The organism is Bradyrhizobium sp. SRL28 (assembly GCF_018596315.1).
In the GTDB taxonomy this organism is placed as follows: Bacteria; Pseudomonadota; Alphaproteobacteria; order Rhizobiales; family Xanthobacteraceae; genus Bradyrhizobium.
Map to the genome: position 1 here is coordinate 109,549 of NZ_JAHEAG010000008.1, position 113,841 is coordinate 223,389.

A 113,841-nucleotide genomic window follows, 5' to 3' on the forward strand; every position below is an offset into this window, starting at 1 on the left:
CACGACCTGCAGCCGGGCCAAGCACAGCCAGTCCGCGTCCGTCCGTGTCGCCAGAATCCCGGTGTGCGGACGTCTGCGGACGTAATAGGATCTGGCCGGAAACGGAGTTGGCCAGAACTGGAGTTTTCGATGCAAAAACTGTTTCGTCTTGTGACGGTCCTGTCGGCGGCGGCTCTCATGTTTCTGCCGGCCGGCGCCGCGCTGTCGCAGGGCGCGCCGAGCGGCGGGACTGCGCCTGCGGCAACCTCCACCGCCGCGCCGGAAGCCAAGTCTCCTGAAAAAACCGCTGCTGAAAAAACGGCGCCTGAAAACACGGCTCCTGAAAAGGAGAAGGCGGCGCCGAAGAAAAAGAAACCGGCCAAGATGACCCGGCAGCAGGAGATCGACCGTTCGGTCGACCGTGGCACGGTGCCCGCGCGTTACCGGAACTCGGTGCCGAAAGAGTACCATCAGTACATTCCGTTCGATAAGCGGTAGGACGTGGCGGATAGCGCTCGTCGTGCCCCCGCGAAGGCGGGGTATCCAGTACGCCGCGGGCTGACCACGTCATTGCGAGCGCAGCGAAGCAATCCATTCTTTCTTTATGCCGCGAGATGGATTGCTTCGCTGCGCTCGCAATGACGGCTGGCAAAGCTGAGCGGTCGCGCGTGTGGGACACACGCAAGGAATTTGCGCACGTATTTCGCACCGTACTCCTACGGATTGGCTGCGTGCGCACGGCGCATCTATAACGACGTCGCTTGCAGCGGGGGGCAGGGCGGTCGTTCATCACCACGAACGCTACCACTGGAGGCGACGAGGCCCGGACTCCTAGGCACTCCGGGCCTCGTCTACTCCTTGTCGCAGCAGCCGGGCCGCTTCCGCCGCTCGAACCGCTTCATCGGCACAATCACATCGGAACAACGCAAGGCGGCACGCGCGCGGTCATTGACCTGCGTGCCGATGATCAGAGCGATCCGAGGAATTGCCAGATGATCAGCCGCACCACGATCACGAGCACCACATAGATGATCATTTTCGGCTTCGCGCGCCTGAAGCGAGGCTGGCATCTGGTCGCCCGGGCTTCAACGCCGGTGATGGACCTCGCCGGTCAGGCCGGCCGTCGTGGATCCAGGTTCCAGATTCACCTTAAGTTCGCCTTTTGCTCCAACGGCGGGATTTCGGATGCTAAGGGGTAGCCCCATGTGGAACGGTTGGAAAAAAGCGGTAATCGGATTGAGCGCGCTGCTCGCCTTCGTCCTCCTGGAGTTGATGGCGGTCATCGGCGGCGTTGCCGTATTCCTGGGCCTTGTCATGGACGTCGATTTGCCGTTCCTCGCGACTTCCGAGGAATAACCGTCCGGGCGGCCCCCTAACCCAGCAGCCCTGAGACAGAGAAACGTGTCGAAGGCGCTCGGTTCCCCAACTGGGGATTCCAGCCCATTTTTGCGCCGTTTCGGTTCCCTTGAAGCCCGGATGCCAGCACCAGCAATCGATCGCGATCATAAAAATCGTTACGATTCAATGACTTTTTAAATTCTCTTTAAGCCAGAAATGAGTTCCTATTCGGGCCGCACCGCCGCGCGGCCCGAATAGCCGGGCGCCGCCCCATCACCTACCCCAGGGAGACGAGCGCTCGGCTATTGTGGGCATCTCACTAGCTTGGCCGTTTCCAGCAGCGCACCCCAGAATTGCAGCGAGCAAACGCGACCGCACTTCCCCGTACGCCAGACCACCGGTGACATACGCCGGCACCGTCGTGGTCGCCGTGGAGCCGATACGCCCACGGACGGTGCCGAGCTTGGTTTCAATTGCTACTCGTAGCCGGCGCGACGCACGGTGACGCGGCACAAGCCGTCGCAGCCGATCTCGCGCGCGGCGCCGAGCGAGAAGTCGAGAACCCGGCCACGTGCGTAGGGGCCGCGGTCCTGCACCGGGCAGCGGATCTTCTTGCCGTTCTCGAGATTGGTGACGACGAAGATGGTGCCGAACGCTTCGGTGCGATGCGCGCAGGAGACCTCGTTGGCCTTGAAGCGCTTACCCCGCGCGTCCCACTTGTCCTCCCAGTAGACGGATGCTTCCTGATCGTCTGCCGGCGGCCGGGCGATCCGCCCCATCCACTTTTCCTGAAAGGTGTCGGCGCATGCATGCGACGAGGTCAGCGCCAGCGCAAGCGCCGCGAGCTGCAGCTTCGAAGCACCGCGGCCATTGCGGTGGCGATACCCTGCCATGACGCCAACATTCTGTTGCGTGACGGGCTCACGCCGCCGGAGGCTCACAGCCGAAAGTTCATCCTCGACTTTGGCGGCGGCGTGGCGCGGGTGGGGCGGCATTGCGCCGAAATGGAAACCCGGACGCTCTCGTTGGATTACGCGTTGGCTTTGCCTGCAACGGATGAGTGCGCAGCACCGAACGTTGAGCAGTCGATGCAGTGCGATTAGGAAACCGTCAAGGAGATGCCTTTAGCTTCGGATTTTCTGACCGCGCAAATCTGTCACCAGTTGTGAGAGGAAACTTGGATGCGCCTCAAAGCAGCGTCTGTCACGGTTGTATTATCTAAAGAGGTCAACCGGCTGGAAATTTACAATCTAAAAGAGGTAACTCGGGTTGGAACTTCACAGACTGAAAGAAGGGGCTTAAAGAGGTGCTGAATCGGCCTTATTCTGCTCATGTTTTTTACCAACGATGACAACCACATCGAATCATGATTGGGGACGGTCGTGAACCGCAATGACTTCAAATCGATGTCCACGGATCAGTTGTGGGCACTGCACGAGGAAATCGCCTCCAGGCTTGCAGCCTCGCTGCTCGCGGAGAAGCGCGTACTCGAAGATCGCCTGAAGCAACTCAAGGGTGGCGTCGAATCCGAGCGCGAAAGTTCGTCGACAGGGCGGCGTCCATATCCGACCGTCGTTCCGAAGTTTCGGAATCCGGATCGGCCCTCTGAGACTTGGGCGGGACGAGGAAAGACGCCGCGTTGGCTTGCTGCGAAATTGAAATCCGGCAAGCGGATCGACGACTTCCGAATCAGGCAGGTAGCCTAAGAAGATTTGCAGCCGGTCGGTTGTGGCGTGCTTGCACGTCGGCCAATCCAAGAATTGGCCACGTGAAGCATTCAGATGCCGCGCCGACCTGTTGCTGATCGCTAATACGCGCGAGCTCTTGAATGCGCGCGCGTTCTTGGCTGTTCCGCTTGGAAAGCTTTTAAGCGTTCCGGCAACATCGCCGGTGATGTCGCTCTGGATTCAGATGCTGGCGTCACGCTCGCACTTCAGATCACCTTGGCTTGGATCTTGAGTTGGACCTGAGCGCCCGGGATTGAGTGTCCTTTCGACATGCGCTTCCAGGGCTCTGACAATTCCCATGCGCGCAAACAGCATGGGTCCGCGATCTTCGGAGGCATCGATAAGCATCTGAACGGCAAGCCGCCATTCCTGACAGTCACGGTCTGGCTGAGGAAGCTTCCTGATGTAGTCGGCCGCGTCTCGCAGGGTTTGCGCAGGCGGTCCCTCCGGGAGAGGGACAGGCTGAGCGAACGGACGATCCCAGGACATGCTGAACTCCCGTCATCGACAAATGGCCCCAACGCGGCGGAATAGAATGCGCCAAGACGGCAAGCCCAGCGTGGGTCGCTTTCCGGTGTCGCCGAAAAAGGCACCGAGAGCACGGATTCGACGCGGGGCCTCGATTTTAGTTCCATTCGCAAGGTTGTTTTGTTCCCTGCGGTCCAACTTTGACCCCGCCCGTGGACAGATCAGTTCAAAAACGTAACGCCGACGAAATCGCCTTGCCGCCAGATCACGCGGCACTCGCGAACGGTATGAAAATTGTCGAAGCTCAATTCGAAATTCAGCGGCAATATATTGAGGCCATGGAGTTCGATTCCGGCCCCGGAATTCGTGACGTCCTGAACGCGGCAGGTGAGGACACCGCGCTGCGCGTCAAAGAACAGCAGCGCGTCTTTCGCGATCGTCGTCCTCGCCACATATCGGCGTTCGGATTCCATCGGAGCCACCAATAGTTCGCGCCAGCCCCAGTAATAAGCAGAGGCTAGCGAATTGCGCTCAGGTGGCAATCAGGTTCGGTCTTTTTCGTAAACAATCAATTTTAATCATCGCGGAAAGTCGAATTCCACGAGCGGGCGCAGCCGTCGTCAGGACGGTGCAGTTGCGGCGTAAGCACAGTTCTGCCGGTTCCGCGTGCGGAACTCACAATCAGGCTTGATGCGCCGGTGAAAGGCAGCCTCTCTTGATGCGCAGAGGGGAATCAAATGCACTTACGTTGGATGTGCGTGCTGGCGCTGTGTCTGGGAACATCAAGCGCCGGCTTTGCGGGCGAACAGTCGGGTGTTTTGCGTCGAATTTCGTGTCCTGTCGTGCGCTATTACGTGGCGCAATACAGTGCGTCCGCCGCCGAGCAGTGGGCCCGCAACAAAGGTGCGAGCGACGCCGAGATCGAAGCCGCGCGGCGCTGCCTGAGGCCCGACACGACGAGAACGGCCAAAGCCCCACAGAGGCCGCTCGCGCTCGGCACTTACGGCTGGTGATTGGTGAGTCCCTGCTAGCCGCGAAATCGCAGCGGGCGGCGTGAAGACCACCCGGCGCCATGGGCTTTGCCCCGCGGCACGCTGACAATGCCGCGGCTTGCGCCCATCTGCCTGCAAAAGTGAATAGCGCAGTCAGAGCAACCCAAAATTGCGACTAAAGCGCCACACCGCGCAAGAATTCGGCCGAGTAGTTGCTCTGTCTTTGCAGATAGATGCCGTGGCTGTTCTGCGCGGACGTATGCTTGCAACGTTGGAGGGCGTGAGTGGAGGGCGTGTGATGCGCGGACCATTTGCTGCACTTGGAGTTTCCGTCTTAATAACATCATTGGCAACATCAGCGCTGGCGGCGGATCTGCCCGTCAAGGCACCGCCTGTTCCAGCCGTACAAGCCGTCAGTTGGACGGGTCTCTATGTCGGCGGTCATGCCGGCTATGCCTGGGGGCGTTCCGACGGCGACCTCACCTTCGACCCGGGCACTGGGCCGCTTGTGGTCTTCGATCCGTCCCATCGAACAATCGACGCCGACGGCTGGCTCGCTGGAGGGCAGATCGGATTCAACTATCAGTTCAACTCATTCGTGTTCGGACTTGAAGCCGATGCGTCGTGGACAAACCTGAGAGGTCGCGGGAGCTTCAACACAATTCCCGGTGACATTAATTGGACGATCGAAAACCAACTGGATTGGTTCGGCACCGTTCGCGGCCGTGCGGGTGTTGCTGTCAATAATTTCCTGCTCTATGGCACGGCTGGTGTTGCCTTTGGGCAGACCAGCGCGGACCAAGTGGTAACGAACATCATTCCATGTTGTCTGGTGACTGCGGTGTCGTCGGTCAATGAAAATCATATTGGCTGGACAGCAGGGGCAGGCGCCGAGTGGATGTATTCCCGAAACTGGTCCCTTAAAGCGGAATACCTTTACGTAGACTTGGGGTCGGCGGACTATCGCTTCATTGGTACTACTTTTCTTGGCACTCCACACACGACTGACAGCTTCCCTGCCGACCTTACTTTCCACACCGTTCGTGTGGGTGTGAACTACCGGTTCTGATGGGGTCAGCGGGTAGCCCGCATGAGCGGAGCGATATGCGGGCTACACTTTCAGGCGGTACCGTCAGGCCGTCGAAGCGGGCGATTTTCAGTACGGCTGTGACCGGTGGCGCTTGCTACGCTTGGCCTTCGGCCCGCCGTAATATGGATTGACCACGCATTGGGCGGAGCGGCCCGAAGCCGACGCCGCACACTGCGCCATCGTTTGATAGCGGCACTCGAAATAGAAGTCCGCGATGCCGCCCTGGTAGATCTGCAGGCAAACGGGGTAGCTTGGATCGTAGGTCTGGGCGCGTGCAGGGGCGTGCAGGGCGATTGTCGCGGCCAAAATTGTTAGAGATAGTGCCGTGGCAGATGCATGTGGCAGCTTCATCCTGATGTCCTCCCAAACTTCAGTACTTCCATCAGGTAGCCCGCATGAGCGGAGCGACATGCGGGTGCAACAAACGAAAACCCGGATATCGCTATGCTCATCCGGGCTATGCTGACCACGAGCCCGTCTTTCAGACTTCCCGATCCTCAAATCCATACTCTCGGTAAACGGCGGCGCGATCGGCGTGGGGGTTTAGCCGGCACTTTGCCTGGGCGAGGTGAAGGTTGAGGGTCCCGGGCTGACAATTGGCTGCCAGCAGTTTCCGGATGTCATCCATCTGCTGACGTGATTGCTGGGTCGGTTCGAGTTGCTCAAGCGCGACCAGTGCCGTCGCCAGCGCTTCCGTGACGACCCATTCGTCGTGGCCGGTGATTCCCTTTTTTGGCATTACGACCCGTATCCTTTGTCTAGGCAACGGAGCAATTCCTGGCCGGCATTATAAGCCCAAACCGCAAATCGTCACGCGTGCCGCTTCAGTTTCGTTGGCCTTTGATGCACAAATTGGCGCCTGGAGCGTGCGCGCCGATGTCCCCGACCGGTTCCTCCGCGGCGGCCGGGCGATGCAATCAATCTCGGGGGGCGCCGTCGGAATGGGGAAATCTCTTCGATCTGATGCCGGCAAACTTGCGTTGCACAACGCATATTTCTTCCGTCGAACCGCGACTCCATCTAGCCTGATACAGAGCGCTTTAAATTGGCCTTGTTATGTTCAGACTATCTGCCGACGATGAGGGCTCAAACGTCGAATCATGATTGGGGACCGTCATGAACCGAAATGACTTCAAGTCGATGTCGACCGACGAATTGTGGGCGCTCCACGAGGAAATTGCCACCAGGCTTGCTGCGGCACTGACGGCGGAAAAGAGCGTGCTTGAAAACCGCTTGATGCGACTGCAGCGCGGAATTGAAACTCCACATGTAACTCAAGATGCCAAGTCGTCGACGGAGCGCCGGCCCTATCCCGCGGTGGTTCCGAAATATCGGAATCCGGAGCGGCCGTCGGAGACGTGGGCGGGCCGCGGCAAGACCCCTCGCTGGCTGGCCGCACAACTAAAATCCGGCAGGCGGATCGACGACTTTCGGATCAGGCACGCGGCATAGGCGGTCAGTAAGGTCGACCAGCTTCGGCTTTCTGAACCAGCTTACGCAGTGCCTGCACCTCGGCCAGCCGTCTCGCGAGCTTTGCGGCCCCTTCACGGATTGGCTTCCTTGGCTGACGGAGGCGAGCCGGACGGATGCTGTTTGGTTCTGCTGTGCGCTAGCGCCCGATGACAGGCTCCGCGAGTTGCAGGAAACCCCTGACGTCGTTCTGCTCATCCGGGCGGCGCTTGCTCGAACAGCGGCCGGATATCGGCGCCCCGGTGGCCGCGCGAACCTCTCAGTCCAGATTTTTGCGCTTCAACCGCATTTGCATATCAAACTTGAGGTCATATTTCTTTCCATCCGCACATACGGCATCGTCGACCTCAAACTGCTGATCGTCTTCGTCCATCTCGAACTTGCCGCCAGAACATCCCTCAGCCTGAACCGCAGCAACGAGCTTTGCGCGTTCGTCCTCAGTAACCTGGCGATCGGCGAGCGCAGGCAGGGCCGATACGGCGAGTATTGCTATCGACGTGATCAATCGCATGAGCAAGTTCCTCCTGTGGGCGCGCGTAGGGGCGCTTCGCGCTGACCAGTCGGTTCTCTCGCCGCGTTAGGGCATTGCGCGGACCAGCACGTACAACTCGAATGCCAGCGACCGGCAAATGTTCCGCGAGCCCCGGCAGCTCGATGGTAGAAATCCGGCCGGCTTCCATATCCGATAAGGAGTAGCGAGCACCCGCATGAGCCACCGGGTCGCGCGAATGCGCGCCCGGGGAGAGAGGGTGGCGATCCCGGCAGGACTCGAACCTACAACCACGGAGCAGACAGTCTTTAGTCAGGCTGCGAATTCTTCAATTCAATGAAGAATTTGGCACCGGTATCGCGCTCGCGTCCATCGGTTCGTATCATTCCCGAAGATTGGGGCCCCGGCGCAGATATGTGGGCTACGCCGGGACCGCCCGCTCCGCCGATATTTATGAAGGGGGCTGGGAATCGACGATACGAGCATATATATCAAACCACAACCGTAGCGGGTTTTCCAGTGCTGTTTGTGCCAACCCACAAAAAAAGCTGCAGAACGAAATATAAGCAACCTAAGCGGGTTTCATTCATGGAACCCAGAATGTCGTGGTAAAACTTTCCGAAACATGAAAGCGCGCATGGCGTGCCACTAATGTGGTCCGCTATCGCCGTTAAGCCGGCACGCTGTCACGGCAAGAGCTCGGCGGATTGGCGATCCCAGCAGGATTCGAACCTGCAACCCACGGAGTAGAAATCCGTTACTCTATCCAGTTGAGCTATGGGACCGTCCGGGCCGTATCCGCCCTGAAGTATCAGTCTTGTATAGGCCTTCCTTATATCTAGCATTGCCAATATGAAAAATCCGCTTTCCCGCCAAGACGGTCGAACCGATTTCCTCAAGTTCGCGACCAAGGCAGACGGTGGGTCATAGCCTATGGTCCGCCCCTGACATAAAGCCAGCCGCCGGCACCCCGCCGGGCGGTGCGGCTGGGACCGTTTGGACTGCCAGCGCCATGCATGCGACCTTTTCGCAAGCCAGAATCCCTGCCATCAGTCCGTCACCTTTTCGCGCATTTTTTGACGTTACGCGGCTGATGTCCGCGGCAAGGAGCCCATCATGATCGGTTTGGTTCGCGCCACAGTGATTTGCGCCACGCTGGCGCTTGGCCTGACGGCGGCCGGGGCCGCTGACAAGGCGTTCAAGCGCGACGAACTGGCCGATTCGGCTGTCAAACTGGAAGCCCAGATCAAGAGCGAGGCGGGGCCGATCGCCAAATCCTCCGCGACCCTGCGCAACGACGCCGACGCCGCTTTCAAGCGCGCCGACTTTCGCGTCGGCCTGCAGATCCTCGGCCAGATCGCCGCCACCACGCCCGAGGACGGCGCCAATTGGCTGAGGCTCGCCAAAACCATCTTCCAGATCCGTTCCGCCAGTTCCAGCGAACAGACCTTCCTGTACGAGCGTGCCTCGACCGCGGCCTACATCGCCTATCAGCGCGCGGGCAACCAGGCCGAGGAGGCCGATGCGCTGGCCGTGCTGGGTCGGGCGATGTCCGAGCGCAAGCTGTGGCGTCCGGCGCTGGATGCGTTGCGGCTGTCGCTCGACATGCGCGAGGTCGCCGAGGTCCGCGGCCAGTACGAGAAGATGCGCGACCAGCATGGCTTCCGGCTGCTGGACTACACCGTCGATTCCGACGGGGCCTCGCCGCGGGCCTGCTTCCAGTTCTCCGAAGACCTCGCCAAGCGGGTCGACTTCGCGCCCTTCGTGGCGCTGGCCGGCACCGACAAGCCGGCGCTGACCAGCGAGAGCAAGCAGCTCTGCGTCGACGGGCTGAAGCATGGCGAGCGCTACAATATCAACCTGCGCGCGGGGCTGCCGTCCACCGTCAAGGAGAGCCTGCCGAAATCGGCCGAGTTCAACATCTATGTCCGCGACCGCAAGCCGTTCGTGCGCTTCACCGGCCGCGCCTATGTGCTGCCGCGCACCGGCCAGCGCGGCATTCCGCTGGTCAGCGTCAATACGCCGTCGGTGAACGTCAACGTGTTCCGGATCGGCGACCGCAACCTGATCAACACCGTGGTGGACAGCGACTTCCAGAAGACGCTGTCGAGCTACCAGCTCTCGGATTTGGGCAACGAGCGCGGCGTCAAGGTCTGGACGGGCGAACTTGCAACCGCGAGCACGCTGAACCAGGACGTCGTGACGGCGTTCCCGGTCGATCAGGCGCTCGGCGACCTGCAGCCCGGCGTCTATGTGATGACGGCCGCGGCCAAGGGCCCCGGAAGTGGCGACGATGACGGCTCGCTGGCGACGCAATGGTTCATCGTCTCCGACATGGGGCTGACGGCGTTTTCCGGCAATGACGGCATCCATGTCTTCGTCAATTCGCTGGCTTCGACCGAGGCCGTATCGAAAGCCGAGGTACGGCTGGTCGCGCGCAACAATGAGATTTTGGCGACCCGCAAGACCGACGATGCCGGCCACGTGCTGTTCGAGGCGGGGCTGGCGCGCGGCGAGGGCGGGCTTTCGCCAGCGTTGCTGACGGTCATGAGCGACAAGGCCGACTACGCCTTCCTCAGCCTGAAGACCAACGCCTTCGACCTCACCGACCGCGGCGTGTCGGGGCGGGTGGTGCCTCCTGGCGCCGACGCCTTCGTCTATGCCGAGCGCGGGGTCTACCGGTCGAGCGAGACGGTCTACCTGACCGCGCTGCTGCGCGACGGGCAGGGCAACGCCATGGCCGGCGGGCCGCTAACGCTGGTGATCGAGCGGCCGGACGGCGTCGAATACCGTCGGGCACAGCTTCCCGATCAGGGCGCAGGCGGGCGTTCCATGGCCGTGCCGCTCAATTCGGCGGTTCCGACCGGGACCTGGCGGGTGCGCGCCTTTACCGATCCCAAGGGCTCTGCCGTCGGCGAGACCACCTTCATGGTCGAGGATTACATCCCCGAACGGATCGAATTCGATGTCTCGGCCAAGGAGAAGATGATCAAGGCTGAGACTCCGGTTGAGCTGAAGGTCACCGGCAAGTTCCTCTATGGCGCACCCGCCTCGGGCCTGCAGCTCGAAGGCGACATGCTGGTTGCCCCCGCAGCCTCCGGGCGGCCGGGCTATCCCGGCTTCCAGTTCGGCGTGGCGGATGAGGAGACTGCTTCCAACGAGCGCACTCCGATCGAGAACCTGCCGGAGGCCGACGCCAACGGCGTCGCGACCTTCCCGGTGTCGCTCGCCAAGGCGCCGACGTCCACCCGCCCGCAGGAGGCGCAGATCTTCATCCGCATGGTGGAGACCGGCGGCCGCGCCGTCGAGCGCAAGCTGGTGCTCCCCGTGGCACCGCAGGCGGCGCTGATCGGCATCAAGCCGCTATTCGCTGACAAAAGCGTGGCGGAGGGCGACAAGGCCGAGTTCGACGTCGTATTCGTCGGCTCCGACGGCGAGCAACTTTCGCGAGACGGGCTGCGCTACGAATTGCTGAAAATGGAGTCGCGGTACCAGTGGTATCGCCAGAACTCTTCCTGGGAATATGAGCCGGTCAAGTCGACCAAGCGCGTCGCCGACGGCGATCTGACGCTCACGGCCGACAAGGCTGCACGGGTGTCGCTCGCGCCGCAGCCGGGCCGCTATCGCCTCGACGTCAAATCCACCGAGGCGGACGGACCGGTCACGTCGGTACAGTTCGACGTCGGCTGGTACTCCGACGGCAGCGCCGATACGCCGGACTTGTTGGAAACCTCGATCGACAAGCCGGAATACGCGTCCGGCGAGACCATGGTGGTGTCGATCAATGCCCGTACCGCCGGCAAGCTCACCATCAACGTGCTCGGCGACCGCCTGCTGACGACGCAGACCGTGGACGTCAAGGAAGGCACCCAGCAGGTCAAGCTGACGGTTGGCAAGGACTGGGGCACGGGCGCCTATGTGCTGGCGACGCTGCGCCGTCCGCTCGATGCGGCCGCGCTGCGGATGCCGGGGCGGGCGATTGGGCTAAAGTGGTTCGGCATCGACAAGAAGACGCGTACGCTGCAGGTCGCGCTGTCGCCGCCGCCCCTGGTGCGGCCCGGCACGGCGCTCAAGATCCCGGTTAAACTCGGCGGGCTCAATCCCGGTGAGGACGCCAAGATCGTGGTTGCCGCAGTCGACGTCGGCATTCTCAATCTGACCAACTACAAGCCGCCGGCGCCGGATGATTACTATCTCGGCCAGCGCCGCCTCACGGCTGAAATCCGCGACCTCTACGGGCAGTTGATCGACGGCATGCAGGGCACCCGCGGCCAGATCCGGACCGGCGGCGATGGCGCCGGCGCCGAGCTGCAGGGCTCGCCGCCCACGCAGAAGCCGCTGGCGCTCTATTCAGGGATTGTCACGGTCGGGGCTGACGGCACTGCCGAAATCAGCTTTGACATTCCGGAGTTTGCCGGCACGGCCCGCGTCATGGCGGTGGCGTGGAATTCGACCAAGCTCGGTCGCGCCACCATCGACGTCACGGTACGCGATCCCGTAGTGCTGACGGCGACGTTGCCGCGCTTCCTGCTCAACGGTGACAAGGGCACGATGAGTTTCGACCTCGACAATGTCGAGGGCGCGCCCGGCGATTACAGCATCAGCGTCAAGACGTCGGGTCCGGTGAAGGTGACGGGTAACCCCACGACGACAGTCAAACTCGCTGCCAAGCAGCGGACCTCGATGGCGCTGGCGATCGACGCCGGCGGCGCCGGCACCGCCAATCTCGACGTCGACATCAAGGGTCCGAACGGGCTGACGCTGGCGCGGCACTATGCGCTCGAGGTCAAGGCGGCGACGCAGGTTCTGGCGCGCCGCTCGATCCGTACGCTGGCCACAGGCGAGAGCCTGACGCTGACGCCGGACATGTTCTCCGACCTCGTATCGGGCACCGGCAGCGTGTCGCTGTCGGTCAGCCTGTCCACCGCGCTCGATGCGGCGACCATTTTGAAGGCGCTGGATCGTTATCCGCATGGCTGTTCCGAGCAGATCACCAGCCGTGCGATGCCGCTGCTCTATGTCAACGACTTGGCAGCGGGCGCGCATCTGGCGATGGATACCGCGGTCGAACAGCGCATCAAGGATGCGATCGAACGGCTGCTGGCGCGGCAGGGCGCGAACGGTTCGTTCGGCCTGTGGTCGACCGGCGGCGACGATGCCTGGCTCGATGCGTACGTGACCGACTTCCTGACCCGCGCCCGCGAAAAGGGATTTGCGGTGCCGGATGTGCTGTTCAAGAACGCGCTCGACCGTATCCGTAACTCCGTGGTCAACGCCAACGAGCCGGAAAAGGACGGCGGCCGCGATCTCGCCTACGGCCTTTACGTGCTCGCCCGCAACGGCGCGGCGCCGATCGGCGATCTCCGCTATCTCGCCGATACCAAGCTCTCCAATCTAGCTACGCCGATTGCGAAGTCGCAGCTTGCGGCGGCGTTGGCCTTGGTCGGCGACAAGACGCGGGCGGAGCGGGTCTACGGGGCGGCGCTCGATGCGCTGGCGCCAAAACCCGTGCTCGAGTTCGGCCGCGTCGATTACGGCTCGGCGCTGCGCGATGCGGCGGCGCTGGTCTCGCTCGCCAGCGAAGGCAACGCCCCGCGGGCGACGCTGACGCAGGCGGTCGCACGGGTCGAAGCGGCGCGGGGGCTTTCGCCCTACACCTCCACGCAGGAGAATGCGTGGCTGGTGCTGGCCGCACGTGCGCTGTCGAAGGAAACCTTGGCGCTGGATATCGATGGGTCGCCAGTCAAAGCCGCGGTCTATCGCAGCTACAAGGCCGACGCGATGGCCGGTACGCCGGTCAAGGTCACCAATACCGGCGATGCGCCGGTGCAGGCGGTGGTCTCGGTTTCGGGTTCGCCGGTTACGCCCGAGCCCGCGGCGTCGAACGGCTTCAAGATCGAGCGCAATTACTTCACGCTCGACGGCAAGCCCGCCGATGTCACCAAAGCCAAGCAGAACGACCGCTTCGCCGTGGTGCTGAAGATCACCGAGGCCAAGCCGGAATACGGGCACATCATGGTGGCCGACTATCTGCCGGCCGGACTGGAGATAGACAACCCGCGGCTGGTGTCGTCGGGTGACTCCGGCACGCTGGACTGGATCGAGGACGGCGAGGAGCCGGAGAATACCGAGTTCCGCGATGACCGCTTCACGGCGGCCATTGATCGCGCCAGCGACGACAAGTCGGTGTTCACGGTCGCCTACATCGTGCGCGCGGTATCGCCCGGCAAATACGTGCTGCCGCAGGCCTATGTCGAGGACATGTACAACCCCTCGCGCTATGGCCGCTCCGGCACCGGCTCAGTCGAGGTGCGTCCGGCGAAATGAGTGGTGGTGGAATGAGCGACGCGGTGTCACCGCAATCTCAGTCGTCATGCCCGGGCTTGACCCGGTCATCCACGCCCTTGGGTGTGGACCGGAAAGACGTGGATGGCCGGGACAAGCCCGGCCATGACGGCGGTGGTAGTGGGCGCCGCCGTTTTTTCCGCATCGCGGTCGCTCTGGCCTTCGTGCTCATAGTAATCACCACCGCCTTCACGGCCTGGGTCGTCTCGCTCGGGCCGTTACCGTTGGAAGAGGCGCGCAAAGTCTCGACCACCATCGTCGACCGCAACGGCAAGCTGCTGCGCGCCTATGCGATGTCCGACGGTCGTTGGCGGCTGCCGGTCGATGCGAAGACTGCGGTCGATCCCGGTTATCTGAAACTACTGCTGGCGTATGAAGACCGCCGCTTCTGGTCGCATGGCGGCGTCGATCCGCTGGCGCTCGGGCGCGCGGCGCTGCAGTTCGGCAGCAGCGGCCACATCGTCTCCGGCGGCTCGACCATTACGATGCAATTGGCTCGGCTGATGGAGCCGCGGCGCGAGCGCTCGGTGTACGCAAAATTGCGCCAGATGGTGCGCGCGGTCCAGCTCGAGCGGCAGCTCAGCAAGGACGAAATCCTCGATCTCTATCTGGCGCTGGCGCCGTTCGGCGGCAACCTCGAAGGTATCCGCGCCGCATCCATCGGCTATTTCGGCAAGGAGCCGAAGCGGCTTTCGCTTGCGGAAGCAGCACTGCTGGTCGCGCTGCCGCAATCGCCGGAACGCCGCCGGCTCGACCGCTATCCGGAAGCAGCGCACGCCGCGCGCGATCGCGTGCTGGCCCGGATGGTCGAAGACGGCATGGTGTCGAAGGAGGACGCGGCGCAGGCGAGGGCGGCGGCGGTGCCGCGGCTGCGCAAGCCGATGCCGATCCTGGCGCCGCATTCCTCCGATGCCGCGATGGCGACGGTGAAGGATACGCCGCTGATCAAGCTCACGCTGGATTCGGCCTTGCAGAAAACGCTGGAGGCGCTGGCGCGCGACCGCGCGGTGGCGCAGGGACCGAACATTTCGGTAGCCATCATCGCGGTCGACAATGAAAGCGGAGACGTGTTGGCGCGTGTCGGCTCATCGGATTATTTCGACGAGCGCCGCGCCGGGCAGGTCGACATGACGCGCGCGGTGCGCTCGCCGGGCTCGACGCTAAAACCGTTCATCTATGGCCTCGCCTTCGAGGATGGCTTTGTACATCCGGAAAGCCTGATCGACGACCGTCCCATTCGTTTCGGCTCCTATGCGCCGGAAAATTTCGACATGACGTTTCAGGGCACGGTGCCGGTGCGCAAGGCGCTGCAGCTCTCACTGAACGTGCCGGCGATTGCGCTGCTCGATCGCGTCGGCTCCAGCCGACTGTCGTCGCGGCTGAAGCAGGCCGGCGGCAACTTGGTGCTGCCGAAGGACGAGGCGCCGGGCCTTGCGATGGGCCTTGGCGGCGTTGGCGTCACCTTGCAGGATCTGGCGCAGCTCTACACGGGTTTGGCGCGGCTTGGCGCGGCGCGGCCGCTGCGCGAGATCATGCTCGCCCAAGAAAAAAATAACGACGATCGCGAACCGATGCGGCTGATGGATCAGGCCGCGGCCTGGCAGGTCGGCAACGTGCTGTTCGGCACGCCGCCGCCGGAAAACGGCGTGCACAACAGGATCGCGTTCAAGACCGGCACCAGCTACGGCTATCGCGACGCGTGGTCGGTCGGTTTCGATGGCCGCATCACGATCGGGGTGTGGGTCGGGCGTCCCGACGGCGCGCCGGTGCCGGGCCTGGTCGGCCGCACCGCCGCAGCGCCGATCCTGTTCGACGCCTTTGCGCGCACTGGCAAGATCCCGGCGGCGCTGCCCAAGGCGCCGAAGGGCGCGCTGATCGCCAGCAATGCCAAGCTGCCGCTGCCGTTGCGGCGCTTCCGTCCCGTCGGCGAACTGATCCGCACCGGCAGCGATCAGATGCCGCGCATCCAGTTTCCGCTGAACGGCTCGCGGATCGACGTCGACCGTTCAGGCGGCGGGCAGGCCACGCCGATGCCGGTCAAGGTGGCCGGCGGCGTGCTGCCGCTGACCATCATGGTGAACGGTACCTCGGTCGGCGAAATCGACAGCCGGCGTCAGCGGCTGGTTGACCCGCCCGGGCCCGGCTTTGCGCGCCTGACGGTGATCGACGCGACGGGGGCGGCCGATACCGTCGTGATCCGGATACAGTGACGAAAAAGCGCCCAGCGACCACAGGTTAGGCGGATCTGTGGTGTTGTTTGCAGTGCGGTTTCATCGTATGCGAACAAGATGGTTGAAACCTTGCAACCCCCACGCTTCGGAGCGGGCCAACAGCCTGTAAAACCAGCGCATTCCAGCCGCAGGCTGGCCGCGGCGTTCGATTACGCGACCGCGAGCCATTTTCGCGCCATCGTGTTCCTGGTGCTCTGCGGCATCGTGCTTTTCCTGCCCGGATTCTTCAACATTCCGGCGATCGACCGTGACGAGGCCCGGTTCGCGCAGGCGACCAAGCAGATGGTCGAAAGCGGCGATTTCGTCGACATCCGCTTCCAGGACGACGTCCGCTACAAGAAGCCGGTCGGCATCTATTGGCTACAGGCCGCCGTGGTCGAAACCTCCTCGGCGCTCGGACTGCCGCGGGCGCAATTGCGCATCTGGCTCTATCGGATTCCCTCCCTGATCGGCGCCATCGGCGCGGTGCTGTTGACCTACTGGGCGGCGCTCGCCTTCGTCACGCGGCGCGGGGCAGCACTTGCGGCGCTGATGATGTGCAGTTCCGTCCTGCTCGGCGCCGAAGCCCGGCTCGCCAAAACGGACGCGATGCTGCTGTTGACCGTTGTCGCGGCGATGGGAGCGATGGCGCGGGTCTATCTGTCCTGGCAGCGCGGCGAGGATCCGGCGCGTCCGCCCTGGAGCGCGCCCGCGATCTTCTGGACTGCGCTGGCCGGCGGCATCCTGCTCAAGGGGCCGCTGATCCTGATGTTCGTCGGGTTGACCATCCTGGCGCTCGCGATCCTCGACCGCTCGGCGGCGTGGTTGTGGCGGCTGCGCCCGGTCTGGGGCCTGATGTGGACACTGGTGCTGGTACTGCCATGGTTCGTCGCGATCTTCTGGCGCGCGGGCGAGGCGTTCTTCTCCAATTCGCTCGGCGGCGACATGCTGAGCAAGCTCGGCGCACAGGAATCCCATGGCGCGCCGCCCGGCCTCTATCTGCTGCTGTTCTGGGTCACGTTCTGGCCCGGGGCGGCGCTGGCGGGGATGGCGGCGCCGGCGGTATGGCGCGCGCGGCGCGAGCCCGGCGCGCAATATCTGCTGGCCTGGCTGGTCCCGTCCTGGATCGTGTTCGAACTGGTTTTGACCAAGCTGCCGCATTACGTGATGCCGCTGTATCCGGCGATTGCGATCCTCACCGCCGGCGCGCTGGAGCGCCGCGTGCTGTCGCGGTCCTGGCTCAGGCGCGGCGCGGCCTGGTGGTTTGTCGTTCCGGCGGGCGCATCCGTGATCGCCGTCATCGGCGCTATCAAGCTGACGCATTACCCGGCCTTTCCGGCCTGGCCTTTCCTGGCGGCGGCGATGATCGCCGGCCTGATCGCGTGGTGGATGTTCGAGGACAGCCGTGCCGAGCGCTCGCTGTTGAATGCGGTGGTCGCGGCGATGTTTCTGGCGATCGGAATCTACGGCATCGTCATGCCGTCGCTGACGACGATGTTTCCGAGCGCCGAGGTCGCACGTGCGCTTCGCAACGTGGTCTGCGTTGGGCCAAGGGCCGCGGCATCCGGCTTTCACGAGCCCAGCCTGGTCTTCATGACCGGCACCAGCACGCTGCTCACCGACGGATCGGGCGCTGCCGATTTCCTCGGGCAGGGCAGTTGCCGCTTCGCGCTGGTGGAATCGCGCACCGAACGCGCCTTCGTCCAGCGCGCCGAGGCCATCGGGCTGCGCTACAACGTGGCGAAGCGGATCGAGGGCTATAACATCTCGCAGGGCAAGGCGATCTCGATCGCCATCTTCCGCTCGGAAGGTACGGAGTAAGATGGCCGGGAGCCCTGCTGTCGTTGAATCCAAAAACTATCTTTCCCGCTTCGGGACGCTGGCGTGGCTGTCACTGGCGCAGCTCGTGCGCTCGCCGTCGCATTCGCGGCGCGCCGAGGCTGCACGGCGGGCGGCACGACACGTGTTGTGGCTGTCGGCCGGCCTTGGTGCAGCGATCATCGTGCTGATGTACGCGATCGACGCGTGGGAAATCGCCCAGATGCCGAAACGCGGCACGCCGTCGCTGTGGTGGGTCCGCATTCTCACCGATTTCGGCAAGGACGAATATGTGCTGGCGGTGCTGGGGGGATTGCTGATCGCGGTCGCGCTTGTTTCACCGGCCTTGCGCGGCATCCAGCGCTCGCTGCTGCTCGGCCTGGGAACGCGGCTGCAGTTCATCTTCTGCGCGGTAATTGTGTCCAATCTGGTCACTGAAGTTCTGAAATATTGCGTCGGCCGCGGCCGGCCATTTGTCGGCGGCGAGGCGAACGCCTTCCACTTCTCGCACTTCGCAGGCAACCCGGCCTATTACAGCTTTCCTTCCGGCCACGCCACGACGGCCTTTGCGCTTGCCTTCGCCGTGTCGGTCGTATGGCCCCAGGCTCGCGTTGCGATGGCCGTCTATGCCCTGATCATTGCGGCGAGTCGTCTGGTGCTGCTGGCCCATCATCCGAGCGACGTCGTGGCCGGCGCGATGGTCGGCATCGTCGGCGCGATGTTCGTGCGATACTGGTTTGCGGCCCGCAGGCTCGGATTTGCGATCCAGCGCGACGGTAGCATTGTGTCCCTTGTCGGGCCCTCGTCCGGGCGCCTCAAAAGGGTTGCCCGCGGCGCTTTCGCCCCATAAAAGCGGACGCCGCCCGACGGCCCGATACGCCCGGTTCCGGGTTCTCCCAAGCCAACCAGACGAGTACCGATTTGACACCTTCCGACACAGATGCGGTCGCCGTTTCCATCGTTGTGCCGGTGCGCAACGAAGCGGAGAACGTCGCGCCGCTGGTTGCGGAAATCATCAGCGCGCTCGACGGCCGATGGGTCTACGAAATCATCTATGTCAACGACGGCTCGACCGATGCAACCGCGGGGCGGCTGGCTGATCTGATGAAGCAGCACCGTCAGCTCCGGCAACTCAAACACGCCAATTCTTCCGGGCAGTCGGCGGCGGTGCGTAGCGGGGTGCGGGCCGCGCGCGGCGCCATCGTGGCGACGCTCGACGGCGACGGCCAGAACAATCCGGTGTTCCTGCCGGACCTGATTGCGGCGGTCGAAAACGGCGGCGGCCGCGTCGGACTCGCGGCCGGCCAGCGGGTAGGGCGCAAGGATACCGGGTTCAAGAAACTGCAATCGCGCATAGCCAACGGCGTGCGCAACGGCATCCTGCGTGACGGCACCCGCGACACCGGTTGCGGGCTGAAGGCCTTCCCGCGCGAGGTGTTCATGTCGATGCCCTATTTCGACGGGCTACACCGGTTCCTGCCGGCGCTGGTACGCCGCGAAGGCTTCGACATCGCTTATGTCGACGTGATCGACCGTCCGCGCCATTCCGGCGTGTCCAATTACGGCTTCTTTGACCGGCTATGGATCGGGATCATGGATCTTGCCGGCGTGTGGTGGCTGATCCGCCGCAAGAAGCCGACGCCCGCTGTGACCGAGGTTCTCTGATGCTGATTCAATACGGCCAGGCGCTCGGCGATTATCTCTACGACGTCTTCGTCGCCAAGTTCGATTTCTGGCTGGCTTTCGGGCTGTGCGCCCAATTGCTGTTTACCGCCCGCTTCCTGGTGCAGTGGATCTCTAGCGAGCGTGCCGGGCAAAGCGTGGTGCCGATGGCGTTCTGGTTCTTCTCGATGGGCGGCGGGATGATGACGCTGGTCTACGGCATCGCCAAGCGCGAACCCGTGATCATCATCGGCCAGTCGCTGGCCACGATCATCTACATCAGAAACATCATGCTGATCGTGAAGAACCGCGGCAGCGCGTCGAAGACGCTGGATCGGTGAATACGGGCGGTCGAGGGGGATCAACCCTCTAATTTGCCCGAAAATTGCGCCGCGAGGCGTCGCTGCAGGCGTGTTCGAGGAACTCGGCGTTCAGCCGGAGGGTCGGGTTCGGTAAACGGAGTTCGAACGTATCAGTTACATTGCGAGCCGTTGCGATAGGCCAATTCCAACAATTCTTCGGTAAGACTGATCTACCATCGGGTGAATCACAACGAGCAGGGTCAGGGATCGAGATGTATGCGAATCGTCGCAGCAGCGAACGTCGGGCGTGCAGAAGCTTTGCAAAAATACAGTTCGCGACCGGTGGGCTGCCGCGCGATTGCATGATTTCCGACGTGTCGGATGGCGGTGTGAAGATCATCGCCGAATATCCCGAAATTCCTTCCGAATTTACGGTGATTTTTTCGGAGGGCAGGCCGCGTCAGTGCCGGCTGGCCTGGCGAATCGGCTGCGAACTCGGCGCGCAATTCGTCGACTAGGCCGCTTGGTTGCGCCGGGACGGGACGGCTCGGGCAGGGCGCAAGCGCCCGGCTGGCGCGTAGCGGGCTGCAAAGGTCACCGATTACCGCAAAAGTGGGCGAACTTAACCCGAACTTAGGGTTAAGCTGTGAGGGTTCCTGGACAGTTCCCGCCGTGAGTCCAGCTACATGCGACAGAAGTTGCTCCACCCGTCCCGTCTTGCGCGACTTCTTGCGTGCACATCGACCCTGATCCTGGCGTTGGGGCTTGGCGCCTGCCAGACCTCGGGACTATCCGACATCACCGGTTCGATCGACGAAAAGGCCGACACCGGTCGCGCCAGCGATCCGCGCCGCGACGTCGAGCTCTACCAGGAACGCTATCGCGCCAATCCGAAGGACGCCGACGCGGCGCTGAAATACGGCAAGGCGCTGCGCGCGACGGGACAGCGGTCGCAAGCGGTTGCGGTGCTCGAACAGGCCACCATCGCCCATTCCGGCAACAAGCTGCTGCTTGCCGCCTATGGCCGCGCGCTGGCGGATAACGGCAATTTCCAGCAGGCCTTCGACGTGCTCGGTCGCGCCCACAGCCCCGACGATCCCGATTGGCGGCTGCTCTCGGCGCAGGGAGCGACACTTGATCAGCTCGGTCGCTACGAGGAGGCGCGGCAATATTATGCGAGCGCGCTGAAGATAGCGCCCGAACAGCCATTGGTGCTGTCCAATCTCGGACTGTCCTACGTGCTTTCGAAGGATCTGCCCAAGGCTGAGGCGACGCTTCGCCGCGCCCAGGGTCTTGCGCCGACCGATCCGCGCGTGCGCGCCAATCTGGCGCTGGCGGTTGGCCTGCAAGGCCGTGTCGCCGATGCCGAAAAGATCGTGAAGGCCGATCTGCCGCCCACCGAGGCAGCCGCCAACGTGGCGCTGTTGAGGCAGATGCTGTCGCGGAAGGAGAACGCGCGCGCCGAGGTCGAGAAGATGCCGATCGCGTCCGCGGGACGCGCCAACTAGGCGTCAGCGCTCAAGGCGCTGCCGCCGTCGTTGTTTGCTCAGGCCCTGCGAGCCGTCGCGCCTTGCAGTTTCTTGATGATCGGTGCCAGGAACGATGTCCGGGACCGCTTGGTCACGGCATGGCCGGTCAGGCGCTGCGCCATCTGCAGGAACATCATGGTGGTGCGGTGCTTGGCGGCGATCTGCGCGATCATCTGGCCGTTATTGGCGGCGGTACCGAACATCCTTGAATCGAACGGAATGGCCGCGATCGGCTGGCTTTCGATCGCCTTGGCGAATTCGCGCGTGGTGATTTCCGGGCGCTTGTGCATGCCGACCTGGTTGAGGCAATAGAGCGGCGGCCGGTCGTTGGGCCGCGCCGCCTTCAGCACGTTCAGCATGTTCTTGGCGTTGCGCATGTTGGCGAGATCGGGCTCGGCGACGATCAGAATGTCGTCCGCGCCGACCAGCGTGCGCTTGGTCCACGCCGACCATTGATGCGGGACGTCGAGTACGATGCAGGGCGTGGTCATGCGCATCGTATCGAAGATCGCGTCGAACGCATCGGCGCCGAAATCATAGACCTGGTCCAATGTTGCCGGCGCCGCGAGCAGGTCGAGGCGGTCGGTGCATTTCGACAGCAGGCGCTCCATGAAGGCGGAGTCCGGCCGTTCCGGCTGGAAGACCGCATTGGCAATGCCTTGAACCGGGTCCTGGTTGTAATCGAGGCTGGCGGTGCCGAAGGCGAGGTCGAGATCGATCACGACGGAATCCAGCGCGAGATCGCGCGCGATCGCCCAGGCCACGTTGTGCGCGACGGTGGAGGCACCGACGCCGCCCTTGGCGCCGACCACGGCGATGATGCGGCCGACGGCCACGGCCTCGGAGGCCGCGTAGAGACCGCATATTGCGCGTACGACGTCGATCGGTTCGATCGGGCCGGTCACGTAGTCGCTGATGCCGCGCCGCACCAGTTCACGATAGGGCGTGACGTCGTTGGCGCTGCCGATCACGACGACGCGGGTACCGGCGTCGCAGACGGTCGCGAGTTCATCAAGGGCTTCGAGAATGTCGGAGCCTGGTTCGGTCTCCAACAAAATGACGTTCGGCGTCGGCGCCTTGTGGTAGGTCTCGATGGCGGCGGCAATGCCGCCCATGTGAACCGTAAGGTGGGCCTTGCCGAGACGGCGGTCTTCGCTCGCCGCGCGCACCGCGGTGGCGATCGCGACGCTGGCGCAAAAGGCCTGTACCGATACGCGTGGCGCCGGCGAGATGTATTCCTCGGGCTGCGCCGGCGTGTCGTCCAGTTGATCGTCTGAATTTTGAAAGACGCGGCTGATCATTTGCCTGTATCGCTGAGTTTGGCCTTGTCGGCTTCGGGATAGGTGGTGTTTGTCGGATCGCCCTTGCGGTATCTTTCAAAGGCGGCACTGCGCCGCGGCGTATAAGCGGGGCTCTCGGGACGTGGCTGTTCGAGATCGGCCGGATTGTCGATCATCGCGGCAAGGTTGCGTTGCGTGGCGCAGCCGAAATTGTGATAGGAGCGATTTTCGTTGTAGGCGGCATTGTCGATATTCGGTCCGAGGTCTTGCGGCCACAGGCCGCAAGGTCCCGCCACGGCGGTAATCTTCGGATAGCTAAGCCGGATCGTCGGCAGCGTACGGGGATCGTCCGGCCGGTAGTGACGCAGCGTGATGGCGCGCGAGGGCACCCCGCCAGCCATCAGCACCGACTGAATTTCCCGGGCCGACGCTGCGGCCGCGCGCGCGTTCGGCGTATCGATCGGGACATCGGCGACGATCGCGCCGGTGCCTTCGCGCACCCAGGTCTGTGCCAGGCCCATGACGTCGGCACGTTGCGACCCGGAAAGGCCGCCACGGGCATGACCGACGAACACCACGATCGAGCGGTTGGCTTCGGTCACCGCGATCGGATGACGGTGGCGGTAATCATCGGACACGCTGGCGGTCACGATTTCCGTGGTCTGCGGCGTGCAGGCTCCGAGCGCGGCCGAAAGGCCCAGCACAGCGCCAAGCATGCGCGAGGCTTTGACGCGATGGAGCGGTGTTCTCGTTATCATCATTCTGTCCTCGTCCCCACGCAGTGAACAGTGCTGCATTTCAATCAATGATGAAGCCAAAATTGCCTTGGACACCGGCTACGGTATCGACGCGAGGGGCGAGCCCGTAGATCCGGTTGATGCGCCCAAGCAGCGTCGACTGTGAATCGGATGCGGGCGCGAATCCGTCATCGGGCCGCGACAGTTCTTTTTGCGCGATGGCCCGGACGACATAGGGCGTCACGATGACCATCAGCTCGGTCTGGTTGTTGACGAAGTCCTGGCTGCGGAACAGCGCGCCCAGAACCGGCAATTGATCGAGCCCCGGCAGCCCGTTGATGGCCTGCTTGGTTTGCTCTTGGATCAGGCCGGCCATCGCCATCGAGCCGCCGGAGGGTATTTCCAGCGTCGTCTCGGCGCGGCGGGTCTTGATCGAGGGAATGGTTGTTCCACCTTGGCCGCCAGTCAGAGAGTTTTCGGTCGAGACTTCCGAAACTTCCGTCATCACCCGCAGGCTGATCCGTCCCTCAGACAGTACGACCGGCGTGAAGTTGAGCGAGATGCCAAATTTCTTGAAACTGACGGTCTGGACGCATTGTCCGATGCCACCACCCGTTGTTGTTTGGCAGCTTACGCCGGTTGGAATGGGAAATTCGCCGCCCGAGATAAACGTTGCGGATTCGCCGGAGATCGCCGTCAGATTGGGTTCGGCGAGCGTCTTCACGACACCGGCCTTTTCCATCGCGCGAAGCACCGCCTGGACCGACGGCATCGTGCCGGCCGCTATGCCAAGGCCATTGCCGGGCACGAGGGGCGCGTTGTTTGCAGTGAAGGGATTGGTATTGTTGAAATTCACGGTCGTATTGCCGACATTCAATTGGGCGCTGAGATCGACACCCATCTGTTTGACGACATCCCGCCGGACTTCCGCGACAGTGACCTTCAACATCACCTGATCGCGGCCGCGAACCACAATCGAGTTGACGACCTTCTCAGATCCGCCGACCAGCCGCGCGGCGATCTCACCGGCCTGTTGGGCTTCGACTGGGCTCGATACCGAGCCGGTCAGCAGCACGCTGTCGCCGACGCCCTCGATCTGGATTCCCGGCAACGTCTGCCGCAGCGCGGCGCGCACGCCGTTGAGATCACGCTTGATTGCGATATCGTAGGAAGCGATCTGCTGACCATCGCCGTCGAAAAACACCACGTTGGTCTGGCCGACCGCGCCGCCGATGATATAGGCGCGCTGCGGGGAGCGAATGACGGCATTGGCGATCTTCGGGTCGGCGACCAGCACATCCTTCACGTCGCGCGGCAGGTCGACGACCACGGATTTGCCGATGCCGAGCGACAGGAAGCGCATCTTGACCGGGCCGATAGCGGAGGTCGTTACGGGATCCTTCTCGGGTTCGGCCGCGACGACAGGCAGCAGCGGAGCGAGCGTCAGCGCAGCGACGGCCGACAACAACAGGGTGCGCGCCGCTACGGTTCGCATCGCTGACTGATTATCCCCAAACTTCATCTCAGGCGTCCTTTCGGTCACTTCTGTGCCGTCGTTTGATTGGCGACCCCGTAGCGAACCACGTTGACGCTCTCACTTCGTTTTTTAACCTGATCCTCGGACTGGCCTTCAGCCGTCGCGTTGACATCGGTGATGCTGCGTAGCGCGAGCGCCAGCGTGCCGCTCTGGCGCGCGCGCGTCAGTGTCTCGGCCTGCTCGGGCTTCAGTTCGAGCGTGGCGGTGCGGCCGACGAGGGTGTTGATGCCTTCTTTTTCCTTCGGTGCCTGATCGATCGCCAGCACACGGATATTGGAGAGAATGATTTCCGACTGGACGACGTCCGCTCCTTTGCTTTCCGGATTCTTTTCGCGCTTGGAGAGGATGACGTCGACGCGGTCATTGGGCAGGATGAAGCCGCCGGCGCCGGTTTCCGGCGAGATCTCGATCGAGATCGCCCGCATGCCGGTCGGCAGGATGGCTGCCATGAAGCCGGAGCCGTTGGCCCTGACCAGCTTCTGCTCACGGATCGGCTCGCCTGCGATGAAGGGCGAGCGTGCGATCGAACCGGCGATTTCCTTGATGGCGTCGGCCCTGCTGGCGCGGTTGACCAGATTGTTGCCGGCGGAAGCCGGCCAGGTCTGCCATTGCAGGTCTTCGGGCTTGACCGGCTGGCCGAGCCCGATGTCGGACTTCGCGACCAGAATTTCCACCGTCGGCAACTGCGCGACCGGTTCGGCCACGGTGCGCGGTTTTTCTTCAGTGCCACGGGCGAGATAGGCGGCGACACCGCCGGCACTCAACGCGATGATCAGAACGACGACACGTGCGATATTCATACGCTTTACTACTCTTACGCAGGGACGCCCCAACTGCATGGCAATGACAGCCATCCCCGGAGGTATGACTAGGCATCAAAGGTATAAGGGAACTTGAGGCGTGAAGTTTTTGGCTGATCGGACAGCGCGATTCACCGTCATGGTGAACGAGCGGTTATCGTTTGAAGAAAATTGTCCGCAAAAATCCGGGGAAGCGGCCGTGACGGCAACGCGCGGTTGATCTGGTCCAGCAGATGCAAGCGAAAGCACTCCGCTGCATCGGCCGCCGCCAAGGACCGCTCAAAAATTGAACAGAAATAGCCGCCTTATGCGGCGGCCTTCAACGCTGCAAAGCCGCGCTCGAGATCGGCCTTGAGGTCGTCGACATTCTCCAGGCCGATGTGGAGCCGGAGCGTCGGCCCGCCGGGAGACCATTTGGTCGCGGTGCGGTAGGGATCGCAGTCGAACGGGATGATGAGGCTTTCGAAGCCGCCCCACGAAAAGCCCATGCCGAACAGCTTCACAGTATCGAGCAGGGCATCGACCGCCTTCTGCGGCACCGGCTTCAGGACGATGCTGAACAGGCCGGAGGCGCCGGTGAAGTCGCGCTTCCAGATCGCGTGGCCGGGATGGCTTTCGAGCGCCGGATGCAGGACCGACAAGACTTCGGGGCGGCCGGCGAGCCAGCGCGCCATTTCAAGGCCCGAGCGATAATGCTGCGCGAGCCGCACCGAAAGCGTGCGGGTGCCGCGCAGCGCCAGGAAGACGTCGTCGGGACCGGCGCAGACGCCAAGCAGGCGGATGCCCTCGGCGAGCAGCGGCCAGGTTTTCGCGTTCGCCGAAATCGTGCCGAACATGATGTCGGAATGGCCGCCGATATATTTGGTGGCGGCCTGCATGCTGATGTCGACGCCCTGGTCGAGCGAACGATGAAACAGCGGCGTGGCCCAGGTGTTGTCGTCGATGACGAGCGCGCCCCTCGCATGCGCGACCTCGGCGATGGCGGGGATGTCGCTCATCTCAAACGACTGCGAGCCGGGCGCCTCGACCAGCACCGCTTTGGTATTGGGCTTGAACAGGCTTTCGATCCCGACGCCGATCAGCGGATCGAAATAGCTGACCTCGACGCCGTAGCGGGCGAGCATGCCGTTGCAGAAATTGCGCGACGGCCGGTAGACGTTGTCGGTCACCAGCACATGATCGCCGGCGCTTAGCACCGAGAGCAGGGTGGTGGTGATCGCGGCCAGTCCCGATGGCGCGAGACCAACGCCGGCGCATTGCGGGCCTTCCAGTGACATCAGCACGTCCTGCAGCGCCCGCGTGGTCGGAGAGCCGTGACGCCCGTAGGAGAATTCGGCGCGGTGGGCGTGCAGGTCCTCGGCGGTTGGATAGAGCACGGTCGAACCGTGGTACACGGCGGGGTTGACGAACCCCCTCTGGCCCTGCGTGTCGCGGCCCGCCGTGACCAGTCTGGTTTCGGGTTTTTGTGGGTGGGATTCGTCGTTCGAAGAGCTCATGCATTTGCCGTAAGACGTTATGCCGCAGCCGCAACTAGATCGCGAAAACACCGCCGGGCGGCGGGTCGGGGCCGGCTCAGGTTAATAACAAGATACAGAAGACAGCAGTCAACCCCTTGACCCGGCACGCCAGTCGTTCTGAGATGCGAACCAACTAACAGTCGCTGCAAGTTGAGGGGCCTGCCGCGATATCAGATCCATTGCCTGACCGGACCGCACGTCAAACGGCACGGTCAGCATGACGCTTTTCAGCGAGGGATCAGCGGGTTGGCCCAACAACGTCAGGCGCTGCCTAAAAAACGATCTCCGGACGACCCCTTGAAAGGCCTTACCCATGAAACGCGTATCTCTGGTTGTTACCCTTGCCCTAGCCGCCGGTCTCTCTGCCCAGGCCGCCTCGGCGCAAACCCTCAAGACGGTCAAGGACCGCGGCATGCTGTCCTGCGGCGTGAGCCAGGGCCTGCCGGGGTTCTCGTCTCCGGATGACAAGGGTAACTGGACCGGGCTCGACGTCGACATCTGCCGCGCGATCGCGGCCGCCATCTTCAACGACGCGAGCAAGATCAAGTTCGTGCCGCTGTCGGCCAAGGACCGTTTCACCGCGCTGCAGTCGGGCGAAATCGACGTGTTGTCGCGCAACACCACCTGGACGCTGTCGCGCGATACCTCGCTCGGCGCCAACTTTACTGGCGTGACCTATTACGACGGCCAGGGCTTCATGGTGAAGAAGGCGCTGAAGGTGAATTCCGCGCTGGAATTGAACAGCGCGTCGGTCTGTGTGCAGCAAGGCACCACTACCGAGCAGAATCTGGCCGACTACTTCAAGGGCAACAACATGAAGTACGAGGTGATCGCTTTCGGCACCAACGACGAAGCCGTCAAGGCCTATGAGTCCGGACGCTGCGATGTCTTCACCACCGATGTGTCCGGGCTTTATGCCGATCGTTTGAAGCTTGCGAACACGGCCGACCATGTCGTGCTTCCGGAAGTGATCTCGAAAGAGCCGCTCGGCCCGATGGTGCGCCATGGCGACGACCAGTGGTTCGATATCGTGAAATGGACGCTTTTCGGGATGATCACTGCGGAAGAGCTGGGCATTACCCAGAAGAACGTCGACGAGATGGCGAAATCGGACAAGCCCGAGATGAAACGGGTATTCGGCACCGACGGCAATCTCGGCGAACAGCTCGGCCTGACCAAGGATTGGGTGTCGCGGATCGTGAAAGCGGTCGGCAATTACGGCGAGTCCTTCGAGCGCAACGTCGGCGCCAGTTCCAAACTCGGTATTGCCCGCGGCCTCAACAACCTCTGGAGCAAGGGCGGCATCCAGTACGCACCGCCGATCCGCTAGGCACCAGCGAGAGGGGCTGCGGCGATGGCCATCGAACCCCGAAAACCACCGTCGCAGCTACTTCCCAGGCTGCAGCGGGCGCTGGGCGGGCGGACGGGCTGGAGCGGTTTCGTGCTCCAGCTCCTGTTCGTCGCAGCCCTCGCCTGGATCTGCTACGAGATCGTCGCCAACGCCCGCGCCAATCTGCAGGCGCAGCGGATCACTGCGGGCTTTGGGTTCCTCGCCAATACCGCGGGCTTTGACGTCAGCCAGAACCTGATCCCCTATTCGGGGTCCGACAGCTATACCCGCGTGTTTCTGGTCGGGCTGCTGAACACGCTGGTGGTCTCGGTCATCGGCATCTTCTTTGCGACCCTGATCGGGTTCATCGTCGCGCTCAGCCGTCTGTCGCCGAACTGGCTGCTGTCGCGGATCGCGGGCGGCTATGTCGAGCTGATACGTAATCTGCCGCTGCTGTTTCAGATCCTGTTCTGGTATCTCGCCGTCCTCGCCGCGCTGCCCAATCCGCGGCAGAGCATTTCGATCTTCGACAGCTTCTTCATCAGTAACCGCGGCCTGGTCATTCCAAAGCCGATCGGCACTCCCGGTTTTGAGCCGTTCGTCGTTGCGGTACTGGTGGCGATCGTTGCTGCGATTGCACTGTCGCGCTACGCGCGCCGGCAATTGTTCGAGAGCGGCAAGGTCATCAAGGTCTGGCCCTATGCGTTGGGCCTGGTGATCGGCCTGCCATTGATCAGCGCCCTGATCTTTGGTGCTCCGGTCTCGTTTGAAATTCCCGCGTTGAAGGGGTTCAACTTCGCCGGCGGCGCGCGCGTCATTCCGGAATTCGTCGCCCTGGCGCTGGCGCTCTCGACCTATACGGCAGCTTTCATCGCCGAGATCGTGCGGGCCGGCATTCAGTCCGTCCACAAGGGACAGATGGAGGCCGGCTCCTCGCTCGGGCTGCAGCGCGGTTCGGTGCTGCGGCTGATCGTGATCCCGCAGGCGATGCGCGTCATCCTGCCACCGCTCACCAACCAGTATCTCAACCTGACCAAGAACTCCTCGCTGGCGGTGGCGATCGGCTATCCCGACCTCGTCTCCGTATTCGCCGGCACGACGCTGAGCCAGACCGGGCAGGCGATCGAAATCATCGGCATCACCATGGGCGTCTATCTGCTGATCTCGCTGGTCACGAGTGCGATCATGAGTTTCTACGGATGGCGTATCAGCCGGAGTATGGGGTGATGAGCGAAACCACACCATCCGTGTTCGTTCGCCAGGAACTCGTCGGCGAGCGGCCGGCGCCGGTAAAGACCACCGGTTTTGTCGGCTTCCTGCGCACGCGCCTGTTCAATTCGCCGACCAATATCCTGATCACCATCGTCAGCGCGTTGCTGCTCTGGTTCATCCTCGTGCCCGCGATCAGGTTCACGCTGATCGACGCGGTCTGGACCGGTCAGGATCGCACCGCCTGCCTTCCGAAAGGTCCGGGCGACGTGGTTGGCGCCTGCTGGCCGTTCATTCAGGCCAAGTTTTCGCAGTTCATCTACGGATTCTATCCTGAGCCGGAGCGATGGCGCGTCAACCTGGTGTTCGTTCTTGCCGCGATCCTGCTGGTGCCGCTGCTGATTCCGCGGCTGCCGGGCAAAGCGCCCAACGCCATACTCTTCTTCCTCGCCTTGCCGGTCGTGGCGTTCTTTCTGCTGCATGGTGGCGGCCTCGACGGTTTAGGGGTGAGTTGGACCGCGGAGTTGCTGTCGAGTCTGACAAGTGGAATCAAGAATGCCGGTGTTGCCGGCATCAATGCGAGCCATCCGATTTTTGGACCGTTCCTGTCTCTGCTCGGATGGTTGGGGTTCTCAGTGGGCGTCGTTCTTTCGTACGTCATCTGGCCGCTGACGTGGTTGCGTGACCAGATTCAGGCAACGGGCAGTCCGGTTTGGGCCGACCTCGCGGCGACTGCCGTGATCGTGTCGGCCTTATTGTTCTGGCTGAGTGGCGGCCTGCGTTCCGGCTGGCGCCCGCTTGTCACCTGCCTTGCGATCTTCGCCGGTATCGGCATCGTCATCGCGGTCATGGGGCTCGACCGTGGCGGATTGCCGGTGGTCGGCACGCGGTTGTGGGGCGGCTTGCTGGTGACGCTTGTGGTGTCGGTGATCGGCATCGTCGCGTCGATGCCGGTCGGCATTGCGCTCGCGCTCGGCCGACGTTCGTCGATTCCGCTGATCCGGATTTTCTCGATCGCCTTCATCGAGTTCTGGCGCGGCGTTCCGCTGATCACGGTGTTGTTCTTCGCCACCTATATGTTGCCGCTGTTCGTTCCGGCGGGTTTTACCATCGACGGGTTGATGCGGGCGCTGATCGGGATCGCGCTGTTTGCCGGCGCCTACCAGGCCGAAACCATCCGCGGCGGCCTGCAGGCGATCCCGCGCGGGCAGGGCGAGGCGGCGAGCGCGCTCGGCCTGTCCTGGGGCAAGACCACGGCGCTGATCGTGATGCCGCAGGCGTTGCGCCACGTCATCCCCGGCCTCGTCAACAGTTTCATCGCCCTGTTCAAGGATACCTCATTGGTCTCGATCGTCGCGCTGTTCGATTTGCTGGGATCGATGCGCGCGGCGTTTTCCGATCCGGTCTGGTCGACGCCCACCACGCTGTTCACCGGCTTTGCCTTCACCGGGATCATCTATTTCATCTTCTGCTTTGGGATGTCGCGTTACTCGCTGTTCGTCGAGAACAGGCTGAACGCACATCGGCGCAACTGAGTATATGGCCATGACCGCAAACCCGATCGTCGGAATTAACACCCTCAACAAGTGGTATGGCGATTTTCACGTGCTGCGCGACATCAACCTCGATGTCGCCAAGGGCGAGCGCATCGTGATCTGCGGCCCGTCCGGCTCGGGCAAGTCGACACTGATCCGCTGCATCAACGCGCTGGAGGAGTTCCAGGAAGGCAACATCGTCGTCGACGGCATCGAACTGGGGCCGAACCTGCGGAAGGTGGACGAGGTCCGGCGCGAAGTCGGCATGGTGTTCCAGAGCTTCAACCTGTTTCCGCATTTGACCGTGCTGGAGAACTGCACGCTGGCCCCGATCTGGGTGCGCAATATCCCCAAAAAGGACGCTGAGGCGGCCGCGATGAAATATCTGGAGCGGGTCAAGATTCCGCACCAGGCCAACAAATATCCGGGCCAGATGTCGGGCGGTCAGCAGCAGCGCGTCGCGATCGCCCGCGCGCTGACGATGAATCCCAAGGTGATGCTGTTCGACGAACCGACCTCGGCGCTCGATCCCGAAATGGTCAAGGAAGTGCTCGACACCATGGTCGATCTCGCCAGGGAAGGCATGACCATGCTGGTCGTCACCCACGAAATGGGGTTTGCCCGCGAAGTCGCCAACCGCGTCGTGTTCATGGACGCCGGCCAGGTGATCGAGTCCAACACGCCGCAGGAATTCTTCGCCAATCCGCAGCACGCGCGGACGAAGTTGTTTTTGAGCCAGATCTTGCGGCACTGATCGATCGTAGGGTGGGCAAAGCGCAGCGTGCCCACCAACGGTATCGCCGTTGAGCGATGGTGGGCACGGCGCCAGCGCGCCTTTGCCCACCCTACGAAGCTGCGGCACTGATCAGGTAATGACGTAGCCCGGATGGAGCGCAGCGCAATCCGGGAATCCCGGACGCGGCACCAGCCCCCGGATTTCGCTGCGCTCCATCCGGGCTACGGAATCCCCTCACACCTTCTCGAACGGGACCTCGATCTTGGTGCGCTTTTCCAGCCATGCCGGCACCGGCAGGTTCTTCGAGCGCATGAACGCCGGATTGAACAGTTTTGACTGATAACGGTTGCCGGAGTCGGCGAGGATGGTGACGATGGTCTTGCCCGGCCCGAGCTGCTTCGCAAGCTGGATCGCACCCGCGATGTTGACGCCGGTCGAGCCGCCGAGGCACAGGCCTTCCTGCTCGAGCAGCTCATAGATCACCGTTACGGCTTCCTCGTCCGAAATCAGGAAAGCATCGTCAACCTTGGCCGTCTCGATCACGGGCGTGACGCGGCCTAGTCCGATGCCCTCGGTGATCGAGTCGCCCGGCGTCGATTTGGCGGTGCCGTGCTTGAACAGCTCGTACATCGCAAAGCCATGCGGATCGGCGCAGGCGTTGACGATGCCCGGGTGCTTCTCCTTCAGGTAGCGGCTGGTGCCGGCCAGCGTGCCGCCGGTGCCGACCGAGCAAATAAAACCGTCGATCTTGCCGCCGGTCTGCTCCCAGATCTCTGGTCCGGTGGACTCGTAATGCGCCTTGGCGTTGTCGAGGTTGTTCCACTGGTCGGCGAACAAGACGCCATTCGGCTCGGTCTTGCGAAGCTGGGCGGCCAGCCGCCGCCCGACATGCTGATAGTTGTTGGGATTGGAAAAGGGCAGCTGCGGTACCTCGACCAGCTCGGCGCCGCACAGCCGCAACATGTCCTTCTTTTCCTGGCTCTGCGTTTCCGGGATCAGGATCAGCGTGCGGTAGCCGCGGGCGTTCGCGACGACGGCGAGCCCGATGCCGGTATTGCCCGCAGTCGATTCCACCACCAGGCCGCCGGGCTTGAGCTCGCCCCGCTTCTCGGCCTCCAGGATCATCCACTTGCCCGCGCGGTCCTTGACCGACTGGCCGGGATTCATGAATTCGGCCTTGCCGAGAATGGTGCAGCCGGTCAGCTCAGATGCGCGCTTGAGCTTGATGAGGGGCGTGTTGCCGATCGCTTCGATAACGTCTTTGTTGTAGGCCATGTTTTGAAATTGCCGGTTTGTTTGCCCAATCGTTGGGCGACCCTAAAGGACCGCCGCAGGGCATACAAGCCAGCGCTGAAACAGGGCTGTCAGCCCGATTTCGCAAACACCACCTGACGCACGTCGATATTTCCGGACAGGAACCCCGCCTCGCAATAGGCGAGGTAATACTCCCACAGCCGCCGGAAGCGATCGTCGAAGCCTGACGGCGTCAGGTTGGGCCAGGCCGCGCGGAAATTGCTTCGCCAGATCGCAAGCGTCCTGGCATAATCTTGCCCGAAAATGCGCTCGCGGATGACGGGAACGCCGAAGCGCTCGCCGAGCGCTTTCAGGATCTGCGGCGAGGGCAGCATGCCGCCCGGAAAGACGTAGCGCTGGATGAAATCGACTTCGCGGCGATAGGTCTGGAACAGGCTGTCCTGGATGGTGATGGCCTGTATGCCTGCCAGCCCGCCGGGCAGCAGGCGGTCGCGCAACTGTGAAAAATATTTCGGCCAGAATTGCTCGCCGACAGCCTCGATCATCTCGATCGAGGCGATCCGGTCATAGCGGTCGCGCTCGTCGCGATAGTCCTGCAGCCTGATCTCGACCTTGTCGCTGAGGCCGGCATCGTGAATGCGCGCCTGGGCAAAATCGCGCTGCTCCTTGCTGATGGTGAGCCCGACGACTTTGGCGCTGAACGTCTTGGCGGCGTATTCGGCAAAGCCGCCCCATCCGCAGCCGATCTCCAAAAGCTTCTGGCCCGGCCGCAGATCTATTGCCTCGGCAAGCCGGCGATATTTGTTGTGCTGGGCTGCCGTCAGGTCGGAGGTGTCGTCCTCGAACAGCGCTGATGAATAGGTCATGCTGGGATCGAGCCACGCCGAATAGAACGCGTTGCCGATGTCGTAATGCGCATAGATGTTGCGGCGGGCCTGCCGCCGCGTGTTGCGGTTGAGCCAGTGCCGGACGACCTGGAACGTGCGCGTCAGCGGGTTGGCGACCAGCATGGTCTGCATCCAGTCCTGATTGACGCAGAACAGATAGAGGAATTGCGTGAGGTCGGGCGTGTCCCATTCGCCGCGCAGATAGGCTTCCGCAATGCCGATGTCGCCGCCGCGCAGCAGCCGCGAGGCGAAGCTGTAATCATAGATTGTCATCGCTGCGGCGGGGCCGGGACCGTTGCCGCCGAGCCGCACAATGCGGCCGTCGGCCAAGGTCACATCGAGCGTGCCGTGTTGCAGCTTTGAACCAAAGCCCAGCGCAAGCCGGACCAGGCGGGGCAATTCCGGAAACGTCGCGTCTACGGTTTCCGATGTGACCGAAATCAGCTCGGACATGGGCGATCCATCGAATGGCGGTTTACCCGGCCTCGCATGGTCGATCGACCCTGCTTCAAACCTTGGCACGGGTGGACAACGCCGGCGTAGTATAATCGTTGCCATTCCCGGTCGCCAAGCCGGTATTGAGGGCTGCGTCCTTCCGCGGCACCAGCCGAGCGCCCTTCAGCCAGAGCCGCAGCGCCTCCCAGTGGATCGCCGCTGTGATCTTGATTGTGACCAGCGGGAGGGCGAAGAACGCCCGCAGCAACTGCCTGGTGTTGAGCGCACGATGGCTGCCATTGAAAGTTGCAGCGAGCAGGGGGCCTTCGCGGTCGGTTTCCAGAATTCGCAGTTGCACACGCTCGCCCGGCGGCAGCACGCGAAAATGATAGAGCATCGCCATCTCGATGAAGGGCGAGACGTACAACAGCTTGTCCTGTTGCTGCCGCACGCCGGCGTCGCTGATTTCGCCAGATAGCACCGGCAGGACGTAAGCATGGATGTCGCCGAAGGTGTTGCGCACTTCATAGATCAGCAGCGCCAGCTCACCATCAGCGCGGTAGCAGAAATAGACTGACAGGGGATTGAACGCGTAGCCGAGCAGGCGGGGATAGCAGAGCAGCAGCACCCGTCCGCCCGTGAGGTCGATGCCGCGCTCGGCCGCGCAATGTTGCGCGTAGGCGCGCAAGGATGATCCGTCCCGCTCGCCATGGTCGGCCTCGTGGAAGCTGTAGAGCGCCGCGCGGTTGACGCCGAACAGCGGCGACTGCCGGTCGGCGTCCGCCAGCCGGTCGAGATCGATCAAGAGGCTCATCACGCGATAGTTGAAGCGATGGCCCATCGGCTTCAGCCGCGCATGCATGACGTCGCCGACGTAAAGCGCTGCTGCCGCGGCAGGAGCGTTGGGTTTCCTTGATCTGATTGGGGGCTCGCGCATGGCTACTCCGCAGCTTCCGCCAGTTCGGGCGGCGCTTGGCGCCATGGCGCCACCGCGCCGAGCGCTTCGGCAACCGCAAGGCCTGATCGCAATCCGTCCTCGTGGAAGCCGTATCCCGTCCATGCGCCGCAGAACCAGGTATGCCGGCGGCCCTGAATTTCGGGCAGGCGCTTCTGGGCGGCAAAGGCTCTGGCGTTATATTGCGGATGCTCGCACAGGTACCTGCCGAAGGTCAGTGCGGGGTCGGGCGTGACCGGCGGATTGAGGCTGACGAACAACGGCTTGTCGTCGTCGATGCCCTGCAGCGGGTTCATCCAGTAGGTCACCGACACATCGTTACCGACGCTTTGATCGAGGCCCCCTTGGCGCGGCCAGCGCAGGAAATTCCACGAAGCCCAGGCGCGCCGGCGCTTCGGCATCAGCGCGGGATCGCGGTGCAGATAGATCGTGTTGGGGGAATAGCCGATCGCGCCCAGTATCGCGCGCTCGCGGTCGTCGGCATCCGACAGCATCGCCAGCGCCTGGTCGCTGTGGGAAGCAATCACGACATGATCGTAGCTGTTGGCCTTGCCGTGGCTGTCGTGGACGACGACGCCATGCGCGGTGCGCTCGATTGCCGTGACGGCGCAGCCAAGCTTGATCCGGTCGCGGAATGAAGCGGTGAGTTTTTCGACATAGTGCTGGCTGCCGCCTTTCACGCTGCGCCAGACCGGGCGGTCATATTGCAGCAGGCGATGGTTGGCGAAGAAGGCGACGAAATTTTCGGCCGGGAAGTCCAGCATCTCGCTCGATGGCGCCGACCAGATCGCCGCGCCCATCGGCGCCAGATAATCGGTCAGCAGCCGCGGCGCAAAGTGACGCGTGCGGAAATATTCGCGGAGCGTCAGCCCGGCCAGTTTTCCGGCCGCGTAATCCTCGATGCTCTGCTGGTTGAAGGTGAGGATGTCGCGCAGCATCCAGAGGTAGGAGGGCGACAGCAGGTTGCCCGGCTGCGCGAACAATCCGCATGCGGTCTCGAACCAATTGTTGCCGCCGCCCTTCCACTCGAAGCGGCCGGTATCCGCCGTCACCGCAAAACTCATGCAGCTTTCGACGGTCTCGACACCGAGATGGTCAAACAGCGCCGTCAGGTCCGGATAGTTCAGTTCGTTGTAGACGATAAAGCCGATGTCGACCGCAAGCCGCGCGCCGTCATAGTCGATGCTGACGGTATGGCTGTGGCCGCCGGGCCTGAGTTCGCGGTCGTAGACGGTGACCTGATAATGATTCGACAAGGTCCAGGCCGCGGCATTGCCGCTGATTCCCGTCCCGACCACCGCGACCCGCATTTTTGGCCCTCCGTTGCACGCTGCGAGATACGGGGGGCTGTTCCCGGAGTTTCAGATCGGCCACAGGCACGGATTCGCTGTGCGGCGGGCGATGCGGGGACGTCAGAACAGGGGAAAAAACCCGGGAAAGCCCCATGAAATCTTCGTAAGATTTCGGCGATCCCGCGGCGTCCCGATAGAGTTCCAAACCCTATAAAATAAGGGGAAGGGAGCGCCTTTGCCGCCGGTTTTACGCGTCCAAACCGGTGATTGGTGAAGGCTGCGTGGGGCTGTCCGCGCCCGAGTCGCAAGGGTAGTATGGTGCTTCGGATCCAACGGAAGCATCACCCCGTGAACGTAACGCAGGCCATCAGGAGAAGCGCTCGCCGTGCGCCGGGCCGGGATTTGCCCGGTGGAGAACGGGTGTGACCCAGCGAACTGCAACTGCTGCGATTGAAGGCTGGCCTGCCCTTATTCCGGCCGGCAAGCGGCTGGCGCGATCGCTGGCGGCGTTTGTCCTCGTCGCCGCTTCCTCCGGCTGCATCCTGACCAAGGATCTTCCCGACCCCGCGCTCGACATACCCGAGGGCTACAAGGCGGCGCGGCCTTCGAAGGCCGCGGACGCGCCGCCGACGCTCGACTGGTGGCGCGGGTTTCGTTCGCGGGAACTGACGGGCCTGATGGAGGAGGCGCAGACCGTCAATCTGGACATTGCGGCGGCTACCGCGCGGTTCAGGCAGGCCGATGCACAGGCGCGGATCGCGGGCGCGGCACTGCTGCCCACACTTAGCGGCAGCGGCTCGGAGAGCTATTCGCGCACCTCCGGATCGAGCGCCAGCGGTTTGAGCATTGGCGGCCGTGAGGTGGTCAACTATTCGGCCTCGCTGAGCGCCAGTTACGAGCTGGACTTCTGGGGCAAGAACCGCGACGCCGCGCAGGCGGCCGAAGAGATCGCGGTCGCCAACCGCTTCGACCGCGACGTCGTCGCGCTAACCACGCTGACGACGGTGGCCAACGCCTATTTCCAGGTGCTAACCGCTCAGGACCGGCTTCGGACCGCGCAGCAGAACATCGCCAGCGCCGAGCGCATCCTCAACGCCATCCGCGACCGCTTCAAAGCCGGGACCGGCACCGACCTCGACGTCGCGCAGCAGGAGAGTGTGGTCGCCAACCAGCGCGCGCAGGTGCCACCGCTGAAACAGACGCTCGACCAGAACATCAACGCGCTGGCAACCCTGGTGTCGCGGCCGCCGGAATCCGTTCGCGTCAAGGGCGGGTCACTCAACCAGATCGGTTCGCCGCGGGTCACGCCTGGCCTGCCGTCGGAGTTGCTGACGCAGCGCCCTGACATCCGCCGACAGGAAGCGCAGCTTGCCACGGCGACCGCCAATGTCGGCAATGCCCGCGCGCAATTCTTTCCAAGCATCCAATTGACCGGGCAGGGTGGCTATCAAAGCTCGGCGCTGTCCTCGCTGTTTCAGCCGCACGCCGCCTTCTTCAGCATGGTCGGCAGCCTGACCCAGCCGATCTTCGACGGCGGCAGGATCCTCGGCAATTTCGAGTTCACCAAGGCGCGGCAGGACGAGTTGCTGCAGATCTATCGCAAGACCGTGGTGCAAGCCTTTGCCGATGTCGATAATGCCCTGTACTCGATCCGCCAGACCACGGAGAGGCTGCGGCTGCAGCGCGAAGTGGTGGCGGCATCGCGGCGGGCCTTCCAGCTTGCCGAGCAGCAGTTGCGGGCTGGAACCGCCGATATCGTAACTGTGCTAAATACGCAGACGACGTTATTCCAGGCGGAGGATTTGCTGTGGCAGGCCCAACTGGCCCGGCTGCAGGCGATCGTCAGTCTGTATCAGGCGCTGGGGGGCGGCTGGGAGCCTAGGATGGAAAGGCCGGTCGATGCTCTTTAAGCCGGAACTAAAGGACGACGCGAAGACGGCCGGCAAGCGCGTGGCGCGGGGCATTGGCCGCCGGATGGTGTCGCTGACGATCACGCTGTTGATCCTCGGCGGGCTCGGCTATCTCGGCTGGAACGCCTTTCAGCAGAAGCAGACCGGCCGTGGCGGGCCCGGTGCACGCCCCGACCTCCCGGTGCCGGTGCTGGCGGCTGTGCCGCGCACGCAGGATGTCCCGGTCTATCTCGACGCGGTGGGTTCGGTCCGCGCGCTGAACACGGTGACGGTGCGCGCCCAGGTCGACGGCAAACTGATCAAGGTAAATTTCGTCGAAGGCCAGGACGTCAAGCAGGGCGACGTGCTCGGCGAGATCGATCCCGTGATCTATCAGGCGCAGTACGACCAGGCGGTGGCGAAGAAGGCGCAGGATGAAGCCCTGCTTGCCAACCAGAAGCTCGATCTGGCGCGCTATCAGCAACTTGCGGCATCGAACGCCGGCTCCAAGCAACAGGCCGATACGCAGCGCGCGGTGGTGGCCCAGCAGGAGGCGCTGGTAAATGCCGACCAGGCCGCTATCGACAACGCAAAGGCGACGCTCGGCTATACCAAGATCATCGCGCCGCTGTCGGGGCGTGCCGGCCTGCGCCAGGTCGACCAGGGCAACATCATCCGCGCGGCTGACGTAACGGGTCTTGTGATCATCACCCAGTTGCAGCCGATTGCGGTGCAGTTCAGCCTGCCGCAGCAGCAGATCGTGCGGGTCAACGCCGCCGCCGGCAAGGGCGTGCTGGCGGTGGACGTGTTCGGCAATGACGGCGTGACGGTCGTCGATACGGGTACGCTCAAGGGCATCGACAACCAGGTCGATCCGACCACAGGCACGCTGAAGCTGAAGGCCGAATTCCCCAATGCCAAGTTTCAGCTCTGGCCCGGACAATTCGTCAATGTGCGGCTGAAGGTCGAAACGATCGAGAAGGCGATCGTGGTTCCGTCCTCGGCAGTGCAGCGCGGCCCGGCCGGCACGTTTAGCTACGTCATCGGCCCCGACAATGTCGCGACCGCCAAAGCGGTCGTGGTGACGCAGCAGAACGAAAACGATGCCGTGATCGCGAGCGGCCTTTCCACCTCCGACCGCGTCGTGACGACAGGCTTTGCCAATCTATCCGACGGCGCCAGGGTCCTGATCGGCACCGATGACCGCGCGCCGACCGCCGACCTCGCGCCGCGCAAGCGCAGCCGCAGCCCAGATGCCAAGGGAGACTCCAAGGGTGGTCAGGGCAAGGACGGCCAAGCGAAGGAAGGTCAAGCCCGGGAAAGTCAGGGCAAGGACGGCGAGCACCGCGGCAAGCGCGAGCGCGGCGAGGGCGATCAGAAGGGACAAACCGGCCCGGCACCGGCCGAGCCATCGGGCGGCGCGGCGAAGTCGCAGCCGTGATCGATACGCCGCACGCCTATAAATGAATTCGCAAGTGAGGACGCAACCATGAGCGTCTCCGAACCGTTCATCCGCCGGCCGATTGCGACCTCGCTATTGGGGATCGCGCTGATGATCGGCGGCGCGCTCGGCTATTGGGCGCTGCCGGTATCGGCGCTGCCGCAGGTCGATTTCCCGACCGTGCAGGTGACGACGCAACTGCCGGGCGCAAGCCCCGACGTGATCGCATCGTTGATCACGGCGCCGCTGGAGCGCCAGCTCGGGCAGATTCCGTCGCTGTCGTCGATGCAGTCGACCTCTTCATTCGGCGTCAGCCAGATCTCGCTACAGTTCGACCTCAATCGCGACATCGACGGCGCCACGCAGGACGTGCAGGCCGCGATCAACGCGGCGGCCGGAATCCTGCCGAAAAACCTGCCGTATCCGCCGACCTACGCCAAGGTGAACCCGGCGGACGCGCCGGTCCTGACGCTGGCGCTGACGTCGGAGACGATTTCGCTGCGCGCCATGAGCGATATCGCCGACACCATCCTCGGCCAGCGGCTCAGCCAGATTTCCGGCGTCGGGCGCGTTGCCATCCTCGGCGGGCTCAAGCCTGCGGTGCGGGTGCAGGCCGATCTGGCGCGGCTCGCCGCCTACGGCATCTCGATGGAGGATCTGCGCAACGCCATCGCGGGCGCCAATGTGTCGGGGCCGAAGGGATCGCTCGACGGCGCGCAGCAGGCCTACACCATCGCCGCCAACGACCAGATCGCGGCGGCGGAGGCTTACAAGCCGATCATCATCGCCTATCGCAACGGCTCGCCGGTCACGATCGGCGACGTCGCCATCATCATCGACGGGCTGGAGAACGACCGCACCGGCGGCTGGTATCAGGGCACGCCGGCCGTGATCATCGACATCCAGCGGCAACCCGGCGCCAACGTGATCGAGGTGGTCCGGCAGATCCGTGCGGAAATTCCCAAGGTGCAGCGCGCGATCCCGGCCGGCGTCAATCTGACCATCGTTTCGGACCGCACCGTCACCATTCGCGCCTCGGTGCGCGACGTCCAGTTCACGCTGATCCTTTCCGTGGTGCTGGTCACGCTGGTGGTGCTGCTGTTCCTGCGGTCGCTGCGCGCGACCCTGATCGCGGGCGTGGCGCTGCCGCTGTCGCTGATCACGAGCTTCGGGATCATGTATTTCGCAGGCTTCAGCCTCGACAATCTGTCGCTGATGGCACTGACGATCGGCACCGGCTTCGTGGTCGACGACGCCATCGTGATGATCGAGAACATCGTCCGCCACATGGAGAACGGCGAATCCGTGATGGAGGCGTCGCTGAAGGGCGCCAGCGAAATCGGCTTCACCGTGATCTCGCTGACGGTGTCGCTGATCGCGGTCTTCATCCCGCTGCTGTTCATGTCCGGGCTGGTCGGGCGCATGTTCCGCGAATTCGCACTCACGCTGACGATTGCGGTCGTGACCTCGGCGATCGTGTCGCTGACGCTGACGCCGATGATGTGCTCGCGGCTGCTCAAGCATGTCGGCGAGGAGATGACGGTACCCGGGCTTGCCGCGGTCAGCCGCTTCATCGACCGCATGGTCGCCCTCTACCATCGCTCGCTGCTGTGGGTGCTGCAGCGCCAGCGCGCGACCCTTGTGGTAACGTTTGCCACCATCATTGCCACGCTGGTCATGTATGTGATCGCGCCGAAGGGCTTTTTGCCGCTGCAGGACACCGCGTCGATCACCGCGGTAACCGAGGCCGGCCCCGATGTTTCCTTTGCCGAGATGCAGAGCCGGCAGGCGGCGGCAGCGGCTGCGATCCAGGCCGATCCGGATGTCGTCGGCGTGGTCTCCGTGATCGGGGCGGGCTCGGTCAACCCGACCACCAATGTCGGACGTCTGGTGATGACGCTGCGGCCGCGCGGCGAACGGCACGACGACATTTCCGTCGTGGTCGACCGGCTCAAGCAGCGCACCGCGTCGATCCCCGGCATGACCATCTATTTCCAGCCGGTGCAGGACGTGCAGATCTCGACCCAGTCGAGCCGCTCGCAGTACCAGTATACGCTGACCGGCACCGATGCGGCGCAGGTCTCGCTGTGGTCTCAGAAGCTCATTGCCGAAATGCGGCGGGATCCGCTGTTCCGCGACGTCTCGTCGGAAGCACAGGAAGGCGGCTTGCGCGCCGCGCTCGACATCAACCGCCAGCGCGCCGGCCAGCTCGGCGTCAGCATCCAGGCGGTCAACGACACCCTCAACGACGCCTTCGCGCAGCGGCAGATTTCGACTATCTACGGCCAGGCCAACCAGTATCGCGTGGTGCTGGAGGCGATGCCGATGTACCAGCGCGATCCGTCGATCCTGTCGAAGCTCTATCTGCCGGGGGCCGCGAGTACGACCGCAGGCGCGCCCGGCGCCCAGGTGCCGCTGTCGGCGGTGGCGACGCTGACCCGCACCACCGCGCCGCTGGCGATCTCACATCTCGCGCAATTTCCGGCCGTCTCGCTCAGTTTCAACCTCGCGCCCGGTGAGGCGCTGGGCGATGCCGTCGAGGCGGTGAAGAAGATCGAGACCAGTATCGGCATGCCCGGCAGCATCGTCGGCGTCTATGCGGGCGATGCGGCCGAATTCTCGAAATCGCTGGCCGGCCAGCCCTGGCTCATTCTGGCGGCGATCGTCACCATCTACATCGTGCTTGGCGTGCTCTACGAGAGCTACATTCACCCGATCACCATTCTCTCGACGCTGCCGTCCGCAGGCGTCGGCGCCATTCTGGCGCTGATGCTGTTCGGGCAGGACCTCTCGGTGATCGGCCTGATCGGCATCATCCTGTTGATGGGCATCGTCAAGAAGAACGCGATCATGATGATCGACTTCGCGCTAGAGGCGGAGCGGCATCAGGGCATGTCGCCTCATGAAGCCATCGTGCAAGCCTGCCTGTTGCGGTTCCGCCCGATCATGATGACGACGCTGGCGGCGTTGTTCGGCGCGCTGCCGCTGGCGATCGAAAGCGGCACCGGCGCCGAGCTGCGCTTTCCGCTCGGCATCTCCATCATCGGTGGGTTGCTGCTGAGCCAGGTGCTGACGCTCTACACGACGCCGGTGATCTATCTGGCGCTCGACCGGCTCAATCGCAAAATCGAGAAGGCGGTACCGGACCCAGGGCCCCCCGGGCCGACGGTTGCCGGCGCGACCGAGGGGATGCAATAGATGGCATCGATCTCGGAGCCCTTCATTCGGCGGCCGGTTGGCACCACGCTGCTGGCGATCGGGCTCTTTCTGGTCGGCATCGTCGCCTATGTCTTCCTGCCGGTCTCGTCGGTTCCCAATGTCGAATTTCCGATGATCCGGGTCTCGGCGACGCGTCCGGGCGCGGACCCTTCCGTGATGGCGGCCACCGTCGCAGCCCCCCTGGAGCGGCGGCTCGGCCAGATCGCCGGCATCGACCAGATCACCTCGACCAGTTCGCTCGGTTCCACCAGCATCCAGTTGCAGTTCTCGATCGGCCGCGACATCGACCGCGCTGCGCGTGACGTGCAGGCCGCGATCAACGCCTCACTGGCGGACCTGCCGAGCGACCTGCCGTCGCTGCCGCGATTCCGCAAATCCAATCCCGCAGCCGCTCCGGTGTTCGTGCTGGCGCTGACGTCGAAGACGCTGACGACGAGCGCGATGTACGACGTCGCCGATACCGTGATCGCGCAGCGTATCTCGCAGGTGCCGGGCGTCGGCGAAGTCACGGTCTCTGGCGCCGACCAGCCTGCGGTACGTATCGCGCTCAACCCGGTGGCGCTGTCGAATGCTGATATCGCCACCGACGACGTGCGGCTCGCCATCATCAACGCCAATCCGCTGGGGCCGGTCGGCATCTTCAACGGTGGCCGCCAGAGCGAGACGATTTCGACCAACAAGCAGATGCGCACCGCGGCGGAATTCCGCGACATCATTATCAAGAGCTCGGCCGGCAATTTCGTTCGCCTTGCCGACGTCGCCGACGTCGAGGATTCCGTTCGCAACAGCCGCTCGATCGCCTGGTTCAACAAGCAGCCGGCGGTCCTGATCCAGATCACCAAGCAGGGCGACGCCAACGTCATCGACACCGTCGATCGGGTGAGGGCGCTACTCCCGGAATTGAAGCAATGGCTGCCGGGCGGCGTCGAGATTTCGACGCTGGTCGACCGCACCAACACCATCCGCGCCAGCGTGCTCGACATGCAGTTCACGCTGCTGGCGACCGCCTTCCTGGTGATGGCGGTGGTGTTCACGTTCCTGCGGCGGCTGACGCCGACCATCGCGGCGGGCGTCTCGGTGCCGCTGGCGCTGGCCGGCACCTGCGCCGGCATGTGGCTCGCCGGATTCTCGATCGACAATCTGTCGCTGATGGCGCTCGCGATCTCCGTCGGCTTCGTGGTCGACGACGCCATCGTCATGATCGAGAACATGTATCGCAACCTCGAGCAGGGCATGGCGCCGTATCCGGCCGCGCTCGAGGGCGCCAAGCAGATCGGTTTTACGGTGCTGTCGATCAGCCTGTCCCTGATCGCGGCATTTACGCCGCTGATCTTCATGGACGGGATCGTCGGCCGGCTGTTGCGCGAGTTCTCGCTGACGCTGACTTTCGCCATCGTGGTGTCGACCGTGGTCTCGCTCACGATCACGCCGATGATCTGCGCGCATTACATCAAGGAAGCGACATCGGACCGTGCGACCTGGTTCGATCGCCTGGTCGAGGGCACGCTGTCGCGCATCGTCTCCTTCTATACCTGGACGCTGCGGGCGGTGCTGGGCTTCCCGTTCCTGACCCTGCTCGTGTTCTTTGCCACGATTGCGCTGACGGTCGTGCTGTATATCAAGACGCCGAAGGGCTATTTCCCGACCGACGACAGCGGGTTTGTGATCGGCGCGACACGTGCATCCCCCGACACTTCGTTCCAGGCGATGCTCGGGCTGCAGCAGCAACTGGCCGATATCGTGATGGCCGACCCGGCGGTGGCCGGCGTCGGATCCTCGCTCGGCGGCACCGCCGGCCCGGGCGGTGGCGGCTCCAACCGCGGCACCATGTTCATCAGCCTGAAGCCGCCGGAGGAGAGGGCGGGCCTATCGACCTCGCAGGTGATCGACCGGCTACGCCGCAATCTCTACCGCGTCGCCGGCATCCGCCTGTTCATGTTCGCGGCACAGGACATCCGTACCGGCGGCCGGCAAAGCGATTCCGACTATCAGTATACGCTGTCGAGCACCGACCTCGATCTGCTGCAGAAATGGGCGCCGCTGGTGGCGAAGCGCATGGAGACGGTGGAGGGCATCACCGACATTTCGAGCGACCGCGATCCCGGCGGGCTGCAATTGTCGCTGGTGATCGACCGCAAGACCGCCTCGAGCCTCGGTGTGCGTGTCCAGGATATCGACAACGCTCTGAACAACGCGTTCGCGCAGCGGCAGATCTCGATCATCTATACCCAGCGGAACCAGTACATGGTGGTGCTGGAAATCGACCCGAAGTTCCAAAGCGATCCCTCAAATCTGGAGCGCATCTTCGTGGCCGGCGCCAACGACGCGCAGGTACCGCTGTCGGCCGTGGTGCGCTACCAGCGCGGCCTGTCGCCGCTCGCGGTGTATCACTCGCAATCGTTTCCCTCGACGACCGTCTCGTTCAATTTGCTGCCCGACGTGCCGCTGGAGGTCGCGACCACAAACATCCAGCGCGCGGTCGAGGAACTGCACATGCCGGAAGGCATCCGCGGCAGTTTCGACGGCAATGCCGGCGATTTCAACAAGACCAGCGGGCGGCAGCCGCTGCTGATCCTCGGCGCACTGGTGGCGATGTATATCGTGCTCGGTGTGCTCTATGAGAGCCTGGCGCACCCGATCACGATCATCTCGACATTGCCGTCCGCAGGGCTCGGCGCGCTGCTCGCCCTGCAGGTGACGAATACGCCGCTGACGGTGATCGCCTTTGTCGGCATCATCCTCCTGATCGGCATCGTCAAGAAGAACGGCATCATGATGGTCGATTTCGCGCTCGATGCCGAGCGCAACCGCGGCCTGTCGTCGGCGGATGCGATCTTCGAGGCATGCCGCGCCCGCTTCCGGCCGATCCTGATGACGACGATGGCGGCCTTGTTTGCCGGCATTCCGCTGGTTATTGCCACCGGCCCCGGCACCGAGCTGCGCCGGCCGCTCGGCATCACCATCATCGGCGGATTGTTCGTTTCGCAGATCCTGACGCTGTATACGACGCCGGTGATCTACCTCCTGATCGACCGGCTGCGGCAGCGATCCCGGCCGGCCCCGCTTCCAGCGCCCGCGGAATAGTTGAATTACTGGCCACGAAGCGTATAGCGGGCGGATGTCAGAACAACCCAATCCCCAGGCCGGAGCCGCCGTGGAGGTGGTCCCGGACTGTCCGCATTGCGGCAAGCCGCTGCCGCTCTGCATCTGCGACAGCGTCACCCCGATCGAAAGCAGGATCGACCTCCTGATCCTGCAGCACCCGCAGGAGCAGGACAGGACGCTCGGCACCGCGCGGCTCACGGCGATGCATTTCAACGATGCGGTCGTCAAAATCGGCCTGTCCTGGCCAAGCCTCTCCAAGGCGCTGGGACGGAAAGTCGATGATCCCTCGCGCTGGGCGGTGCTTTATCTCGGCTCGGCCAAGGTCGCCGATCTCGATACCGACGCCGAGATCGTCGCGATCAACCGCAAGGGTGAGGTCGAGCCGCACCAGCGCGCCATCCTCTCCGACATCGAAGGCGTCGTGCTGCTCGACGGAACCTGGAGCCAGGCCAAGGCGCTGTGGTGGCGCAACGCGTGGATGCTGAAGTGCCAGCGGGTGATCCTCGGACCCAAGCGGCCGTCGCGTTACGGCCAGCTCCGCAAGGAGCCGCGCCGCGACGGCCTTTCCACGATCGAGGCCGCAGGCCTGCTACTGGCCGGTCTGGAGAAGCGGCCTGAAATCGCCGAAACGCTCAACGCAAGCTTTGACCGCATGTTGGCACGGTATCGGGAAGTGCAGACCGAAATGCCCGAGCTCGCCCCCAAGCCGAAGAAGCGGGATTATCGCCGTCGCAAGCGGGGCTGACTTCGCCGTTTCAACCACAGGGATGTCGACGAGGTTCGTGTATCTCGTTGGGTGTACAGTGTTGTACCGTTACCCGCTTGGTTCCAATGTCTGTATCAGGGCATAGGTAATCCCAGTTTGCCCGGAAACAGCTGTGGACAATGGTGACACAAATCTTGACGGTGCTAAATTCCTTGCTCTCCGCGTAACAATTTGGAGCGATAGTCCAATGACTTTAAGCACCGAAATACTGACGCGTTCTCCGTTACTCGACGCAGACGACCTCGAAGGAGAAATCGGCAACATCATCCAGAGAACTCGGCGAGTGCCCGTCTTTCGAGAAGTGTCCGAAAGCCACAACGATCATCCGTTACTGAAAGACCCGATGCCCGACTACGTCGAGCACAAGGAAGGTGTCAATCAGGTCGGCAAACTCTCAGCCGAAGCTGTGGTCCGCGAGTACGACGCGGCGGTGAAAGAGATTGAAGCGCTCGGTGCCGAATTGTCCGAGGCCGCCAAGAAATGTGAGGCGATGGTTGCCGGCGTTCACGCCATGGTGACCGAGATCAAGGAATTGGCGGCGAACTATCGCGAGGAAGGCAAGCGCTACTTCCTGCAGATTGAGGATTGTTCCCTGATGACATCCGAAGTCCGCACCGTCTGCGAGATGCTCAAAAAGAAAATTGCCGCAGGTAGTAGTCTCGCCGCCTGATGTTCCGGCTGTGGCCGGTCCTGCTAATGGCCGCACCGTTCATCGTCGCGGCCATTAGCTGGGTGTTCTAACGGCGCACCGGGCATTTAGGCGAAGCGCAGTTCACCTTTTGGCGGAGTTGCTTGCTCGGCTGAAGAGCGCTTTCGCTGCTCGAAGCGCGTGAGTCCGGCCGCAATGGGCGGGTCCGGAGAGCAGCAGCGCGGTCAAAATCGGCTGGCCGCCCCAGCCGCCATGCCACACCCTGTGCCATTGTGGCGTTATGTCGCCAACGCCGCCCCGCGAAACGGGGAGCCATTTGCAGGCTCAACGATTATCTGCGGCCAAATGCATCTGGCATCGAGCGGCCGGGGGCGGCTCGTCTTCAACACTTTCATACCCTCTGCGCTCCCAGGGAAAGGATATTGGCGGTTTGTCGTCTTCTATCACCTCGTATCTTCCTTTCGGTGGCGCCGAACTCAGCCTCCGGAAGAAATTCCGCCTGTTCTTCACGGTCGGCATCATCGTCCTGCTACTCGGCGGCGCCAAGGCAGTCGTTCACTATTTCGGGTTCGAGTTCCTCGACCTGAACGGGCTGGTGACAAGCGGCATTGGTGGCGCCATCTTCATCATCGGCTTCCTGCTGTCGAGTATTCTCAAGGATTACAAGGAAGCCGAGCAGATTCCGACGGCACTGCGCACCGCGATCGAAGCAGTCGACGGCGATCTGGAATGCTTCGCGCGGAGCAACGAACGCTTCAATCTCAGGGAAGCGCGGCAGATCCTGATCGAGGTCATCGCAAAGCTGCGCGAAGGTCTGGGCCGTGCCTACCACCACAAGAACATTTCCCCCGCGCTCGACGAACTCGGCAAGCTGACGCCTGTCCTCGGTCGACTGGAGGGCATGGGCATGGCTGCGAATTTCGTCGTACGCCTGCGCACCAATCAGGATGCGATCCGCAGGGTGCTGCTTCGCATCTACACCATCCAGCGCGTCGAATTCGTCCCATCGGTGCATGTCCTCGTCCAAACGCTGGTCTTCTCGATCATCGTCCTGCTGCTCCTCCTGAAGACGGAGGGCGATCCGGCCGCGGCCATGTTGTTTGGGTTCATCACCTACATGTTCGTCTATGTCCTGTATTTGATCCGGCTCCTCGAACAACCGTTCACCAAGGGGCGCGGTTCCGTCGATGACGTCAGCTTCTTCCTGCTCGATGAACTGGAGGAGCAATTGCGGCGCTCGCTCGACCCCGCCGTTGGCCGGCCGCGGCTTCAGGCAATAGAGGGGGTCTGAGCGGTGCACGATATCCGGACGGGGCGGCGAGGGTGGTGCGCCGTCCGCGTCCGTACGTTGCTCCGTTCCGTTTCTCCAACTATCACTGATGCGTTGAATGGGAGCGGAGCAACGGGATGGAATTGGTTGCGCATTTGCGCCTGTCGAAACAGGCCTTGATCGATCTGGTTTTCTTCTGCGGCGTTCCGATCGTGCTGGCGATGCTTTCGGCCGTTCTCGGACCGTATACGGCCATCATGGGAGGCGCCGGCGCGACCGTCTATGTCCTCTCGCTCGCCATTGTGCCCTGGTGGCTGACCGGCCTCGTCACCCAATTGGTGAGCAAAACAGCCGGACGAAGACTGCCGCTTTGGCTGATTGCGGCCATCGGTGCCATCGCCGCCGGCCCCTTCGTCTCGCTGTATGTGTATGGCGTCAATTCAATCGTGGCGGACATCTGGCCCGCTCTGAACGCGTTGTTGTCGGTTACCTTCAGCACAGGACATATCAAATCCGCCGCCTTGTCCGAGGGGCGGGCAATCGTTCTCTGGATTGCCTTCGTTGTCATTTTCCATGAGACGCTGGGCTGGGTGAGGTTTGCGCCGCCAAGCAAGGAAGCGAGCCGCGAAGAACGCTTTCAGCTGAGCGGCGCTGAATGGACGGCGGAAGACGATACCCTGTTGCGATCGTTGATTGGCAGCGGCAAGCCGCCGAGAGCCATCGCGCTGGAGATGAAGCGAACGGTCGGGGGCATCCGCGCAAGGACCGCCAAGCTGGGCCTTCGGAACAACCGTCTCGGCGATACGTCCGTTGATTGAGGTGCCCTAGGTGTGCGCAGCCCGCGCCAGCGAGGGCGGGCGGCTTGTCGATGAGAAGAGAGATTTCGTGAGCCGCGGGCGCAATGAAGAAGGTGGGCAGCAGTCGCAAGCTTGGAGCGCCGTCTCAAACGTTAGGAACGCGAACGAAGGAAGTGGGTGGAAGCGATATCGCATCTTCTCCCCGAGGTGTGATACCTCAACCCAACAAGGGTCTCGGCGCCGCCGCTTGAGGCTCTACTCTCGTTCAGGCAATCAGCTCAGGTACCTGGCGATCTCGAATGTGAATTTCACTTGCAGAACAGGGCCGGCCTCGTTTCTGACTTCGACCGCCATTCGACGGTTTTTGCTGCCATCGAATTTTGGGGAGCGCACTGCATCCCGGGCCATGTCTGCTAAGGCTTTCGCGGCCTCTTCCTCCACGGACGCGATGCTCGATAACTCAAGTCCTTCATCATCAAATGCTAGATCATCTCCGTCTCGAAAGTCGAAGTAGTAGCGTGGCATCGGCTCTCATCCAGCTAAGTCAGTCGTGAGAGCTACAGAAACCAGACTTCGTCCGTTCTCAATCAGACATAGGTTTATTCGGCTGAACCAGATTGAGAACGCTGAGGCCTAACCGGGGCTGGCCTTCAATTGCGCCGGTGCCCGATCAGCCACTCGCGCTCTTTCGCGAGCAACCGGTAACCGGCCGACGCACTTCGGGCGCCCACTGAACCTGAGCTGGTGGACGGTGCCACGCCAGACCGCGCCCGTGAGTTTTCAAAAATGCGATGGAATCGGAGCTTCAGAACAGGCCGGAGGAGGAAGGTTGCGTAAGTAATTGATCGCCTGTATTGATCCGCCCCGATGGGGCCACGTGGCGGAGTGGTTACGCAACGGTCTGCAAAACCGTGTACACCAGTTCAATTCTGGTCGTGGCCTCCATCCATATAATCAATGGCTTAGGCCGACTATATGAGAGGCCGCAGCAAGCCGGCCGCGGTCAGCAGGCGGCGTACCAACCTTCAGGAAACGGAACCAGCGGCCAAGAGGCCCCGTTGTCGTTGGCGGCACGCGGCGACGGATAAGAGCGCTGGGTCTGGACCACGAAATCATCCTCCGGAGCTGGCGCAACGGCCGTCTGGACGGCTTCCAGCAGCAAATCGTATTCAACTTCGCTCATCGTGCTCTCCGGGGTTCCGGAGGCGACGGTCGCAAAAGAATTTTGTTTCCAGATTGAGCGGATCACTCGAATTTTAGCGATTCGATGTCCGCGGCAAAGCTGGTTACTAAAGCGTTGAGTTTTCCGCGCAAACACTAGGGCCACGCACCTGCGGCTCAGTGTGAGAAAAATCACATTTTACATAAATTACTTCGCGTATTCGGCTGGATGACGCCTGCCTTGTCAAGGCTGGCATGATCCAGGAGATGCGGTCATGAAGGCAAGGTTTGCGCGAAGTGCGGCACTTCTCCGTCGTTCCCGCCGGGCTACAACGCTCGGCTTCCTGCTCACCTTGATGGCGAGCGGCTCGGCCGGTGCCCAGCAAGGCACGCCCGAACAGCGCCGGGCCTGCACGCCCGACGTCTACCGCCTCTGCGCCGGCGAGATCCCGAACGCCCGGGCGATTACCGCATGCCTGCGCCGGCAGAAGGCGAGCCTGAGCCCGGCTTGTGCTGCGGTGTTCGAGCAGTAAGTCGCGACCGCTTCCTTACATCTCCAGCGCAGCCAGATTCTTCGGCAGCATCCGCTTGAACAAAGTGAGGATGCGGGCAGCTTCCTTCGCGTCCTGGGTGATCGCATGGCGGACGGTCGCGGCGATCAGCGTCATGATCAGTTGGGAGAACGAGGCGAGGGCGGTTGCGGGCGCGTCGGGTGCGATACGCCGTACCGCGTCGCCGAGCAGCCCGGCGAGATAGACGCCGTCCTCCTCGTCGAGTTTTTGCAGCGCACGGTCGGCCTGCGTCGCTTGCCAGATGTCGCGCATGACCGGCACCTCCATGAACATCCGGTAGTAGCTGTCGGTAATGCGACACAGCGCCGGATGCAGATCCCGGGCCGTCTTGACCACGGCGAGGTCGCGCCGGACGCAGTCGCGCCCACTCGCGTTGTAGCGTTCGGCGAGCGTGCCGATGATCGCGGTCTTGTCCGGAAAATATTGGTAGAGCGAACCGAACGGCACGCCGCTGCGTTCGACGACGTCGCTCATGCGGAAGGCTTCGCTGCCTTTTTCAGCCATCAGTTCTGCCGCGCTGCCGAGAATTTTCTCGAACCGCTCGCGGCTGCGCTGCTGGGTCGGGACGAGGCGCGCCAGTCCCGAAGTGGCTGCTTCGGTTGTCTTCTGTCCGGCTTTTGCCCTCGGCATCGGTCCTCTCACATAAAAGCGACTTGACGTTACTAATACGAGAGTTTATCGGGTTTGGCAAATACGAGATATCCTCGTATTATATCCGAAGAGGATGATCCATGTCAGAACTTCCGATCCTGATTATCGGCGGCGCGGGCAAGACCGGCGCGCGCGTCAATGCGCTGCTAAGGGCGAGCGGCGTCCCGACACGGCCGGTGTCGCGTTCGACGTCAGTGCCGTTCGACTGGACCCGGTCCGAGACGTGGCCGGCCGCGTTTGCCGGCGTCTCGATGGCCTACGTCACCTACCAGCCGGATCTTGCGGTCGAAGGCGCCAGTGACGCGATCGCCGAGGTGAGCCGGCTGGCGCGCGAGAACGGGCTTAAGCGCGTCGTATTGCTGTCGGGCCGCGGCGAGCCGGGTGCGCAACGGGCGGAGGCGGCGTTGCAGCAATCCGGCGTTCCCTGGACCATCGTGCGCGCAAGCTGGTTCGACCAGAATTTCTCCGAAGGCTATCTGCTCGACGGCGTGCTGGCCGGTGAGATCGCCTTGCCGGCCGGAGCCGTACCCGAACCGTTCATCGATGCCGATGACATCGCCGAGGTCGTCGTCGCCGCGGGGCGGCCGGTGCACTACCGGCAAATCGGTTCGGAAGAATTTGCCGACGGCATGCGGCCCCATGTGCCCGAGGAATACATCGCGCTTCTGCTCGAGTTGTTCACCGTCGTGCTCGACGGGCGCAATTCGGATGTCGCGCACGGCGTCGAACAGGCGCTTGGCCGCCCCGCGCGGGACTTTGCCGATTACGCCCGCCGAATCGCTGCGACCGGTGTCTGGAGGGCATGATCATGCTGCAGATGTTGATTGTCGGCCTGCTGTGGTTTTCCGCGATCGGCTGCGGCCTGCTCGCCGGCCTCTACTTCGCGTTTTCGGCCTTCATCATGACGGCGCTTGGCCGCATCGGGCAGGCCGCAGGCATCGCGGCGATGAATGCGATCAACGTCGCGATCGTGCAGTCGCTGTTCCTGCCGATCTTCCTGGCAACGACGGCTGCGAGCGCAGCACTGGCGGTGACGGCGCTGTTGCGCTGGGGCGAGCCCGGTGCGATGGCCATGGCGGCCGGCGGCGTGCTCTATGTGCTCGGCATGTTCGTCGTCACCATGATCTTCAACGTGCCCCTGAACAACGCGCTTGCCGCGGCCGATCCGGCAAGCGCCGAGGCCACGTCGCTGTGGTCGCGCTATCTGACGGACTGGACGTTGTGGAACCACGTGCGGACGGTCTCATCCACGGTGGCGTGCGCGCTGTTCATTACGGCGATTGCCGCGAGGTAGGAATGCCGCACACCTGTCGATAAACGCAAAAGCCGCCCGGATCAGGGGCGGCTTTCGATTGTTTCCGGTGCGCGAGATCAGGCAGCCGTGAGAGCGTTCCCGCTACGCCTGCGGCGATAGGCCATGAAGCCGACGCCGCCGAAACCGAGGATCATCATCGCCCAGGTTGAAGCTTCCGGGACAGGGGGTGCTACGGGATCGAACTTAAAGTCTGCCCGTATCTCAAGCGTCGAGGTGTGGCCTTCCTCGTTCTTCCACTTGTTTCCGTTGTACCATCCATCGCCAGCTAAAACGAAGTGAATATCAGAAACCGTGACACCGTTCAGAGTGAACGGACCGAGTTTGTCGAGCGTCGTTTGGCTGATGTTGAAGACGTTGTCGGGGGTCGGGTTCGTCGGCTGCGTGATCTGCAATTTGAACAATTGAGAATCAGCATCAACGTTCGGGTTCGTGAACTTCAGGCTGAACGTGTATTTGACGTTGAAGTCCTGGTCCGTGTTGTAGGTGGCGCGGTTCACCCAGGTGATACTTCCGATGAGGTAGTCGTCCTGGTTGGTCGTGATGTCCGGGCTGGTGACATCGGTGATGGTCATCGTGCTCGACTGATTTCCCGGCCACGTCGCGCCTGACATTTTCAGCACGTTTTTGTCATTGCTGATGGAGCAGCCGGGGCTCCCGCCGCTGCAATTCGACACGTTCGAGAAATAGGCGTCGCTCTTGAAATTCAAGACCGTCGCGGCGCTGGCCTGCGAATGGGCTAGACTGGCGAGCATGGTCACGGCCAGAATATTAAATGCTTTGCTCATAACGACCCCGTTTTTAATATTTAAATTAAAGGGACTTTTTCAGAATTTATACAGGGGGTCAAGAGGTATTCCGTTAATACTCAGCATTGAAATCCAGCGTCCGGCGCAAGGCCTGATTGTGCGGTTAACGCATGCCCGAAGGAGCTTTTGCAGTGGAACGTCGAGAGGCCGGCTGGCAGGAAGGGCATGGCCCGGTCAGCGCTGGCTTCCCGCGGCAGCGCGCGCATTATTAAATGCTCCCGCTTGCGGAAAGATTTTACCGAGATAAATCGAACCAATCGCAGCAACTGCTGCGGATTGGATCTCGTGCGTAGCGCGCTGGAAGAGGTCGGAAATCGGCGAGATTGCCAGCCGTGTTGGCTCCCCGGGCTGGATTCGAACCAGCGACCATTCGATTAACAGTCGAATGCTCTACCGCTGAGCTACCGAGGAACAGGCGAAACAAAGGTTCGCGAGCGGGGAGCGTATAACAAAGCCTTTCGGGCTTGCAAAGGACCAAATCACCGGCTGCGCGCTTAGGTGAAGCGGGACCGGAAAGCCCCTGCGCTGCAACGATTTGTGGTCGTTTTCGCCCCCGGGGCAAGCGGTGGCTGGAACCCAAGCCTGTGCAATTCGTCATACATGGGTGTGATCGACCGGGCCGCCAATTCGGCTTAATCGCCCAAAAGGCTCGGTCGTGCCGGGTTTCACGGGAGCTGATTCGATGCCAGCCATTGCGACCGACCTGATCCGCGCGGTACCTTCGATCGTCCCAAGCGACATTCCCGCCATGGGTGACGACGAATGCCTGCTGCGGCTCGGGCAAGCCATTGAAGCCCATGATACCGAACATCTGGATGAGGTGGCGCGGCTGATCGCCCGGCTCGCCGTGACGATCGAGTAGGCGGCTTTCGAGCACCTCCGGTGGCGGCTCGGCAACAGGCGCCGGCATGTTGCGTTTTGCCGAAGCTTGTACCAAAGATGACCCCGGTTTCAGCTCTCGGTTCCAGTTCTCTTGCGGCCTCGCCGCATGCTCTCAGGGTCTTAGCCTATGTCCGGTTTTGCGACCGCGCGCCAGAAAATGGTCGATGGTCAGGTGCGTCCGAGCGACGTGACCGATATCCGAATCCTCGATGCCATGTTGGCGGTGCCGCGCGAGGCCTTCGTTCCCGAAAACAAGCAGGCTCTGGCCTATCTGGACCTCGATCTCGATGTCAGCGAAGGCGGCGCGGCCCCGCGGTTCCTGATCAAGCCGGTCGTGCTGGCGAAGATGCTGCAGGCGGCTGAGATCAAGGAGGCCGACCGCGTCCTGGTGGTCGGCTGTGCCACCGGATACGCCGCCGCCGTGATCGCCCGATTCGCCTCCCAGGTGGCCGCAACCGAGAGCGATTCGGCGCTGGCGGCGAAGGCGCAGGCGATTCTGGCCAGCAATGGCTGTGGAAACGTAACCGTCCGTCCCGCGGCGCCGGCCGATGGAGACCCGGCAAGCGCGCCCTATGATGTCATCGTGCTGAACGGCGCAACCGAGATCGTGCCGGAACAGCTCTACGCGCAATTGCGCAGTGGCGGCCGATTGGTGGGCGTTTTTGCGACGTCGCGGCCGGCACGGGCTACCATCGTGACCTCTTCGCATGGCGATTTCGGTCACCGGACGCTGTTCGATGCCGCTGCCCCGGTGCTGCCCGGCATGGAACGTGTTCCAGCCTTCGTTTTCTAGCGTTTCGCCCCTTCCACGCCCAATATTCGCCCTCCGGGGCCGGCTAAATCCTCTTCGAAATCAGAAGTGTGGCCAGATTGCCCCACGTGCAGAGTTTCGACGGCGTTTGCTTACGGGGTGGTTTCGTCCAGCTTACGTGCAGAATAAGGTGAGCCGGGACTCACTTCGGGTGAAGCGACGTTCGGTTAATGATCATGTGCGATCGTGGTCATTGGCTGGGCGACCAAAAATGATTGGATTGCTTGGGATGCGTGGGGTGAAGGAATTTACCGGAGCTGCGGCTTCGGCCCTTCTATTTGTGTGCTTGGGCTCGACGCCCGTCTTGGCCGACACGATTGAGGCAGCGCTGGTGCGCGCCTATCAGAACAATCCGCAGCTCAATGCGCAGCGCGCGCAGGTTCGTGTCACCGACGAGAACGTGCCGCAGGCGCTGTCGGGCTATCGCCCGAGGGTCGCGGTCACGGCGAGCGCGGGCTTCCAATATACGGATTCGCTGAGCACGCAGGGCGGCGACCCTACCAACCTCGTTAAAACCCCTATCGTCGGCGCCAATGCGCCGCGCAGCGTCGGCGCCACCGTTACGCAGACGCTCTTCAACGGCCAGCAGACCGCGAACAGGACCAGAGCCGCGGAGAGCCAGGTTTCCGGCGCGCGCGAAGCCCTGCGCGCACTCGAACAGACCGTCCTGCTCAGCGCCGCGACGATCTACATGGACTATCTGCGCGATTCCGCGATCGTCGAGGTGCAGAAGAGCAACGTTCGCGTGCTTGAGCAGACGCTGAAACAGACCCGCGATCGCTTCAATGTCGGCGAAGTCACCCGCACCGACGTTGCGCAGTCGGAGGCCCAGCTCGCCGCCGGCAAGACGCAGCTCCTGACCGCGGAAGCCAATCTGACGACGACGCGATCGAACTTCCGCCGCATCATCGGTAACGAGCCGCAAGCGCTTGCGCCGGGTTCGCCGGTCGATCGCTTCCTGCCACCGACGCTGCCGGCTGCCGTCGAGCTCGGCCTGACGCAAAACCCGAATGTCACCGCGGCGATGTTCGGCATCGACGTCAGCTATCTCCAGGTCAAGGTGGCCGAAGGCGCGCTGTTGCCGACCGTCACGTTTCAGGCCTCGGTGCAGCAGTCCTATGAGCAGAGCCTGATACAATTCAGGTCGTTGGGCGCGTCCGCGGTCACGCAGCTTTCGGTGCCGATCTATCAGGGCGGCGCCGAATACTCGCTGATCCGCCAGTCCAAGGAAACGGCGGCACAGCAGCGCCTCGTTCTCGACCAGACCCGCGACCAGACCCGTGCCAACGTGGTCACGGCATGGGGACAGCTCGTCGCCGGCAAGGCGCAGGTGCAGTCCGCCCAATCGCAGGTACAGGCGTCGGAAATCGCGCTCAACGGCGTGCGCGAGGAAGCCAAGGCCGGACAGCGCACCACGCTCGACGTGCTGAACGCGCAGCAGGCGCTGGTCAATGCGCGCGTCGCGCTCGTCACCGCGCAGCACGATCGCGTGGTGGCGTCGTACTCGGTTCTGAACACGATCGGACGGCTGTCGCCGCAAGTGCTCAACCTGCCGACCACGGTTTACGACCCGAGTGTGCACTATCACCAGGTGCGCGACAGCTGGGCCGGCGTTCGCACACCCGACGGCCGCTGACCTCCGAGTCAATTTCCGCACAGGCGGGATGAAATCGTCGCCCGGCGCCTGAAGCGCCGGGCGCTTTGCTTGCAATCAATTGTGGCCATGACGTACCTTTTCTGGGGCGAGCTGAGCGATTCGTGGCCTGCGTCTTTGCATCTCATGGACGCGCGTCGGGGTCGTTTTGAGGGGAGCAGGACTCTGCGCGCGGGGCAGCGGGCGGGGCTTGATCTGGGGACAAGTCGGGCTTGTGCGATGAAAATCCCGGCCTGCATATCCGGAACCGGCAATTCCTTCGTGGCTTTGGTGTAAAATGGTTTCGATGTGGAGTCGGAAATGACGCAACCTGCAAAGGTCCAAGAGCCCTCGATGGAGGAGATTCTGGCGTCGATCCGTCGCATCATTGCCGACGACGAGGCAAAGCCTGCGGCTGCCGAAAAGCCGGCGAGCCCGGCGGTCGCCGCGAAGCCGGCCGTCATGAAGGATATCCCGCCGTCGGCGATTGCGCCGGCGCCGAAGCCGGTTGCCGCGCCGAAGCCGGCCCCGCCACCACCGCCGCCTGCGCCCGAACCGGCTGCCAGCAACAATCAGGACGACATCGATGCGATGCTGGCGAGCCTCGATGCGGCGACGCCCGAGGCGGACATAAGGCCGGCGCAGCCCGAGCCCGAAGCCGACGTGTTTGAACTCACCGACGAGATGGCATTGCCAGAGCCGACACCACCAGCGCCAACCTTCAGCAAGGTCGAGCCGCAGGACGACATCGAATTCACCGAAGCCAAGGCGTCACGTCGCCAGCCGGCCTATGAGCCGCCGTTCGAGAGCGCCGCGCCGGCACGACCAATTTTATCGCATTCGACGGTTTCCGCCGTTGAATCCGCCTTCAATTCATTGGCCAACACCGTGCTGAGCAACAATGCGCGGACGCTGGAAGATCTGGTCAAGGAAATGCTTCGACCAATGCTGAAATCCTGGCTCGACGACAATCTTCCGGGATTGGTGGAGCGGATCGTCAAGGCCGAAATCGAGCGGGTTTCGCGCGGCGGGCGCTAGCCCCAAGGCTACGTTAAGGCTACATCGAAGCTGCCTCGAGGCAGCCTCGGCGGGCGTCGACCGGGACCCCATTCGGACATTCAAACCGGCGTTACCGTGGCTCCCCGCAGCCCCCAGACTGAGTTGTCAGGTTGACTTGAGGCGCTGCGGCGGCTTTCTAGGGGCGGCGCGGTGCCGATCACATCCAAACCGGGCGCTACCACGTTGATTCGATTCACATTCTTTGAGCGGACCGGCGACGGATTTGCTCAAGAACGCCCTCTACATCTCCAATTGCAGTGCCATGATCGAGAAAAACTACCAGCCCGCCGATATCGAAAGCCGCATGTCCCGGATCTGGGAGGAGAGCGGCGCATTCAAGGCCGGCCGACCTGAGCGCAAGGACGCCGCGCCGTTCACCATCGTGATCCCGCCGCCGAACGTGACGGGCTCGCTGCATATGGGCCACGCGCTGAACAACACGCTGCAGGACATTCTCTGCCGCTTCGAGCGGATGCGCGGCCGCGACGTGCTGTGGCAGCCCGGCACCGACCATGCCGGCATTGCGACCCAGATGGTGGTCGAACGGCAATTGATGGAACGGCAGGAACCGGGCCGCCGCGACCTGGGCCGCGCCAAATTCCTCGAGCGCGTCTGGCAGTGGAAGGCGGAGAGCGGCAACGTCATCGTCAATCAGTTGAAGCGCCTAGGCGCTTCCTGCGACTGGTCGCGCGAACGCTTCACGATGGACGAGGGGCTGTCGCGCGCCGTCGTAAAAGTGTTCGTCGAGTTGCACCGCGCAGGGTTGATCTACAAAGACAAGCGGCTGGTGAACTGGGATACGAAACTGCTCACCGCGGTCTCCGACCTCGAAGTGCAGCAGGTCGAGGTCAAGGGCAGTCTCTGGTACCTGCGCTATCCGATCGAGGGCAAGACGTTCAGCCCCGACGATCCCTCGACTTTTGTCGTCGTGGCGACGACGCGCCCCGAGACGATGCTTGGCGACACCGCCGTTGCTATTCATCCGGACAACGAGCGGATCGGACATCTGATCGGCCAGCATGTGATCCTGCCGCTGGTCGGCCGCCGCATCCCGATCATCGGCGACGATTACGCCGATCCCGAGAAGGGTTCGGGCGCGGTCAAGATCACGCCTGCGCACGACTTCAACGACTTCGAGGTCGGCAAGCGTCACGGCCTGCCGCGGATCAACGTGTTTGATCAGGAAGGCTGCATGAACCTCGTGGGCAACGAGGATTATTTGCGCGGCTTGCCGGAAGGCGCGGACCAGCTTGCGGAAGAATTGCACAACGTCGACCGCTTCGCCGCGCGCAAGAAGCTCGTGACCCGGCTGGAGGATTTCGGCTTCCTGGAAAAGGTCGAGCCGAATACGCATATGGTGCCGCATGGCGACCGCTCCGGCGTGGTCCTTGAGCCCTATCTGACCGACCAGTGGTATGTCGACGCCAAGACGATGGCTCAGCCCGCGATCGCGGCTGTGCGCTCGGGTGCGACCGAGTTCGTGCCGAAGAACTGGGAAAAGACCTATTTCGAATGGATGGAGAACATCCAGCCCTGGTGCATCTCGCGCCAGCTCTGGTGGGGCCATCAGATCCCGGCGTGGTACGGCCCTGACGGCAAGGTGTTCGTCGCCGAGACCGAAGAGGAAGCCGTCGGCAACGCGCTCGGTTACTATGTCGAGCAGGAAGTCATCACGGCAGAGCAGGGGCGCGAGATGGCGCAGGACCCTCCCAAGCGCGAGGGCTTCATCGTCAGAGATGAGGATGTGCTCGACACCTGGTTTTCCTCCGGGCTGTGGCCATTCTCGACGCTCGGCTGGCCGGATGAAACGCCGGAATTGAAGCGCTATTACCCGACCAATGTCCTCGTCACCGGATGGGACATCATCTTCTTCTGGGTCGCCCGGATGATGATGATGGGCCTACACTTCATGAAGGACGCGCCGTTCTCGACCGTCTACATCCACCGCCTGGTTCGCGACGAGAAGGGCGCGAAGATGTCGAAGTCGAAAGGCAACGTCATCGATCCCCTGGGCGTGATCGACGACTTTGGCGCGGACGCGCTGCGCTTTGCGCTGGCGCGCGGCGCGGCTCACAGCCACGACATCAAGCTGTCGCCGCAACTCGTCGAAACCAATCGCAATTTTGCGACCAAGCTGTGGAACGCCTGCCGCTTCGCCGAGATGAACGGTTGCGAGCAGCCCGCAGGCTTCGATCCGACGGCGGCAAAGGAAACCTTGAACCGCTGGATCGCACACGAGACCTCGCGCGCCACGCGGGAGGTCACCGAGGCGATCGAGGGCTATCGCTTCAACGATGCGGCCAATGCGATCTACCGCTTCGTCTGGAACGTCTATTGCGACTGGTATGTCGAACTCGCAAAGCCCGTGCTGATGGGCGAAGAGAGCGCCGCGAAGGCCGAGACCCGCGCCATGACTGCCTGGGCGCGGGACGAGATCCTCAAGCTGCTGCATCCGTTCATGCCCTTCATCACCGAAGAGCTCTGGGCGGTGACGGCCAAGCGCGACGGCCTCTTGGTGCTGGCCGAGTGGCCGCGCAAGGCGAGCGCGTTGACCGAGGAGCAGATCGCTTCGATGGCGCTGGCAGGGCCGGGCGATCCGCTGATCGCGCCGGTCATGGCCGCGCTCGACGCCGGCGATTTTAGCGACCCTGCCGCGGAAGCCGAAATCGGCTGGGTGGTCGATCTCGTCACCGCCATCCGTTCGGTGCGCTCGGAAATGAACATCCCGCCGGCAACGCTGATCCCGCTGGTGCTGTCGGGTGCGTCCACCGAGACCAAAGAGCGCGCACAGCGCTGGAACGACACCGTGAAACGCCTGGCGCGCTTGGCGGATATTTCTTTCGCCGATCGCCCGCCGGAAGGCGCGGTGCAGCTGCTCGTGCGCGGCGAGGTGGTCGCGCTGCCGCTGAAGGGCGTCATTGATCTTTCGGCAGAGAAGGCCCGGCTCGACAAGGAAATCGTCAAGGCCGACGCGGACATCAAGCGGGTCGACGCCAAACTCGGCAATGAGAAATTCGTGGCCAACGCGCCCGAAGAGATCGTCGAGGAGGAAAAGGAAAAGCGCGAGGCAGCGGTGGAGCGAAAGGCCAAGCTCCAGGAAGCGCTGGAACGGTTGAAGATGGCGTCCTGATGCAGGACGCTGAACTATCCCCGTCATTGCGAGGAGCGAAGCGACGAAGCAATCCATCTATCCGTTATGCGGCACGATGGATTGCTTCGCTCCGCTCGCAATGACGGCTGAGGTTTCTCAGTCATCATCGAGGGCCTAATCGATGCTCGACCACGTCTCCATCACCGTTTCCGATTTCGCCGCCGCCGAACGCTTCTACGACGCAATCATGCAGGCGCTCGACGTCGTCAAGGTCGGCCGCAGTGACCGCTGGCTCGGCTATGGCGAGCGGGCCGACGCCGAGTATCCGGACCGCGTCTATCTCGCGATCTACAGGGGTCCTAGGCCGGACGAGGCCACCAGCCGCCACTGGTGTTTCAAGGCAAAATCACGAGCCGAGGTCGATGCCTTCTGGCGCGCCGGCATCGCCGCCGGCGGCACCGATGACGGCCCGCCCGGCCTACGCCACTACCACGCCGCCTACTACGGCGCCTTCCTGCGCGATCCCGACGGCAACAAGGTCGAGGCGGTTTGCCATCGGGCGGAGTAGCAGCAGGAGGAAGCGTAGCCGGCCCTCGTCATTGCGAGCGCAGCGACTTGTCCACCGTAGCTCAATGAGCGAAGGCGGAAGCAATCCATCGTCCCGCAAGGAAAGTATGGATTGCTTCGCTCCGCTCGCAATGACGGCTGAGGTTTCTCAGTCCTCATCTAGGGCCTGTTTGATGCGCTGCACCGGCCTCATTTCACCTTGTCCTGCGACACATCCATGATCATGCGCGCCGACAGATAAAGGCGTGGCACGATTGTCTCCAGCTTTACGTATTCGGCGTCGTTCGAGTGGGCGCCGTAGCCGCTGAGGCCAAAGCCCTCGATCACGGCAGCATTGGTCTTCAGCGCAGCGAACGCGGCGTCGGTACCGCCGCCGCCGGCCGCGTCGAACACCTTCAATGGCAACCCCAATTCCTCGTAGATGGCAGCGCCGTGGGCGGCCAGGCGGCGCGAAGCGGGCGTGGCTTCCAGCGGCGGGCGGCGCATCTCGAAGCGGAGCTGCACCTTGGCGTCGGGAATCCGTTTGCTCTTCACGCGTTGCTGCAGCGTGGCCTCCAGCTGGGTGAAATCGGACACCTTCAGCGCCCTGGCGTCGCCTTGCGCGGTGGCCTGTGCCGGGATCACGTTGCGGTTGGTACCGGCCTGCGAGACCGTCCAGTTCAGGCTCAGGCCCTGGTCACGCCGCGACAGGTCGCTCAATTGCAGAACCTGGTGGGACAGCTCGACCAGCGCATTCACGCCCTTGTCCGGCGCAGCGCCCGCGTGCGAGGCCTTGCCGTCCACCGTCAGGTACGCCGCGCCGATGCCGCTGGTGGCCAGCCGCAGGCGGCCGTCCTCTCCGCCGGCTTCGTAGGAGAACACGGCGTCCTGTTCGCCCGCCATGCGGGTGATGGTGCTGCGAGAGCCCGGTGAGCTGATCTCCTCGTCGCCGTTGATCAGTACGGTCAGCGTGCCGTAGTCTTGGAACTTCAATGTTTGCAGCATCGCTATCGCGTGCAGGATGAGTGCGATGCCCTGCTTGTCGTCGGCGATGGCCAGCCCGTAGGCGCGATCACCGTCGATGCGGAAGGGTTGATCTTTCAGCATGCCCGGCAGGTAGACGGTGTCCATGTGGGCGATCAGCATGATCTTCTTGTTGCCGGTCCCCTTGAATTCGGCGTGCACCATGGCGCCCGGTTTGGGCGGCGTGTCGTCCATCCGGTAGATGTCGGTCGGCTCGACGATCTCGACCTTGCCGCCCAGCCGGGTCAGGCGTTCGCCGATCAACGCCGCCAGCCGGGCCAGGCCCTCGGCAGCCTTGCTGCCGGATTCGATGTTCACGAGATCGCGCAGCGTATCGAGCAGCGGAGTTTTTTCTTGCTGCGCCAGATCGTGGATGCGTTCCACGGGGCCAGCCGGCGAGGGAACGGCCGACAAGACCAAAGTGCAGGCGGCGATACAGGCGAGGGCGAAATGCAGAGGGAACCGTGCGGGACGCGACATGGTTGTCCTTTCAAATGACGGCAACGCGTCAACTGAGGGCACTCAACTGCGTCAAGCAGGAGACCGCGGCGACATGGGGTGGGCCACGCTTCTCGACCCTGCGCGATTGTGCGATTTTCTCCAGCAGTTTCAAGCTGATTTGCCCTGTCCAGTTTCGGCCGCAAAAATATTCCGCTTCTCGCCCGCCCCAAATCACCCCTACAACTCCCGCCATCCCGTCCCGAGAAGAGGGGCGTTGGCCATCGTCACGAACGTTGGGGCGGGTTGCGGTGGACGCGGCAGCGTCAGGCGCGAAGATGTTCGCAGGGCGGTTATCCGTGAGCGGGCATGGCGCGCAGACGAACGGCGCTTAAACGCTTTCGCTTTTTGCTTCGGCCGGAATGCACTTGGCTGGTTGAAGTCTGTGGCGAGGGAAGCTGCGTACGGCAAAACCGTGTGGTTCTGGCACCCGTGGCTGGTGTCAAGCTGGCGGAGGTTTGCAGGCACCCAACCGGGTCATGCGAGCCGTCAATTCGTCAGCGACGGAGGCAAGAGGAATTCGTCTCCGGGGAGAGCACGGCATAAGCCGTAAGACCATTGCGCGGGGAATGCCGGGATGCTCCGGCTGTACCTGTATGCTCGTGTGCGCATTCTTGAGTGCATCTTGCACACGAGACCGCGGGTGCTAGCCGGCATCCGGCATTCCCTGCGCCCTCTCATCTCGGGGCGAACGATTTGCAAAAGCTCGGGCGCACTGTGTCGCGAGAATGCGAAACTATATCCACGTCATTGCCTGCGACAAACGCGAAGCGTTTGTGCAAGGGAGCGACGCGACGAAGCAATCCACTTTTCCGTTATGCTGCGAGATGGATTGCTTCGCTGCGCTCGCAATGACGGCTGAAAGAGAAACCAAGTTGTCAAAACGGCTTGCTCAAAAACCTCGATCCCTTCAATCCGTAGCGCCAGGGCAGTTCGACCGCCTTGGTAATTCCGATCCGCACACCTGCGACGACCTCGGGTTTGCCGAGCCGCGCATGCAGCGCGAACGGCGGCTGATCCAGCGGCAACTCGCTGTGCTTGATCGTGATGCCGAGCGCCTCGCAGAGCTTGCCGGGTCCGGAACACAGCGCGCGTTCCTCCTGCAGGCCGCGGCGGCGGCGCATCGCAGGCAGACCGTGGGTCGGCTGCAGCGCGCGGATCAGCACGGCGCTGGCCGAGCCTTCCGCCTCGCAGACGAAATTGGCGCACCAGTGGATGCCGTAGGAACGGTAGACATAGGCAAAACCCGGCGGGCCGAACATCACCCGGTTGCGCGGCGTCGGTCCATTGAAGGAATGCGCGGCCGGATCGGTGTGATGATACGCCTCGACCTCGGTGATGATGCCGCCGACGCCATTGACCAGCAGCGTCGCCCCGATCAGGTCGGGCGCGACCTCGTGCACGCTGCGGCCAAAGAACGAGCGTTTCAGCGGCTTGCCGAGGCGAGGGGCGGCGGCATCGGCCGGCTTCGGATTTGGAGCCATTTTCAGGTGGGAATCACGGTGGAACAGGTGAAAACTGCCAATATCTTGCACGTTTCTGCTAGGCTCGGCGAGCCGGATTGCGGTCGCCCGCAATCGGGTTGCGGCCTTCCGCAACGGGATTGCGGTCTTCCGCAATGCCTTCCGCAACTGGGGTTGCCGCGATGGGCGACACAGATTAGCTAGATGTTCTCGCAATTTCCGGACTAAACATGGTCGTTCTCGTCGATACCGTCTCCCTCAACCAGGTGCGCCCGCGTCACCCCGAAAAGGTGAACCGGCCGGATGCGCTGTCGCCGCCCAAACCTGACTGGATCAGGGTGCGCGCGCCGAATACGCGGGGCTACGCGGACACAAGAAAGATCGTGAAAGAGAACGGCCTCGTTACGGTGTGCGAGGAGGCCGGCTGCCCGAACATCGGCGAGTGCTGGGACAAGAAGCACGCCACCTTCATGATCATGGGGGACACCTGCACCCGGGCTTGCGCGTTCTGCAACGTCAAGACCGGCATGCCGGGCGCGCTCGATGCCGCGGAGCCGGAACATGTCGCGGAGGCGACCTTCAAGCTCGGGCTCACCCATGTCGTGGTGACCTCGGTCGACCGCGACGATCTTGCCGATGGCGGCGCGGAGCATTTTGCCCAGACGATCCGCGCGATCCGCGCGCGCTGCCCGACCACGACCATCGAAATCCTCACCCCCGACTTCCTGCGCAAGGAAGGCGCGCTGGAGGTGGTCGCGGCGGCCAAGCCCGACGTGTTCAACCACAATCTCGAAACCGTGCCGGCGCGTTATCTCACCGTGCGGCCCGGCGCGCGCTATTTCCATTCGATCCGGCTGTTGCAACGGGTCAAGGAAATCGATCCGACCATTTTCACCAAGTCCGGCATCATGGTCGGCCTCGGCGAGGAGCGCCACGAGGTGCTGCAGGTGATGGATGATCTGCGTTCGGCCGAGGTCGATTTCCTGACCATCGGGCAATATCTGCAGCCGACCCGCAAGCATCATGCGGTCATGCGCTATGTGACCCCGGATGAATTCGGAGGGTATGAGAAGGTCGCCTACACCAAGGGTTTTCTGATGGTGTCGGCGAGCCCATTGACGCGCTCGTCGCACCACGCGGGTGAGGATTTTGCCAGGTTGCAGGCGGCGCGCCTCGCACGGGCCCGCTAGCCTCGGATTGAACCAATGCAACGCGTTCTTGTCATGGGATCGTCGGGATCCGGCAAGTCGACATTTGCTCGACGGCTGTCGGAAATTACAGGCATTCCCTTCGTTTCGCTGGATGCGCTGTACTGGAAGCCCGGCTGGGTCGCGTCAGACAACGCCGAGTTCGGGCAGCGCGTGGCCGAGGTCGCACGTCGGCCGCAATGGGTCATAGACGGTAACTACACCACGAGCGGCGCGGGCGAATTGCGCCGCCAATGCTGCGACACCGTGATCTGGTTCGACCTGCCGCGCAGGAGTTGCATGTTCGGCATCATGACCCGGATCGCCGGCAGCTATGGCAAGGTTCGCCCGGAGATGGCCGAAGGCTGCCCGGAGAAAATCGACTTCGAATTTTTTCGCTATGTCTGGACCTACCGCCGGCAGCAGCGGCCAAAACTCCTGGACTATTTTCAAGGGCTGCGCGCCGATCAATCGCTGGTCTGTTTCACCGACCGGACACAGGCGAACGACTATCTGAAGGCAATCGCGTTCAAGCAGAACCGGGCGAGTATCCACTGATGCCGCGCTTTTCCAGCAAACGCCGGGTTCATCATACCGCGTCGCAGATGTTCGATCTGGTTGCCGATGTCGAGCGCTATCCGGAATTCGTGCCGCTGTGCCAGTCGCTGAAAATACGTCAGCGCACGTCGAGGGGAGACGGCACTGAAATCATCGTCGCCGACATGACCGTGTCGTTCAAAGTGGTGCGGGAATCCTTCACCAGCCGGGTGACGCTGGACCGGCCGAACCTGAAGATCATGGTCGAATATCTGAAGGGCCCGTTCAGCAACCTAGAAAACCGCTGGACGTTCGAGCCGAAATCCGAAACCGACTGCGACGTCGGGTTCTTCCTGTCCTACGAATTCAGGAGCCGGATGCTGGCGATGCTGATGGGAACGATGTTCGATACCGCGTTCCAGCGCTTTGCCGCCGCGTTCGAAAAACGGGCGGATGCGGTTTACGGCAAGGGCGGGGCTAGCCAGTGAAAGCCGGCTGGTCAGACGTCGGCGAGGTCGGCGCGATCGGCGAGACGCTGGGCGGCGTTGTCGTAATGCTTGCGGGCCTTCTCCCGCGCCGCGACGGGATCGCCGCGCTTGATGGCCTCGACCAGCCGGACCTGCTCCTCGATCGCGGCCGCGGCGAGCTCAGTCGCCTTGGTGTTCTTCACGGCGACGGAACGGAGCTTCTCGGCAATCTGGCTGTCGATCATCACGACGAAATTGAGCGCATGCTCATTATCAGCCACCTTGGCGATGACATGGATGAGCTGACGTTCGGCCTCGAAATGACGCTCGGCGCCGTGCTCGCGATCGCCGATCGCCTCCCGCATCTCCTTGAGAATGGCCTCCATGCGGGCGATATCCCGGTTGGAGCGCGCCAGCGCCGCGTCGGCCGCGGCCTCGATGACGACGCCATTGCGCAGGCGCAGCAGCTTCAACAGCTCCTTGCGTTTCTTGAAGCAGGCGGGACTGATCCGAAAAGCCGTGCGTTCTTGCGGCTGCGCGATGAAGGCGCCGACGCCGACGCGGCTCTGGACGATGCCGTCGTACTTGAGCTGCGAGATCGCTTCGCGCACGACGGTTCGCGCGACGCCGAATTCGGTCGCCAGCGCCTGTTCGGATGGCAGGCGATCGCCGGGCCGAAGCTCGCCCGCGAGCAGGGCGCCGGTCAGGCTGGCGACAATCTCCTGGGGCAATGAAGGGCCGCGCTCGAGGGATTTGAATTTCAACAGACGGTCCTGTCCAGATGGCGTCGCCGGCTGACCCGCCATCGCGATCCGCGCCAGTGGGCAGGCATAACGAAACAAGGCAAGCGGCGCAATTGGATTAATCAGGTTGTCAGACAGCCTGCGGGCGTGGTAGCGGGGCAGCAAAAAAGGCTGGCGGGGCAGCTGCGCTGCGCAAGCGAATGCCAGAAATTCCCAGAGGACCGTCAAACCATAACGGAAGGCCTGAGATGACGACATTTGAACGCGTTGGCTTTATCGGCCTCGGCGGAATGGGACGAGGGTTGGTGAAGAATCTCGTCGCCAAGGGCGTGGCGGTCACCGCCTATGATCTCAACCCGGCCGCCGTGGCGGTCGCCAAATCGTTTGGCGCGACCGCTGCCAAGAGCGTTCAGGAGATCCGCGACAATTGCCGCATCATCATGATTTGCGTCAATGAAGCCGAGGATGTCGAGGCGTTGATGATTTGCGGCGATGGGCTGCTCGCCGGTCCGGCGTCGGGGTTCGTCATCGTCGACCACACCACCGGCAGCCCGCAGATGGTCGCGAAACTCGACCGCATGGTGCGTGCGGCCGGCGGGCGCTACGCCGAGGCGCCGATGACGCGGACCCCGAAACATGCCGACATCGGCAAGGTCAACGTGCTGTTCGGCGGCGAGCGCGACCTGCTCGACGACCTCAGGCCCTATTTCGAACTCTATGCCGAAAACATTTTCCATATCGGCCCGCTGGGACACGCCATCCGCCTCAAGCTCATTCACAATTATATCGCCTTCGCCAATGTGGCGGCGTGGTGCGAGGGGTTTGCCCTTGCCGCAAAGGACGGGCTCGACCTTTCCCAGGTGATCGGCATCATCTCGGCCGCCGGCGCCAAGAGCGGCATGCTCGATCTCTATGGCCAGGCCACGCTCGATGGCGACTTCACCCCGCTGATGTCGCTGGCGAACGCCCGCAAGGATGTCCGCTATTACGCGCGCTGGCTGGAGGAGGCGGGCCTGCCGGGGTTTATGGCGGAAGCGGTGCATCAGACCTACCGGCAGGCGGCGCTGCTGGGGCACGACGGCGAGTCCTGCACCGCCGTCATCAAGGCCTATGAGGCCGTGACCGGGGTAGATGCGCGGATCGCACCGAAAGACCAGCAACAAGAACAGGCAAAATGACCGGCGGCATATCTGACCTTGCCAGAAAACCGGTTGCTGGTACCGACGCCATTCATTAAGCCGGGTCCAAATCCGTGATCCCGTAACCGAAGGACGAGGCAATGGACGCAAATCTTCGAACCGGTGGCCATATTTTGATCGAGCAACTGGCCTTGCACGGCGCCGACACTGTGTTCGGGGTGCCCGGTGAAAGCTTCCTCGCCGCGCTCGACGGCATGTACCAGAGCCAGCGCGTGCGGTTCATCAACGCCCGGCATGAAGGCGGCGCGGCCATGATGGCGGATGCCTATGGCAAGCTGACGGGCCGCCCGGGTATCGCGTTCGCCACGCGGGGGCCCGGCGCCACCAATGCGTCAGCCGGCGTCCATGTCGCATTTCAGGATTCGACGCCCATGATCCTTTTGCTGGGCCAGGTCGGGCGCGACATGATGGAACGCGAAGCGTTCCAGGAAATCGACTATCGGCTGATGTTCGGGCCGATGGCGAAATGGGTTGCACAGATCGACGACGCGCGGCGGATTCCGGAGTTCATCTCGCGCGCCTTCTTCACCGCGACCTCGGGCCGTCCCGGTCCGGTGGTGCTGGCGCTGCCCGAGGATATGCTCACCGACACCGCCGAGGTGCCGGATGCGCCGCCCTACACTCCGCTTCCGATCGCGCCTGATGACGGCGCCCTGCGGCAGTTCCATGCGCTGCTTTCGGAGGCGAAGAAACCGTTCGTGATCGTCGGCGGCGGCGGATGGAGCGATCAGGCGCGCCGCGATCTCGAGGCGTTTGCTTCAGCGCATGAAGTGCCCGTCGGCGTTTCGTTCCGCTGCCAGGACTATTTCGATAATCTGCATCCCTGCTATGGCGGCCATGTCGGCATCGGCCTCGACGCAAAAATCGCCGACCGGATCCGTAACAGCGATCTGGTGATCGCGCTCGGCGCGAGGCTGGGCGAGGCCACCACATCCGGCTACACGATGTTCGATGTTCCGAAGCCAAGGCAGCCGCTGGTTCACGTCTATCCCGATCCCGAAGAGATCGGCCGGGTCTATTCGCCGACGCTCGGCGTGGTCGCGAGCAGCGCAGCCTTTGCGGCCGCGATCAAGCGGCTGGAGCCGAAGCATCGATCGCGCGCCGACTATGTCAAGGCGGCACATGCCGACTATCTCGCATTTGCTGAGCCGACGCGCTCGCCCGGCGACGTGCAGCTCTCGCAGATCGTACGCGGCTTGAGCGATCGCTTGCCGCCTGACACCCTCATTTGCAACGGCGCCGGCAACTACGCCGTCTGGGTGCATCGGTTCTGGCGCTATCGGCAATATCGCACTGAACTCGCGCCGACATCGGGTTCGATGGGCTATGGCTTGCCCGCGGCCGTCGCCGCCAAGCTGCAGCATCCCGAACGCATCGTGATCGCGTTTGCCGGCGATGGCTGCTTCCAGATGACAGGGCTGGAGTTCATGACCGCGGTCGAAAACCGGCTGCCGCTGATCGTGATCGTCTGCAACAATGGCATGTACGGCACGATCCGGATGCACCAGGAGCGAACCTATCCCGGCCGTGTTTCCGGTACTGATTTGGCCAATCCAGACTTCGCGGCGCTTGCTCGCGCTTGCGGCGGCTTCGGCGCGCATGTCGAACGTACCGAAGATTTTGCCCGCGCTTTCGACGAAGCCGTGGCAAGCGGACTTCCGGCCATCATCGAGCTTTCGATCAGCCCGGAAGCATTGACGCCGGTAAACTCGCTGAGCGAAACGCGCGCCAAGGCGTTGGCTGCGCAGGGTTGATACTGACTTTAAGTCCGCGTCGGCCGGCGTCGTTTGACGGCGCTGCGCCGTGGCGTTCGTGCCACCCGCGGACGCAGCCGGCTCATCGTCTGAGGGCGCGGTTTGACCGGCGGCTGCGGGCCGCGCGCCAGCTCCATCAACATGCGCAGCGCTTCCACCACGGAGCGCTGGCGCACGGTGGTGCGGCCGATCGCGCCAAAACGGAATTCGCGGTGGAGTATTTTTCCGTCGCGTGAGGCGACCGCGAAATGGACCAGGCCGACCGGCTTGCCCGGCGTGGCGCCGCCGGGACCTGCGATGCCGGTAATGGATACCGCGAGATCAACGCCGGCTTTTTCCAGGGCGCCGATTGCCATCGCGGTCGCGGTTTCCTTGCTGACGGCGCCGAAGGTCGCAAGCGTGGTCGCCTTGACGCCGAGCATCGCGCGCTTGGCGTCGTTCGAATAGGTGACGAAGCCGCGGTCGATCACGTCTGACGAGCCGGGAATGTCGGTGAGCGCGCCGGCGACCAGGCCGCCCGTGCAGGACTCTGCGGTGGCAATCGTCAGCTTGCGCATCCGGCATAGATCGAGCAGCGAGCGGGAGAGGGCGCGGGCGTCGCTGCCGCTCATGCTATTCGCCCCAGGGCAGACGGATGGTGGCGCTCGCAGTGGCGGCGATGCCTTCCTCGCGGCCGGTAAATCCTAACCGTTCGCTGGTGGTCGCCTTGACCGCAACCCGGGAGATGTTCAGCCCCGTAATCTCGGCAATGCGGGCGCGCATGGTATCGCGCAGCGGGCCAATTTTCGGGCGTTCGCAGATCATCGTGACTTCGAGATTGGCGATCCGGCCGCCGCGCGCGGTGACGCGGTCGACGGCATATTTGAGGAACTTGTCGGACGCAGCACCCTTCCACTGCGGATCGCTCGGCGGAAAGTGCGAACCGATATCACCGTCCGCCAGCGCGCCGAGGATGGCGTCGACCAGCGCATGCAGGCCGACGTCGCCATCGGAATGGGCGAGAAAACCGCGGGTATGCGGCACGCGTACGCCGCAGAGCATCAGGTGATCGCCGTCGCCGAAGGCGTGCACGTCGTAGCCGGTGCCGGTCCTGATGTCGCCGAGCTGGGCGGCGAGGCGGGCTTCCTCGCGGATGAAATCTTCAGGCGTCGTCAGTTTCATGTTCGCAGGATCACCTTCAAAGGTCGCTACCGTCAATCCCGCCCATTCGGCGAGCGCCGCATCGTCGGTGAAATCGCTGCGGCCATCGCGCGCGGCGCGGCGATGGGCATCGAGAATCACATCGAAGCGAAACGCTTGCGGCGTCTGCGCGATTCGCAGCCGTGAGCGCTCTGGCGTCGCCTCGACGTCGCCGGTATCGCTGACTTGCTTGATCGTGTCTGTGACCGGGATCGCAGGGACCGCCGCACCGGTGCGGCCGGCGGCATCGATCGCGCGCGAAATCACCGCAGGGGTCACGAAGGGCCGCGCAGCGTCGTGGATCAGAACGATGTCGGGCTTCTCCGCCGCCAGCGCCTCGAGACCGGCATGCACCGAAGCCTGACGCGTCGCACCGCCATTGGTGGGCGGCTGGTGACGCAGTCCCGCGACAGCCTCGTTAAAGATCGCGGCGTCATCGGGATTCACCACCGGCTGCACGGCAAACACGTCCGGATGCCGGCAGAACGCCTGCATGGCGCGGAAGATCACGGTCTGTCCGCCGATCTCGCGATATTGCTTGGGTCCCCCGGCACCGGCGCGAAGCCCGCGTCCGGCTGCGACGAGGATGGCTGCGGTACGCTCAGGTCTGGGCATCTGGACTCAAATACGAACGAATCAGGGTTGAGGAGGGGGCGTCAGGCCGCGCTGGCGCACAGCCCTTACCATGCCGAATACGGAAAACAGAGTGATTCCCATCACCTGTGGGAAAAGCGGTTTTTGTTGCAGTGCACTTGCACAAATGATAGATCTGTCTAAAGTGTAGGCAAGAAGCTTGACTGCCCAAGATTTGTGCTCACAATATGCCTCGACGGTTGCAATGAAGCCGCCGCCCTAACCATGAGATCGACGTGACCGGCCCGGAAAGTTCACGCTCTAAGCCGTTGAAAATAGGCGAGATTGCTGTCGCCAACCGGGTTCTCCTGGCGCCGATGTCCGGCGTCACCGATGCTCCCTTTCGACGTCTTGCCGCCACCCTTGGCGCCGGACTGGTCGTCTCAGAGATGACCGCCAGCGACGAACTCGTGCACGGCAGGCCGATGTCGCTCCTGCGCTGCGAGACTGCCGGTGTCGGGCCACATGTCGTTCAGCTCGCGGGTTGCGAGACGCATTGGATGGCGGAGGGCGCAAAGGTTGCGGAAGCCGCCGGCGCCGACATCATCGATATCAACATGGGCTGTCCGGCACGTCATGTCACCGGCGGCCAGTCCGGCTCGGCGCTGATGCGCGATCTCGATCATGCGCTCAAACTGATCGAAGCCACGATCGCGGCGGTGAAAGTGCCGGTGACGCTGAAGATGCGGCTCGGCTGGGACGATCGCTCGCTCAACGCGCCCGAACTGGCGCGCCGCGCAGAATCCGCCGGCGTGCAGATGATTACCGTGCACGGACGCACGCGTTGCCAGTTTTACAAGGGCGCGGCCGATTGGGCCGCCGTGCGCGCGGTCAGGGACGCGGTCTCCGTGCCGCTCGTCGTCAACGGCGACATCACTTCATTCGAGAAGGCGGTCCAGGCGCTGGAAGTGTCAGGGGCGGATGCCGTGATGATCGGGCGCGGTGCGCAGGGCCAGCCTTGGTTGCCGGGGCAGATCGGCCGCCGGCTCGAAACCGGACAGGCGGAGACTGTGCCGTCGCTCACCGAACAACTCGCGCATGTGCGCGCCCTCTACGACGAAGTCTGCAGCCATTACGGCCTGCGTATCGGACTGAAGCACGCGCGAAAACATCTCGGCTGGGCGCTGGAGATCGCGGCCCAGTGCAGTCGCGCGCCGGCCGAGACGCTGAAGGGCTGGCGGCAAAAGATTCTGACGTCGGAGGATCCGCACCGCGTGCACCGGTCGTTGCAGGACGCGTACGACGATTTCGCATGGAGTGCTGCCGCATGACGTCAGCCGCAGAACATCGCCGACCGGTGCCCGCCGACAGTGAGGCCATCCTCAACGCGCTGCCCAATCCGGTGCTGCTGGTGGCGCCAGACGGCCGCATCGTGGACGCCAACATCGCCGCCGAATCCTTCTTCGAAATCTCGACGCAGTTCCTGCGCCGGCAGTCCCTGAAAGAACTGGTGCCGTTCGGCAGTCCGCTGCTGGCGCTGATCGACCAGGTGCGCGCGAGCGCCTCGCCGGTCAACGAATACAAGGTCGATCTCGGCACGCCCCGCATCGGCGGCGATCGCCAGGTCGATCTTCATGTCGCCCCGCTCACCGAACGGCCCGGCCATATCGTCGTGATGCTGCAGGAGCGGACCATCGCCGACAAGATGGACCGGCAGTTGACACATCGGAGCGCGGCGCGCTCGGTGATCGCGCTGGCGGCGATGTTGGCGCATGAAATCAAGAACCCGCTGTCCGGCATCCGCGGCGCGGCGCAATTGCTGGAGCAGGCGGCCTCATCCGAAGACCGCATGCTGACCCGGCTGATCTGCGACGAGGCGGACCGCATCGTCACTTTGGTCGACCGCATGGAAGTGTTCGGCGACGACCGTCCGGTGGCGCGCGGACCGGTCAACATCCACTCCGTGCTCGACCACGTCAAACGGCTGGCGCAGTCCGGCTTCGCCCGCAACATCCGCTTCGTCGAGGAATACGATCCGTCCTTGCCGCCGGTGCTGGCCAATCAGGATCAGCTCATACAGGTGTTCCTCAATCTGGTGAAGAACGCCGCCGAAGCCGTCGCCGATCTCGGCTCGGACGCGGAAATCCAGCTTACCACCGCCTTCCGTCCCGGCGTTCGCCTGTCCGTGCCGGGCAAGAAATCGCGGGTCTCGCTGCCGCTCGAATTCTGCGTCAAGGACAACGGCTCCGGCGTGCCGGAAGACCTGCTGCCGAACCTGTTCGATCCCTTCGTGACGACGAAACAAACCGGCAGCGGACTCGGTCTCGCGCTGGTTGCCAAGATCGTCGGCGATCACGGCGGCATCATCGAATGCGAATCCCAGCCGCGCAAGACCACCTTTCGCGTGCTGATGCCGATGTTCAGTCCCACCAAACAGTTCGACCAAAGCAACCGCGACGGCGTTCCGGGTACGCTGCCGCCTGCGTCACAGGACGCAAGATGAGGAATAATGATGCCCGCAGGTAGCATTCTCGTTGCCGATGACGACACCGCCATCCGCACGGTTCTGAACCAGGCGCTTTCGCGCGCCGGATATGAAGTTCGCCTGACCGGGAACGCCGCGACGCTGTGGCGCTGGGTAAGCCAGGGCGAGGGCGATCTCGTCATCACCGACGTGGTGATGCCCGATGAGAACGCGTTCGATCTCTTGCCGCGCATCAAGAAGATGCGGCCGAACCTGCCCGTCATCGTGATGAGCGCGCAAAATACCTTTATGACGGCGATCCGGGCCTCGGAACGTGGCGCCTATGAATATCTGCCGAAGCCGTTCGACCTGAAGGAGCTCATCACCATCGTCGGCCGCGCGCTGGCCGAGCCGAAGGAGCGGGTGACGAGTGCGGCGGACGATTCCGAATTCGATTCGATTCCTCTGGTCGGCCGTTCGCCGGCGATGCAGGAGATCTATCGGGTGCTGGCGCGGCTGATGCAGACCGACCTCACGGTGATGATTTCCGGCGAGTCCGGCACCGGCAAGGAACTGGTCGCGCGCGCGCTCCATGACTACGGCAAGCGTCGCAATGGTCCGTTCGTCGCCGTCAACATGGCGGCGATCCCGCGTGATCTGATCGAATCCGAATTGTTCGGCCATGAGCGCGGCGCGTTCACCGGTGCCAATACCCGCGCTTCCGGCCGGTTCGAACAGGCCGAAGGTGGCACGTTGTTTCTCGACGAAATCGGCGACATGCCGATGGAAGCACAGACGCGGCTGCTGCGCGTGCTGCAGCAGGGCGAATACACCACCGTCGGCGGCCGCACCCCGATCAAGACCGACGTTCGGATCGTGGCGGCCAGCAACAAGGATTTGCGCATCCTGATTCAGCAGGGCCTGTTCCGGGAAGATTTGTTCTTCCGCCTGAACGTCGTGCCGCTGCGCCTGCCTCCGTTGCGGGAGCGGATCGAGGATCTGCCCGATCTCATCAGGCATTTCTTCTCGCTCGCCGAAAAGGACGGTTTGCCGCCGAAGAAGCTCGACACCCTGGCGCTGGAGCGGCTCAAGCAGCACCGCTGGCCCGGCAACGTGCGCGAACTCGAGAATCTCGCACGCCGGCTGGCGGCGCTTTACCCGCAGGACGTCATTACGGCCTCGGTCATCGATGGCGAGCTGGCACCGCCGGCGGTCACCTCGGGCGGCAACGCGCCGTTGGGCGTGGAGAATCTCGGGGGCGCGGTCGAAGCCTACCTGTCCTCGCACTTCTCCGGCTTCCCGAACGGCGTGCCGCCGCCGGGCCTCTACCACCGCATCCTCAAGGAGATAGAGGTGCCGCTGCTCACCGCGGCGCTGGCGGCCACGCGCGGCAACCAGATCCGCGCAGCCGACCTGCTCGGCCTCAACCGCAACACGCTGCGGAAGAAGATCCGGGACCTCGACATCCAGGTCTACCGGAGCGGCGGCTAGGGATTGCGCGCGCCTCCTTCCACAATAAAGACGGGTGGAGCGGCTGGGAATCGATCGCTTTAGCGGTCGGATGGCCGCGGAATTGTCGTAATTCGGCAACATTGTGATATGAATGCATCAGTCCGCGACAGGCGGACCCCAGCCCTTTCAGCTCACCGATTGCCTGAATGACCACCGCAGAGACGACCTCGGCACAACCGTTCGACCCGTCGCTTGCCGAATCCGGAGGAGGGATCCTGCGGAAGTGGGTGGCGCCGTTTGCGGTCGCGATTGCGCTGCTGTCGGCATTTCTGACCTTCATGGTCCTGAGCGGCCTGACGCCGATCGAGCCGACCCGCCACGTCGTCTATTCGTTTCTGCTGATCAATGCGGCGACCATCCTGCTGCTGGTCGGCATCATCGTCCGCGAAGTCTGGCTGGTCGTTCAGGCGCGGCGGCGCGGCCGGGCCGCGTCGCGGCTGCACGTTCAGATCGTTAGCCTGTTCTCCATCATTGCCGTGCTGCCGGCGGTGTTGGTCGCGATCGTCGCCAACGTGACCATCGACCGCGGCCTTGACCGGCTGTTCTCCGGCCCGACGCGCGAGGTCATAGAGAACTCGTTGATCGTTGCCCGCGCCTACATGCAGGAGCACGCAAGGCTAATCCGTGGCGACATCCTGGGTATGACGGAGGATATTGCCCGTGCGCGGCCGTTGTACGATCAGGACCGCCGGTCGTTTCAGGAACTGCTGACCGCAAATGCGGCCGCGCGAAATCTGCCAGCCGCGATGCTGGTCGACAAGGATGGCACCGTCCTGGTCACGGCGAAGACCGGCATCCAGCAGGAATTCACGACGCCGCCGCGGGATTTTCTCAGCAACGTCGATGAAGAAGAGCCGCAGATCGCGGTGTTTCCCGAAGCCAATTATGTGGCCGCGGTGATCCGGTTGCGCGCCTTTGACGATACCTTCCTTTACGTCGCACGCCTGCTCGATCCGCGCGTGATCAGCCAGCTCAAGCAGACCGAGGCCAGCGTCGCCGAGTATGCCCAGATCGAAGCCCGCCGGCTCGGCATTCAGGTTGCCTTCGCGCTGATGTTTGCGGTGATTGCGCTGACCATTCTGATGGCGTCGGTGCTGATCGGGTTGAATTTCGCCAACTGGCTGGTGGCGCCGATCCGCAATCTGATGAGCGCGGCCAATATCGTCTCGACCGGCGATTTGCATGTCCAGGTGCCGGTCCACAAATCCGAAGGCGACCTCGCACAGCTCGGCGAGACCTTCAACAAGATGACGTCCGAATTGCGCACCCAGCGCGACGAGCTGGTCAGCGCCTCGGACCTGATCGACAGTCGCCGCCGTTTCATCGAAGCGGTGTTGTCCTCGGCCAGCGCCGGCATCATCGGCGTCGACGCCTCCGGCAGTGTCGGCATCCTGAACCGTTCGGCCGAGAAACTCATCGGCCATGCCGAATCCGAGACGCTGGACCATCCGCTGTCGGACGTGCTGCCCGAGCTCGACGACATGATGAAGACCGCGCGCGAGGGCACGCAGCGCCTGGTGCAGGGCCAGATCACGATCACGCGCGACGGCCATGAGCGTAACCTGTCGGTCCGCGTCAGCGCCGAGCAGACCAGCCAGTCGCGCGACAGCTACATCATCACGCTCGACGACATCACGGAGCTCGTCTCCGCGCAGCGCACCTCGGCATGGGGCGACGTTGCGCGCCGCATCGCCCACGAAATCAAAAACCCGCTGACGCCGATCCAGCTTTCGGCCGAACGCATTCGCCGTAAATTCGGCAAGGTCATCACCGAAGACAAGGGCATCTTCGAGCAGTGTACCGACACCATCGTGCGGCAGGTCGACGACATCAGGCGGATGGTTGATGAATTCTCTCGCTTCGCGCGGATGCCAAAGCCGGTCATGGAGGGCGAGGACGTCGCCGACACCGTGCGGCAGGCGGTATTCCTGATGAAGGTTGGGCATTCCGATCTCGATATCGAGGCCGATATCAAGCAGGATCCGATGCGCGCGCAGTTCGACCGCCGGCTGATTTCGCAGGCGCTCACCAACATCATCAAGAACGCGACGGAGGCGATCGAGCAGGTGCCGCCGGAAGAACTCGGCAAGGGACGCATCGACGTCATTGCCGCGCGCGAAAACGACGACATCCTGATCGACGTGATCGACAATGGTATCGGCCTGCCGAAGGTGAGCCGTGCGCGCTTGCTGGAGCCCTATGTGACGACGCGCCAAAAGGGCACCGGGCTCGGGCTCGCCATCGTCGGCCGCGTGCTGGAAGACCATGGCGGCCGCATCGAACTCAAGGATGCCTCCGATTTCCGGCCCGGGCAGCGCGGCGCCTGGATGCGGCTGCGGTTCGCCGTGTCAGGTCATGCGCCGAAGGCGGAGGCAAAGCAGTCGGATTCGAACACGAAGCCGCAGGTTGACGAAACAAAAGCGCCGTCAGGCGAAACCAATGAGGCGGCATCCGCGACCAATGATGAAGCAAAAACTGAAGCCGCAACAGGCAACTGACAACACAGGTGTAACCCATGGCCAGTGACATTCTGATTGTCGATGACGAAGCCGATATTCGTGACCTCGTTGCGGGCATCCTGGACGACGAAGGTTTCAGTACCCGGACCGCGCGCGACAGCGATTCCGCCCTTGGCGAGATTGCCAGCCGCCGTCCGCATCTGGTGTTTCTCGACATCTGGCTGCAGGGCTCCAAGCTCGACGGCCTGCAACTGCTTGAGCAGATCAAGAAGGATCACGCCGACGTCCCCGTCGTGATGATCTCCGGCCACGGCAACATCGAGACCGCGGTGGCTGCGATCAAGCGCGGCGCCTATGACTTCATCGAAAAGCCGTTCAAGTCCGACCGGCTGATCCTGGTGGCGACGCGGGCGCTGGAAACCTCGCGCCTCAAGCGCGAGGTGAAGGAACTCAAGCAACTGGCTCCCACCGCGAGCGTTCTCACCGGCCGCTCCGCCTGCATGAACCAATTGCGCCAGACCATCGACCGGGCGGCCAAGGCCAACAGCCGTATCCTGATCGTCGGCCCCTCCGGTTCAGGCAAGGAACTGGCGGCGCGCACGCTGCACAATGCATCGAGCCGTGCAGAAGGACCGTTCGCCGTCATCAACGCCGCGGCGATCACGCCGGAGCGGATGGAAGTCGAACTGTTCGGCATCGAGCAGTCGAACGGCGAGCAGGCGCGCAAGGCGGGCGCGCTGGAAGAGGCCCACGGCGGGACGCTGTTCATCGACGAAATCGCCGACATGCCGCGTGAGACCCAGAACAAGATCCTGCGCGTGCTGGTCGATCAGACCTTTCAGCGCTCGGGCGGCACCGCCAAGATTCATGTCGACGTCCGCATCATCTCCTCGACCGCGCGCAACCTGGAGGAAGAGATCGCGGAAGGGCGGTTCCGCGAGGATCTCTACCACCGGCTGTCGGTGGTGCCGATCCGCGTCCCCCCGCTGTCGGAACGCCGCGAGGACATTCCCGAGCTGATCGACTATTTCATGGACCAGATCTCGGCGGCGACGGGCTTGCCGAAGCGGCAGATCGGCCAGGACGCAATGGCGGTATTGCAGTCGCATGTCTGGCCCGGCAATGTCCGCCAGCTCCGCAACAATGTGGAGCGCGTCATGATTCTGGCCGGCGGAGGTCCTGAAGCGATCATCACCGCCGACATGCTGCCACAGGATGTAGGCTCGATGGTGCCGGCGATGCCGACCAGCAACAATGGCGAGCACATCATGGGGCTGCCGCTGCGTGAGGCGCGGGAAGTGTTCGAGCGTGACTACCTGATCGCGCAGATCAGCCGCTTCTCGGGCAACATTTCGCGCACGGCCGAATTCGTCGGCATGGAGCGGTCGGCGCTACATCGCAAGCTCAAGGCGCTTGGGGTTGGCTGAGACTTGAGTGAATCGCTTGTTCGCTGCGTGCCGCAATCTGCGGCTCATCACGCTTGCTTTGAGCCGATCCATGCACTTGCTTTGGAATATTTATCTCTTTCCGCGCTTTTGTGGAGAATGGCCACTGGGTTCCAGCAAGGCGGAACGCGAACCGGCTTGCCTTAAAAGCGCGCGTACCCTCTAATCGTATTGCCGAGCCGACCGGAGGGGGATCTCAGGGGACGCCGGCAAGTCGGGGGCAGGCTCCATGAGAGAGCAACAGCCGGCTTAATAAAAAGAAACACACTGCGGGACAAAAACAATGGCGGCAGACCGCGCACAAAATCTACAAGACACCTTCCTAAATCACGTTCGTAAAACAAAAACGCCACTAACGATCTTTCTGGTCAACGGAGTGAAGCTGCAGGGAATTGTCACCTGGTTTGACAACTTCTGCTTGCTGTTGCGGCGCGACGGTCATTCGCAGCTTGTCTACAAGCATGCGATCTCGACCATCATGCCGGGGGCTCCGATTCAGTTGTTCGAAGGCGGCGAGGATGCTCCGGCTTGAGAGTGAACTGATTGGAACCCCTCAACCGTGAAGGGAGCGCCGATCGTCCGCGGTCGGCGGAGGGCAAGCAAAGCGGGCGGGTGATCGTCATCGGCCCCTATTTGCGAATGCGCCGCGGCGACGCCGATGCGCAGGCGAGCGATGTCGTGCGCGATTCCGAGGCTCGTCTCGAGGAAGCGACGGGTCTGGCGCGCGCCATCGACCTCACGATATCAGACGCGCTGATTGCGCCGGTCAGCCAGATCAGGCCTGCGACCTATCTCGGCAAGGGCAAGGTCGAGGAGATCACCGGCCTGATCGCGGGCCACGACATCGAACTTGTGGTGATGGATTGTGCGCTGTCGCCGATCCAGCAGCGCAACCTCGAGAAGGCCTGGAACACCAAGGTTCTCGACCGCACCGGCCTGATCCTGGAAATCTTCGGTCGCCGCGCCAAGACCAAGGAAGGTTCGCTGCAGGTCGAGCTCGCGCATCTCAACTATCAGCGCAGCCGGCTGGTGCGCTCCTGGACCCATCTGGAGCGCCAGCGCGGCGGATTCGGATTCATGGGCGGCCCCGGCGAGACCCAGATCGAAGCCGACCGCCGCCTGATCGGCGATCGCATCACGCGGCTGGAGAACGAACTCAAGAAGGTACAGGCGACGCGGCGGCTGCATCGCGCCGGCCGGCAGCGGGTGCCGTACCGCGTGGTCGCGCTGGTCGGCTACACCAACGCCGGCAAGTCGACGCTCTTCAACCGGCTCACGCGCGCCGACGTGCAGGCGGCCGACATGCTGTTTGCGACGCTCGACCCCACCCTGCGTGCGCTGAGCCTGCCGCATGGCGGCAAGGCGATGTTATCAGATACCGTCGGATTCATTTCCAACCTGCCGACGCAGCTCGTCGCGGCGTTTCGGGCCACGCTGGAAGAGGTACTCGAGGCCGATATCATTCTCCACGTCCGCGACATCTCGCATGAAGACGCGGAGGCCCAGGAGCGCGACGTCGACACCGTGCTGCGTCAGCTCGGCATCGACCCCGACTCTGGCGCCCGCATTCTCGAAGTCTGGAACAAGATCGATCGCTTCGATCCCGAGGAACGCGAAAACCTGCGCAACATCGCCGCGCGCCGTCCGCCGGAGCGGCCGTGTTTTCTGGTGTCCGCCGTATCAGGGGAAGGCGTGAATGAGTTATTGACCGCCATCGAAGATCGGCTGGCGGCAACGCGCACGACGCTCGATCTGTCGATCGATGCTTCCGACGGCGCCGGCATCAGCTGGCTGCATCGCAATGCCGAAGTGCTCAACAAGCAGCTCCACGACGGGCGCTTCGACATGACCGTGCGCGTCGACGAGACCAAGCGCGACATCGTGGTCTCCAGGTTCGACGCCGTTCCGCACGTGGCGTGACTGTCGTCCCTGCGAAAGCAGGGACCCATTGCCACAGGCAGTGATTTTACGCACGGTATTAGCCGCGTGCCTAATCGCGAGATTCCGCGGTATGGGTCCCGGCTCGCGCTTCGCTTGGCCGGGACGACGATGTAGGCTGCGGCGCGCGCTTGGCTTCGTTCCACAGCGCGTCCATTTCTTCGAGCGTAGCGTCTTCGAGCGAACGGCCCTTCGCCGCGAGCGCACGCTCGATATAGGCGAAGCGGCGCTCGAACTTGGCGTTGGTGCCACGCAGCGCGGTTTCGGGATCGGCGCCGACGTGGCGAGCCAGGTTGACCAGCGCGAACAGGAGGTCGCCGGTTTCTTCAGCGAGTTCTTCAGCGTTGCCGCCGTCCAACGCTGCTTCGATCTCGTCAGCCTCCTCACGGATCTTGTTCAGTACCGCGCGGGGATCGTTCCAGTCGAAGCCGACGGTGGAGGCCTTGCGCTGCAATTCCATCGCGCGCGTCAAGGCGGGTTGGCCGGCCTTGATGCTCGATAGCAGCGATTTGTGCGTCGTCTCTTCGGGCGGCCGCCGCGCTGCGCGCTCGGCCTTTTCTTCGGCCTTGATGCGTTCCCAGGCGCTCTTGACGCCGGCGGCGGCGATATTGCCGTCCTTATCGGCGAACACATGCGGATGGCGGCGGATCATCTTCCTTGTGATCGCCTCGACCACGTCGCCGAAAGCAAAGGCGTTTTGCTCTTCCGCCATGCGGGCGTGATAGACGACCTGCAGCAGGAGATCGCCGAGCTCCTCGCGGAGGTCGTCGAAATCGCCGCGTGTGATCGCATCCGCAACCTCATAGGCCTCCTCGATGGTGTAGGGCGCAATCGTCGCAAAGTTCTGTTCGAGGTCCCACGGGCAGCCCGTGACCGGCGTGCGCAGCGCCGCCATGATCTCAATGAGGCGGGAAATATCGCGGGAAGGGGTCATGGGAATTCCATTGCCGGGGAGGACAGCACCTTATGCCGCAAGCGGCCTGTCGATCCCAGTGGAACGAGCCGAAATCGGGCAATTTCCACCGGTTGGCCTCAAGGCGCTGGAATGCTAATGGCCCCTCATGAGCGACCAATCCTCGACCGAAACCGCGCTGGTGCTGTTTTCTGGCGGGCAGGATTCCACCACCTGCCTGGCCTGGGCGCTGCAGCGCTTTGCGCGCGTCGAAATGCTCGGCTTCAGCTACGGCCAGCGCCACGCGATCGAGCTTGAATGCCGCGACCGGCTGCTGTCGGGCATCAAATCGCTGCGGCCGGATTGGGCGGCAAAGCTAGGCGAAAGCCACACGCTGGAAATCCCGACGCTGTCAGAGATTTCCGACACCGCGCTCACGCGCGATGTCGCGATCGAAATGGGCGCCGACGGCCTGCCCAATACCTTCGTTCCCGGCCGAAACTTGGTGTTTCTTACCTTCGCGGCGGCGCTGGCGTACCGGCGTGGTATCCGCCACATCATCGGCGGCATGTGCGAGACCGATTATTCCGGCTATCCGGACTGCCGCGACGAGACCATCAAGGCGCTGCAGTCCGCGCTCAATCTCGGCATGGCGAAGAATTTTGAGCTGCATACGCCGCTGATGTGGCTCGACAAGGCCTCGACCTGGAAGTTGGCGCACGAACTGGGCGGGGCAGGGCTGGTCGACCTGATCCGCGAGCACTCCCACACCTGTTACCTCGGCGAGCGCGGTGCGCAGCATGATTGGGGCTATGGCTGCGGCGAATGCCCGGCCTGCGCGTTGCGCGCGAAGGGCTGGCGGGAGTATGCGGAGGCGTAGTTGGCGGGACATGCGCTACCCGTTCGCATGTCGTCGCCCGGCTTGACCGGGCGATCCAGTATTCCAGAGACGGCAGCGATAGAGCCGATAAGCCGCGGCGTACTGGATCCCCGCCTTCGCGGGGATGACAAGACACCTGTTGATGGAGAGCTACTTCCCGAAATCGTCCGACCTCAACTCAATCGGCGCACCGTGCGGCGTGCGGTCGGCGGCATGGTCCCAGGCGTCGCGGTAGCGATGCAAGGCATCCGATGTCGTAACGCCCTTGGCGGCGACGAGGGTTTCCAGCGTGGCGAGCCAGTGCCGGTAATAGGTCTCGCCGGTGTCGGGATCGCCGGCAGCCTGCGCGCGCTTGATTTGCGCGCCCAGCGTCTCCGCCCATTCCTTCCAGGTGAAGACGCCGGCTTCGTGCAGCGCCAGCGCCATGGCGAAGGCGCGCGCCTCCCACGGTTCGCGAAATACCGGACCGTCCTCGTCGCGGGGCACGCCGGGGACGGCGACGGCCGCCCGCATCGCCTGTTGCGGGGTCAGATTCATCACACGCGCTCCAGATAGGATTCCCAGGCGTCGACGGAGACGCTGAGCGTGGGGTCGGCGTCCTTGCCCCATAGCTCCGGCCCATCGAAACGCACGGTGTAGAGCCACTGCGGGTCCTCGCCCTTGCCGAGCGAGTTGGTGTCGGGGAAGACGTGACAGCCGTGATTGAGCTCGATGGTGCCGAGATGGCCGCGGACATATTGCGGCAGCCGTGTATGCGTCACCGGGTGGATGTCCTTCATCCGCACGGTCTCGCCGACCGCAAACATCGCGGGCGTTTTGGCCTCGCGTTCGGTCGGACCGCCGCGCCGGATCGCGGGTGTGACCTCAGTTGGAGCGATCGGCGTGACGCCGGGCTTTGGCGGCGACAGCACCTTGCCGGCCTCGATCTCCTCGCGCGTCACCAGCCCACGCTCGATCATCAGCGTTTCCAGCCCGGCCAGCCAGATCTGGAAATAACTCTTGCTGAGATAATCCTCAGGCGGTCGGTTCTCGCGGGCAAACCGCGACATGTCGATGTTCCAGCCGCCCGGACGCGCCATCGCGACCGTCAGCGCAAAGGCGCGGCGCTCCCAGTCGCCGTGAAACACCGGCTCGTTTGGCTCGGGCACGACCGGGCCAAAGCCCTTGGCGCCGCCCATGTCATGCGCGCCGTCCATCAGGCAAGCTCGCCCGGCTGTTTCGGCAGGCCCGTGCCGATCATGCTGTCGCGGGTGACGAGTTCGGCGAGTTGCTCGGCGCTCCAGCCCTCGGTACCTTCGGGGCGCATCGGCAGCACGAGGTAGCGGATCTCGGCCGTGGAATCCCAGACCCGGATTTTGGTGGCGTCCGGCAGCGTCACGCCGAAGTCTTTCAGGACACCACGCGGATCGGACACGGCGCGCGAGCGATAGGGCGCGGATTTGTACCAGACCGGCGGCAATCCCAGCACCGGATGCGGGTAACAGGAGCACAGCGTGCACACGACCATGTTGTGCTGCTCGGGCGTGTTCTCGACCACCACCATGTGCTCGCCCTGGCGGCCGGAATAGTCGAGCTCGGCAATCGCCGCGGTCGCGTCTTTCATCAGCCGGGTGTGATAGGCGGGATCACTCCACGCCTTGGCAATTACGCGAATGCCGTTACGCGGTCCGATCTTCTTCTCGTAGAGATCGATCAGGAGATCGAGGGACGCCGGATCGACATAGCCTTTCTCGGTCAGGATCGACTCCAGCGCGCGCACGCGCAGTTCGGTCTCCGACAACTCGGAATGGTCGTGATCGTGGTGGTGGCCGTGGTGATCGTGATCATGGTCGCTCATGGCGTCAGGATAGGCGCAAAATCCGGGCTATGTCGAGGCAGGGACTCTGCTAGCATTTGCCGATGGGGATCAGGGCAGGGTGCTTGGCAATAGCGGTCGCGGCGGCCATTTTAGCCTGGCTTCCGGCCGGAGAGGCGCGGGCGGCGAATGGCGCCTATGCGGTCGATGCGGCCGACATTGGCGAGGCCGGCTCGTGCAAGATCGAGAGCTGGTTGTCGTCGGCATCCAACACCGATTTTACGGCGGTCGCCAATCCATCCTGCGTGGTCAATGCGTTCAAGCCCTTTGAGCTGAGCATGTTCACCAGCCGCGCGCGCAGCGATGGCGAATGGGGTTCCACGATCCAGCCAAAAGCCAAGACGAACATTGCGCCAACTGGGGTCGGCAGGCTTGGCATCTCGTTCTACGCCGGCGGAGGTTTCGATGCGCTGACCGGCGAACACGCCTCGGCCTTTGCCGTGATCCCCGCGACGTTCCGGCTCAACGAAACCATGCGCCTCAATTTCAATGGCGGCTGGCTGTGGGACCGCAGCGTCGATCGCCATTTTCTGACGTATGGAATCGGCTTCGACTGGAAGTTCACGGAAACCTTGCAGTGGACCATCGAAGCCTTTGGGCAGGCGGGCCAATCGGACACGCCGAGCGTGGTCCAGCCGCGGTTTCAGACCGGCGTGCGTTACCGGCCGAACGAGATTTTCTCGGTCGACCTGATCTACGGCCGCAACATCTCGGGCGAGAACGCCAACTGGATCACGCTCGGCACCACGATCCGTTTCCCGGTGCCCGGCGGCAAGCCGGAGCACCATCGCACGGGTCATCTGTAAATCGACACGCTGGCTGCAGCCCCAAGCCCGTTTCTCGGCTAGACTTCGGGAAAATGATGGGTAGGGAGGCAATGCGTTGGCCGAATTTGTGAAGATTGAAAAAGGCCTCGGACCGGATGGCCGCATCGCGGTCGTGCGTTTCGACCGCGGCGATGGCATCAATGCGATGTCGCCGGAGGCGCTGCGCCAGCTCACGGACGCCGCTCGCAGTTTTGAGGATGACGGCGCGACCTCGGTCGTGGTGCTGACCGGCGGCGCCAAATCGTTCACCGCGGGTTTCGACCTGAAGGATCCGGAAGGCCGGTCCCGCAAGTCCATGGATCTCGGTGCGCTGCGCCGGCACCTGAAACTTGGACCGCGGCTGACGCGGGCCTGGCAGGACATGGAGCAGATCACGATCGGCGCCATTGAAGGATTTTGCGTAGGCGGCGGCGTGGCGCTGGCCGTCGCGCTGGATTTCCGCGTGATGGCCAGAGACGCCCATATGCGCGTGCCCGAGATCGGCCTTGGCATGAACATGAGCTGGCAGAGCGTGCCGCGCATGCTGCATTTGATAGGACCGGCCCGCACCAAGCAGGCCGTGATCCTGGCCGACCAGCGCATCTCAGCCGCCGAGGCGTACGAATGGCGTCTGGTGGAGGAGGTGGCTGAACCCGGCAAGGCGTTCGACGCCGCGATGGCGCTTGCCGCCAAGGTCGCCGCCCAGCCGCCGCTGTCGGTCGCCATGACCAAGCTGACCGTCAACCGCCTGGCCCACGCGCTCGACGATCTCGCCAGTCACATGGATGTCGACCAGTTCGCGCTGGCGAGCATGTCCGAGGATCACAAGGAAGGGGTCGAGGCATTCCTGCAAAGACGCAAGCCGCGGTTCAGGGGAAGGTAGCTGTGGCTACGGCTGTCACACGCTGGCCGCTCGGATCAGAGCGTCGTCGGCCGGCTTGCCGTGGCAGCGTTGGCATTTCGATACTGGCGCTTCGCCGACCAGATCGCTCCAACACCCGTCAACGAGGATCAACCTTGCATTGACCAACGTCGCAGCCGCAACTATCATCGATTTCTAGATCAGTCCTTGCTTCCGGAAGGTACCAAGGCACGGACGTAATTTATTCGCGCTCTTCATTTTTTATCGATGTGTTCTTCCTGATGTCGGGGAGGGAAAATTGGCGAAAAGTGCAAGCAAGTCGAAAGCCCGCAGCAAAGGGGCAAGCAAAGCTAAGCGCAAAAAGCCGACCAGAAAGGTCTCCGCTAGAGCGAAAGCTTCGCCCGTCCACGAAGAAGATCACGTAGATAGTTGCGGTTGCGACGTCGAATTCAGCGACAGCGAATCCACGCCTGACGAAGCGCTGCCGGCGGCACGAGGCGGTGTGGAAGGGCGAGCATAGCCGTAGGCATCGACATGCAAAATGGAGCACGGTTCTGCGTGCTTCCATGAGGAGTATTTGCGTCCTTATGAGGAGAGGATGATGCCCTTTTCATTGACCTGGTTACCACAAGTCCTTTTAGACGCCGGCCTCAAAGTAGCGGAGCAGCCGGGATGGCGCACTCGCGGCCGCGGCGATGTCGGGCCGATCAAAGGTGTAATGTGCCATCACACGGCTGGCGCTAAAACAGGGAATATGCCGAGCCTTGGGATTGTGACCAATGGGAGGCGGGATCTACCGGGCCCGCTGGCGCAACTTTGCCTTGGACGCGACGGCACATATTTTGTCGTCGCGGCCGGCCGCTGCAACCATGCCGGACGCGGCAATTGGCAGGGCTTCACAGCTGGAAATACGAATTTTATCGGCATCGAAGCCGAGAATACGGGTCACCTTTCCGGGGACAAAGCCGATCCCTGGCCAGCGGTGCAAATGGACGCCTATCGCAGAGGCGTTGCGGCGATCCTGAAGAAAATCAGGGCCAATGCAATCATGTGCTGTGGTCACAAGGAGTACGCTCTGCCAATGCACCGCAAGCCTGACCCGACATTCGACATGACTGATTTTCGGTCACAGGTCAGCGCGATCATGGCCGGAATCGCTCCGGCGCCAACGATAATCCCCCCGACGGACTCGGCAAACCGCCCCACCTTGAGACGCGGTGATACCGGCAAGGCAGTTGAGACCATCCAAACGGCGGTCGGTGTGCCAGTGAATGGGACTTTCGATGCTGCTACGGAAGCCGCCGTCAGGCAATTCCAGCGTGACCATGGACTGGTCCCGGATGGCATTGTTGGCCCTCGCACATGGGCCACCATCGCGGGGTAGATTTCGGCTGAACAGCCGCATCGCGACCGCCGAGTCCTATGAATGGCGGCTGGTGGAGGAGGTGGCCTTTCCCGGCAAGGCGTTCGACGCCGCGATGGCGCTCGCCGCCAAGGTCGCCGGTCGCCGCCGCTCTCGGTCGCCATGACCAAGCTGGCCGTCAACCGCCTGGCGCACGCGCTCGACGATTTCGCCAGCCATATGGATGTCGACCAGTTTGCGCTGGCGAGCATGACCGAGGATCACAAGGCGTCGCGGCGTTTCTCGAGCGCCGCAAGCCGCGGTTCAGCGGGAAATAGCTCGAATGGTTCGAACTGCGCCAACCCAAAGCTAACCAAGTTGCTGAAACTGAATCTCAATTCTCACCGGATATCAGGAGGGTAATTTTCGCGCCCCGCATGGCGCTGTGCATGGTTAAGGATTTTGCGAAATGACGGTATTGCGTGGGGTGCTGGCGTCAGCAAATGGAAGGACGATTGTCGCCGCAAGCGTCATTTTGATTTCCGGTCTGGCGGTGACATTTGCAGCGCGCATGCTGTCGGAACGGATGATCGCAGCCGACATGCAGCGCCGCTTCAGCGCGGATGCCGCCGACATCTCGACCGCCATCGGCGATCGCCTGCGCACCCATGCCGAAGTGCTGGTCAGCATGCAAGGGCTGCACGCCTCGATTGGTCGGGTCGATCGCGCCCAGTTCCGCCGCTATATCGACGTGCTCGATCTAGCGCGACGCTACCCTGGTTTCCAGGCGCTGCAATCGCTGCGCAAGGTCGAGCCTGAAAGGCTCGATGCCTTCGTGGCCGAAATGCGCGGCGACAACAGCATCGATGCCAGCGGACAACCCGAGTTCACGGTGCGCCCGCCGGGCAAGCGTGCTTCCTACAACGTAGTCGAGTTTGTCGAACCGATGCGAGGCAACGAGGATGCGCTCGGTTTCGATGCGGGCGCCAATCCAGCCCAGCTCGATTCGCTGCGCCGCGCGGCTGAAACCGGACGGATCGTTGCGACCCCTCCGGTCAAGCTGGTGCAGGATACGTCAGGCGGCCTTGGCTTCATCCTTCGCGCCCCGATCTACCGGATCGGAGAGCCGGCTCAAACCACCTCGCAGCGCGTCGCGGCGTTGCGCGGTTTTGTGGCCTCGGTCTACCGCATGAACGATTTGATGCGCGGCGTTCTCGATCCGCGTACGCTGCAGCAAATGCAGGTGCAGATCGTCGATCGCGGCTACGCCAAGCAGACCGAAGGCACGTTGAGCGGCGAGCCGGAAGATCCGTCAGGCGCCGCAACGCTGATGTACAACAGCCTTGAACCCAATCTGAACCTGGTCTCGCAGGTCGCCGAGTCCGCCGGCATTGCCGCCGACCGGTCGCTCGTCGTGGGAGAGCGGGTCTGGCGCGTGGTGTTCAGCGCGCGTCCGGGTTCGATCTATGAAGTCGATCGTTTGGTGTCCAATCTGGTGCTGGCGAGCGGGGTCGTCATCAGCCTGCTGATGGCACTGCTCACCGTCATTGGCCTGCGTTCGCGCCAGTTGTCGGGCAATCTCAACGCGCTCGACGCCGAGCAGCGCGCGCTGGTCGACAATCCGCTCGCTGGAATCATGTTCACCGAAGGACGCCGCATCCTTCGCGGAAACCGGCGGATGGCTGAATTCTGTGGCGCCTCACCCGACGATTTGCCGGGCAGTAAGGTCGATTCCCTGCTGGCGAGCGAAGCTGACAGCGCAGCGTTCGGTGCAGCGCTGACGACGATCCGCGACAGCGCCATGGCGACCGAGGCCGAATTGCACTTGCGCCGAAAAGACGGATCGACCCTCCTGATCGACGTCTATGGCAAGCCGCTGGCGGCCGGCAGCCGCAGCGGCGCCGGCGAAATTCTGTGGGTGGTCCGGGACAAGACCGACGTGATGCTGATGGACGCCGAGCGCCGCGAGCATGCGCGCGAACTGCAGGAGTCGAATGCAAGGCTGACGTCGTCGCTCCAGGCTTCGGAAATCCGCGGCAAGGAGATCGTATTATTGACCGAACTCAGTGGCGTCCTGCAATCCTGCCAGGCGCCGAATGAAATCTTCGCTGCGGTCCAGAACTACGCCGGCTTTCTGTTCCCGGAGGAGGCGGGGGCGCTCTATCTGATGAACGAAACGCGCGACGGCGTGACGCGCGGCCCGCACTGGGGCGAACTGACGTCTGCTGTGACGTCGTTCCCGTTGGAAGATTGCTGGGCATTGCGGCGAGGGACCACGTTCCCGATTTCGCCCGCCAGCCAGGGCCTCGTGTGCGGTCACGCCGCTTGCCGGGAGACCCATAGCGGGTATGTCTGTCAGCCGCTGGTTGCGCAAAATAATCTCATGGGACTGCTCTATCGCGAAGCCTACGGACCGGCTTTTGCCGAGGGCGCCGACCAACTCGCCACCATGCTGGCCGAGCAGGTGTCGCTTGCGCTCGCCAATCTGGACCTGCGCGAGCAATTGCGCAGCCAGGCGATCCGCGATCAGCTTACGGGGCTTTACAACCGCCGCTTCCTCGAGGACGCGCTGACACGCGAGACCGGCCGTGCCGCCCGCAGCGGTGAGCCGGTGGCGGTCGCAATTCTCGACGTGGATCACTTCAAGCGGATCAACGACACCTATGGCCACGAGGCGGGCGACGCCGTCTTGCGTGAACTCGGCCAGGTCCTGCTGAAAACCATCCGCAAGACCGACATCGTCGGCCGCTTCGGTGGCGAGGAATTCCTGATGCTGCTGCCGGGCGCCAGCGTGGACGTGGCGCAGGCGCGCGCGCTCGCGGTGCTCGAAGCGGTACGTGCCATGGAGGTCGCCATCCCCAACGGCGCGCCGCTGAACCGCATCACCGCGTCGATCGGCGTTGCGGCGATGCCGCTCCATGTCGCCAGAGGCGATGCCCTGGTCGCCGCCGCCGACGCAGCGCTTTATCAAGCCAAGGGGCAGGGACGTAACCGCGTCGTCCTGTCCGACCGCCGCGCGGTCCTCCCGGCTCTGGCACCGGCCGAGATGCAATTGGGGCTGACGGGGACGGACGGCTAATCTCGCCACCGCCGCGCCAAGACGGTGATCGCGTATTGTGCTTCAGGTGGACGCTCAGCGCTCGTCGGCAAGACCCTCAAGCAAATGGGTTATTCGAACGTACGCAATCTCGGCGGCTTCAAGGGTTGGCTGGAGGCGGGCGGAGACGCGGAAAAAGCCTGATCAATGAGCCTTGTACTGCTTGATATGGCGCAAGGTGCCGGTTTGATATCGGCTCGGGCACCGCTATAGCGTCTTAAGGTATTCAACCAGTGCGCGGCGCTCCTCGTTGGTCATGCTGGCGGCCCCGTAATCGTGGCCACCATTGTCGTTGCCCGGTATGATCTTTCCGTTCGCATCACGCACGCGAAACTCGAAGGGCCCATCGCCCGGGTTGGATTTGAAACCGACGTCGTTCGGGTCGAACTGCGTGCCGCCGACCCAGAACGTCGTCTTGCGTTGGTTCGGCGGCAGCAGAAGCTCGTAGAGCGTGGGCACAGATCCGTTGTGCAGATAGGGGGCCGTGGCCCAGATGCCATTCAGCGGCCGCGCCTTGTAGGCGAGAATTGGATCGGTGTCGGTGCGGCAACGTTGCGCGCGCTGCGCCTTAACGGGATCGTCGTACTCTGGTGCGCCGGCGACGGCCGGAGCGGCAGCTGTGGCAACGAGACCGCCCCTGCGCAGATTGCGGTGGGCATTCATTGCCGGCTCGGAAGAGGGAGTCTGCCGCGCTCGGGCGATCATGTTAGAGCTCATGTTGATGAGCAGGTTAAACGTAAGGCCCACATCTGCAATTGTGTCGAACAGGCCTGGACGACCTTCAAGCAGGCCAGACTTCGACTCGTGCAGGTAGGCATTGCAGGCAAGCCAGATGTCAGTGCCGATATCTTTGAGTCCGGTCATGGTGATCGTAAATTTTGTCTCAAGCTCAGTCGCGGGATCGAGAACGGTGTGACAATCGTTGCACTTGTGCTTCGCGTAGAGCGCGCGGCCTTCGTTGGCCCGGTTAGCGTCAATTGGCGGCAGGAGTTGTTGCGGCCAGCGCGGCGACTTCAGACGCTTTACGAGGTTCTCTAGGTCGATCATGTTTTCAAAGCGCAGGCTCGAATCGTAACCGTCCTTGCCTGGCACAATGTTGACATCCAATGAACCAAAGACACCGATCAATTCCGTTGTGTTGCGCAACATGGCGCCGAAATCAAACGTCTTGCCATTGAAAATTTGATCCCCGAGGGGCTGCGGCGCGATGCCATTCCACTGCACGGCGGGTGCATGCTGGGGAGTGGTCCACAGGAACGGGTAGCTCGCCGGCGCATCGGAGGGAAAGTGAATCAAAGGCTCGGCGGCGCCAACGCTGAGCGCGATCTTGTTCAGGATATGCCCCTGCGCATCAAGCCGGCCGTGTCCGTAGCGGATGGGCGCGGCATTCTTCGCCGCCAATCGCGTGAACCAGACAATCTGCCGGTCGAGGTCGGCAATGAGCGTTGCACGGTCCGGCGCCGAAGGGCTGGTGCCCAGTACCGCACTCACGAAGCGATCAAGCTTCTGCGGATCGGCCCGTGTCGCGGCCAAGGACGCGAGCAGCTCCTCCATCAGGCTCTGGAAATCTGCAAGCGTCGGCGCACCGTCGAGCCGGACCCGATGCTGACCGTAAGTGAACTCGCCGGTGTGGCAGGCGGCACAGGTCATGCCGACCCACGGTTTCTGGCTGCCATCCGGGGCAGGCCCCTGATCAACCACGAATCCGAGCGGCAACGCGCTTCCGGTTGTCCCGTCCGGCAAGTAGCCGAGCTTTCTGACGTTAGCGTCGGACAGGAACTTGTCTGTGCTGTCCCTCTGCTCGAGGGCCGTCAACCAAGACAGGGGCACTAAGCGCGAGCCTTGCGAGGCGGTATACCACCACTGCTTCTCAGCGTCGGTCCAACCTTGGTCCAGGTAGGTTACTGCGCCCTGTGCAAAGGTCGGCGCGCAACTGATGGCCAGGGTCGCAAGGCCCGACAGCGACGCAGCAACGGCCAATGCGCAAATTCCCGAAAAAACCCGTCCGCCGCTGGATGAGGTTTCGCCACCGAACGAGCGCGCCATGGAAGGACCCTCCGGAAGCTTGATCCTTTATATCCGAAATGATTTGGACTTTATGAACTGGCACACAGATCCCGAGAAACACTCGAGTGGCATCGTGCGGCCCTCAATCCTGGCGGCACAGGCAGGGCGGAGCCGGCAGTGGCAGTGTGTTCTCGTTCATTTCCGGGCAGGTGGACGGCGCGTCGACGTGATCGGTACCAGGCGGCAGCCACCCGGGAGTTCAAGCCGTATGCGGAGCACAAGGCACGGCGAGGCGTAACAGGCTGGCTCCGATGAATATCACGAATTCGCATAAGGTATATTATGGAATATCTATATCTACAATTAGATCAGATATTTAGAAGGATCTTCTAGCAAACCAAGCCAGCCTGGCAGCTATACGGGCGTTCGTTTGGCCAAGCAATCCTGACCCGCCAAAGCCTGTGTTGCCGCCGCGTGCGGACGCTGCAATAAGCGCGCGAGTACGCAGATGACTCGCGACATCGGGTCATCGCAAGAACAACAATCCTCAAGGGAGAACCCAATGAGTTTTTCACGACGCACGCTTCTCAAAGCATCCGCTGCGTCAGCGGTTTTGGGCGGCATCGGCGCGCCGCTGGTGGCGCGGGCCCAGACCGCCGAGTTTACCTACAAGTACGCCAATAACCTTCCTGATGGTCATCCCTTGAACGCCCGCGCCAAGGAAATGGCGGCGGCGATCAAGGCCGAGACCAATGGCCGGTTCGACCTGCAGATCTTTCCGAACAACCAGCTCGGTTCCGATACCGACATGCTGAGCCAGATCAGGTCGGGCGGCGTCGAATTCTTCACGTTGTCCGGGCTGATTTTGGCGACACTGGTGCCGGCGGCGTCCATCAGCGGCATCGGCTTTGCGTTCCCGGATTACGACACGGTCTGGAAGGCCATGGACGGGGGCCTGGGCACCCATATCCGTGGCGAGATCACCAAGGCGAACCTCGTGGTGATGGACAAGATCTGGGACAACGGCTTCCGCCAGACCACATCGTCGACCAAGCCGATCAATGGCCCTGATGACCTCAAGGGCTTCAAGATCCGCGTACCGGTGTCGCCGCTCTGGACGTCGATGTTCAAGGCATTCGATGCAGCGCCCGCCTCGATCAATTTCAGCGAAGTTTACTCCGCGCTGCAGACCAGGATCGTCGAGGGCCAGGAAAATCCGCTGGCGATCATCTCGACGGCGAAGCTGTATGAAGTCCAGAAGTTCTGCTCGCTGACCAACCATATGTGGGACGGCTTCTGGTTCCTGGCGAACCGCCGCGCCTGGGAGAAGCTGCCGGAGGACGTCAGGACCATCGTTGCCAAGAACATCAATGCAGCGGCCGTCAAGGAGCGCGAGGATGTTGCCAAGCTGAACGCCGGGCTGCAGCAGGAACTGGCCGGCAAGGGCCTCGCCTTCAACCAGCCCAACGTGACGCCGTTCCGCGACAAGCTCCGCGCTGCCGGCTTCTACGCGGAATGGAAAGGTAAATACGGCGACCAGGCCTGGGAGCTGCTCGAAAAGTCCGTCGGCAAGCTGTCGTAACGCATAGCGTTTTCGAGCGAAGTGGACACCGGTTCGCGTGAAGAAAACGCGTCAAACAAGAAGTGCAAGCCGTTATGGCTCATGCCGAAATGACCGAAGCTGATGGCGGTGAGGTGGCTCAGTCCCCTCGCCGCCATCAGGTGCTGGCGTCGATCGAACATGCTTTGGGAATGTTGGTCGAGATTCCGGCCGCGCTGCTGGTCATCGCCGAAATCGTCATCCTGTTCGCCGGCGTGGTGGCGCGCTATGCGCTGCACCAACCGCTGATCTGGTCGGACGAACTGGCCTCGATCCTGTTCCTGTGGCTCGCCATGCTGGGTGCCGCGGTCGCATTCCGCCGCGCCGAGCACATGCGGATGACGGCGGTGGTTGCCAGCGCGAAGCCCGCCATGCGCGCCTATCTCGATCTGGTGGCGACGGTAGCAGCGCTGGCGTTTCTCATTCTGATCGCCTGGCCGGCCTGGGAATACGCCTACGAGGAAAGCTACATCACCACGCCGGCGCTGCAGATCACCAATATCTGGCGTGCCGCAGCGCTGCCGGTCGGCATCGGCCTGATGGCGCTGTTTGCCTTCCTGCGGCTGGCCCGATCGGGCAACGTCCGGACCATGGTGGCTGCGATCCTGTCGGTCGCACTTGTCATTGCGATCTTCTGGCTGCTCAGGGGCTCGCTCAAGCCGCTCGGCAATCTCAATCTGATCATCTTCTTTGTCGGCGTCGCCGGCTTCTGCGTCTTTGCCGGCGTACCGATTGCGTTCGGGTTCGGGCTTGCGACCTACGGCTATCTGGCGCTGACCACGGGCACGCCGCTGATGGTGCTGGTCGGCCGCATGGACGAGGGCATGAGCCACCTCATTCTGCTGTCGGTGCCGCTGTTCGTCTTCCTGGGCCTGCTGATCGAGATGACCGGCATGGCGCGCGCCATGGTGGCGTTTCTGGCGAGCCTTTTGGGCCATGTCCGCGGCGGACTGCATTACGTGCTGGTCGGTGCGATGTATCTGGTGTCGGGCATTTCGGGCTCGAAGGCCGCTGACATGGCCGCCGTGGCGCCCGTGCTGTTTCCCGAGATGAAGGCGCGGGGCGCCAAGCCGGGCGATCTGGTCGCCCTCCTCTCTGCCACGGGCGCGCAGACCGAGACCATTCCGCCGAGCCTCGTGCTGATCACCATCGGCTCGCTCACGGGCGTGTCGATCGCGGCGCTGTTCACCGGCGGCCTGTTGCCGGGCCTGGTGCTGGCGATCACGCTGTCGGCGCTGGTGTGGTGGCGTTACCGGAACGAGGATCTGCGGCACGTTACGCGGGCAAGCGCCGGCGAGGTCGTCCGCGCGTTCGCCATCGCCCTGCCCGCCATCGCGCTGCCGTTCGTGATCCGCTACGCCGTGGTGGAAGGCATTGCGACCGCGACCGAGGTTTCCACCATCGGCATCGTCTATGCCTTCATCGTCGGCTATTTGATCTACGGCCTCTTGATCTACCGCAATTTCGACTGGCGGCGGATCATGCCAATGCTGGTGGAGACCGCGTGCCTGTCGGGCGCGATTCTGCTGATTATCGGCTGCGCCACCGGCATGGCCTGGGGCCTCACGCAATCAGGCTTTTCGCGGACGCTGGCGGCCGCCATGACCGGCCTGCCCGGTGGCTCGGCGACGTTCATCGCGGTGTCGATCGTGGCCTTCGTGATCCTGGGCAGCGCGCTCGAGGGCATTCCGGCGATCGTGCTGTTCGGGCCGCTGCTGTTTCCGATCGCCCGCGCCGTGGGCGTGCACGAGGTCCACTACGCGATGATCGTTATTCTCGCGATGGGTATCGGGCTATTCGCGCCGCCATTTGGAGTAGGCTATTATGCCGCCTGCGCGATCGGGCGCGTCGACCCGGCTGAGGGTATCCGGCCGATCTGGGGTTACCTGTTGGCGCTGATGGTCGGCCTGATTATCGTGGCGATCTTCCCGTGGATTTCCATCGGGTTCTTGTAGAGTCAACGACGTAAATGGGACAAAGCCGATGAGTGCAGCCCAAAACCAGTATTCAATCGGATTGGACAAGACACCGGCCAATTACGTGCCGCTGACGCCGCTGAGTTTCCTGGCACGCAGCGCCGCCGTTTACCCCGATCACATCAGCACGGTCTATGAAGGCCGCAGCTTTACCTGGGCGGAGACCTACGAACGCTGCCGGCGCTTTGCATCCTGGCTTGCCGGGCGCGGTATTGGCCACGGCGATACGGTGGCGGCGATGCTGCCGAATATCCCGGCCATGAACGAGGTGCATTTCGCCGTACCGATGGCGGGCGCGGTACTGAATGCGCTGAACATCCGGCTCGATGCGCCATCGATCGCCTTCCAGCTCGACCATGGCGGCGCGAAAATCATCCTGGTCGATCCCGAATTCTCCGGCGTGATCGCGGAAGCGTTGGCGTTGATGACGGGCCCAAAACCCGTCGTCATCGATGTCGACGACGCAGCGTTTGCGGGCGGCAAGCGGATCGGTGAACTCGAATACGAAGCGGCGGTCACCCAGGGTGATCCGGCGTTCGTTTCGAGACTTCCCGGCGATGAATGGGACGCGATCGCGCTGAGCTATACCTCGGGCACCACCGGTAACCCGAAGGGCGTCGTGACCCACCACCGGGGCGCGTATCTCAATGCCGTCAGCAATATTCTGGCCGGCAATCTCGGCCAGCATCCCGTGTATCTCTGGACGCTGCCGATGTTCCACTGCAACGGCTGGTGCTTTCCGTGGACGGTGGCAGCCTCGGCCGGCATCAATGTCTGCCTGCGCAAGGTCGATCCGGCAAAGATCTTTGAGCTGATCCCGCAACACGGCGTCACCCACATGTGCGGCGCGCCGATCGTCTACAACACGCTGATCAACGCGCCCGGCGCGCCCAAGGGCAAAGCCGCGCGTCCCGTGGTCGGATTGATCGCGGGCGCCGCGCCGCCTGTGGCAGTCTTAGAAGGCGCCGAAAGCATCGGCATCAAGCTGACGCATGTCTATGGACTGACCGAGGTCTATGGCCCGGCTTCCGTCTGTGCCGAACAGCCGGGCTGGGACGATTTGCCCGCGGATCAACGCGCGCAGATGAAACGCCGGCAGGGCGTGCCCTACCCGCTGGAGGAAGCCGTCACCGTACTCAACCCCGAGACCATGCAGGAGGTGCCCCGCGATGGCGAAACCATCGGTGAGGTGATGTTCCGCGGCAATATCGTGATGAAGGGCTACCTGAAGAACGAGAAGGCCACGCAAGAAGCCTTCGCCGGCGGCTGGTTTCACACCGGCGACCTCGGCGTGCTCGATGAGCACGGCTATGTCATCATCAAGGACCGCTCCAAGGACATCATCATATCCGGCGGCGAGAACATCTCATCCGTTGAGGTCGAGGACGTCCTCTACAAGCACCCGGCCGTGCTGTTTGCGGCCGTGGTCGCCAAGCCCGATTCGAAATGGGGCGAAGTGCCCTGCGCCTTCGTCGAGTTGAAGGAAGGCGCCAAGGCGACGGAGGCCGAGATCATCGCCTTCTGCCGCAGCCACATGTCAGGGTTCAAAACGCCGAAGGCGGTGGTGTTCGGAGTTATCCCGAAGACGTCCACCGGCAAGATCCAGAAATTCCTGCTGCGCAACCAGGTGGATTCGGCAAAGGCGATTTCGGCGTAGATTGTAGGGTGGGCAAAGCGAAGCGTGCCCACCATCAAGAAGCACGCTCGGTGATAGATGGTGGGCACGTCGCCAACGCGCCTTTGCCCACCCGGGTCTAGGCCTGCTCTCGCTTTATCGGCGGATAATACTGCGGCGCTTCGGTCCGCTCGTACATTCCATAATCGCGCATGACCTCGAAGATACGGAAGTACTGGGTTGTCGGATCCGCAAACAGGCGCGAGCCGAATTCGACGCCGGCTCGATCGTCCGGTAAATCGACCAGATGCGCAAAATGCTCGTCGCGATAGACGCTCGCGAAAGCGTCGCGGCGCCATTCGGTCTCTGCCGCTAGCGTGGCACGCTTAGATTCCGAGGCGAGGATATAGGTCGGCTTGCGCCGTGCGGGATCGTTGTAGGGCGTGCGCCGCTCGGGCTGCCAGAGCGGTTGGCCGGGCCTTGCTTCGTGAATGACCTGGGCGACGCGGATGCGATAGTCCGAAAAGACCCTCTCGCGGCCGATGGTCTGGACATCATGATGGTAGGGATGGGCCCGCCACGCTGTCAGGGCCCCCTCGTCCTGCCAGATCTGGTAGGACAGCAGCAGGTTCTCCCGCGTCAAACTCCTGAAGCGATCGATGAAAAGGCAGCCGCCCATCGCCTCGAGGTCGGGTTTCAGCGAGGCCGCAAGATCGAGATATTGATTGCGGTGCCCGGGCTTTGTCTGGACTTCAAAGAACAGGCCAATCATCGAAATTCCTCCGCGGCCTGCGATCGAGTTTGCACTGCGCAACCGATCTTCTGTCCGGGTTCTCAAGCACCAGCCTAATTCCGTCATAGGCCGGTATGATGTTCGGCGGAAGGCCCTGCCGTGTCACCTCTTAGTCGAAGTTATCAGCCGCGGGCGCGACGGGCGGGCTCGGTGTCGGCGGCATCATCGCGATATTCCAGAATGTCGCCGGGCTGGCAGTCCAGCGCTTCGCAAATCAGCGCGAGCGTGTCGAAGCGCACGCCCTTGACCTTGCCCGACTTCAGCAGCGAGACGTTTTGTTCGGTAATTCCAATGCGTTCGGCGAGCTCCTTCGAGCGCATCTTGCGCCGCGCCAGCATGACGTCGAGATTGACGATGATCGGCATCGCTATCCCACCTCAGACAAAGGACGCATTTTCATCGGCGATGCGGGTGGCTTCCACCATGACCCAGGCTACCGCCAGCAACACGCCGCCGACAATCAGCGCCAGATAGTCGTGCACCGACAGCGCGATAACAAGCTGGCGGCTGCCCGGCGGATTGTTCAGCGTGAACGCGAGCATCAACGCCGTCGAAGAGACCGGCCCGAGGATGGCCTGCGCCAGCACAGCCCCGGCAAAATCGCGCAACAGGCGGGCACTCGCCAGCGTGAACACATGACCGTTGGCAAAATTGAGAAACAACGCACGGACCTGCCAAAGCCCAAACAGCAAGACGCCGACCGGAACAGCGGTGATGGCGGCAGCCGCGATCAGGCGCCCCGGGGACAATGACAAATCGTGCCCTGCCTGGCCCAGTCGCGCGAGCAGGAGGTTTCGCGTCCAGTCGGGAATGAGGAACACCGCGATCATGGCGACGGCGATCAGCAAGATGCCGAGCGTGGTCAGCGTCGCCATTGCCTTGGAGAAGCGTTGGAGGCGGTCCGAGTGGTTGAAAGATGTCATGGGTCAATCCTATTGACGCGAGATGTAATTATCGTATTACGATAAATTATCATCGTCAACATGGTTGATTCACATGAGCTCCAAATTTCTGCTGCACTGTCTCCTGCGCATTCTCATGATGTCGGCGATGGCGGGCTGCAGCCATATGCTCGGGTCGATTTCGAGACTTCGGACCCTGCTCAACTGCGCGCCGCCATCAAACTGCCGCGCACCCTGCGGCCGCAGCCAAATGGTGTCGCGTTGCGGATCGCGGTGCAGGTCGGACGCGCGCCGGAGGAAGCACGCGACTTCATGCTGCGTGAGTTGCCTGAACCCGCTGAGCTCACGCGTGAGGCTGGCGTCGACAGCCACATCTTCGCCTATCGCATCGACGATTCCGATCTCGCCCGCCTCAAGGCCTTTCGCAGTGAACTGATCGCCAGGAAAAGCTCGGCCCAAAGCTCGGGCCAGAAAGGTTCGATCTCGATCTCGGTGCGGCCGCAAGCATGCAAGGCAAGCGAACTGGCGGACGGTCCGGTCTACTTTACGACCTATCTGCGAACCGCGGAGACGAAAGACTATGTCGCGCTTGCCCGCGACGTCGATCTGCGCTCGATTGCACCGGACCCCGCCACGGTCGCCGGGATCCCGCGCTGCGGGTCCTAGCCGAGCTCCAGCCGCATCCCGTCATAGGCCGGGACTACGCCGGCCGGCAGGCTCTGGCGCAGCACCTCGTAGTCGAGGTCGGAATGCATGTTGGTAATGACGGCGCGCTTCGGCTTGAAGCGCTCAATCCATGACAGCGCGTCATTGACGCTGAAATGGCTGGGATGGCCGGCATAGCGCAGACCGTCCACGATCCAGAGGTCGAGGTTCTCCAACGCCGGCCAGCTTTCCTCGGGAATGTCGTGGAGGTCGGGCGTGTAGGCCGCGGCCCCGACGCGGAAGCCGAGCGCTGGAATCCTGCCGTGGTGAACCAGGAAGGCGGAAAGTTTTACGGGGCCGCCCTTCCCTTCAGTCTCGTGGCTCTCACCCGCTTCGATCGAATGCCGCGTCAGGATGGGCGGATAGTCGCTGCCTTCCGGCGAGATGAAGCAATAGGAGAACCGCGCCATGATGTCTTTGGCGGTCGATTGGTTGAAATAGACTGGAATGCGCCGGCGCTGGTGCAGCACGACCGAACGCAGATCGTCGATGCCGTGGGTCTGGTCGGCATGCTCATGGGTCAGGTACACGGCGTCGATGTGATCGACCTCGGCGTCGATCAACTGCTCGCGCAGATCAGGCGAGGTGTCGATCACGATCCGCGTGGTGCCGTGCGCGCCCGTGCGCTCGACCAACAGCGAGCAGCGGCGGCGGCGGTTTTTTGGGTTGTTGGGATCGCAGGCGCCCCAGCCGAGAGCCGGACGCGGCACGCCTGCCGAAGAGCCGCAGCCGAGGATTGTCAGCGTCACCGTCATGCCGAGGCCTTCGGCGCCGGCACCTTGGAGAACAGGCGGAAGAAGTTTTCGGTGGTTTGCCGCGATATCTCCTCCAGCGAGATGCCGCGCGTTTCCGCCAGCACTTTTGCGACTTCGACCACGTAGGACGGCTCGTTGCGCTTGCCGCGAAACTTGCCGGGCGCCAGATAGGGCGAGTCGGTTTCGACCATGATGCGGTCGGCCGGCAGCTCGGCGGCAAGCTCGCGCAGGGCTTCCGACTTCTTGAATGTCAAAATGCCCGTGAACGAGATCGACAGTCCGAGACCAATCGCCTTCATCGCCAGTTCGCGCCCGCCGGTGTAGCAATGCAGCACCGCGCGGAACGGTCCCTTTGCCACTTCGTCCTCGAGAATGCGGCCGCAGTCCTCGTCCGCTTCGCGGGTATGGATCACCAGCGGCAGGCCGGTGGCGCGCGCGGCGGCGATATGCGCGCGAAAGCCGCGCTCCTGCGCCTCGCGCGAACCGTGCTCATAGAAATAATCCAGCCCCGCCTCGCCCAGCGCCACGACCTTCGGGTGCCTGGTCAGCTCGATCAGTTCGCTGGCGGGAATGCCGTCTTCCTCATCGGCATGATGCGGATGGGTGCCGACTGAGCAATAAACGTTGGGAAAGCGCTCGGCGATGGCCAGCAGCCCGCCGAGTCGCTTGACCCGGGTCGAGATGGTGACGATGCAGCCGATCCCCGCCGTCTCGGCGCGCGCGACGATGCCGTCGAGATCCTCGGCAAAATCCGGAAAGTCGAGATGGCAATGGCTGTCGACGAGCATGGCTTGCAAACGGCTCAATCCACCTTTGGTTCGACGTAGCGCGGAAACACGCCGACCGGCGGCGGCAGAGTTGCGCCGGCCTTGATCCGCGTGCCGAGCGCTGCGAAATCGCGTGCCCCCTTCTCGTCGGGAATGCCGAGGCTATCGAGCAACCTGCTCGACGCATCCGGCATCACCGGCTGGGTCAGGATGGCGACCTGCCGCACGACTTCCGCGGTGACGTACAGCACGGTTTTCTGCCTGTCAGGATCGGTCTTTGCCAGCGCCCACGGCGCCTCGCCCGCGAAATAGCGGTTGGCTTCGGCGACGACGGCCCACACCACGTTCAACCATTGATGGATCTGCTGGGTGGCCATCGCGGTCCGTGACGCCGCCAGCATGGCATCTGCCTCCGCCAGGATCTCCTTGTCGTTGTCGGTGAACTCGCCAGGCTCGGGCAGCACGCCGCCGAGTTGCTTGGCGATCATCGACAGCGAGCGCTGCGCCAGATTGCCGAGATCGTTGGCGAGATCGGCATTGATGCGCGCGACCATGGCTTCGTGGTTGTAGTTGCCGTCCTGACCGAACGGCACCTCGCGCAGGAAGAAATAGCGCATCTGGTCGACGCCATACTGGTCGGCCAGGCTGAAGGGATCGACGACATTGCCGACCGACTTCGACATCTTCTCCCCCCTGCTGAACAGGAAGCCATGCGCAAAGACCCGCTTCTGCACGGGGATGCCGGCCGACATCAGGAATGCCGGCCAGTACACCGCGTGGAAGCGGATGATGTCCTTGCCGATAATGTGCACGTCCGCCGGCCAGTAGCGCCAGTTCGCATCGCTTTCATCGGGAAAGCCGACGCCGGTGATGTAGTTGGTCAGCGCATCGACCCAGACATACATCACGTGCTCGGGATCGTTCGGCACCTTGACGCCCCAGTCGAAGGTCGTGCGAGAGATGGAGAGATCCTTCAGGCCGCCCTTCACGAAGCTGATGACTTCGTTGCGGCGCGAATCCGGTCCGATGAAATCCGGCTGGCTCTCGTAAAGCGCCAGCAACCGGTCCTGATATGCGGACAGCTTGAAGAAGTAGCTCTTCTCCTCGACCCACTCGACCGGTGAGCCCTGGGGACCGCGGCGCACATTGTCGTCGCCGAGGACGGTTTCCTCCTCGGCGTAATAGGCTTCATCACGCACCGAGTACCAGCCGGCATAGGTATCGATATAGATGTCTCCGTTCTGCTGCATCCGGTTCCAGACCACCTGGACCGAGCGATGATGCTCAGGCTCCGTGGTGCGGATGAATCGGTCGAACGACACGTTCAGGCGCTGGTCCATCTCCCTGAACCGGCCGGCGTTGCGCGCCGCCAGTTCGGCGACGCTGAGCCCCTCGCTCTCGGCGGTCTGCACCATCTTCAAGCCGTGCTCGTCGGTACCGGTCAGAAAGAACACGTCCTTGCCGTTCAGCCGCTGAAACCGCGCCAGCGCGTCGGTCGCGATCGCCTCGTAGGCATGGCCGATGTGCGGAATGCCGTTCGGATAGTTGATCGCGGTGGTGATGAAGTAGGTGTTGCGTTCGACTGCAGCCGCCGGCTGGGCGGCGACTGCCGGCTTCGCGCGCGGCGTGGCGGCCTTTGGAGCCTTTGCCGCGGGCGTTACCTGCACCTCAGGCTTCGCTTCAGGCGCCACCGCGCGCTTCTTCGATGCGGTTTTCTTTGCAGGCGTTTTCGCCGACTTTCCGGCAGATGTCTTGGCCGGCTTCTTAACGACCTTCTTCGCCGCTTTCTTGGATGCTTTTTTCGCGGTTTTGCTCGCTGTCTTCTCCGAAACCTTGCTGCCCTTCTTCACGACGCGCGTGCGCTTGGCCGCCCCCTTCTTGGCGGCGCGCTTCTTCGCGGCCTTCTTGCCGGCGCGAGCGGATGGCGATTTGCGGACCTTCTTCGCCTTGCTCTTTTTCGAAGCTTTCTTTCCAGCCTTCGCCACCACGAATTCCTTTTCAACTCAACGATTGTCGGGATTGTTATCAGGCGGAGCGTTACCGCGTCGCTTCCGCGAGCATCCCAAACACCGAGAAAACCAGCGGTTTCCGCTCCAAATTATAGGATTCGGTGTCGCGCGCGGCGCGGACGATCTTTTCCCATACCTCAGCCAGCCGTGCAAGGCGGGGCAGATTCGCGTTGGCGTCGCCAGTGCGCAGCTTTTCGCCAATCCAGCGATCGATGCCGTCGATGAAAGCCGCCAGCGCCACCCGGTCGCTGGTGCCCAGCGCGTCGCCCAGCGCATGCAACTCGCGCAGGTCGACCTGCGGCAGCGTCGCCAGCAGCGCCGCGGTCCGCTGTTGCAGCTTCAGCGCGTCGCCACCGAGCAGCGTCAGCGCGCGGGATACACTCCCCTCCGCGGCATCGGCAGCCTCCGATAGCGCTGGATCATCGGGCGCGATGTCAGCGGCCCGCGACGCTGCACGAATGACGTCGTCGGTCGCGAGCGGCCGCAGCGGCAGCTTGCGGCAACGGGACAGGATCGTCGGCAAGGCCCGCGCCGGCGAATGGCTGACGAGAAGGAACAGCGATCGTTGCGGCGGCTCTTCGAGGATCTTGAGCAGCGCGTTGGCGGCGTTCGGATTGAGTTCGTCGACGGTATCGACGATGCAGACCCGCCAGCCGTCCACCGCCGCGGTCGAGCCGAAGAACGAAATCGTTTCCCGCGTTTCGTCGACGGTAATCACGGTCCGCATCACACCGCGATCGTTGAGGCCGCGCTCCAGCACCAGCAGCCCGCCATGCGCGCCCGCGGTGACCTGGCGCGCGACCGGGTCATCCGGATCGAGCGCAAGCGTCTCGGCGCGCTGCACCGAGGGTGCCGTGGGCTTAGGGTTCGCGAGCACGAAGCGGGCCATGCGATAGGCCAGTGTCGCCTTGCCGATGCCCTGCGGACCGCCGATCAGCCAGGCATGCGGAATGCGCCCGCTGCGATAGGCATTGAGCAATGCCATCTCGGCCTCGCGGTGGCCGAACAGATCGGCCGTTGTGCGGGGATGCCTGACCGCCGTCTCCTGCTCGGTCTTGCGTGCGCTCATGCCGTCCCCGCCGGGCTTGGGACCGCGAACACATGCTCGCGCAGCGCAGTCCAGACCCGCCCAGCGACCGCGTCGGCATCGGCATTGGCGTCGATCAGCACGCAACGCTGCGGGTCTTCGGCGGCGATCTGCCGGTAGGCGTCGCGCAAATCCTGATGGAATTGGAGGTCTTCCGCCTCGAAACGATCCGGCACACCACTGCCGCGTCGCGCCGCGGCCCGCTGCAGGCCGACTTCCACTGGAATATCCAGAATGATGGTCAGGTCCGGCTTGAGGTCGCCGATGGTGACGCGCTGCATGGCGTTGAGGACGATGGGCGAGACCTGCCCCAGACTGCCCTGGTAGGCGCGGGTCGAATCCGAGAAGCGGTCGCACAGCACCCATGTTCCCTGGCCGAGCGCGGGCTGAATCACTGTACGAACATGATCGTCACGGGCGGCCGCGAACAGCAACGTCTCCGCCTCCGGTCCAAGCAGCTTGCCCATTCCCGACAGCACGAGATGCCGCATGATTTCCGCACCCGGCGAGCCACCGGGCTCGCGGGTGACGATAGCGCGCAGCTTCGCCGCCGCAAGACGCTCGGCGAGCTTCTTGATCTGCGTGGACTTTCCGGAGCCCTCGCCGCCCTCAAACGTAATGAACTTCCCGCGTCCGGAAGGCCGCTGCAGCGTTGCCTGGGTCATGCTCAGAGCTTCTCTGCGCTCGCGCGGAACATGCCGATGACGAGCTCGCTGGCTCCGTCGATCGCGCGGCGCATGGTCGAGCCGGTGCCGATCGCTTCCGCGGCATAGACGGGCGACTCCACCGCGATATTGGCGCCGCGCCATACCTTGACGACACCGACCCGCTGGCCGGCCTGCACCGGCGCCCGCACCGGGCCGTTGTAGACGATGCGCGCGATCAGTTTTTCGCTGCCGTTCTTCGGCACCATCACCTTGATCGGCTCGGGGCTTGCAAGCTTCACCGAGCGGCTTTCGCCGCCAAACACCTTGGCATAGCCGACCTGCTGGTTGGCCGCGAACAGTGTGCGCGTCTCGAAATTGCGAAAGCCCCATTCCAGCATCTTCTTGGCCTCGGAGGCGCGATCGTCGGGATCCTCGAGTCCGTTGATTACGACGATCAGCCGCGTGTCGTTCTGTACGGCCGAGCCGACCATGCCGTAGCCGCCCTCCTTGGTGTAGCCGGTCTTCAGCCCGTCGGCGCCGTTGAGGGTGTTCAGCAGCGGATTGCGGTTCTGCTGCCGGATCTTGTTCCAGATGAACTCCCTCTCGCCGAACAATTTGTACATGTCGGGATAGGTCAGGATCAGGTGGCGAGAGAGTTTTGCCAGCTCCCGAACCGTCATCCTGTTGGCGGGATCAGGCAGTCCGCTGGCATTGCCGAACGTCGACTTCGTCATGCCGAGCTCGCGGGCGCGCTTGGTCATGAAGTCGGCGGCAAAGATCCGCTCATTGCCGGCCATGCCTTCGGCGAGCGCAATGCAGGAATCATTGCCGCTCTGGATGATCGCGCCCTTCAACAGGTCGTCCACCGGCACCTTGCTGTTGAGAATGGCAAACATGGTCGAGCCGCCGGCCGGCGCACCGCCCTTGCGCCAGGCGTTCTCGCTGATCCGGTATTCGTCCGTCAGCTTTATCTTGCCTTCCTTGATGGCGTTGAAGACGACCTCGACCGTCATCAGCTTCATCATGCTGGACGGCGCCCGCAGTTCGTCGGCGCTCTTCTCGAACAGCACGCTGCCGCTGGACGCTTCGACCAGGATCGCGGTCGGCGCGTCGCCGTCGAAGCCGCCCTCCTCCTTCTTCGGCGCGCCCTGCACGCTGTTGTTGGCGGCGTACACGACCCCGCCCCAACCGACCGCGAGCGCGAGGACGGCAGCCATCAGGCCGCGCCACGGGATGATGGCCGCGGCATCGGATTTGCGGGAAACGGAAGTCTCGGCTGCCATCGGCGATGTCCTGAATCCCTGCGTTCTAACAGTTGGAAGTATCGCAAACAACACAGGTTTTGGACTTGCCTTACTTGCCGCCGTGTCGATCGGATTGCGGCGCTAGACGAGGGAACGTATCGTGCCGATGCTGCAATTTCCCGATAAGATACGAAAAACAGGGCGGAAACGCGATGCCATCCTCACGCACCATTTCCGCCAACGGGCTGGACTTCTTTGTTGTCGAGCAGGGCCAGGGTCCGCTGGTGCTGCTCTGCCATGGCTGGCCCGAACTATCCTACTCCTGGAGGCATCAGATCGGAGCCATCGCGGAAGCCGGCTTCCATGTCGTCGCCCCCGATATGCGCGGGTTCGGCCGGACCAGCGCGCCAGAGGACGTCGGCGCCTACACCATCCTCCACAATGTCGGAGACATGATCGCGCTGGTGGCGGCGCTTGGCGAAAAGCAGGCTGTTATTGTCGGCCATGACTGGGGTGCGCCGGTCGCCTGGCACGCGGCGATGTTCCGGCCCGATGTCTTCACCAAGGTCGCTGGCCTCAGTGTTCCACCCCCCTCCCGCGGACGCGGCCTGCCGCTCGAAACCCTACGGAAAAACGGCATCACCAATTTCTACTGGCAGTATTTTCAGGCTCCGGGCGTCGCCGAAGGCGAGTTCGAGCGCGATGTCGCAGCGACAATGCGAATCGTGCTGGGCGGACGCGGATTCTCAGATCCGGCGGCCCATCAATATGTTCAAGAGGGCAAGGGCTTCCTCGCCGATGCCGATCCGAGTCGGCCGTTGCCCAACTGGCTGAGCGAGGCCGACATAGCCGCTTTCGCGGAGGTCTACCGACAGTCAGGGTTCCGGGGCGGGCTGAACTGGTATCGCAACATCGACCGCAACTGGGAGCTGACCGCGCCGTGGCAGGGCGCGCAAATCCACCAGCCCTCCCTGTTCATCGCGGGATCGAAGGATGGCGTCATTACCGGGCTGATCGGCGCCAAGCTGGTCAACGAGATGGAGCGTGTGCTGCCGAATTTGCGGCAGAAGCTCATTCTCGATGGGGCCGGTCACTGGATCCAGCAGGAGCGGCCCGATGAGGTCAACGCCTCCCTGATCGCGTTCCTGAAGGGGTAACTTTCTGTTTGACGCGTTTTCCGAACCCGACGCCATCCCGGATCAAGTCCTGGGCGCGCTTTCGCTTGAAAACGCTATCAGTACAGCCCGCGCCCGCTGAGGACTTCGCTTGGGCCCCGCGGATCGACCGGCAGGTAAGCCCGACTCGGAGCCGCATAGTTGGCTTCATTCTCGTAGGACACGGCGCGCAGGTTTTCCGCGGCGCGACCGCGCGAGCGGCTTGAGGCCGACATTTCCGAGGTCGCATTGATCGAGGCGTGGTCGGCCGAGGTATTGCCGAGGCTATAGGGCCGGCCCTCCGGCATCGGAACCTCGCCCCGGATCCGGCCCGCGGACGACGGCATCATCTCGGGAACAAACGGACGGGCAGAAGCGACCCGGACCGTGGATGGAGACGGCGCGGGCTCGCCGGTCCGCAGCGTTGCCAGCAACTGGCGGTCGTCGGAACCCTCTAGTGGCGCCCGGCCGACATATTCAACGCGGACCTTGGCGACGCCATTCGCTTTGAATTCAAGCAGTTCCGCCGCCTTGTTCGAGACGTCGATGAGGCGGTTGCCGTGGTAAGGCCCGCGGTCGTTGACCCGGACGATCAGCGACTTGCCGTTCCGGACGTTGGTGACGCGGGCGTAGCTCGGGATCGGGAGCGTCGGATGGGCCGCCGTCAGCGAGGTCATATCAAAAACTTCGCCATTGGCGGTCAGCCGGCCGTGAAAGTCGTCGCCATACCAGGAGGCCATGCCCTCGGCGCGATAGTTCGGATCCTCTTCCGGCACGTAGACCCGGCCTGCGACGGTGTAGGGCTTGCCGATGCGGTAGGTTCCGCCGCCCTTCGGCACGGGCTCCCCGAATCCCACCACACGAGGGCTCGAGGAGACGCCGTATTTGGGATCGACGCGGCTGGCGAATTTGTCCGACGAGGCGCAATTGGCAAGGAGAAGGCACGTTGCCACGGCAACCGTAGCACGCACCGCCAGGACGATCGTTTTTGGCCGTCGAATCCCCATCGCCCCAATTACCATTTTCAGCGGCCGACTGCCTATGTTGAAGCGTTGCGGCCTTAACCCCACGATGCAGCCCACCTCCGCATCACGTCGTGAAGATATCGCAACCCGAACACGGCGGAAATGGGGTCTGCTCCCGCGTGGTGAATGAATGGTTGCTTCGCGTATCCGTTGATTTACGGGCGCAGCGCCTCGATTCACTGTGTATGCGCCGTTCGTCGTAGCGTTCCTGTGCCCCATTCAGACAATCTGTTGCAGCAAATCATCACTCACGGCCGATCTGCGATTCCGGCCTGTGAATCTTTTTGACTGTGCAACGATGGAGCCGTTCTGTGGATTGCAGGGGCGCGAAGGATTTGTGCGATGATCGAGACGGTTACAGCGGTGATGGGTTTGGTGAGCGCGGGCATTTTCCTTGCACACGCATTTGAAGGCTATCGTTCCAGAGCTTGAGGTTTGAGCGGCCGGCGGTTCGGGGGGACCGCACGGCTTCGGACAGACGGCTTGGTAGAGATTCAGAAAGCTTTAATAAATTCGGACGAGCATCAGAGTGGTAGGTGTATCATGCGCAACCACGACATTGTCTCCAACGGATTTCTTGCCCTGACCACAGCCAGCTTCGTGCTCCTGTGCTCGAGCCTTCTGGCTGTTGTGTTCGGCTAAGCAAGCGTCCGCCCTAGCGGCGGCAGCGGTGCCGGGACGATGCGATCCCGGCCAGAACTAGCGTCCGGAATTTTACCATCGAGGTTCTCACGGCGGTCTCAGAGTTCTCGACCTGGGCAATGCTTATTCCCGGATTCGCCGGCATCGGCTTCATCGCTTGTCGCCGCCACAACCATGCATCGGCGGTCTCCGCCGACTGACCTTCACGACCCGGAAGTCCTCCATTTGCCGGCTGGTCGAAGTCCGTGCCGATTGGCGCCCTCGCCGCTAGCCTTCTTCCAAAATGGCGGGATGGATACGCATCGGAGCCACGTTCGCATTGCGTTCAGGCCAGCGCTACGCTGAGCGACTGAAATTCCTGAGCTGGAAGGGTGACCGAGTGGTTTAAGGCACCGGTCTTGAAATTCGGGAATAGCCGTCCGTTCCTGTAACGTGCCGTTTTAAAAAGTCCCTGATTATTGGGCTTTTCCGATCCGCTGGCCTTATGCAGTCGCATCTTCTCCCGCCCGGTAATAGGGAGTTGGGTAGCAAAATGGTAGCAAGCCCGTTCACCAACTGTTCGTGGGCAGCGAGAGCTTTCACGTCGCCGGCACTCATGTGGTCACCCGCTTAATCACGCGCGCTGCCGCCGAAGATGGCCGGGCCGCCGGTCACCGACATCCGCAACACGTCGTCGCCGCACTGGCGCGGCTGGCTGAAACCGGAGAGCCGATGCCTGGTGCCGTTCAACAGCTTCGCCGAGTACGCACTTAGAGCCCAACCCGGCGCCTTGAGATCCGCAATTTGAGGACTTGCCCTAGTGCCGGAACGCTTCGGCCGGCTCGAGCGCGGCGGCGCGCGAGGCGGGGTAGACTCCGGACAGCAGACCAATCACGCCGCCCACAGCTGGCGCGAGCAACGGAGCGAGCGGGTCGAGCACCGGAGTCCAGACCTGATACGCCGAGACACCCACCACGATCAGCACGCCGACACTGGATCCGAGCAGTCCTCCCACGACACCCATGGACGCACTCTCAATCAGGAACTGTGAAGCGATGTGGCGACGAGTGGCGCCAATGGCACGGCGCAGTCCGATCTCCGCCGTCCTCTCCATCACGCCCACCAGGGTGATATTTGCGATCCCGAGCGCGCCGACCACGAGCGACAGGCCGCCCAGCAGCAGGAACATCATATTGAGATCGGTTTGCACGTCATCGCGTACGCGCCGCGGCTCCTGGGGCAGTTGCACGCGAAGCGTGCGCGGGTCGTCCGGTCGCAGCGCCGCCCGCGCCTGCATCGCGATCAGGGAAGCGGCGCCGATCTTCGTCTCCACGACGACCATGCCAGGGCCAAACAGACTGAAATGCCGCCGCGCCGTGCCCTCGGGAATGATGACCGAACCAAGCAGTTCCGGCTTTCGCACCACATCACGGAGGATACCGATCACGAGATAGAGCTCGTCACCGACATAGATCGCGGGCAACCGCTCGACGCCGGCGATGCCCAGGCGGCGCGCGGCATCGGGGCCGAGGATCGCAACTCGCTCAGCGCGGGCAGAATGCCCTCCGTCGATAAACCGTCCCGAGGCAAGGTCGGCGCGCACCGCGCGGAACAAATCCGGCGAGGCGGCGCGCACCGCCAGTTTGAATGCGGTCTGATTGGATGGATCCACCACCGGCGAGGCGCTAACGAGCATGTCGTGGACATTGACGTCGCTGAGCAGGCCAGCGGCCACGACACCGTTCAGCCGGACCAGCCGTTCCGGCGCGTCCCATGGAATGGCACGCGGATCAATCGTGCCGGTCGCCATTCCCGGCCGCGCCGTGATGAACAATTCCGTGGCTGCGAGTTGATCGAACTGACTGATGATACGGTTACCGGCGGTTCGCGTCAGACCGATGGTGGCGACCAGCGCCGACATGCCGATCACGATGCCAAGCACCGTCAACGCCATGCGGGCCGGACGCGCGATCGCTCCGGCGATGGCTTCGGAGACGAGGTCACGCATCGTGATCCCCGACGCCGCGATGCGCGCTCTGGATGGAGGTGGCAATGCCGTCTCGCTTCCGCCAAAGAGCTGGCCATCCTTCATGCTGACCCGGCGTGAACCCCGGCGCGCCACGTTTTCGTCGTGGGTGACGACAACAATCGTCATGCCCTCCTTGTTGAGCT

98 protein-coding genes, 3 tRNA genes and 3 pseudogenes (2 of these 104 cut by a window edge) are annotated in these 113,841 nt (G+C 63.1%); 63 read left to right on the forward strand and 41 right to left on the reverse strand.

From position 1 onward, the window contains the following. The 4 genes from KIP88_RS19140 to KIP88_RS19155 all read left to right on the forward strand — a co-directional run. Positions 1-85: the final stretch of a hypothetical protein gene (locus KIP88_RS19140; protein WP_214489504.1), read on the forward strand. 152 nt of this gene lie to the left of the window's left edge; only the last 85 of its 237 coding nucleotides appear in the window; its start codon lies off the left edge, out of view; the stop codon is at positions 83-85. A 44-nt stretch (positions 86-129) separates the two neighbouring features. Further along, positions 130-477 carry a hypothetical protein gene (locus KIP88_RS19145; RefSeq protein WP_214489505.1) on the forward strand — a complete coding sequence of 116 codons (348 nt, stop codon included), beginning with the start codon at positions 130-132 and terminating at the stop codon, positions 475-477. 530 nt (positions 478-1,007) lie between these two features. Next, on the forward strand, positions 1,008-1,178 hold the full coding sequence (locus KIP88_RS19150; RefSeq protein WP_214489506.1) for a hypothetical protein: 171 nt from the start codon (positions 1,008-1,010) through the stop codon (positions 1,176-1,178). Between the two features lie 4 nt (positions 1,179-1,182). Beyond that, positions 1,183-1,335, forward strand: a complete 153-nt coding sequence (locus KIP88_RS19155) for a hypothetical protein (RefSeq protein WP_214489507.1) — start codon at positions 1,183-1,185, stop codon at positions 1,333-1,335. Between the two features lie 458 nt (positions 1,336-1,793). On the opposite strand, the gene KIP88_RS19160 is transcribed toward KIP88_RS19155, so the two are convergent. Next, entirely contained in the window at positions 1,794-2,210 is a 417-nt protein-coding gene (locus KIP88_RS19160) for a septal ring lytic transglycosylase RlpA family protein (RefSeq protein ID WP_214489508.1), read from the reverse strand. A 489-nt stretch (positions 2,211-2,699) separates the two neighbouring features. Here KIP88_RS19160 and KIP88_RS19165 point away from each other — a divergent pair, with 489 nt between their 5' ends. Then, positions 2,700-3,023 (forward strand): H-NS histone family protein, encoded by a 324-nt coding sequence (locus KIP88_RS19165; protein WP_308163593.1) that lies wholly within the window; start codon positions 2,700-2,702, stop codon positions 3,021-3,023. 710 nt (positions 3,024-3,733) lie between these two features. Here KIP88_RS19165 and KIP88_RS19170 read toward each other — a convergent pair. Continuing rightward, complete coding sequence (locus KIP88_RS19170) at positions 3,734-3,985, reverse strand: hypothetical protein (RefSeq protein ID WP_214489509.1); 252 nt, start codon at positions 3,983-3,985, stop codon at positions 3,734-3,736. Positions 3,986-4,249: 264 nt separating this feature from the next. Here KIP88_RS19170 and KIP88_RS19175 point away from each other — a divergent pair, with 264 nt between their 5' ends. Both KIP88_RS19175 and KIP88_RS19180 read left to right on the forward strand, forming a co-directional pair. Beyond that, on the forward strand, positions 4,250-4,525 hold the full coding sequence (locus KIP88_RS19175; protein ID WP_214489510.1) for a hypothetical protein: 276 nt from the start codon (positions 4,250-4,252) through the stop codon (positions 4,523-4,525). Between the two features lie 277 nt (positions 4,526-4,802). Beyond that, the gene (locus KIP88_RS19180) at positions 4,803-5,573 is read left to right on the forward strand and encodes an outer membrane protein (protein ID WP_214489511.1); all 771 of its coding nucleotides are present in this window, start codon (positions 4,803-4,805) and stop codon (positions 5,571-5,573) included. 87 nt (positions 5,574-5,660) lie between these two features. Here the strand turns inward: KIP88_RS19180 and KIP88_RS19185 are convergent, their stop codons facing one another. Continuing rightward, positions 5,661-5,945 (reverse strand): DUF3551 domain-containing protein, encoded by a 285-nt coding sequence (locus KIP88_RS19185; RefSeq protein WP_214489512.1) that lies wholly within the window; start codon positions 5,943-5,945, stop codon positions 5,661-5,663. Positions 5,946-6,075: 130 nt separating this feature from the next. After that, a complete protein-coding gene (locus KIP88_RS19190) occupies positions 6,076-6,333 on the reverse strand; it encodes a hypothetical protein (RefSeq protein ID WP_214489513.1) in 258 nt (85 codons plus the stop codon). Positions 6,334-6,710: 377 nt separating this feature from the next. On the opposite strand from KIP88_RS19190, the gene KIP88_RS19195 reads away from it, so the two are divergent. Continuing rightward, positions 6,711-7,046, forward strand: coding sequence for an H-NS family nucleoid-associated regulatory protein (locus KIP88_RS19195; RefSeq protein WP_214489514.1), 336 nt, complete (start codon positions 6,711-6,713; stop codon positions 7,044-7,046). A gap of 277 nt (positions 7,047-7,323) precedes the next feature. On the opposite strand, the gene KIP88_RS19200 is transcribed toward KIP88_RS19195, so the two are convergent. Both KIP88_RS19200 and KIP88_RS19205 read right to left on the reverse strand, forming a co-directional pair. Then, positions 7,324-7,575, reverse strand: coding sequence for a PepSY domain-containing protein (locus KIP88_RS19200; RefSeq protein ID WP_214489515.1), 252 nt, complete (start codon positions 7,573-7,575; stop codon positions 7,324-7,326). Between the two features lie 687 nt (positions 7,576-8,262). After that, positions 8,263-8,339 (reverse strand) — tRNA-Arg (locus KIP88_RS19205). A 331-nt stretch (positions 8,340-8,670) separates the two neighbouring features. Here KIP88_RS19205 and KIP88_RS19210 point away from each other — a divergent pair. The 8 genes from KIP88_RS19210 to KIP88_RS19245 all read left to right on the forward strand — a co-directional run bounded on the left by KIP88_RS19210 (position 8,671) and on the right by KIP88_RS19245 (position 21,399). After that, entirely contained in the window at positions 8,671-13,881 is a 5,211-nt protein-coding gene (locus KIP88_RS19210; RefSeq protein WP_214489516.1) for an alpha-2-macroglobulin, read from the forward strand. A 98-nt stretch (positions 13,882-13,979) separates the two neighbouring features. Then, the gene (gene pbpC / locus KIP88_RS19215; RefSeq protein WP_374226481.1) at positions 13,980-16,109 is read left to right on the forward strand and encodes a penicillin-binding protein 1C; all 2,130 of its coding nucleotides are present in this window, start codon (positions 13,980-13,982) and stop codon (positions 16,107-16,109) included. Positions 16,110-16,187: 78 nt separating this feature from the next. After that, positions 16,188-17,930, forward strand: a complete 1,743-nt coding sequence (locus KIP88_RS19220; RefSeq protein WP_214489518.1) for a glycosyltransferase family 39 protein — start codon at positions 16,188-16,190, stop codon at positions 17,928-17,930. A gap of 1 nt (position 17,931) precedes the next feature. Continuing rightward, a complete protein-coding gene (locus KIP88_RS19225; RefSeq protein ID WP_214489519.1) occupies positions 17,932-18,777 on the forward strand; it encodes a phosphatase PAP2 family protein in 846 nt (281 codons plus the stop codon). 71 nt (positions 18,778-18,848) lie between these two features. Then, the gene (locus KIP88_RS19230) at positions 18,849-19,592 is read left to right on the forward strand and encodes a glycosyltransferase family 2 protein (RefSeq protein WP_214489520.1); all 744 of its coding nucleotides are present in this window, start codon (positions 18,849-18,851) and stop codon (positions 19,590-19,592) included. Beyond that, positions 19,592-19,930: a lipid-A-disaccharide synthase N-terminal domain-containing protein gene (locus tag KIP88_RS19235; RefSeq protein WP_214489521.1), complete on the forward strand. Its 339-nt coding sequence runs from the start codon at positions 19,592-19,594 to the stop codon at positions 19,928-19,930. Before KIP88_RS19230 ends, KIP88_RS19235 begins: the two co-directional genes overlap by 1 nt. Before the next feature lie 233 nt (positions 19,931-20,163). Further along, positions 20,164-20,409, forward strand: a complete 246-nt coding sequence (locus KIP88_RS48190; RefSeq protein WP_108519442.1) for a PilZ domain-containing protein — start codon at positions 20,164-20,166, stop codon at positions 20,407-20,409. 168 nt (positions 20,410-20,577) lie between these two features. Beyond that, positions 20,578-21,399 (forward strand): tetratricopeptide repeat protein, encoded by an 822-nt coding sequence (locus tag KIP88_RS19245; protein WP_214489522.1) that lies wholly within the window; start codon positions 20,578-20,580, stop codon positions 21,397-21,399. A 38-nt stretch (positions 21,400-21,437) separates the two neighbouring features. Here the strand turns inward: KIP88_RS19245 and KIP88_RS19250 are convergent, their stop codons facing one another. The 5 genes from KIP88_RS19250 to metC form a co-directional block, all read right to left on the reverse strand. Beyond that, on the reverse strand, positions 21,438-22,721 hold the full coding sequence (locus KIP88_RS19250; protein WP_214489523.1) for a CpaE family protein: 1,284 nt from the start codon (positions 22,719-22,721) through the stop codon (positions 21,438-21,440). After that, complete coding sequence (locus tag KIP88_RS19255; RefSeq protein ID WP_214489524.1) at positions 22,718-23,461, reverse strand: CpaD family pilus assembly protein; 744 nt, start codon at positions 23,459-23,461, stop codon at positions 22,718-22,720. Before KIP88_RS19255 ends, KIP88_RS19250 begins: the two co-directional genes overlap by 4 nt. A gap of 37 nt (positions 23,462-23,498) precedes the next feature. Then, positions 23,499-24,959 carry a type II and III secretion system protein family protein gene (locus KIP88_RS19260; protein ID WP_214489525.1) on the reverse strand — a complete coding sequence of 487 codons (1,461 nt, stop codon included), beginning with the start codon at positions 24,957-24,959 and terminating at the stop codon, positions 23,499-23,501. Positions 24,960-24,976: 17 nt separating this feature from the next. Next, positions 24,977-25,774 carry a Flp pilus assembly protein CpaB gene (gene cpaB, locus KIP88_RS19265; protein WP_214489526.1) on the reverse strand — a complete coding sequence of 266 codons (798 nt, stop codon included), beginning with the start codon at positions 25,772-25,774 and terminating at the stop codon, positions 24,977-24,979. Positions 25,775-26,079: 305 nt separating this feature from the next. Further along, positions 26,080-27,270 carry a cystathionine beta-lyase gene (gene metC, locus KIP88_RS19270; RefSeq protein ID WP_214489527.1) on the reverse strand — a complete coding sequence of 397 codons (1,191 nt, stop codon included), beginning with the start codon at positions 27,268-27,270 and terminating at the stop codon, positions 26,080-26,082. A gap of 334 nt (positions 27,271-27,604) precedes the next feature. Here metC and KIP88_RS19275 point away from each other — a divergent pair, with 334 nt between their 5' ends. The 4 genes from KIP88_RS19275 to KIP88_RS19290 are packed head-to-tail and all read left to right on the forward strand — an operon-like array spanning position 27,605 to position 32,119. After that, positions 27,605-28,621 carry an amino acid ABC transporter substrate-binding protein gene (locus KIP88_RS19275; protein WP_214489528.1) on the forward strand — a complete coding sequence of 339 codons (1,017 nt, stop codon included), beginning with the start codon at positions 27,605-27,607 and terminating at the stop codon, positions 28,619-28,621. Positions 28,622-28,645: 24 nt separating this feature from the next. Continuing rightward, a complete protein-coding gene (locus KIP88_RS19280; RefSeq protein ID WP_214489529.1) occupies positions 28,646-29,848 on the forward strand; it encodes an amino acid ABC transporter permease in 1,203 nt (400 codons plus the stop codon). Then, positions 29,848-31,365, forward strand: coding sequence for an amino acid ABC transporter permease (locus KIP88_RS19285; protein ID WP_214489530.1), 1,518 nt, complete (start codon positions 29,848-29,850; stop codon positions 31,363-31,365). The genes KIP88_RS19280 and KIP88_RS19285 overlap by 1 nt, the downstream gene beginning before the upstream one ends. A 10-nt stretch (positions 31,366-31,375) precedes the next feature. Continuing rightward, the gene (locus KIP88_RS19290; RefSeq protein WP_249790870.1) at positions 31,376-32,119 is read left to right on the forward strand and encodes an amino acid ABC transporter ATP-binding protein; all 744 of its coding nucleotides are present in this window, start codon (positions 31,376-31,378) and stop codon (positions 32,117-32,119) included. Positions 32,120-32,335: 216 nt separating this feature from the next. Here the strand turns inward: KIP88_RS19290 and KIP88_RS19295 are convergent, their stop codons facing one another. The 4 genes from KIP88_RS19295 to KIP88_RS19310 form a co-directional block, all read right to left on the reverse strand. Further along, positions 32,336-33,376, reverse strand: a complete 1,041-nt coding sequence (locus KIP88_RS19295; RefSeq protein ID WP_214489531.1) for a cysteine synthase A — start codon at positions 33,374-33,376, stop codon at positions 32,336-32,338. 89 nt (positions 33,377-33,465) lie between these two features. Further along, complete coding sequence (locus tag KIP88_RS19300) at positions 33,466-34,695, reverse strand: cyclopropane-fatty-acyl-phospholipid synthase family protein (RefSeq protein ID WP_214489532.1); 1,230 nt, start codon at positions 34,693-34,695, stop codon at positions 33,466-33,468. Between the two features lie 55 nt (positions 34,696-34,750). Further along, the gene (locus KIP88_RS19305) at positions 34,751-35,614 is read right to left on the reverse strand and encodes a DUF1365 domain-containing protein (RefSeq protein WP_249790871.1); all 864 of its coding nucleotides are present in this window, start codon (positions 35,612-35,614) and stop codon (positions 34,751-34,753) included. Between the two features lie 2 nt (positions 35,615-35,616). Beyond that, positions 35,617-36,942 carry an NAD(P)/FAD-dependent oxidoreductase gene (locus KIP88_RS19310; protein ID WP_214489534.1) on the reverse strand — a complete coding sequence of 442 codons (1,326 nt, stop codon included), beginning with the start codon at positions 36,940-36,942 and terminating at the stop codon, positions 35,617-35,619. A gap of 452 nt (positions 36,943-37,394) precedes the next feature. Here KIP88_RS19310 and KIP88_RS19315 point away from each other — a divergent pair, with 452 nt between their 5' ends. The 8 genes from KIP88_RS19315 (at position 37,395) to KIP88_RS19350 (ending at position 50,081) form a co-directional block, all read left to right on the forward strand. Further along, complete coding sequence (locus KIP88_RS19315) at positions 37,395-38,834, forward strand: efflux transporter outer membrane subunit (RefSeq protein ID WP_374226482.1); 1,440 nt, start codon at positions 37,395-37,397, stop codon at positions 38,832-38,834. Beyond that, positions 38,824-40,254 (forward strand): efflux RND transporter periplasmic adaptor subunit, encoded by a 1,431-nt coding sequence (locus KIP88_RS19320; RefSeq protein ID WP_214489536.1) that lies wholly within the window; start codon positions 38,824-38,826, stop codon positions 40,252-40,254. The genes KIP88_RS19315 and KIP88_RS19320 overlap by 11 nt, the downstream gene beginning before the upstream one ends. Before the next feature lie 48 nt (positions 40,255-40,302). Further along, entirely contained in the window at positions 40,303-43,452 is a 3,150-nt protein-coding gene (locus tag KIP88_RS19325; RefSeq protein WP_214489537.1) for an efflux RND transporter permease subunit, read from the forward strand. Next, positions 43,453-46,557, forward strand: a complete 3,105-nt coding sequence (locus tag KIP88_RS19330; protein ID WP_214489538.1) for an efflux RND transporter permease subunit — start codon at positions 43,453-43,455, stop codon at positions 46,555-46,557. A 34-nt stretch (positions 46,558-46,591) separates the two neighbouring features. Beyond that, positions 46,592-47,323 carry a tRNA-uridine aminocarboxypropyltransferase gene (locus tag KIP88_RS19335; protein ID WP_214489539.1) on the forward strand — a complete coding sequence of 244 codons (732 nt, stop codon included), beginning with the start codon at positions 46,592-46,594 and terminating at the stop codon, positions 47,321-47,323. A 208-nt stretch (positions 47,324-47,531) separates the two neighbouring features. Further along, positions 47,532-48,014, forward strand: coding sequence for a hypothetical protein (locus tag KIP88_RS19340; protein ID WP_214489540.1), 483 nt, complete (start codon positions 47,532-47,534; stop codon positions 48,012-48,014). Positions 48,015-48,423: 409 nt separating this feature from the next. Continuing rightward, positions 48,424-49,284 carry a hypothetical protein gene (locus KIP88_RS19345; protein WP_214489541.1) on the forward strand — a complete coding sequence of 287 codons (861 nt, stop codon included), beginning with the start codon at positions 48,424-48,426 and terminating at the stop codon, positions 49,282-49,284. A 116-nt stretch (positions 49,285-49,400) separates the two neighbouring features. After that, positions 49,401-50,081 (forward strand): hypothetical protein, encoded by a 681-nt coding sequence (locus KIP88_RS19350; protein ID WP_214489542.1) that lies wholly within the window; start codon positions 49,401-49,403, stop codon positions 50,079-50,081. A gap of 252 nt (positions 50,082-50,333) precedes the next feature. On the opposite strand, the gene KIP88_RS19355 is transcribed toward KIP88_RS19350, so the two are convergent. After that, positions 50,334-50,585, reverse strand: a complete 252-nt coding sequence (locus KIP88_RS19355) for a hypothetical protein (protein WP_214489543.1) — start codon at positions 50,583-50,585, stop codon at positions 50,334-50,336. Between the two features lie 346 nt (positions 50,586-50,931). Here KIP88_RS19355 and KIP88_RS19360 point away from each other — a divergent pair. Beyond that, positions 50,932-51,005 (forward strand) — tRNA-Cys (locus tag KIP88_RS19360). A 58-nt stretch (positions 51,006-51,063) separates the two neighbouring features. Here the strand turns inward: KIP88_RS19360 and KIP88_RS19365 are convergent. Next, entirely contained in the window at positions 51,064-51,243 is a 180-nt protein-coding gene (locus KIP88_RS19365; protein ID WP_214489544.1) for a hypothetical protein, read from the reverse strand. 253 nt (positions 51,244-51,496) lie between these two features. On the opposite strand from KIP88_RS19365, the gene KIP88_RS19370 reads away from it, so the two are divergent. Then, entirely contained in the window at positions 51,497-51,754 is a 258-nt protein-coding gene (locus KIP88_RS19370; RefSeq protein WP_214489545.1) for a hypothetical protein, read from the forward strand. 15 nt (positions 51,755-51,769) lie between these two features. Here KIP88_RS19370 and KIP88_RS19375 read toward each other — a convergent pair whose 3' ends face one another. Further along, a complete protein-coding gene (locus KIP88_RS19375; protein WP_214489546.1) occupies positions 51,770-52,423 on the reverse strand; it encodes a TetR/AcrR family transcriptional regulator in 654 nt (217 codons plus the stop codon). Positions 52,424-52,524: 101 nt separating this feature from the next. Here KIP88_RS19375 and KIP88_RS19380 point away from each other — a divergent pair, with 101 nt between their 5' ends. Together KIP88_RS19380 and KIP88_RS19385 are read left to right on the forward strand one after the other, a co-directional pair. Then, positions 52,525-53,250: an SDR family oxidoreductase gene (locus KIP88_RS19380; RefSeq protein WP_214489547.1), complete on the forward strand. Its 726-nt coding sequence runs from the start codon at positions 52,525-52,527 to the stop codon at positions 53,248-53,250. A 2-nt stretch (positions 53,251-53,252) separates the two neighbouring features. After that, on the forward strand, positions 53,253-53,738 hold the full coding sequence (locus KIP88_RS19385) for a DUF1772 domain-containing protein (RefSeq protein WP_214489548.1): 486 nt from the start codon (positions 53,253-53,255) through the stop codon (positions 53,736-53,738). Positions 53,739-53,815: 77 nt separating this feature from the next. Here KIP88_RS19385 and KIP88_RS19390 read toward each other — a convergent pair whose 3' ends face one another. Together KIP88_RS19390 and KIP88_RS19395 are read right to left on the reverse strand one after the other, a co-directional pair. Further along, complete coding sequence (locus tag KIP88_RS19390) at positions 53,816-54,544, reverse strand: choice-of-anchor K domain-containing protein (RefSeq protein WP_214489549.1); 729 nt, start codon at positions 54,542-54,544, stop codon at positions 53,816-53,818. A gap of 357 nt (positions 54,545-54,901) precedes the next feature. Beyond that, positions 54,902-54,976, reverse strand: a tRNA-Asn gene (locus KIP88_RS19395). Positions 54,977-55,247: 271 nt separating this feature from the next. Between KIP88_RS19395 and KIP88_RS19400 the strand changes: the two genes are divergently transcribed. From KIP88_RS19400 to KIP88_RS19425, 6 genes are all read left to right on the forward strand, one after another. After that, positions 55,248-55,427 carry a hypothetical protein gene (locus KIP88_RS19400; RefSeq protein ID WP_214489550.1) on the forward strand — a complete coding sequence of 60 codons (180 nt, stop codon included), beginning with the start codon at positions 55,248-55,250 and terminating at the stop codon, positions 55,425-55,427. A gap of 147 nt (positions 55,428-55,574) precedes the next feature. Then, positions 55,575-56,240, forward strand: coding sequence for a protein-L-isoaspartate O-methyltransferase (locus KIP88_RS19405; protein ID WP_214489551.1), 666 nt, complete (start codon positions 55,575-55,577; stop codon positions 56,238-56,240). Between the two features lie 247 nt (positions 56,241-56,487). Beyond that, positions 56,488-57,894: a TolC family outer membrane protein gene (locus KIP88_RS19410; RefSeq protein WP_214489552.1), complete on the forward strand. Its 1,407-nt coding sequence runs from the start codon at positions 56,488-56,490 to the stop codon at positions 57,892-57,894. Positions 57,895-58,212: 318 nt separating this feature from the next. Then, positions 58,213-58,929: a PopZ family protein gene (locus tag KIP88_RS19415; protein WP_214489553.1), complete on the forward strand. Its 717-nt coding sequence runs from the start codon at positions 58,213-58,215 to the stop codon at positions 58,927-58,929. A gap of 283 nt (positions 58,930-59,212) precedes the next feature. After that, positions 59,213-62,080, forward strand: a complete 2,868-nt coding sequence (locus KIP88_RS19420; protein ID WP_214489630.1) for a valine--tRNA ligase — start codon at positions 59,213-59,215, stop codon at positions 62,078-62,080. Between the two features lie 142 nt (positions 62,081-62,222). Then, positions 62,223-62,609, forward strand: coding sequence for a VOC family protein (locus KIP88_RS19425; RefSeq protein ID WP_214489554.1), 387 nt, complete (start codon positions 62,223-62,225; stop codon positions 62,607-62,609). A gap of 188 nt (positions 62,610-62,797) precedes the next feature. Here the strand turns inward: KIP88_RS19425 and KIP88_RS19430 are convergent, their stop codons facing one another. Next, complete coding sequence (locus KIP88_RS19430) at positions 62,798-64,090, reverse strand: M20/M25/M40 family metallo-hydrolase (RefSeq protein ID WP_214489555.1); 1,293 nt, start codon at positions 64,088-64,090, stop codon at positions 62,798-62,800. Positions 64,091-64,986: 896 nt separating this feature from the next. After that, on the reverse strand, positions 64,987-65,592 hold the full coding sequence (locus KIP88_RS19435; RefSeq protein ID WP_214489556.1) for a DNA-3-methyladenine glycosylase: 606 nt from the start codon (positions 65,590-65,592) through the stop codon (positions 64,987-64,989). A 209-nt stretch (positions 65,593-65,801) separates the two neighbouring features. Between KIP88_RS19435 and lipA the strand changes: the two genes are divergently transcribed. Genes lipA through KIP88_RS19450 form a run of 3 tightly spaced genes read left to right on the forward strand, consistent with a single transcriptional unit; the run spans position 65,802 to position 67,783 of the window. Continuing rightward, a complete protein-coding gene (gene lipA, locus KIP88_RS19440) occupies positions 65,802-66,761 on the forward strand; it encodes a lipoyl synthase (RefSeq protein ID WP_214489557.1) in 960 nt (319 codons plus the stop codon). A 15-nt stretch (positions 66,762-66,776) separates the two neighbouring features. After that, complete coding sequence (locus KIP88_RS19445) at positions 66,777-67,316, forward strand: DNA topology modulation protein (protein WP_214489558.1); 540 nt, start codon at positions 66,777-66,779, stop codon at positions 67,314-67,316. Next, positions 67,316-67,783: a type II toxin-antitoxin system RatA family toxin gene (locus KIP88_RS19450; RefSeq protein WP_214489559.1), complete on the forward strand. Its 468-nt coding sequence runs from the start codon at positions 67,316-67,318 to the stop codon at positions 67,781-67,783. The genes KIP88_RS19445 and KIP88_RS19450 overlap by 1 nt, the downstream gene beginning before the upstream one ends. Before the next feature lie 11 nt (positions 67,784-67,794). On the opposite strand, the gene KIP88_RS19455 is transcribed toward KIP88_RS19450, so the two are convergent. Then, a complete protein-coding gene (locus tag KIP88_RS19455) occupies positions 67,795-68,526 on the reverse strand; it encodes a FadR/GntR family transcriptional regulator (RefSeq protein WP_214489560.1) in 732 nt (243 codons plus the stop codon). 227 nt (positions 68,527-68,753) lie between these two features. Here KIP88_RS19455 and KIP88_RS19460 point away from each other — a divergent pair, with 227 nt between their 5' ends. Both KIP88_RS19460 and KIP88_RS19465 read left to right on the forward strand, forming a co-directional pair. After that, positions 68,754-69,683: an NAD(P)-dependent oxidoreductase gene (locus KIP88_RS19460; RefSeq protein WP_214489561.1), complete on the forward strand. Its 930-nt coding sequence runs from the start codon at positions 68,754-68,756 to the stop codon at positions 69,681-69,683. A 101-nt stretch (positions 69,684-69,784) separates the two neighbouring features. Next, positions 69,785-71,458: a thiamine pyrophosphate-binding protein gene (locus KIP88_RS19465; RefSeq protein WP_214489562.1), complete on the forward strand. Its 1,674-nt coding sequence runs from the start codon at positions 69,785-69,787 to the stop codon at positions 71,456-71,458. Positions 71,459-71,466: 8 nt separating this feature from the next. Here the strand turns inward: KIP88_RS19465 and KIP88_RS19470 are convergent, their stop codons facing one another. Together KIP88_RS19470 and KIP88_RS19475 are read right to left on the reverse strand one after the other, a co-directional pair. Then, positions 71,467-72,069: a CinA family protein gene (locus KIP88_RS19470; protein WP_214489563.1), complete on the reverse strand. Its 603-nt coding sequence runs from the start codon at positions 72,067-72,069 to the stop codon at positions 71,467-71,469. 1 nt (position 72,070) lies between these two features. Then, entirely contained in the window at positions 72,071-73,252 is a 1,182-nt protein-coding gene (locus KIP88_RS19475; RefSeq protein ID WP_214489564.1) for a bifunctional 2-C-methyl-D-erythritol 4-phosphate cytidylyltransferase/2-C-methyl-D-erythritol 2,4-cyclodiphosphate synthase, read from the reverse strand. Between the two features lie 287 nt (positions 73,253-73,539). On the opposite strand from KIP88_RS19475, the gene dusB reads away from it, so the two are divergent. From dusB to hflX, 7 genes are all read left to right on the forward strand, one after another. After that, the gene (gene dusB / locus KIP88_RS19480; protein WP_214489631.1) at positions 73,540-74,541 is read left to right on the forward strand and encodes a tRNA dihydrouridine synthase DusB; all 1,002 of its coding nucleotides are present in this window, start codon (positions 73,540-73,542) and stop codon (positions 74,539-74,541) included. Continuing rightward, on the forward strand, positions 74,538-75,713 hold the full coding sequence (locus tag KIP88_RS19485; RefSeq protein ID WP_214489565.1) for a nitrogen regulation protein NR(II): 1,176 nt from the start codon (positions 74,538-74,540) through the stop codon (positions 75,711-75,713). Before dusB ends, KIP88_RS19485 begins: the two co-directional genes overlap by 4 nt. Positions 75,714-75,722: 9 nt before the next feature. Continuing rightward, on the forward strand, positions 75,723-77,165 hold the full coding sequence (ntrC, locus tag KIP88_RS19490) for a nitrogen regulation protein NR(I) (protein WP_214489566.1): 1,443 nt from the start codon (positions 75,723-75,725) through the stop codon (positions 77,163-77,165). A 167-nt stretch (positions 77,166-77,332) separates the two neighbouring features. Beyond that, the gene (locus KIP88_RS19495; protein ID WP_214489567.1) at positions 77,333-79,684 is read left to right on the forward strand and encodes a PAS domain-containing sensor histidine kinase; all 2,352 of its coding nucleotides are present in this window, start codon (positions 77,333-77,335) and stop codon (positions 79,682-79,684) included. A 17-nt stretch (positions 79,685-79,701) separates the two neighbouring features. Continuing rightward, a complete protein-coding gene (locus KIP88_RS19500) occupies positions 79,702-81,072 on the forward strand; it encodes a sigma-54 dependent transcriptional regulator (protein WP_214489568.1) in 1,371 nt (456 codons plus the stop codon). Between the two features lie 301 nt (positions 81,073-81,373). After that, positions 81,374-81,622, forward strand: coding sequence for an RNA chaperone Hfq (gene hfq, locus KIP88_RS19505; RefSeq protein WP_006020546.1), 249 nt, complete (start codon positions 81,374-81,376; stop codon positions 81,620-81,622). Between the two features lie 11 nt (positions 81,623-81,633). Further along, positions 81,634-83,010 (forward strand): GTPase HflX, encoded by a 1,377-nt coding sequence (hflX, locus tag KIP88_RS19510; RefSeq protein WP_214489569.1) that lies wholly within the window; start codon positions 81,634-81,636, stop codon positions 83,008-83,010. 70 nt (positions 83,011-83,080) lie between these two features. Here the strand turns inward: hflX and mazG are convergent, their stop codons facing one another. Then, positions 83,081-83,962 carry a nucleoside triphosphate pyrophosphohydrolase gene (gene mazG, locus KIP88_RS19515; RefSeq protein ID WP_214489570.1) on the reverse strand — a complete coding sequence of 294 codons (882 nt, stop codon included), beginning with the start codon at positions 83,960-83,962 and terminating at the stop codon, positions 83,081-83,083. Between the two features lie 127 nt (positions 83,963-84,089). Between mazG and queC the strand changes: the two genes are divergently transcribed. After that, the gene (gene queC / locus KIP88_RS19520; protein ID WP_214489571.1) at positions 84,090-84,800 is read left to right on the forward strand and encodes a 7-cyano-7-deazaguanine synthase QueC; all 711 of its coding nucleotides are present in this window, start codon (positions 84,090-84,092) and stop codon (positions 84,798-84,800) included. A 150-nt stretch (positions 84,801-84,950) separates the two neighbouring features. On the opposite strand, the gene KIP88_RS19525 is transcribed toward queC, so the two are convergent. Genes KIP88_RS19525 through nthA form a run of 3 tightly spaced genes read right to left on the reverse strand, consistent with a single transcriptional unit; the run spans position 84,951 to position 86,637 of the window. Continuing rightward, on the reverse strand, positions 84,951-85,337 hold the full coding sequence (locus KIP88_RS19525; RefSeq protein ID WP_214489572.1) for a nitrile hydratase accessory protein: 387 nt from the start codon (positions 85,335-85,337) through the stop codon (positions 84,951-84,953). Then, the gene (gene nthB / locus KIP88_RS19530) at positions 85,337-85,996 is read right to left on the reverse strand and encodes a nitrile hydratase subunit beta (protein ID WP_214489573.1); all 660 of its coding nucleotides are present in this window, start codon (positions 85,994-85,996) and stop codon (positions 85,337-85,339) included. Before nthB ends, KIP88_RS19525 begins: the two co-directional genes overlap by 1 nt. Beyond that, complete coding sequence (gene nthA / locus KIP88_RS19535; RefSeq protein ID WP_214489574.1) at positions 85,996-86,637, reverse strand: nitrile hydratase subunit alpha; 642 nt, start codon at positions 86,635-86,637, stop codon at positions 85,996-85,998. The genes nthB and nthA overlap by 1 nt, the downstream gene beginning before the upstream one ends. A gap of 89 nt (positions 86,638-86,726) precedes the next feature. Between nthA and KIP88_RS19540 the strand changes: the two genes are divergently transcribed. The 6 genes and pseudogenes from KIP88_RS19540 to KIP88_RS19565 form a co-directional block, all read left to right on the forward strand. Next, complete coding sequence (locus KIP88_RS19540; protein WP_374226483.1) at positions 86,727-87,461, forward strand: hypothetical protein; 735 nt, start codon at positions 86,727-86,729, stop codon at positions 87,459-87,461. Between the two features lie 76 nt (positions 87,462-87,537). Further along, entirely contained in the window at positions 87,538-88,344 is an 807-nt protein-coding gene (locus KIP88_RS19545) for an enoyl-CoA hydratase/isomerase family protein (protein WP_214489576.1), read from the forward strand. A gap of 580 nt (positions 88,345-88,924) precedes the next feature. Beyond that, the gene (locus KIP88_RS19550) at positions 88,925-89,707 is read left to right on the forward strand and encodes an N-acetylmuramoyl-L-alanine amidase (protein ID WP_214489577.1); all 783 of its coding nucleotides are present in this window, start codon (positions 88,925-88,927) and stop codon (positions 89,705-89,707) included. A 31-nt stretch (positions 89,708-89,738) separates the two neighbouring features. Then, positions 89,739-90,003, forward strand: a pseudogene (locus KIP88_RS46550) (enoyl-CoA hydratase/isomerase family protein); the annotation flags it as partial. A 131-nt stretch (positions 90,004-90,134) separates the two neighbouring features. Continuing rightward, positions 90,135-92,744 (forward strand): diguanylate cyclase, encoded by a 2,610-nt coding sequence (locus tag KIP88_RS19560; RefSeq protein ID WP_214489579.1) that lies wholly within the window; start codon positions 90,135-90,137, stop codon positions 92,742-92,744. An 18-nt stretch (positions 92,745-92,762) separates the two neighbouring features. After that, a pseudogene (locus KIP88_RS19565) lies at positions 92,763-92,906 on the forward strand (rhodanese-like domain-containing protein); the annotation flags it as partial. Positions 92,907-92,969: 63 nt separating this feature from the next. On the opposite strand, the gene KIP88_RS19570 reads toward KIP88_RS19565, so the two are convergent. Continuing rightward, on the reverse strand, positions 92,970-94,808 hold the full coding sequence (locus tag KIP88_RS19570) for a di-heme-cytochrome C peroxidase (protein WP_214489580.1): 1,839 nt from the start codon (positions 94,806-94,808) through the stop codon (positions 92,970-92,972). Positions 94,809-95,331: 523 nt separating this feature from the next. Here KIP88_RS19570 and KIP88_RS19575 point away from each other — a divergent pair. From KIP88_RS19575 to KIP88_RS19585, 3 genes are all read left to right on the forward strand, one after another. Then, the gene (locus tag KIP88_RS19575) at positions 95,332-96,351 is read left to right on the forward strand and encodes a TRAP transporter substrate-binding protein (RefSeq protein ID WP_214489581.1); all 1,020 of its coding nucleotides are present in this window, start codon (positions 95,332-95,334) and stop codon (positions 96,349-96,351) included. A gap of 74 nt (positions 96,352-96,425) precedes the next feature. Beyond that, positions 96,426-98,324: a TRAP transporter large permease subunit gene (locus KIP88_RS19580; RefSeq protein WP_214489582.1), complete on the forward strand. Its 1,899-nt coding sequence runs from the start codon at positions 96,426-96,428 to the stop codon at positions 98,322-98,324. Positions 98,325-98,352: 28 nt separating this feature from the next. Continuing rightward, the gene (locus KIP88_RS19585; RefSeq protein ID WP_214489583.1) at positions 98,353-100,002 is read left to right on the forward strand and encodes an acyl-CoA synthetase; all 1,650 of its coding nucleotides are present in this window, start codon (positions 98,353-98,355) and stop codon (positions 100,000-100,002) included. Positions 100,003-100,099: 97 nt separating this feature from the next. Here the strand turns inward: KIP88_RS19585 and KIP88_RS19590 are convergent, their stop codons facing one another. From KIP88_RS19590 to KIP88_RS19600, 3 genes are all read right to left on the reverse strand, one after another. Further along, the gene (locus KIP88_RS19590) at positions 100,100-100,732 is read right to left on the reverse strand and encodes an antibiotic biosynthesis monooxygenase (protein WP_214489584.1); all 633 of its coding nucleotides are present in this window, start codon (positions 100,730-100,732) and stop codon (positions 100,100-100,102) included. A gap of 143 nt (positions 100,733-100,875) precedes the next feature. Next, positions 100,876-101,118 (reverse strand): helix-turn-helix transcriptional regulator, encoded by a 243-nt coding sequence (locus KIP88_RS19595; protein WP_214489585.1) that lies wholly within the window; start codon positions 101,116-101,118, stop codon positions 100,876-100,878. A 12-nt stretch (positions 101,119-101,130) separates the two neighbouring features. Further along, a complete protein-coding gene (locus KIP88_RS19600) occupies positions 101,131-101,676 on the reverse strand; it encodes a DUF2975 domain-containing protein (RefSeq protein WP_214489586.1) in 546 nt (181 codons plus the stop codon). A 60-nt stretch (positions 101,677-101,736) separates the two neighbouring features. Here KIP88_RS19600 and KIP88_RS19605 point away from each other — a divergent pair, with 60 nt between their 5' ends. Further along, a complete protein-coding gene (locus tag KIP88_RS19605) occupies positions 101,737-102,321 on the forward strand; it encodes a hypothetical protein (protein ID WP_214489587.1) in 585 nt (194 codons plus the stop codon). On the opposite strand, the gene KIP88_RS19610 is transcribed toward KIP88_RS19605, so the two are convergent. From KIP88_RS19610 to KIP88_RS19635, 6 genes are read right to left on the reverse strand one after another with little or no spacing between them, the layout of a single operon-like run. Continuing rightward, positions 102,318-103,115: an MBL fold metallo-hydrolase gene (locus tag KIP88_RS19610; RefSeq protein ID WP_214489588.1), complete on the reverse strand. Its 798-nt coding sequence runs from the start codon at positions 103,113-103,115 to the stop codon at positions 102,318-102,320. The genes KIP88_RS19605 and KIP88_RS19610 overlap by 4 nt on opposite strands. Then, positions 103,112-103,903: a TatD family hydrolase gene (locus tag KIP88_RS19615; protein WP_214489632.1), complete on the reverse strand. Its 792-nt coding sequence runs from the start codon at positions 103,901-103,903 to the stop codon at positions 103,112-103,114. Before KIP88_RS19615 ends, KIP88_RS19610 begins: the two co-directional genes overlap by 4 nt. A gap of 14 nt (positions 103,904-103,917) precedes the next feature. After that, positions 103,918-105,867: a methionine--tRNA ligase gene (gene metG / locus KIP88_RS19620; RefSeq protein WP_214489589.1), complete on the reverse strand. Its 1,950-nt coding sequence runs from the start codon at positions 105,865-105,867 to the stop codon at positions 103,918-103,920. 52 nt (positions 105,868-105,919) lie between these two features. Then, positions 105,920-106,960 carry a DNA polymerase III subunit delta' gene (locus KIP88_RS19625; protein WP_214489590.1) on the reverse strand — a complete coding sequence of 347 codons (1,041 nt, stop codon included), beginning with the start codon at positions 106,958-106,960 and terminating at the stop codon, positions 105,920-105,922. Beyond that, positions 106,957-107,643, reverse strand: a complete 687-nt coding sequence (gene tmk, locus KIP88_RS19630) for a dTMP kinase (protein WP_214489591.1) — start codon at positions 107,641-107,643, stop codon at positions 106,957-106,959. Before tmk ends, KIP88_RS19625 begins: the two co-directional genes overlap by 4 nt. 2 nt (positions 107,644-107,645) lie before the next feature. Further along, on the reverse strand, positions 107,646-108,908 hold the full coding sequence (locus tag KIP88_RS19635; RefSeq protein WP_214489592.1) for a D-alanyl-D-alanine carboxypeptidase family protein: 1,263 nt from the start codon (positions 108,906-108,908) through the stop codon (positions 107,646-107,648). 173 nt (positions 108,909-109,081) lie between these two features. Between KIP88_RS19635 and KIP88_RS19640 the strand changes: the two genes are divergently transcribed. Further along, entirely contained in the window at positions 109,082-110,026 is a 945-nt protein-coding gene (locus KIP88_RS19640) for an alpha/beta fold hydrolase (RefSeq protein WP_214489593.1), read from the forward strand. 77 nt (positions 110,027-110,103) lie between these two features. On the opposite strand, the gene KIP88_RS19645 is transcribed toward KIP88_RS19640, so the two are convergent. Beyond that, positions 110,104-111,030 carry a septal ring lytic transglycosylase RlpA family protein gene (locus KIP88_RS19645; protein ID WP_214489594.1) on the reverse strand — a complete coding sequence of 309 codons (927 nt, stop codon included), beginning with the start codon at positions 111,028-111,030 and terminating at the stop codon, positions 110,104-110,106. A gap of 1,285 nt (positions 111,031-112,315) precedes the next feature. Between KIP88_RS19645 and KIP88_RS46555 the strand changes: the two are divergent. After that, positions 112,316-112,453: pseudogene (locus tag KIP88_RS46555) on the forward strand (SOS response-associated peptidase); the annotation flags it as partial. A 33-nt stretch (positions 112,454-112,486) separates the two neighbouring features. Here the strand turns inward: KIP88_RS46555 and KIP88_RS19650 are convergent. Beyond that, positions 112,487-113,841: the 3' portion of an ATP-binding cassette domain-containing protein gene (locus KIP88_RS19650; RefSeq protein ID WP_214489595.1), read on the reverse strand. It continues 619 nt past the right edge of the window; only the last 1,355 of its 1,974 coding nucleotides appear in the window; the start codon falls outside the window, past its right edge — the gene reads right to left on this strand; it ends in the stop codon at positions 112,487-112,489.

Excerpts from the sequence above, each read along its gene's own strand:
- KIP88_RS19145 (WP_214489505.1), top strand. The coding sequence starts at position 130 with ATGCAAAAACTGTTTCGTCTTGTGACGGTCCTGTCGGCGGCGGCTCTC.
- KIP88_RS19150 (WP_214489506.1), top strand. The coding sequence starts at position 1,008 with ATGATCATTTTCGGCTTCGCGCGCCTGAAGCGAGGCTGGCATCTGGTC.
- KIP88_RS19155 (WP_214489507.1), top strand. The coding sequence starts at position 1,183 with ATGTGGAACGGTTGGAAAAAAGCGGTAATCGGATTGAGCGCGCTGCTC.
- KIP88_RS19160 (WP_214489508.1), bottom strand. The coding sequence starts at position 2,210 with ATGGCAGGGTATCGCCACCGCAATGGCCGCGGTGCTTCGAAGCTGCAG.
- KIP88_RS19170 (WP_214489509.1), bottom strand. The coding sequence starts at position 3,985 with ATGGAATCCGAACGCCGATATGTGGCGAGGACGACGATCGCGAAAGAC.
- KIP88_RS19175 (WP_214489510.1), top strand. The coding sequence starts at position 4,250 with ATGCACTTACGTTGGATGTGCGTGCTGGCGCTGTGTCTGGGAACATCA.
- KIP88_RS19180 (WP_214489511.1), top strand. The coding sequence starts at position 4,803 with ATGCGCGGACCATTTGCTGCACTTGGAGTTTCCGTCTTAATAACATCA.
- KIP88_RS19185 (WP_214489512.1), bottom strand. The coding sequence starts at position 5,945 with ATGAAGCTGCCACATGCATCTGCCACGGCACTATCTCTAACAATTTTG.
- KIP88_RS19190 (WP_214489513.1), bottom strand. The coding sequence starts at position 6,333 with ATGCCAAAAAAGGGAATCACCGGCCACGACGAATGGGTCGTCACGGAA.
- KIP88_RS19195 (WP_214489514.1), top strand. The coding sequence starts at position 6,711 with ATGAACCGAAATGACTTCAAGTCGATGTCGACCGACGAATTGTGGGCG.
- KIP88_RS19200 (WP_214489515.1), bottom strand. The coding sequence starts at position 7,575 with ATGCGATTGATCACGTCGATAGCAATACTCGCCGTATCGGCCCTGCCT.
- KIP88_RS19210 (WP_214489516.1), top strand. The coding sequence starts at position 8,671 with ATGATCGGTTTGGTTCGCGCCACAGTGATTTGCGCCACGCTGGCGCTT.
- KIP88_RS19220 (WP_214489518.1), top strand. The coding sequence starts at position 16,188 with ATGGTTGAAACCTTGCAACCCCCACGCTTCGGAGCGGGCCAACAGCCT.
- KIP88_RS19225 (WP_214489519.1), top strand. The coding sequence starts at position 17,932 with ATGGCCGGGAGCCCTGCTGTCGTTGAATCCAAAAACTATCTTTCCCGC.
- KIP88_RS19235 (WP_214489521.1), top strand. The coding sequence starts at position 19,592 with ATGCTGATTCAATACGGCCAGGCGCTCGGCGATTATCTCTACGACGTC.
- KIP88_RS48190 (WP_108519442.1), top strand. The coding sequence starts at position 20,164 with ATGTATGCGAATCGTCGCAGCAGCGAACGTCGGGCGTGCAGAAGCTTT.
- KIP88_RS19245 (WP_214489522.1), top strand. The coding sequence starts at position 20,578 with ATGCGACAGAAGTTGCTCCACCCGTCCCGTCTTGCGCGACTTCTTGCG.
- KIP88_RS19250 (WP_214489523.1), bottom strand. The coding sequence starts at position 22,721 with ATGATCAGCCGCGTCTTTCAAAATTCAGACGATCAACTGGACGACACG.
- KIP88_RS19255 (WP_214489524.1), bottom strand. The coding sequence starts at position 23,461 with ATGATGATAACGAGAACACCGCTCCATCGCGTCAAAGCCTCGCGCATG.
- KIP88_RS19260 (WP_214489525.1), bottom strand. The coding sequence starts at position 24,959 with ATGAAGTTTGGGGATAATCAGTCAGCGATGCGAACCGTAGCGGCGCGC.
- cpaB (WP_214489526.1), bottom strand. The coding sequence starts at position 25,774 with ATGAATATCGCACGTGTCGTCGTTCTGATCATCGCGTTGAGTGCCGGC.
- metC (WP_214489527.1), bottom strand. The coding sequence starts at position 27,270 with ATGAGCTCTTCGAACGACGAATCCCACCCACAAAAACCCGAAACCAGA.
- KIP88_RS19275 (WP_214489528.1), top strand. The coding sequence starts at position 27,605 with ATGAAACGCGTATCTCTGGTTGTTACCCTTGCCCTAGCCGCCGGTCTC.
- KIP88_RS19280 (WP_214489529.1), top strand. The coding sequence starts at position 28,646 with ATGGCCATCGAACCCCGAAAACCACCGTCGCAGCTACTTCCCAGGCTG.
- KIP88_RS19285 (WP_214489530.1), top strand. The coding sequence starts at position 29,848 with ATGAGCGAAACCACACCATCCGTGTTCGTTCGCCAGGAACTCGTCGGC.
- KIP88_RS19290 (WP_249790870.1), top strand. The coding sequence starts at position 31,376 with ATGACCGCAAACCCGATCGTCGGAATTAACACCCTCAACAAGTGGTAT.
- KIP88_RS19295 (WP_214489531.1), bottom strand. The coding sequence starts at position 33,376 with ATGGCCTACAACAAAGACGTTATCGAAGCGATCGGCAACACGCCCCTC.
- KIP88_RS19300 (WP_214489532.1), bottom strand. The coding sequence starts at position 34,695 with ATGTCCGAGCTGATTTCGGTCACATCGGAAACCGTAGACGCGACGTTT.
- KIP88_RS19305 (WP_249790871.1), bottom strand. The coding sequence starts at position 35,614 with ATGCGCGAGCCCCCAATCAGATCAAGGAAACCCAACGCTCCTGCCGCG.
- KIP88_RS19310 (WP_214489534.1), bottom strand. The coding sequence starts at position 36,942 with ATGCGGGTCGCGGTGGTCGGGACGGGAATCAGCGGCAATGCCGCGGCC.
- KIP88_RS19320 (WP_214489536.1), top strand. The coding sequence starts at position 38,824 with ATGCTCTTTAAGCCGGAACTAAAGGACGACGCGAAGACGGCCGGCAAG.
- KIP88_RS19325 (WP_214489537.1), top strand. The coding sequence starts at position 40,303 with ATGAGCGTCTCCGAACCGTTCATCCGCCGGCCGATTGCGACCTCGCTA.
- KIP88_RS19330 (WP_214489538.1), top strand. The coding sequence starts at position 43,453 with ATGGCATCGATCTCGGAGCCCTTCATTCGGCGGCCGGTTGGCACCACG.
- KIP88_RS19335 (WP_214489539.1), top strand. The coding sequence starts at position 46,592 with ATGTCAGAACAACCCAATCCCCAGGCCGGAGCCGCCGTGGAGGTGGTC.
- KIP88_RS19340 (WP_214489540.1), top strand. The coding sequence starts at position 47,532 with ATGACTTTAAGCACCGAAATACTGACGCGTTCTCCGTTACTCGACGCA.
- KIP88_RS19350 (WP_214489542.1), top strand. The coding sequence starts at position 49,401 with ATGGAATTGGTTGCGCATTTGCGCCTGTCGAAACAGGCCTTGATCGAT.
- KIP88_RS19355 (WP_214489543.1), bottom strand. The coding sequence starts at position 50,585 with ATGCCACGCTACTACTTCGACTTTCGAGACGGAGATGATCTAGCATTT.
- KIP88_RS19365 (WP_214489544.1), bottom strand. The coding sequence starts at position 51,243 with ATGAGCGAAGTTGAATACGATTTGCTGCTGGAAGCCGTCCAGACGGCC.
- KIP88_RS19370 (WP_214489545.1), top strand. The coding sequence starts at position 51,497 with ATGAAGGCAAGGTTTGCGCGAAGTGCGGCACTTCTCCGTCGTTCCCGC.
- KIP88_RS19375 (WP_214489546.1), bottom strand. The coding sequence starts at position 52,423 with ATGCCGAGGGCAAAAGCCGGACAGAAGACAACCGAAGCAGCCACTTCG.
- KIP88_RS19380 (WP_214489547.1), top strand. The coding sequence starts at position 52,525 with ATGTCAGAACTTCCGATCCTGATTATCGGCGGCGCGGGCAAGACCGGC.
- KIP88_RS19385 (WP_214489548.1), top strand. The coding sequence starts at position 53,253 with ATGCTGCAGATGTTGATTGTCGGCCTGCTGTGGTTTTCCGCGATCGGC.
- KIP88_RS19390 (WP_214489549.1), bottom strand. The coding sequence starts at position 54,544 with ATGAGCAAAGCATTTAATATTCTGGCCGTGACCATGCTCGCCAGTCTA.
- KIP88_RS19400 (WP_214489550.1), top strand. The coding sequence starts at position 55,248 with ATGCCAGCCATTGCGACCGACCTGATCCGCGCGGTACCTTCGATCGTC.
- KIP88_RS19405 (WP_214489551.1), top strand. The coding sequence starts at position 55,575 with ATGTCCGGTTTTGCGACCGCGCGCCAGAAAATGGTCGATGGTCAGGTG.
- KIP88_RS19410 (WP_214489552.1), top strand. The coding sequence starts at position 56,488 with ATGCGTGGGGTGAAGGAATTTACCGGAGCTGCGGCTTCGGCCCTTCTA.
- KIP88_RS19415 (WP_214489553.1), top strand. The coding sequence starts at position 58,213 with ATGACGCAACCTGCAAAGGTCCAAGAGCCCTCGATGGAGGAGATTCTG.
- KIP88_RS19420 (WP_214489630.1), top strand. The coding sequence starts at position 59,213 with ATGATCGAGAAAAACTACCAGCCCGCCGATATCGAAAGCCGCATGTCC.
- KIP88_RS19425 (WP_214489554.1), top strand. The coding sequence starts at position 62,223 with ATGCTCGACCACGTCTCCATCACCGTTTCCGATTTCGCCGCCGCCGAA.
- KIP88_RS19430 (WP_214489555.1), bottom strand. The coding sequence starts at position 64,090 with ATGTCGCGTCCCGCACGGTTCCCTCTGCATTTCGCCCTCGCCTGTATC.
- KIP88_RS19435 (WP_214489556.1), bottom strand. The coding sequence starts at position 65,592 with ATGGCTCCAAATCCGAAGCCGGCCGATGCCGCCGCCCCTCGCCTCGGC.
- lipA (WP_214489557.1), top strand. The coding sequence starts at position 65,802 with ATGGTCGTTCTCGTCGATACCGTCTCCCTCAACCAGGTGCGCCCGCGT.
- KIP88_RS19445 (WP_214489558.1), top strand. The coding sequence starts at position 66,777 with ATGCAACGCGTTCTTGTCATGGGATCGTCGGGATCCGGCAAGTCGACA.
- KIP88_RS19450 (WP_214489559.1), top strand. The coding sequence starts at position 67,316 with ATGCCGCGCTTTTCCAGCAAACGCCGGGTTCATCATACCGCGTCGCAG.
- KIP88_RS19460 (WP_214489561.1), top strand. The coding sequence starts at position 68,754 with ATGACGACATTTGAACGCGTTGGCTTTATCGGCCTCGGCGGAATGGGA.
- KIP88_RS19465 (WP_214489562.1), top strand. The coding sequence starts at position 69,785 with ATGGACGCAAATCTTCGAACCGGTGGCCATATTTTGATCGAGCAACTG.
- KIP88_RS19470 (WP_214489563.1), bottom strand. The coding sequence starts at position 72,069 with ATGAGCGGCAGCGACGCCCGCGCCCTCTCCCGCTCGCTGCTCGATCTA.
- KIP88_RS19475 (WP_214489564.1), bottom strand. The coding sequence starts at position 73,252 with ATGCCCAGACCTGAGCGTACCGCAGCCATCCTCGTCGCAGCCGGACGC.
- KIP88_RS19485 (WP_214489565.1), top strand. The coding sequence starts at position 74,538 with ATGACGTCAGCCGCAGAACATCGCCGACCGGTGCCCGCCGACAGTGAG.
- ntrC (WP_214489566.1), top strand. The coding sequence starts at position 75,723 with ATGCCCGCAGGTAGCATTCTCGTTGCCGATGACGACACCGCCATCCGC.
- KIP88_RS19495 (WP_214489567.1), top strand. The coding sequence starts at position 77,333 with ATGACCACCGCAGAGACGACCTCGGCACAACCGTTCGACCCGTCGCTT.
- KIP88_RS19500 (WP_214489568.1), top strand. The coding sequence starts at position 79,702 with ATGGCCAGTGACATTCTGATTGTCGATGACGAAGCCGATATTCGTGAC.
- hfq (WP_006020546.1), top strand. The coding sequence starts at position 81,374 with ATGGCGGCAGACCGCGCACAAAATCTACAAGACACCTTCCTAAATCAC.
- mazG (WP_214489570.1), bottom strand. The coding sequence starts at position 83,962 with ATGACCCCTTCCCGCGATATTTCCCGCCTCATTGAGATCATGGCGGCG.
- queC (WP_214489571.1), top strand. The coding sequence starts at position 84,090 with ATGAGCGACCAATCCTCGACCGAAACCGCGCTGGTGCTGTTTTCTGGC.
- KIP88_RS19525 (WP_214489572.1), bottom strand. The coding sequence starts at position 85,337 with ATGAATCTGACCCCGCAACAGGCGATGCGGGCGGCCGTCGCCGTCCCC.
- nthB (WP_214489573.1), bottom strand. The coding sequence starts at position 85,996 with ATGGACGGCGCGCATGACATGGGCGGCGCCAAGGGCTTTGGCCCGGTC.
- nthA (WP_214489574.1), bottom strand. The coding sequence starts at position 86,637 with ATGAGCGACCATGATCACGATCACCACGGCCACCACCACGATCACGAC.
- KIP88_RS19550 (WP_214489577.1), top strand. The coding sequence starts at position 88,925 with ATGCCCTTTTCATTGACCTGGTTACCACAAGTCCTTTTAGACGCCGGC.
- KIP88_RS19560 (WP_214489579.1), top strand. The coding sequence starts at position 90,135 with ATGACGGTATTGCGTGGGGTGCTGGCGTCAGCAAATGGAAGGACGATT.
- KIP88_RS19570 (WP_214489580.1), bottom strand. The coding sequence starts at position 94,808 with ATGGCGCGCTCGTTCGGTGGCGAAACCTCATCCAGCGGCGGACGGGTT.
- KIP88_RS19575 (WP_214489581.1), top strand. The coding sequence starts at position 95,332 with ATGAGTTTTTCACGACGCACGCTTCTCAAAGCATCCGCTGCGTCAGCG.
- KIP88_RS19580 (WP_214489582.1), top strand. The coding sequence starts at position 96,426 with ATGGCTCATGCCGAAATGACCGAAGCTGATGGCGGTGAGGTGGCTCAG.
- KIP88_RS19585 (WP_214489583.1), top strand. The coding sequence starts at position 98,353 with ATGAGTGCAGCCCAAAACCAGTATTCAATCGGATTGGACAAGACACCG.
- KIP88_RS19590 (WP_214489584.1), bottom strand. The coding sequence starts at position 100,732 with ATGATTGGCCTGTTCTTTGAAGTCCAGACAAAGCCCGGGCACCGCAAT.
- KIP88_RS19595 (WP_214489585.1), bottom strand. The coding sequence starts at position 101,118 with ATGCCGATCATCGTCAATCTCGACGTCATGCTGGCGCGGCGCAAGATG.
- KIP88_RS19600 (WP_214489586.1), bottom strand. The coding sequence starts at position 101,676 with ATGACATCTTTCAACCACTCGGACCGCCTCCAACGCTTCTCCAAGGCA.
- KIP88_RS19605 (WP_214489587.1), top strand. The coding sequence starts at position 101,737 with ATGGTTGATTCACATGAGCTCCAAATTTCTGCTGCACTGTCTCCTGCG.
- KIP88_RS19610 (WP_214489588.1), bottom strand. The coding sequence starts at position 103,115 with ATGACGGTGACGCTGACAATCCTCGGCTGCGGCTCTTCGGCAGGCGTG.
- KIP88_RS19615 (WP_214489632.1), bottom strand. The coding sequence starts at position 103,903 with ATGCTCGTCGACAGCCATTGCCATCTCGACTTTCCGGATTTTGCCGAG.
- KIP88_RS19625 (WP_214489590.1), bottom strand. The coding sequence starts at position 106,960 with ATGAGCGCACGCAAGACCGAGCAGGAGACGGCGGTCAGGCATCCCCGC.
- tmk (WP_214489591.1), bottom strand. The coding sequence starts at position 107,643 with ATGACCCAGGCAACGCTGCAGCGGCCTTCCGGACGCGGGAAGTTCATT.
- KIP88_RS19635 (WP_214489592.1), bottom strand. The coding sequence starts at position 108,908 with ATGGCAGCCGAGACTTCCGTTTCCCGCAAATCCGATGCCGCGGCCATC.
- KIP88_RS19640 (WP_214489593.1), top strand. The coding sequence starts at position 109,082 with ATGCCATCCTCACGCACCATTTCCGCCAACGGGCTGGACTTCTTTGTT.
- KIP88_RS19645 (WP_214489594.1), bottom strand. The coding sequence starts at position 111,030 with ATGGGGATTCGACGGCCAAAAACGATCGTCCTGGCGGTGCGTGCTACG.